Origin of the sequence: Rhodococcus sp. 14-2496-1d, from assembly GCF_002259365.1 — a bacterium.
Lineage (GTDB): Bacteria > Actinomycetota > Actinomycetes > Mycobacteriales > Mycobacteriaceae > Rhodococcoides.
The window spans coordinates 57,672-173,014 of sequence record NZ_NPFV01000003.1; the positions used below are offsets into that span (position 1 = coordinate 57,672).

General features: G+C 64.8%; 82 protein-coding genes and 2 pseudogenes (2 of these 84 cut by a window edge). 26 read left to right on the forward strand and 58 right to left on the reverse strand.

Annotation, left to right across the window (positions count from 1 at the left end; translation table 11 throughout):
- The 4 genes and pseudogenes from CH296_RS01085 to eccCb form a co-directional block, all read right to left on the reverse strand.
- Positions 1 to 12, reverse strand: the 5' portion of a protein-coding gene (locus tag CH296_RS01085; protein ID WP_032397518.1) for a WXG100 family type VII secretion target. The gene continues 270 nt to the left of window position 1, outside the view; the window shows 12 of its 282 coding nt (coding positions 1–12); the start codon lies at positions 10 to 12; its stop codon lies off the left edge, out of view.
- A 64-nt stretch (positions 13 to 76) separates the two neighbouring features.
- Positions 77 to 442, reverse strand: a complete 366-nt coding sequence (locus CH296_RS01090) for a WXG100 family type VII secretion target (protein ID WP_176459470.1) — start codon at positions 440 to 442, stop codon at positions 77 to 79.
- 159 nt (positions 443 to 601) lie between these two features.
- Entirely contained in the window at positions 602 to 2,056 is a 1,455-nt protein-coding gene (locus CH296_RS01095) for a type VII secretion-associated protein (protein ID WP_094683819.1), read from the reverse strand.
- A pseudogene (eccCb, locus tag CH296_RS01100) lies at positions 2,053 to 4,494 on the reverse strand (type VII secretion protein EccCb); the annotation flags it as partial. The gene CH296_RS01095 and the pseudogene eccCb, both read right to left, overlap by 4 nt.
- A gap of 91 nt (positions 4,495 to 4,585) precedes the next feature.
- On the opposite strand from eccCb, the gene CH296_RS28730 reads away from it, so the two are divergent.
- Positions 4,586 to 4,732, forward strand: a complete 147-nt coding sequence (locus tag CH296_RS28730) for a hypothetical protein (RefSeq protein WP_179277599.1) — start codon at positions 4,586 to 4,588, stop codon at positions 4,730 to 4,732.
- Positions 4,733 to 4,899: 167 nt separating this feature from the next.
- The gene (locus CH296_RS28480; RefSeq protein WP_143546295.1) at positions 4,900 to 5,148 is read left to right on the forward strand and encodes a hypothetical protein; all 249 of its coding nucleotides are present in this window, start codon (positions 4,900 to 4,902) and stop codon (positions 5,146 to 5,148) included.
- 283 nt (positions 5,149 to 5,431) lie between these two features.
- Here CH296_RS28480 and CH296_RS01110 read toward each other — a convergent pair whose 3' ends face one another.
- Entirely contained in the window at positions 5,432 to 5,944 is a 513-nt protein-coding gene (locus CH296_RS01110) for a PIN domain-containing protein (RefSeq protein WP_094683821.1), read from the reverse strand.
- A complete protein-coding gene (locus tag CH296_RS01115) occupies positions 5,937 to 6,686 on the reverse strand; it encodes a hypothetical protein (RefSeq protein ID WP_094683822.1) in 750 nt (249 codons plus the stop codon). The genes CH296_RS01110 and CH296_RS01115 overlap by 8 nt, the downstream gene beginning before the upstream one ends.
- Before the next feature lie 418 nt (positions 6,687 to 7,104).
- Between CH296_RS01115 and CH296_RS29830 the strand changes: the two genes are divergently transcribed.
- From CH296_RS29830 to CH296_RS28735, 3 genes are read left to right on the forward strand one after another with little or no spacing between them, the layout of a single operon-like run.
- Positions 7,105 to 7,266 (forward strand): helix-turn-helix domain-containing protein, encoded by a 162-nt coding sequence (locus CH296_RS29830; protein ID WP_143546296.1) that lies wholly within the window; start codon positions 7,105 to 7,107, stop codon positions 7,264 to 7,266.
- Positions 7,208 to 7,435: a helix-turn-helix domain-containing protein gene (locus tag CH296_RS29835; RefSeq protein ID WP_143546297.1), complete on the forward strand. Its 228-nt coding sequence runs from the start codon at positions 7,208 to 7,210 to the stop codon at positions 7,433 to 7,435. The genes CH296_RS29830 and CH296_RS29835 overlap by 59 nt, the downstream gene beginning before the upstream one ends.
- Positions 7,436 to 7,479: 44 nt before the next feature.
- A complete protein-coding gene (locus CH296_RS28735) occupies positions 7,480 to 7,641 on the forward strand; it encodes a hypothetical protein (protein ID WP_179277601.1) in 162 nt (53 codons plus the stop codon).
- Between the two features lie 27 nt (positions 7,642 to 7,668).
- On the opposite strand, the gene CH296_RS28740 is transcribed toward CH296_RS28735, so the two are convergent.
- On the reverse strand, positions 7,669 to 7,866 hold the full coding sequence (locus tag CH296_RS28740) for a helix-turn-helix domain-containing protein (RefSeq protein ID WP_094683825.1): 198 nt from the start codon (positions 7,864 to 7,866) through the stop codon (positions 7,669 to 7,671).
- A gap of 77 nt (positions 7,867 to 7,943) precedes the next feature.
- Between CH296_RS28740 and CH296_RS01135 the strand changes: the two genes are divergently transcribed.
- Positions 7,944 to 8,219 carry a hypothetical protein gene (locus tag CH296_RS01135; protein ID WP_143546298.1) on the forward strand — a complete coding sequence of 92 codons (276 nt, stop codon included), beginning with the start codon at positions 7,944 to 7,946 and terminating at the stop codon, positions 8,217 to 8,219.
- A gap of 1,466 nt (positions 8,220 to 9,685) precedes the next feature.
- On the opposite strand, the gene CH296_RS01145 is transcribed toward CH296_RS01135, so the two are convergent.
- The 3 genes from CH296_RS01145 to CH296_RS01155 form a co-directional block, all read right to left on the reverse strand.
- Complete coding sequence (locus CH296_RS01145) at positions 9,686 to 10,912, reverse strand: hypothetical protein (RefSeq protein WP_094683828.1); 1,227 nt, start codon at positions 10,910 to 10,912, stop codon at positions 9,686 to 9,688.
- Positions 10,902 to 11,420, reverse strand: coding sequence for a DUF4365 domain-containing protein (locus CH296_RS01150; RefSeq protein ID WP_179277602.1), 519 nt, complete (start codon positions 11,418 to 11,420; stop codon positions 10,902 to 10,904). The genes CH296_RS01145 and CH296_RS01150 overlap by 11 nt, the downstream gene beginning before the upstream one ends.
- A 174-nt stretch (positions 11,421 to 11,594) precedes the next feature.
- Positions 11,595 to 12,095, reverse strand: a complete 501-nt coding sequence (locus tag CH296_RS01155) for a hypothetical protein (protein WP_143546299.1) — start codon at positions 12,093 to 12,095, stop codon at positions 11,595 to 11,597.
- 770 nt (positions 12,096 to 12,865) lie between these two features.
- Between CH296_RS01155 and CH296_RS01160 the strand changes: the two genes are divergently transcribed.
- Complete coding sequence (locus CH296_RS01160) at positions 12,866 to 13,339, forward strand: hypothetical protein (protein ID WP_094683831.1); 474 nt, start codon at positions 12,866 to 12,868, stop codon at positions 13,337 to 13,339.
- A gap of 308 nt (positions 13,340 to 13,647) precedes the next feature.
- On the opposite strand, the gene CH296_RS01170 is transcribed toward CH296_RS01160, so the two are convergent.
- The 9 genes and pseudogenes from CH296_RS01170 to eccCa form a co-directional block, all read right to left on the reverse strand.
- Positions 13,648 to 14,283 (reverse strand): hypothetical protein, encoded by a 636-nt coding sequence (locus tag CH296_RS01170; RefSeq protein ID WP_094683832.1) that lies wholly within the window; start codon positions 14,281 to 14,283, stop codon positions 13,648 to 13,650.
- Between the two features lie 11 nt (positions 14,284 to 14,294).
- Positions 14,295 to 14,678, reverse strand: coding sequence for a hypothetical protein (locus CH296_RS01175; RefSeq protein WP_143546300.1), 384 nt, complete (start codon positions 14,676 to 14,678; stop codon positions 14,295 to 14,297).
- Positions 14,679 to 14,706: 28 nt separating this feature from the next.
- On the reverse strand, positions 14,707 to 14,910 hold the full coding sequence (locus CH296_RS01180; protein ID WP_094683834.1) for a hypothetical protein: 204 nt from the start codon (positions 14,908 to 14,910) through the stop codon (positions 14,707 to 14,709).
- A gap of 450 nt (positions 14,911 to 15,360) precedes the next feature.
- Positions 15,361 to 15,534, reverse strand: coding sequence for a hypothetical protein (locus tag CH296_RS28745; RefSeq protein ID WP_179277603.1), 174 nt, complete (start codon positions 15,532 to 15,534; stop codon positions 15,361 to 15,363).
- The gene (locus tag CH296_RS29840) at positions 15,521 to 15,913 is read right to left on the reverse strand and encodes a helix-turn-helix domain-containing protein (protein ID WP_143546301.1); all 393 of its coding nucleotides are present in this window, start codon (positions 15,911 to 15,913) and stop codon (positions 15,521 to 15,523) included. Before CH296_RS29840 ends, CH296_RS28745 begins: the two co-directional genes overlap by 14 nt.
- A 14-nt stretch (positions 15,914 to 15,927) precedes the next feature.
- Complete coding sequence (locus CH296_RS01190) at positions 15,928 to 16,194, reverse strand: hypothetical protein (protein WP_143546302.1); 267 nt, start codon at positions 16,192 to 16,194, stop codon at positions 15,928 to 15,930.
- Between the two features lie 426 nt (positions 16,195 to 16,620).
- The gene (locus CH296_RS28495) at positions 16,621 to 16,947 is read right to left on the reverse strand and encodes a helix-turn-helix domain-containing protein (protein WP_143546303.1); all 327 of its coding nucleotides are present in this window, start codon (positions 16,945 to 16,947) and stop codon (positions 16,621 to 16,623) included.
- 1,313 nt (positions 16,948 to 18,260) lie between these two features.
- Entirely contained in the window at positions 18,261 to 19,622 is a 1,362-nt protein-coding gene (locus tag CH296_RS01195) for a recombinase family protein (protein WP_094683837.1), read from the reverse strand.
- 28 nt (positions 19,623 to 19,650) lie between these two features.
- Positions 19,651 to 21,225 (reverse strand): annotated as a pseudogene (gene eccCa, locus CH296_RS01200) (type VII secretion protein EccCa); the annotation flags it as partial.
- 212 nt (positions 21,226 to 21,437) lie between these two features.
- Between eccCa and CH296_RS01205 the strand changes: the two are divergent.
- The 3 genes from CH296_RS01205 (at position 21,438) to mycP (ending at position 25,578) form a co-directional block, all read left to right on the forward strand.
- Positions 21,438 to 22,427 carry an LLM class flavin-dependent oxidoreductase gene (locus CH296_RS01205; protein WP_032397521.1) on the forward strand — a complete coding sequence of 330 codons (990 nt, stop codon included), beginning with the start codon at positions 21,438 to 21,440 and terminating at the stop codon, positions 22,425 to 22,427.
- Positions 22,428 to 22,555: 128 nt separating this feature from the next.
- Positions 22,556 to 24,190, forward strand: coding sequence for a type VII secretion integral membrane protein EccD (gene eccD, locus CH296_RS01210; protein WP_094683838.1), 1,635 nt, complete (start codon positions 22,556 to 22,558; stop codon positions 24,188 to 24,190).
- Entirely contained in the window at positions 24,187 to 25,578 is a 1,392-nt protein-coding gene (gene mycP / locus CH296_RS01215; protein ID WP_373557264.1) for a type VII secretion-associated serine protease mycosin, read from the forward strand. Before eccD ends, mycP begins: the two co-directional genes overlap by 4 nt.
- 7 nt (positions 25,579 to 25,585) lie before the next feature.
- Here mycP and eccB read toward each other — a convergent pair whose 3' ends face one another.
- Positions 25,586 to 27,079, reverse strand: a complete 1,494-nt coding sequence (gene eccB, locus CH296_RS01220; protein ID WP_256980298.1) for a type VII secretion protein EccB — start codon at positions 27,077 to 27,079, stop codon at positions 25,586 to 25,588.
- Between the two features lie 93 nt (positions 27,080 to 27,172).
- On the opposite strand from eccB, the gene eccE reads away from it, so the two are divergent.
- Positions 27,173 to 28,867 carry a type VII secretion protein EccE gene (gene eccE, locus CH296_RS01225; RefSeq protein ID WP_094683840.1) on the forward strand — a complete coding sequence of 565 codons (1,695 nt, stop codon included), beginning with the start codon at positions 27,173 to 27,175 and terminating at the stop codon, positions 28,865 to 28,867.
- A gap of 7 nt (positions 28,868 to 28,874) precedes the next feature.
- Here eccE and CH296_RS01230 read toward each other — a convergent pair whose 3' ends face one another.
- The 9 genes from CH296_RS01230 to infA all read right to left on the reverse strand — a co-directional run bounded on the left by CH296_RS01230 (position 28,875) and on the right by infA (position 34,194).
- Positions 28,875 to 29,432 (reverse strand): NADPH-dependent FMN reductase, encoded by a 558-nt coding sequence (locus CH296_RS01230; protein ID WP_094683841.1) that lies wholly within the window; start codon positions 29,430 to 29,432, stop codon positions 28,875 to 28,877.
- Positions 29,433 to 29,462: 30 nt separating this feature from the next.
- Complete coding sequence (gene truA, locus CH296_RS01235) at positions 29,463 to 30,359, reverse strand: tRNA pseudouridine(38-40) synthase TruA (RefSeq protein ID WP_094683842.1); 897 nt, start codon at positions 30,357 to 30,359, stop codon at positions 29,463 to 29,465.
- Between the two features lie 5 nt (positions 30,360 to 30,364).
- Complete coding sequence (gene rplQ / locus CH296_RS01240; RefSeq protein ID WP_032397527.1) at positions 30,365 to 30,952, reverse strand: 50S ribosomal protein L17; 588 nt, start codon at positions 30,950 to 30,952, stop codon at positions 30,365 to 30,367.
- A gap of 34 nt (positions 30,953 to 30,986) precedes the next feature.
- Positions 30,987 to 32,051 (reverse strand): DNA-directed RNA polymerase subunit alpha, encoded by a 1,065-nt coding sequence (locus tag CH296_RS01245; RefSeq protein ID WP_008718222.1) that lies wholly within the window; start codon positions 32,049 to 32,051, stop codon positions 30,987 to 30,989.
- A 99-nt stretch (positions 32,052 to 32,150) separates the two neighbouring features.
- Positions 32,151 to 32,756 (reverse strand): 30S ribosomal protein S4, encoded by a 606-nt coding sequence (rpsD, locus tag CH296_RS01250; RefSeq protein ID WP_032397528.1) that lies wholly within the window; start codon positions 32,754 to 32,756, stop codon positions 32,151 to 32,153.
- A gap of 21 nt (positions 32,757 to 32,777) precedes the next feature.
- Entirely contained in the window at positions 32,778 to 33,191 is a 414-nt protein-coding gene (gene rpsK / locus CH296_RS01255; protein ID WP_027496331.1) for a 30S ribosomal protein S11, read from the reverse strand.
- Positions 33,191 to 33,565 carry a 30S ribosomal protein S13 gene (gene rpsM / locus CH296_RS01260; protein WP_008718227.1) on the reverse strand — a complete coding sequence of 125 codons (375 nt, stop codon included), beginning with the start codon at positions 33,563 to 33,565 and terminating at the stop codon, positions 33,191 to 33,193. The genes rpsK and rpsM overlap by 1 nt, the downstream gene beginning before the upstream one ends.
- Before the next feature lie 204 nt (positions 33,566 to 33,769).
- Positions 33,770 to 33,883, reverse strand: a complete 114-nt coding sequence (gene rpmJ / locus CH296_RS01265; protein WP_025347279.1) for a 50S ribosomal protein L36 — start codon at positions 33,881 to 33,883, stop codon at positions 33,770 to 33,772.
- Positions 33,884 to 33,972: 89 nt separating this feature from the next.
- Complete coding sequence (gene infA, locus CH296_RS01270; RefSeq protein WP_005140011.1) at positions 33,973 to 34,194, reverse strand: translation initiation factor IF-1; 222 nt, start codon at positions 34,192 to 34,194, stop codon at positions 33,973 to 33,975.
- Between the two features lie 347 nt (positions 34,195 to 34,541).
- On the opposite strand from infA, the gene CH296_RS01275 reads away from it, so the two are divergent.
- Positions 34,542 to 35,435 carry a glycosyltransferase family 2 protein gene (locus tag CH296_RS01275; protein WP_179277604.1) on the forward strand — a complete coding sequence of 298 codons (894 nt, stop codon included), beginning with the start codon at positions 34,542 to 34,544 and terminating at the stop codon, positions 35,433 to 35,435.
- Positions 35,436 to 35,437: 2 nt separating this feature from the next.
- On the opposite strand, the gene map is transcribed toward CH296_RS01275, so the two are convergent.
- From map to rpsH, 9 genes are all read right to left on the reverse strand, one after another.
- A complete protein-coding gene (map, locus tag CH296_RS01280) occupies positions 35,438 to 36,235 on the reverse strand; it encodes a type I methionyl aminopeptidase (RefSeq protein WP_032397529.1) in 798 nt (265 codons plus the stop codon).
- Positions 36,235 to 36,789 carry an adenylate kinase gene (locus CH296_RS01285; RefSeq protein ID WP_032397530.1) on the reverse strand — a complete coding sequence of 185 codons (555 nt, stop codon included), beginning with the start codon at positions 36,787 to 36,789 and terminating at the stop codon, positions 36,235 to 36,237. The genes map and CH296_RS01285 overlap by 1 nt, the downstream gene beginning before the upstream one ends.
- Positions 36,786 to 38,108 carry a preprotein translocase subunit SecY gene (secY, locus tag CH296_RS01290; protein ID WP_032397531.1) on the reverse strand — a complete coding sequence of 441 codons (1,323 nt, stop codon included), beginning with the start codon at positions 38,106 to 38,108 and terminating at the stop codon, positions 36,786 to 36,788. Before secY ends, CH296_RS01285 begins: the two co-directional genes overlap by 4 nt.
- A gap of 315 nt (positions 38,109 to 38,423) precedes the next feature.
- Complete coding sequence (gene rplO, locus CH296_RS01295; protein ID WP_032397532.1) at positions 38,424 to 38,867, reverse strand: 50S ribosomal protein L15; 444 nt, start codon at positions 38,865 to 38,867, stop codon at positions 38,424 to 38,426.
- Positions 38,868 to 38,869: 2 nt separating this feature from the next.
- On the reverse strand, positions 38,870 to 39,049 hold the full coding sequence (gene rpmD / locus CH296_RS01300) for a 50S ribosomal protein L30 (RefSeq protein ID WP_032397533.1): 180 nt from the start codon (positions 39,047 to 39,049) through the stop codon (positions 38,870 to 38,872).
- Complete coding sequence (gene rpsE / locus CH296_RS01305; RefSeq protein WP_032397534.1) at positions 39,049 to 39,720, reverse strand: 30S ribosomal protein S5; 672 nt, start codon at positions 39,718 to 39,720, stop codon at positions 39,049 to 39,051. Before rpsE ends, rpmD begins: the two co-directional genes overlap by 1 nt.
- A 34-nt stretch (positions 39,721 to 39,754) precedes the next feature.
- Positions 39,755 to 40,171, reverse strand: coding sequence for a 50S ribosomal protein L18 (gene rplR / locus CH296_RS01310; protein ID WP_032365631.1), 417 nt, complete (start codon positions 40,169 to 40,171; stop codon positions 39,755 to 39,757).
- 1 nt (position 40,172) lies between these two features.
- Complete coding sequence (gene rplF / locus CH296_RS01315) at positions 40,173 to 40,712, reverse strand: 50S ribosomal protein L6 (RefSeq protein WP_032397535.1); 540 nt, start codon at positions 40,710 to 40,712, stop codon at positions 40,173 to 40,175.
- 14 nt (positions 40,713 to 40,726) lie between these two features.
- Positions 40,727 to 41,125, reverse strand: a complete 399-nt coding sequence (gene rpsH / locus CH296_RS01320; protein WP_008718266.1) for a 30S ribosomal protein S8 — start codon at positions 41,123 to 41,125, stop codon at positions 40,727 to 40,729.
- A 395-nt stretch (positions 41,126 to 41,520) separates the two neighbouring features.
- Here rpsH and CH296_RS01325 point away from each other — a divergent pair, with 395 nt between their 5' ends.
- Together CH296_RS01325 and CH296_RS01330 are read left to right on the forward strand one after the other, a co-directional pair.
- Positions 41,521 to 42,888, forward strand: coding sequence for a glutamine synthetase family protein (locus CH296_RS01325; RefSeq protein ID WP_094683844.1), 1,368 nt, complete (start codon positions 41,521 to 41,523; stop codon positions 42,886 to 42,888).
- Position 42,889: 1 nt separating this feature from the next.
- Complete coding sequence (locus CH296_RS01330) at positions 42,890 to 43,588, forward strand: hypothetical protein (protein WP_094683656.1); 699 nt, start codon at positions 42,890 to 42,892, stop codon at positions 43,586 to 43,588.
- A 92-nt stretch (positions 43,589 to 43,680) separates the two neighbouring features.
- Here CH296_RS01330 and CH296_RS01335 read toward each other — a convergent pair whose 3' ends face one another.
- From CH296_RS01335 to rplN, 4 genes are read right to left on the reverse strand one after another with little or no spacing between them, the layout of a single operon-like run.
- Entirely contained in the window at positions 43,681 to 43,866 is a 186-nt protein-coding gene (locus tag CH296_RS01335; RefSeq protein WP_008718273.1) for a type Z 30S ribosomal protein S14, read from the reverse strand.
- A 4-nt stretch (positions 43,867 to 43,870) separates the two neighbouring features.
- Positions 43,871 to 44,443, reverse strand: coding sequence for a 50S ribosomal protein L5 (rplE, locus tag CH296_RS01340; RefSeq protein WP_008718275.1), 573 nt, complete (start codon positions 44,441 to 44,443; stop codon positions 43,871 to 43,873).
- A gap of 1 nt (position 44,444) precedes the next feature.
- Positions 44,445 to 44,762, reverse strand: a complete 318-nt coding sequence (gene rplX, locus CH296_RS01345; protein ID WP_032397537.1) for a 50S ribosomal protein L24 — start codon at positions 44,760 to 44,762, stop codon at positions 44,445 to 44,447.
- Positions 44,763 to 45,131, reverse strand: a complete 369-nt coding sequence (rplN, locus tag CH296_RS01350) for a 50S ribosomal protein L14 (protein WP_032397538.1) — start codon at positions 45,129 to 45,131, stop codon at positions 44,763 to 44,765.
- Positions 45,132 to 45,370: 239 nt separating this feature from the next.
- Here rplN and CH296_RS01355 point away from each other — a divergent pair, with 239 nt between their 5' ends.
- Genes CH296_RS01355 through CH296_RS01370 form a run of 4 tightly spaced genes read left to right on the forward strand, consistent with a single transcriptional unit; the run spans position 45,371 to position 51,557 of the window.
- Positions 45,371 to 46,408, forward strand: coding sequence for an endonuclease domain-containing protein (locus CH296_RS01355; protein ID WP_094683845.1), 1,038 nt, complete (start codon positions 45,371 to 45,373; stop codon positions 46,406 to 46,408).
- The gene (locus CH296_RS01360; protein ID WP_094683846.1) at positions 46,405 to 47,049 is read left to right on the forward strand and encodes a hypothetical protein; all 645 of its coding nucleotides are present in this window, start codon (positions 46,405 to 46,407) and stop codon (positions 47,047 to 47,049) included. The genes CH296_RS01355 and CH296_RS01360 overlap by 4 nt, the downstream gene beginning before the upstream one ends.
- Positions 47,050 to 47,066: 17 nt before the next feature.
- Positions 47,067 to 50,192, forward strand: a complete 3,126-nt coding sequence (locus CH296_RS01365) for an ATP-binding protein (protein WP_094683869.1) — start codon at positions 47,067 to 47,069, stop codon at positions 50,190 to 50,192.
- 27 nt (positions 50,193 to 50,219) lie between these two features.
- Entirely contained in the window at positions 50,220 to 51,557 is a 1,338-nt protein-coding gene (locus CH296_RS01370; RefSeq protein ID WP_045195954.1) for an AIM24 family protein, read from the forward strand.
- A gap of 63 nt (positions 51,558 to 51,620) precedes the next feature.
- On the opposite strand, the gene rpsQ is transcribed toward CH296_RS01370, so the two are convergent.
- From rpsQ to rpsJ, 11 genes are read right to left on the reverse strand one after another with little or no spacing between them, the layout of a single operon-like run.
- Positions 51,621 to 51,899, reverse strand: a complete 279-nt coding sequence (gene rpsQ / locus CH296_RS01375; protein ID WP_032397542.1) for a 30S ribosomal protein S17 — start codon at positions 51,897 to 51,899, stop codon at positions 51,621 to 51,623.
- Positions 51,896 to 52,141: a 50S ribosomal protein L29 gene (gene rpmC / locus CH296_RS01380; RefSeq protein ID WP_027496314.1), complete on the reverse strand. Its 246-nt coding sequence runs from the start codon at positions 52,139 to 52,141 to the stop codon at positions 51,896 to 51,898. Before rpmC ends, rpsQ begins: the two co-directional genes overlap by 4 nt.
- A complete protein-coding gene (gene rplP, locus CH296_RS01385; protein WP_027496313.1) occupies positions 52,141 to 52,557 on the reverse strand; it encodes a 50S ribosomal protein L16 in 417 nt (138 codons plus the stop codon). The genes rpmC and rplP overlap by 1 nt, the downstream gene beginning before the upstream one ends.
- A gap of 3 nt (positions 52,558 to 52,560) precedes the next feature.
- The gene (rpsC, locus tag CH296_RS01390) at positions 52,561 to 53,370 is read right to left on the reverse strand and encodes a 30S ribosomal protein S3 (protein WP_027496312.1); all 810 of its coding nucleotides are present in this window, start codon (positions 53,368 to 53,370) and stop codon (positions 52,561 to 52,563) included.
- Positions 53,370 to 53,792, reverse strand: coding sequence for a 50S ribosomal protein L22 (gene rplV, locus CH296_RS01395; protein WP_037188319.1), 423 nt, complete (start codon positions 53,790 to 53,792; stop codon positions 53,370 to 53,372). The genes rpsC and rplV overlap by 1 nt, the downstream gene beginning before the upstream one ends.
- Positions 53,789 to 54,070 carry a 30S ribosomal protein S19 gene (gene rpsS / locus CH296_RS01400; protein ID WP_008718309.1) on the reverse strand — a complete coding sequence of 94 codons (282 nt, stop codon included), beginning with the start codon at positions 54,068 to 54,070 and terminating at the stop codon, positions 53,789 to 53,791. Before rpsS ends, rplV begins: the two co-directional genes overlap by 4 nt.
- Before the next feature lie 13 nt (positions 54,071 to 54,083).
- Positions 54,084 to 54,920, reverse strand: a complete 837-nt coding sequence (gene rplB, locus CH296_RS01405) for a 50S ribosomal protein L2 (protein WP_008718311.1) — start codon at positions 54,918 to 54,920, stop codon at positions 54,084 to 54,086.
- A gap of 39 nt (positions 54,921 to 54,959) precedes the next feature.
- On the reverse strand, positions 54,960 to 55,265 hold the full coding sequence (gene rplW, locus CH296_RS01410) for a 50S ribosomal protein L23 (RefSeq protein WP_027496310.1): 306 nt from the start codon (positions 55,263 to 55,265) through the stop codon (positions 54,960 to 54,962).
- On the reverse strand, positions 55,262 to 55,939 hold the full coding sequence (gene rplD / locus CH296_RS01415) for a 50S ribosomal protein L4 (protein WP_008718317.1): 678 nt from the start codon (positions 55,937 to 55,939) through the stop codon (positions 55,262 to 55,264). Before rplD ends, rplW begins: the two co-directional genes overlap by 4 nt.
- Positions 55,936 to 56,601: a 50S ribosomal protein L3 gene (rplC, locus tag CH296_RS01420; RefSeq protein ID WP_032398245.1), complete on the reverse strand. Its 666-nt coding sequence runs from the start codon at positions 56,599 to 56,601 to the stop codon at positions 55,936 to 55,938. The genes rplD and rplC overlap by 4 nt, the downstream gene beginning before the upstream one ends.
- A gap of 14 nt (positions 56,602 to 56,615) precedes the next feature.
- Positions 56,616 to 56,921: a 30S ribosomal protein S10 gene (gene rpsJ / locus CH296_RS01425; protein ID WP_003938093.1), complete on the reverse strand. Its 306-nt coding sequence runs from the start codon at positions 56,919 to 56,921 to the stop codon at positions 56,616 to 56,618.
- A gap of 491 nt (positions 56,922 to 57,412) precedes the next feature.
- On the opposite strand from rpsJ, the gene CH296_RS01430 reads away from it, so the two are divergent.
- The 8 genes from CH296_RS01430 to CH296_RS01465 all read left to right on the forward strand — a co-directional run bounded on the left by CH296_RS01430 (position 57,413) and on the right by CH296_RS01465 (position 64,650).
- Positions 57,413 to 57,907, forward strand: coding sequence for a hotdog fold domain-containing protein (locus CH296_RS01430; RefSeq protein ID WP_094683847.1), 495 nt, complete (start codon positions 57,413 to 57,415; stop codon positions 57,905 to 57,907).
- Positions 57,908 to 57,919: 12 nt separating this feature from the next.
- Positions 57,920 to 58,828, forward strand: a complete 909-nt coding sequence (locus CH296_RS01435; RefSeq protein ID WP_094683848.1) for a prephenate dehydrogenase dimerization domain-containing protein — start codon at positions 57,920 to 57,922, stop codon at positions 58,826 to 58,828.
- A 32-nt stretch (positions 58,829 to 58,860) separates the two neighbouring features.
- Complete coding sequence (locus CH296_RS01440) at positions 58,861 to 59,814, forward strand: diiron oxygenase (protein WP_094645469.1); 954 nt, start codon at positions 58,861 to 58,863, stop codon at positions 59,812 to 59,814.
- A 121-nt stretch (positions 59,815 to 59,935) separates the two neighbouring features.
- A complete protein-coding gene (locus tag CH296_RS01445) occupies positions 59,936 to 60,907 on the forward strand; it encodes a daunorubicin resistance protein DrrA family ABC transporter ATP-binding protein (protein ID WP_032397546.1) in 972 nt (323 codons plus the stop codon).
- Positions 60,904 to 61,761: an ABC transporter permease gene (locus tag CH296_RS01450; protein ID WP_032397547.1), complete on the forward strand. Its 858-nt coding sequence runs from the start codon at positions 60,904 to 60,906 to the stop codon at positions 61,759 to 61,761. The genes CH296_RS01445 and CH296_RS01450 overlap by 4 nt, the downstream gene beginning before the upstream one ends.
- 10 nt (positions 61,762 to 61,771) lie before the next feature.
- Positions 61,772 to 62,626, forward strand: a complete 855-nt coding sequence (locus CH296_RS01455) for an ABC transporter permease (RefSeq protein ID WP_045195971.1) — start codon at positions 61,772 to 61,774, stop codon at positions 62,624 to 62,626.
- 21 nt (positions 62,627 to 62,647) lie between these two features.
- A complete protein-coding gene (locus tag CH296_RS01460; protein ID WP_045195973.1) occupies positions 62,648 to 63,562 on the forward strand; it encodes a glycosyltransferase family 2 protein in 915 nt (304 codons plus the stop codon).
- A gap of 149 nt (positions 63,563 to 63,711) precedes the next feature.
- Entirely contained in the window at positions 63,712 to 64,650 is a 939-nt protein-coding gene (locus tag CH296_RS01465) for a triacylglycerol lipase (RefSeq protein ID WP_045200047.1), read from the forward strand.
- Between the two features lie 70 nt (positions 64,651 to 64,720).
- Here the strand turns inward: CH296_RS01465 and CH296_RS01470 are convergent, their stop codons facing one another.
- The 5 genes from CH296_RS01470 to CH296_RS01490 form a co-directional block, all read right to left on the reverse strand.
- Positions 64,721 to 70,576, reverse strand: a complete 5,856-nt coding sequence (locus CH296_RS01470; RefSeq protein ID WP_094683849.1) for a non-ribosomal peptide synthetase — start codon at positions 70,574 to 70,576, stop codon at positions 64,721 to 64,723.
- Positions 70,577 to 70,686: 110 nt separating this feature from the next.
- Positions 70,687 to 92,460 carry a non-ribosomal peptide synthetase gene (locus CH296_RS01475; RefSeq protein WP_094683850.1) on the reverse strand — a complete coding sequence of 7,258 codons (21,774 nt, stop codon included), beginning with the start codon at positions 92,458 to 92,460 and terminating at the stop codon, positions 70,687 to 70,689.
- A gap of 53 nt (positions 92,461 to 92,513) precedes the next feature.
- Entirely contained in the window at positions 92,514 to 113,384 is a 20,871-nt protein-coding gene (locus CH296_RS01480; RefSeq protein ID WP_256980290.1) for a non-ribosomal peptide synthase/polyketide synthase, read from the reverse strand.
- A gap of 283 nt (positions 113,385 to 113,667) precedes the next feature.
- The gene (locus tag CH296_RS01485) at positions 113,668 to 114,093 is read right to left on the reverse strand and encodes a PPOX class F420-dependent oxidoreductase (RefSeq protein ID WP_094683851.1); all 426 of its coding nucleotides are present in this window, start codon (positions 114,091 to 114,093) and stop codon (positions 113,668 to 113,670) included.
- Positions 114,094 to 114,247: 154 nt separating this feature from the next.
- A protein-coding gene (locus CH296_RS01490) for a glycerate kinase (protein ID WP_094658324.1) crosses the window boundary here: on the reverse strand, positions 114,248 to 115,343 show its 3' portion. The gene runs 98 nt beyond the window's last position; the window shows 1,096 of its 1,194 coding nt (coding positions 99–1,194); the start codon falls outside the window, past its right edge; the stop codon is at positions 114,248 to 114,250.

Consider the following 115,343-nt stretch of genomic DNA (forward strand, 5'->3'; position numbering starts at 1 on the left):
GTCGTATTTCATGTCGGATCGGTCTCCTTGGTCGAGCGTGGTCGTGTGGATTGTCGTGTGGTCACCGGATGCACGTTCACCTGAACGAGGACAGTCCCGAATTCAGCGATCCGGCCACCTGGTTCACGGCCGACACGTTGTCGTCGTCGGCGTCCGAGTAGCCGTGGCCGTTCGTCTTGATGTCCGCGGAGATCTGCTCGAGCGCGCTCCGCATCTTCTGCGCACTGGTGTCCCACTGAGCCATGACGTCCTGAAAAGACTTGCCTGCCTTGCCGACCCACGCCTCGGCGGTCTGCTCGACGATCGACCGAACGGCCGAATTGGACGCGTTGATCGACACACTCAGGCCTTCGATCGTGGCACCGGCGGCCACGAGCTCCTGCGGTGTGACCGTGACGCCGTTCGACGAACCCGTAACTTCCGGTCCCCCTGGATATCCCACTTCGACTCCTTGTCTCCGATACTCGATTCACATGCACCCGCGGCGCACGTGCCGATCGACCGAGAGGCCACTGTCGGCCCGCTCACTCCCCTACATCTCCTTGGACGCAACGACCCCTCGATTCGGTTCCGGCCGTGCACGAAAAACTGTGGGCCGCTCTCACGACGGCGCAACGATGTCCAAAGTCTGCGTTGCCTGACCGCATTCGGCGTCGATCACCGTCGCGTCGTCTCCCTCGAACTGGCAGCCGATGCTGACCTGAAGGTCGGACTGGACGAACACGCGCCACAGCACCGTCGAGTCGTCGATCGGTCTCTCGGTGTAGGCGATCCCGACGCGGCCGCCGAAATCGCGGGTGGATTCGAGCGATCCGATGGTGGAATCCGGCCCACGGGCATCGATGGCCGACCGAAGCTCGTCGGCAACCTGCTGCTGCGTCGAACCCGGTGACAGCTCTGCCACGGTGACGACGATCCGACGCTCGGGTGGGGTCGGCGGAATCAGCACCATGCGGTCCGCTTCGTCCACCTTCGTCCAGGTGTCCGGCAACCGCATCGACACCCGCCCGGACACGAACGTCACCGTCTCGACCGGCGTCGGCGGGTCGGTCGTCGTGGTCGGTAACGGTTCGACGAGGGACGACACAGCACTCGGGGCCTCGGTAGGCGACAACGGTTGCGCTGCAACGCTATCGGAAGCAACGGGAGGACGTCCGGTGAAATGCACAGCTGCGCAGACGAATACGATGACCGCTGCTGCCGCACTCACGGCCGCGAGCAGCTGGGGACGCCGCTTCTCCCGCGGCCGCGGCGGGGCGGCCACGTCGTCGAGCCATGCCGCCGATCGCGTCGTCGCAGCACGGACCGATGGCACGGGGACGAGATCCGCCCCGGCTCGCCGATACAGCGACCGGGCGACATCGAGTCCGGTCAACCATCGAGTGGGGTGATCGGCGACGGGATCCTCTCCGACGCGGGGCGCCGCCACCACGTACACCTCGTCGGGGCAGTTCGTGACCGACGACCGGACGTACTCCCCGACCGCTCGTCGCCAACCGTCGTCGTCACCCGTACCGAAGGGCAGGATCGCGCCGGTGTCTCCGCCGTGCGCCCCCGATTCGTCGAGAACGACGACGGACGTGTCGAGAGGCCCGACTTCGACGACGACCGCGGCGGACGGCGCGCGTTCACCCGACCACGACAGGGCCGCCTCGGCCGTCTCCACGAGCACCACCTCGTTCGCCGAGGTCGCAAACAGTGCACGAAGGATGCTCGTCCGTTGCTCGCCCCAGGTCGATGGATACGCGATCTCGAGCACGTCGAGTCGGTCGTGCACCCCGGCACCGTTCAGGGCCGACCACACGATTCCGTGCAGTACCGCCTCCCGGTCCCACACCGAGCTCCCCACCGGGACCGACGCATCGTCGATACAGAGCAGGGGCGAAATCTCGTCTCCCTCCGTGCCCCGGCCGAACACCAGACGACCACCCTCGGCCGTGGCGAACGCCGATCCGACGCTCTCTCTCGGACCCTCGAAGGCTCCGGCCGTCGCGACGACGGAGATCTGCGTGTAGCCCAGATGCACTGCGGCATAACGCCACGAGGGGCTCGTCAACTCGAATGTCCGAGCTGAACGAGTGCCTGGCCCGAGCGGTCGACGAACACCCCACGTCCGGGCGGCATGGCACTGGGACGTACCGTCCCGAGCAGATTCCCTTCGTCGCGGCTTCCGCTCATGACCAGTCCTGGCGTGACCAGATCGCGCAGCCGTCCGATCACCGGGTCGAACAGAGCCCGGCCTGCCCCGCCGGAACGACGCGCCACGATGAGATGCAGCCCGATGTCTCGTGCATGGGGAAGGTGTTCCACCAACGGGGCCAACGGATTTCCCGACGACGTGGCGACCAGATCGTAATCGTCGACGACGACGAACACCTCGGGGCCGTTCCACCACGACCGCTCGCGAAGCTGCTGCTGGGTCACATCCGCCCCCGGCATGCGGTCGGCCATGCGGCCCGCGAGGTCGACGAGCATGGCCGTCAGCGTCGCCTGCGAGGCCGCGTACCCGGCCAGATGCTCGGAATCGACTGCGCCGAGGAGAGTTCGGCGGTAGTCGGCGACGACGAGTTTGACGGTGTCGGACGAGTTCGCCTCGACGAGCGATCGACAGATTCCGCGCAACAGAGAAGTCTTGCCGCACTCGCTGTCACCGAACACGACGAAGTGTGGATTCTCCGCGAAATCGACCACGACCGGCGCCAACTCGGCTTCGTCGATGCCGATGGGAACTCCGAGCTCGGGGATACCGCCGCGGATTCGTGGCCACGTATCACCGAGCCGATCGACGATCGCGGATCGTTCGAGCAGCTCGGGCAGCATGCGCACCGGCGGTGCCGGGGTTCCCGCAGATGCAGCCGCGATCGCGGCGACCGACTCACCGACCGCGCGAGAGAGTCCGTCGACGGAACAGACGTCGTCCACTCGTGGAAGTGCGATCAGCAGATGCAGTCCGTCCCTGGTCATACCCCGGCCCGGACGCCCCTCGGGAACGCTCGCGGCCTTGGCTCGGCCCATGTCCGAATCCGACGGATCTCCCAGCCGCAGTTCCAGTCGAGTACCGATCAGGTCCTTGGTCGCGGGCCGAACTTCCGCCCACCGAGAGGCGGTGAGGATCAGATGCAGACCGAAGGCGAGGCCCTGCGTCGTCAAGGTTGCGATCTGCTGTTCGAGACTCTCGAAATCGGACCTGATGGACGGCCAGCCGTCGATGACGAGAAAGACGTCACCGAACCGATCCTCGGGGTCGACGGGGTGCGCTGCACGACGCCGTCGGAACTCCGCCATCGAGTCGATCCCGCGATCACGGAAGGTCTTCTCTCGCTGCCGAACGACGCCGGCGACCTCGGCCACGGTCCGCCGAACCCGGTCGACATCGAGCCGGTTGGCCACCGATCCGACGTGCGGCAGATCGGCCAGCCCGGCCAGCGTTCCGCCGCCGAAATCCAGGCAGTAGAACTGGACCTGCGCCGGCGAATGCGTCATCGCGAGCGCCAGGATCAACGACCGAAGCGCCGTCGACTTACCCGATTGCGGGGCACCGACGATGGCGACGTGGCCCGCAGCACCGGACAGATCGACGGTCAGCAGATCACGGCGCTGATCGAAAGGCCGGTCGATGATGCCGATCGGGGCACGCAGGGCGGCGAGCGGACCGATGCGCTCGGTCAGAACCGAGTCGGGCAGCAACCGGTTCAAGGTCGGTGCGGTGTCCAGCGGCGGCAACCACACCTCGTGGGCCGGCGTTCCGCGACCCCGAATTCGTCCGACGACCACATCCAGCACCGTCGGGCCGGTGCTCCGGGAGTCGACCGGATCCGGTTCTGCCTCGGGCGCAGTGGCAGCCTCGATGCGGCCGAGATCGACCGAGTCGAGCGGTACCGCGTAGGCGGTGAAGGGTTTCGGCCCGATGTCGCCTCCGAGTGAGGGCCGAACGCCAGGACCGGAACGCGGCGGCGAGTACGGGCCGGAGACGTACGCCGCGGCGAACCTGACGATCTCGGCCGAATCGCACTTGAGGTAGCCCGCACCCGGTTGTGCAGGTAGATGATAGGCGTCGGGAACTCCGAGCACCGATCGAGACTCGTTCGCGGAGAACGTCTTCAGGCCTATTCGGTAGGACAGGTGACTGTCGAGACCGCGTAACTTTCCTTCTTCGAGGCGCTGGCTGGCGAGCAGCAGATGCATGTGCAGAGAACGTCCGAGCCGACCGATCGCGACGAACAACTCGGCGAATTCCGGTTGCTGGCTGAGCAATTCCGAGAATTCGTCGACAACCACGAACAAGGCGGGCATCGGCGCCAGATCCGCTCCCGCGGCTCGTGCCCTCTCGTAGTCGGAGACGTTCGCGAAGTTGCCGGCCGAACGCAGCGATTCCTGCCGACGGTTCATCTCACCGGCCAGCGCATCGCGCATTCGATCCACCAACGCCAGGTCCTCGGACAGGTTGGTGATGACCGCGGCCACGTGCGGTGCCGACTCCAGGCCGCTGCATGTGAGAGTGACACACCGTAAGCGTCAGAACGGCCCTGGCGCGGGCTTCCCTCCCGCAGCCAGAGCCTCAGCCCAATAACGGAAACGAGCCGTCATGAGCCTGCACAGAAACATATCCGCACCCACCGACAAGCGCGCATACAGCCGCGCCTACGTCGTAACCATCCTGGCCGGCCTCAGCCTCTACCCGGTATTCGTGGGCATCTGCCACGCGGCACAGGCCCTCGGGTGGCTCGCATGAACGCCGTTGTCGCAGAGCACCTGCGACTCAAGCACACAGACTGCGCACCCCGCACGAGCGCCGTACACGTCGGAATCAGCGGACGGCACCGCCAACCCGTCACAGTCGTATGGCCCACCGTCAGCGGCGTACTCGTGCGATTTGTCGGAGACGGCACCTTGCGGCACGTGCACCCGACCGACCTCGCCCGCGATCCTCAGCCCGCGATCACGACGCATTCGAGTGTCGCAATCTCGAACGCAATCGTGGAGGTTGAGACCTACGAACAACCCGCCACGCTCACGGAGCCCGCACGGCCCGCCGTGCACGGTGTTGCGGTGGAGTGCCGGGAAGTGTTGGACCTTGAGCAGGCGCGCGCGATGCGGGACGCCCTCATTTGCGCTGTGCGCGAGCTGGAACGCCTGCACGGAAATTAGGGCCGCCTGCCACTCTACGTCGCTATCTGCGCGAGTCAGACGTTAACCGACCGCTCCCAGTTGCTTGTGCTGACAATCTCCCGCGAACCTGGCCGGGAGAGCTTCGCCGTCGACTGATCCCCGGCAGTGGAGTCAACTCGCAGCCGCTCACGCCTCCAAGCGTGGGCGGCTATGAGTCGTGGGATGAGACGGTCAGCGGGCCAACACTGGGGCGCTCCACTGGGGCATCAAGACACAGGGCGAAGCTCCGTCCGGTCTGGGCGAGCCCCGCAGGGCCGGTCAATCAAATCCGAGAGGAGTCGAACGCGTCATCGTCGTAAAGGGTCATCTCCGATTCTGGTGGGGATGGAACCTCTCGTGGCACTTCGATGCTAAGTCCCGGCACTTTGCATCCCAACAAGCGCCGATCGCGCGTGAACAGCGCTTCCCCCCATTGCATAGCGGTAGCCAATACAGTTGCGTCTGCGCCCCGAAGTCGGTGCTGCACGGCCAATTCCGCAGATCGCCGCGCCAAATTCTCCGAAAGCTCCGCGACAACGAAACCACTGCCGTGAATCCAGTCGCGAGCCTTGGCAGTCCGCTCTTCTCGAACGTCCACCGGCACCTTGTCGTCCGTAAGCATCACCGGGCATCCAGCTATCTCAGCGACAACAATGGCGGGCAATACGATTTCGTGCAGCTCACCATGCCCAGCGAGCAGCCACCGTGCTCGCTCGGCCCACTCGGGTTCCTCGCCCGTGAGCAAGTCCACAACTACACAAGTATCTACAACCACACGTTTCAGTTGACTACTCACGCTGCTGCCTCACCCATTCCACGGACCCCAGCCCATTTGTCCAGTCACGACCGAGAATGCCGGCTACGTCATCGAGCGCAATCTGAGCGTTCACGACAGGTATCGCTTCCAGGCCTTCTACGTCAACCTTGTTCAGCTCCCCCTCTAGATCACGGTGCATTACGCCCCAGACCTCAACCTCCTGGTCAAGGAGGCGCTTAATGTCACCCGCGAGGCGAGCTGGGAAAGTTAAGGCAATGGCTCGCTGGTCATTGACCTCACGGAGACCTGCGGAGCGTCGAGATGAGTCGTTGGTGTAACGGTAGAGGACACCTCTGACTGCACCGAGCGACTTCGTTGAGTGCTCCAATAACGCGCGTGCATTGTCGGCCAAGACACGATCAATATCAGCGACCGCGTCACCGATCTTCATGCGGACGCTCTCCACCCCAGCCTTCGCGCCAACCTTCTCCAATTCGATCAGCGCGCGAAGCGAGTCCGATCTCCAACCAGGTGGAATGGCACCTGTCCCTGCACGGAGTTCTTCGACACCTTCGTGCAGCGTTGTAACGCGGCCTTCGTCCGCTCGCACGCCCATGACCGCGCTACTGACATGCAGGTCCGATAGGCGCAGATTGGGTGCTTCTACTCCTTCGAAACTGCGAATAATCTTGTCGAGGGCTGAAAGTGCATCGGCAACAGCCATGGGGTCTATCAACCCATGCTGACCGTTCAACGTGATCTGGACATCGTCTGCCGCCATCTGCCCTCCCTTCGACCGTCATTGTGCATGCCCGGTACGACAGACTAAGCCAGATCTGTTCTCAAAGCCGCCGAATCAGACAGTGCCGAGTCGCAGCCAAACTGGGGAAGCTCCGTCAGGCCCCCCATACGAACGTCAGTCTCGGCGAGTCCGAGTGTCGAGATAAAGCACCACAGTCACGACAGTTGTGGCGATGTTGCAAGCAAGTTCGATAGCGCTGGCAATGTGTTCGTAACTGGGCACAGAGGGCCTCCTGCGTGTTGCAAGGATGCCCGGCCCACAGCCAGCAGCGATAGACCTTCACAGTACACCGTAACCGTCTATCCGTGAATACCTTTGCTAGAGGGTAGGTCTCAGGTTCCTGCACAAGTTGCGCACGCATCATCGTGGCCGCATCCTGGCTGACGTGACCGAATGGATGACAACCCGGCAAGCCGCCGACCATCTACAGCGCAGTACCCGCTACGTGCTGGACGCTGCCCGTTGCGGTGAGCTGGTCGGGTATCAGAACCGTGCGCCGCATGGCTCGTGGAGGTTCAAGCTTTCCGACCTGGACGGTTGGCTCGAACGTGGACGCTAGCCCTTGGCTGACCACCCGCGAGGCAGCTGGGCACGCGAGGTGCCATACGCAGACAGTGTTGCTCGCAGCACGTGCCGGCGAGCTGGTCGGCTATCAACGGCGTGCACCGCACGGCTCGTGGCGGTTCAAGGTCGAGGACCTGGAGCGGTGGATGACGGGCACACGGTAGAGTCGGACATTCCCAGCAGGAAGGTGTCCGATATGCGAAGGTCCGTGAACGTCCCGATGCTGCTGTGGCATCTTGCACTCATGTTGGGCATTGCGTTGGCTTACCTGGCCGGCTACACGATCATCCTGGCGGGCCTTGTGATCCTTGTTTTCCTCACCCTCGCGGCCTCTTTCCGCCGGGAGCGTAGCGCCCAGCCGCAAAGCTAGTCTCCCGACTCGGGCGAGCCTGCCCGACTACTGCCGAGTTCCCTTGCGCACCTGGTACACTCGTGCCTTGGAGAACCCAGTCGCCTCAGCGATGGCCTCCCAGTGCAACCCCTCGTCGAACGCAGCCGCCACGGATTCCCGTGTGCGAGCGTCCACCTCAGCGATTTTCGCTTCGAATTCCGCGCGTTCCGCTCTCTGATTTCGCAGGTCGTCCAGTGTTCCCATGCAGGTCAGTCTAGCGGGCTGAAAAAGGTTCAGGCGTGGGTTGCACGGCGATGGTCTAGCGCGCTAGTCTAACTGAAATGGCAACCACAGGAGTTGAAATGACAAGTACTGCAACGTTACTCGCATCCACCACCACGCTCGCCATGTTCCCGACCACCGACGCCGGCGACTACCTCGACCTAACTTTTACCGGCAACGGACGCGATGAGCACGACGCGTTCTCCTATCTCTACGACTTCGCCAAGGCCAACAACCTGAGCTTGCGTCACGATCCCGAGTCGGACGCCACGATGACCGGATGGTTCGTTGAGAACGCGGAAGGGATGCAGTTGTTTGCCGCAATCGTCAAGTAGCTCCCTCGGAGGCGGGTGGCGAACACGGCCATTCCGTTCCCAATACGGCCACCCGGACAGAACACCGACCGTGCTCGTATAGTGCACGCTCGTCCACTTGACTAGCGTCGGCATCGGGACTGACGCCGAGAACTACGTCCGCAATGCGACAACTGGCAATTGGGCCGCTGCCTAACACTTGACCACTGAATCAGGCCCTGTAGCGGTCAGTAAGACTCCCTGACTAATTCGGTGCGCCTGAAGTAGCTGACGGGTATTATTTGGTCCAACTAAATGTGCGTCCTGCACGCTTGTTGATCGCAGCGCAACGCATCCTCAAGAAAGCCAACCATCCGGCGATGCCGAGCTTGGACGACTAGTCTTTGGTTATGGTCACATCCGAACCCCCTGGGACGCAGGACGATAACTTTCTTTTCAAGATTCCGCGTTGGTTGGGCGAGAATCAACTGTGGGTGCTGGGCCTTACCCCCGTTGCTCTGGTTTCCTTGAATCTGCTTTTCGTTGCTAGTGGGGACCTTGCCACGCTTCGGGTGCTAATTAGAGGTATCGACCCCCTGACCGCGATTCTGGGTTCGATCCTCCCGATCATGCCGATGGTTCTGTTGTATCTCGTTCCCTACGTGATGGAGCGTCGTCTGTTTGGCGAACCATTGCCTAAGTGGACCGCGCCGGTCGTACTAGCGGTTGTGGTGACTGGCGCAGTCACGCTTCCGAGTTCGATGTTTGTATTGCTCTCTCTCCTGGGGGCTATGCTCGTCTTTTCTATCTTTGAATGGTTTCAAGCGCGGTCCGGCAGAGCGCGTGTACGAGTTTTTCGTCCATTCACCGCTGCTGTCTTGGTCGTAGTGAGCTCCGCGAGTGCCGGTCCCTGGATTCCGACTGAGGTCGTTTCCGTGCGTGGCGACGCTGCCGTGACCGCGTACGTGATGGGGACAGAAGACGGGTGGACCACGCTAGTCCGTGTTGGCGGGGGCGTCTCGATGGTCGAAAGTGGGAACATAGACGCGCGGGTGGTCTGCAATGAACGCCACCGGGGGCGGACCGTTATTGAGACTTTGACGAATCGCCCCGAATCAAATCCGAATTGTGACGACGTCCCGTCTGAACCTGGACCTGAAGAATAGTAGCGGAGACGCCCCGTTGGGTGTCCTGACAGCCTCGTGGTCCGCGTTTGAAGTCGTTGAAGGGTTGGCCCTTCTCCGGGATTTGTTCGGTTACCGTTAACAACGATGCAGGACGTATGAATAGCTGGATCAATTGTGCCGCCCAACTACTTCAGGCGCACCCCACCAACGTTTAGTGCCATTGTCTTTGCAGTCATCAGTGGCAGGCAACACCTCAGGTGGGCACAGGCCTGTGTGAAAATCGTCGTTTCGATCAAGGTAGCACTGGCCAACCTCTGATCGCAGGACTCGTGCACCCTCCATTCACATGCCGACGTCCATCCTGAGCGGTTACGATCGAAGTCATTCGGTGTCGGGATTGTCGTCAGCCGCCGGCGGCTCAAGTTCTCCTTGTTCCGGGCTCTTTGATGACCTGGAGCGCGAGGCCAAGTACCTAGCAGACTCAATATCCAGCGTTACGTAACCCTCCAACCGCCAGGAACCACGTTTTACCAGTTCACCAGACAAGATTATTGGAAAGCGTTCCCGGTACGCACGGATTGCCCAGTCATGTTCTCGGCCTTCCAGCTCGACCACGATCTTCCGCATTTGTCCGTCGACCTCGCCTAGAACTGTGACCGCGCCCGATTCTTCGGGCTCACCACCATTGACGGCTCTCGACAAGGCAAGTACCGGCCCGACAATCTCGACAACTGTTGGCATCTTGCGTGTCGTTAGCTGTTCCGCTACCTGCGGCAAGGCCAGGATTTGCTCTTGCTCGAATGTCACAATGTTCGGAAGCGGGTTTTCGACGCTCTGGATCACTGAAGGAGACCAATCAAAAGAGACCTCAATTGTTTGAAGCCCCTCTTCATCAGTAATTTTTTCCAACGCTTCTACCAGTTCGAGACTCACCCCGCGTTCGACGGCTGAACCTATTGGCTCGCCTCCCGAAGCAACCCCCCGGACTGCATCGAGCCCGCGAGCGAGCGTCGTCATCACACGGCGGCCGTAAGGCAGTATCTCATCGTTCTTGCTGCCCGCCTTTACCTCCGTATTTGGTGTCTCATCATCGAATCGGGCGACCGCCGTAACGACAAAGCTTCCCTTCTTGGTGTGACCCAGGCGCAGCTTGTCCGCAATGAACGACTCGACCTCGGCAGGCCTTCGTCCTTGATGTGAATGATTGGGATTCGACGTCGTGGTAGCCGCAGCTTTGACCATCGTCGCGATACCGTCGAGGGCTCGCTGCGCTTGCCGAAACGGTATAGTTCCGTCTCTGGAGAACTGAGAAATTCTAAAGAAGAATAGATCCGCAGACAGGGCTGCAACTTTTTCGGCTAACGCAACCGAAGTTAGTTCATATACCTTTCGGATCGCTTGATTTGCTTCGAAAAGTCTAGTTTCGTAGTCGAAATACTCATCGTCGAAAATTAGAGTTACGGCGGTAGCGGGGACGTCCTCTGGGGCTTTCCAAATCTCCCATTCGCTGTCTTTGTCCTCGACAATTGCCCAGCGATTAGCTCCCAGGAATCTTTTCAATTCGTCCGGAGGGATTAGGCTCGACTCCGTGATCTGCTCAAGATCCACCGATCCTCCCGTCTCCGATTTGCTCCATTATTCCGAGCAAAGTGTCCCTGGTAAATAAGTGATCGCGCGGAATTTTGACTGTAATACTTTGCTGACCGGGTGGGAGTTTCGGGATATCGAGCCCAAAGATCCAATACATCGTGCTCTCAGTCAACATTCGAGTTTCATCGTGGTCCAGCCAAGCGTCAATGCTGTCGGGGACGACGAGCAGGGCTAACAGTGCAGGAACCTGACGCTTCTCTGAGGTGAGATACTTGTGCGTGCGCGCATCTATCACCCAGGCAATCTCCCTGGACCTAACCACATCGACGCGAGCAGTGCACTTTAGCTGCACGTCAATTTGTGGCCCTAGTTTGCGGCTGTACTCAGCTGAAGACTTGATCGAGATGTCGACCCCGTCATGGTCGGTCGAATAGCTGGCCACTGAACACCCGGCCGCTGCGACCACCATCCTGATGAACGCAATGCTGAGCTGTTCCTTCATCTGTGTGCCGGGAAGCGAGTCCATGGGCAGGACTGAAATCGGGTCCACGCTGGTCGTCAAGGGCAACCTGCCTCGTCCGGGATCATGCGTGGACTCTAGCCCAGCACTCGGCACTGCGAACGCGAACGCGAACACGATCATTCGATCGGTCTAGTTCCTGCTGCTGGGAACAGTCAGGATCAGCCCTGCCCGCACCTCCTACTTCGGCCGACGACGCGTGATCCGATCCGTATCCGGCGCAAGCTGACTCTTCGCAGCACCCACTAGTCCATCAATGGCATTGCCAAGCTTGGCCTGGTAAGAAGACATCGAATCTAGGTTGGACAGCTCGGTCTTCGCTGCGTCATGGAGGTCTGACTCCTCAGGGCAGTCGACTACATTGCGAATCATTTGTCCGTGAGACGCCACGGCAGAATAGGCTTCGCGATGGAGGCGCTTGACGGCATTGAAATGGGTCAACACCTTGTCGTCAACCAACGTGAGTCCAGTCGATTCGATGGCATGAGCCAACGGACGCCTAGCTTCCACTATCTCGGCTGCAACGGCCGCCACCTGCTTGCCGTAGGCCTCGAATGCGAGCCTCAGTTCAAGGTCCACTAGGCCGTTCCGTACATAGATCCCCCGCGCGGTGCGCGCACGATTGACGAAGGACTTTGTATCGTCCGAGAACGGCCTTATCAGCGCCAGCAGTTCAGCCACTGCATCCCGCTGCACTGCTCGACGATCATCCTCTCTGTCCTTCCGATGCCTGAGGCCGGCGACCCAAATTGCTGCCAAAGCTACCGCGACGGTAGCCACGTTGCCCCAGCCCGGTGTCCAGTAAAGGTTTTGCAGAGCAATAGTCTTACAAGTCACCCGCTGCACCTGCCTGCTAGTTGATTCGCGCCGATTCAAACACAGAACGCCGAAGCGGACCCTGTGATATCGCAGCTCGCTATGAGTGTGAGTGCACGAAGTGTAGCCCGCAGTCTGGCTCCGCTACCCGCCCATGCTGACGGTTCCGCGCGGTCACTGAACTGGGCGTAGGTTGCTTATTTCGATACATAGTCAGACGTAGAGTAAGGACAAATCGGCATTTAGAGTGCATTCACACAACGAATCGAACGTCTAAGCTTTGCCCCTCTCAGGCTGAGATGAAAGCTCAATGTCTTATCTACGCAGGGATAGCGGCAGTGTCTCAGCTTGGCGGAAATCGACAAAGCGGGGATATCGGTAGCAATGCCTGAGGGGCTTCCACGAGTGCGAGAGGGGGTCACCCCCCCCCCCCCCCCCACCCTTCGATTAGACCCGTCTCACGTCCACACTGAGGGACGTTTGTCAAGCCCCGTAGAGTCACCAGTCCCGTAGGCTCTTAGATTGCCCCTGAGGGCTTCTGTTTCCTCGGGCACTGTTGCATCCGTAGTGTGCTGCTTGCAGTGGTCCTAGATTGTGTCCGCCTTTGGACCCCGCTGATGTGGGATCATCGGCAGGTGACGCAACCTGTAGCCACGATTATCGCCGCGTGCATCGCCGTTATCGCCGCAAGCATTGGGTTACTGGGCGTGATTCTGAACAACCGGTATCAGTCGAAACTTGACGATCGGAAGGCAGCTCGCGAGCTGACAGAGGTTCGGAGGCTCGAAAAGTCGGACCTATTTGTCAATGTCATTGCGCAGGTTGATGAGATTGCGATGGGCTACTACCACGCGTTAGAAGATGACCGGGACGGAGACGAACCGTTCCATCGGGTCGATCAAGAGCTTCCCAAGTTACGGCTTACAGCCATCCGTCTTGAGCTGCTTGGCTATACAGCCGAGGCTGCGGCTGTCAGGCAATACCTCGATTTGATGGTCAACGCGGTTACAGGGAATGCGAATCCCACCCCGGCTAGAATTAACGATCAGCGGGACGCCATTGTTCTTGCCCTTGGCGATGCATTCACCACACTCAAGGCAGGTGGTTAGGTCTGTCCGCGCTGGCCCCCGTCCGTCGCGGTTGCACCCGAGGACCAGTGCCTCCGGTTGTCCTGCGTCGTTCCGCGAGTTCGTCAAGTGGTGACCGTCGTGTTTGTGTCGGTGGCTTGTGGCTTTCGAGTTCCCCGAGCACGTGCACGAACTGACGTGACAGTGAGGCAAGCTCGCGTGCGGACCCGGTATGAACGATGGTCCTTGCCAACAAATCTCGTAGCGCCGTCAGTGTGGCCGCTGTGTCCCCTGACGCAGCGGCCTCTTCTAGTCCTAGCGGCTTTGGTTTGGTTGCCATCAGTCGCCGCTCACTTCCGCGCCCACATGCGCAGTTCGTAGCTGTTGACTCCGCCGCCTGTCTTGGACAGGAACCGTTGCGGAACCTTCACCGCGAACACCTGATTGGTCGTGGTCGGGTCACCGCCGGGAATGCGCCGGTAGGCATCGAGCCGCGTAGCTGTGCCCGGTGCCGCCTTCTCCACCTGGCCCAGTACCGTCTCCCAACCTTGGGTTTCAGCACGCATGGTGATGGCCCTGACCATCGAGTCATCACCGGAGTACCGCGCCCGTGCGATTGCGTCCAGTGCGGCCTTTTCGTTGGCGATGTTGTCGGCGCGTTCGAGTGCGTCACGGTGTGCCATCAGGGTGGCCGGATCGGTTGAGGCGGGGCCAAACAGTCGCTTTTCGGCTGTGATGGTGGCTTTGTCTACCTCGGTCTCGAATGCCGCCCGGTACTTGTTCATCGCCGCCGTGGTCTCTTCGTAGAGGGCTGCCTGAGCGGCCTTCTTTCCGTCGTCGGTGAGCTTGCCGTCGTTGTCGATTGCTGCGAGCTGTTGTTCGTGGCTGGCCTGTAGGCCCTGCACTGCCTTTACGTCGACATAGGGCGCGAACTTGCCGCGAACGGTATCGAGTGCGGGTGTGTCCGTTGCTTCGGTGTCTGTCATCGGTGGTGCTCCTAGAACGCGTGTTTGATTGCGGCTGCCGCTCGGTCCTGCGCGCTACCGGATGGTGGTGAGTCGTAGCTGGCGAAGCCGCTTCGGGCCTGGCGCTTGGGTCCGGTGCGTACGGGCTGCGCCTTCTGCCATTCCTTCAGCGCGTCGGCGTGCGCCTCTAGCTCGGTACGGTCTTTGCCGGCCAACACCCCGGCAGGCAACCCGTTCTCTCGGGCTACATCGGCCTTGAGCTGTGCGAGTTGCAATCCGTCGCGCTCGGTGGTTATCGCAGTCAGGGTGTTGCGGGTGGTGTCGAGTTCGAGCCGTGCCGCTTCAAGGTCGCGGCGTAGCGTTTCCAATTCGGCATCGACAACGGGTTCGTTGACCTGCTCGTCAGGCTCAGACACCACCGGCTCGACTTCGGCCTCGGTTGGTTCAGGCAACTTCGTCACCGCCGATCAGGACGTACGCGGCAGCGGCCAAGCGGTCGGTGAGGGTGTCCACGTCATCGACGTTGGAATCGAGGTCTTCGGCCAGCTCGTGGTAGCAACCGAGCAGCAGTTCGAGGCGGGATTCGAGAACGGTCACCTTGGCGGTGAGTTCAGCGTTCGTCAGTTCGGTTTCAGTAGGGGAGGTCATTGTTTTCGTCCTTCGAGTTTGTGGGTGCGTCGTTATGTACGCTGGTTTCTGATCGGTAATGGTTGACGCCGTTGAGTAGGATTGCGCCACCGTATTTGCGTGGCCTCATCATCTTTGGCATATCATTCGGTGATCCCATTTAGATATCCCCTAGCAGGTAGTCAATTTCTTCGATAAGTCGAGCGAGTTCACTTGGTTCGGCGGAAATCTTGGTCCGCCCCTTCTCGACAATTACCTGTTTCCGGTATCTTCGACACGGGGTTGAGAACCATTCGTGGGTCGATCCGTAGTTGCCGTCCACCGCATCCTGCAGGGCGTCGCAGAGTTGGCGTAATGCCGTGACTGTAAAGCCCTTGGTGAAGTGGCTGGACCCGTATTTGTCGTTTAGGGTGAGCGAGTATTCGCGGCGTGTCTGACCTGGTTTGTTGAAACGCTTACCAATGTTCCACGTCAGGTGCACGGCTCGGTGACCTCACCGAGTTCGGCCAGTGCGTAGGCGAAGCGCAGGAATGCGCCGTCCTGAATGGAATTGTCTATTTCTTTGTGAAATCCGGTTGTGTCGCCGCGTTTGACTGCATTGACTGCGGCTGTCGCGCGTTGCCGGTCGGTGTCACTGATTCTCATTGTTCATTCTCTCTCGGACCTTACGGACGGTGGACGGTGAGCATTCGCATTCGCGGGCGATCTGCTTTATAGGAGTCTGTTCTTTGAGTAGTTCGGCTATCCGCTGGCTTGCCGGGTGGCGGGGTCTGCCGCCCATCTGGCCGCATTCCCGCCTGCTCGACCTGTAACGACGGTTCGCGTCGGCTACCGCTGCGAGTAGGTCGCCTACCTCGAACACGTGCACCTCGCCGCGTCTGCGGCCTCTGACTTGCCTGGTTGTTCGCCAGCGCCTCAGGGTCCGCTCTGACCGTCCGGTGATGCGGATTGCCTCGAACTCATCAACCCACCTGTTCGGGAATGCCACCGGGGCCAACGTTGGGGCGTCATCGTCGCCGCCCATGCCGGGAAGTGTTCTCACGCTGCACTCCGCTTTGATCCGATGCCGCTGTAGTGATTCAGCAGGTCGTGAATGACAGGCCAGGTGGTCGCGTGACGGGCCATGAGGGTGTGTAAGTGGTCGTGCATTCCTGGCGCTTCCTGGTAGTCGCAGTCGCCCATTCGGGCCAGCAGACGCCGGCTCAGGCGGTCGGCAGGTCGCGAGTCGTCATAGAGCACCCCGCGAATGTCGCCGGCCCTCGGGTGGCCCACCGGATAGCGCCACGTCCGGCCCAGATCGGCCATATCAACCCGGCATTCCTCAGCCCAAAACGCGAGATTGTCTAGTTGCAGGTCCGCCGCATCGACGCAAGTGAGGTCCATCGGGGCTTTCGGTCCTGGTCGACCCGCTGGCCGCGCTTTGTCGGCACCCTCGGGCACCGCTTTCGGGATTCGGTACAGACCTCCACGCAGATAAGCTATGGACTCGGGGATCGTCTGCACGATTGCGTGCATCGAGTATTGGAGAATCAATTCAACTCCCTGCCCGAAACAGGGCGACGATGCGACTCTTACGTTCCTCGGTCAGCGGTGGTGCTGTGTCAACGATTCGTTTGATGTATTCGGCTATGTCGTCCGTGGGGCGTTCAAGGGCGGCAGTCGGCATTAGTTCCTCACTTGGGCATAAAAAATCCCCCAGCGTTGCCGCCAGGGGTGTGCAATCAGTGTTTGCTATTGAGTTGTTGCGGGCCGTCCAACCTTCTTGCGATACCGCATCGCCTGAACGGACGCGCACTGTTCGAGGCTTTCGCGGTCATACAAAATCAGCGAACGTGCTTGCCGGTATGCCGTGACTTCGCCAGATTGCCGCCATATTTGGAGAGTGCGCCGGCTACGTCCGACGTGATCGGCGGCTTGATGCTCGGTCAGCCATTCTCGTAAGTCCATCGCCCCTCCTTTCGTTGCGCTCAGCGCAGTGATTTCCGCGCAAAAATTTTGGGTGAGGCTGCCAGTGCCCGTCATCGGCGCATTTTGATAGGAAAGCTCTGACAACCCCACGAAATAAAGATTACCAATCAGATCGGACGAGACCTTTATTTGAAACCGTGGACGTGAACCGATTGCCTAGCTCGTGCCAGGCACTTGCTAAGCGTCGGCTAAGTACTCGCCAAGAGTCGGCTATGAAACGAACCAATTTGCTTCACGCTTGCTTCACCGTTGTCGAAGCGGTAACGCGTTACCAGTCGCTGCAGTAACGCATTACCGGTCGCTGCAGTAACGCATTACCGGTCGCTCACCGGTCGGACCGGACTTGCTCAGCAGTTTGGGCAAAACCCGTCCTGAGCAGTGGGAACGCGAAAGTGTCACGGCCTGCGTGGTGTGCCACGGTGGTGGTGACGTGGTGCGCCAGAGGACAGACACGGTGCAACTATTCGTGCAGTTTTAGGTAATTGTCGCGACACTCTCGCGAGGGTCCAGCGGACTTCCATGAGTATTCGGCGGAATCCCATGTGGGTTTGTCGACCGACCGCTAAGCGACTGCTGAGCGACTGCTGAGGCCCGCCGGTCTGCGGGAAAGCACCCCTGAACTGGGGTGATGCGAAAGTGTCCCCGCCGGACATGTCCGATTCGGCGTGGACGGATGGGACCACAATTCGCTAGCGGGCCGTAGCGACAAGTCTGCGTACCACCCACATACACGTAACCGAACTACGCCGTAAGTCCCAGAATCGATCTGAGAGCCATTACGCATAGACCCCGATCCGTCTCCCAAGCCGAGCGAAGCGACCATCCGTATACCTCGCACACGCGCCTACTCTTAGTCCTGACGGAGAATCTTTGAATATCCATCACTGAGTGTTCGTGCATCTTTTCAGCACGGACGCGAAGTGATAGCGCGGAGCGCGGTCCTCTCTTGACAGTTATCAGGTTACTTTATGGTGTACGATACGGGTTACTTTACGCTGTACGGTTGGACTGATATCGGCTCGCCGCCGGGGCATTCACTGGTCTGAAAAGACGCCCAGCGAATTATTAATTTAGATGGAACTTCTACCAGTTTGAGCATCGGGTATGGGTATATCTTTTGGCGTGCCCCTGCGCCCGCACGCCCTAGTCACCTATTCGCTACGCTCATGGTGACTACTACCCCATAGGGGTAGTACCCCATAAGGAACCGCGTGCGCGAGGCTCCGGCTCGGGTTCCGCCTCGATCGATCTGAGGCGATTGACCCCCACTTCAGGCACAGGAACCCAGATCGGCGTCAAAAATCGCTCTGCGTGGCTCTCAGGGGCCAGAACCTGACGCCCCTTAGAGGTTGACAAGACGACTGTGGTCGGTCATCATGCCGCCCCCCTACGGTCGGCCTGAGCTACACCAACCACTCAATTCCGACAAACTCGGGGTTAAAGTCTCGCAGCCCCTTCGGAGAAATAAGCACAGTCACAATCATCAGGGACGAAATAACTTTGCCGCGCAAATCTGGCGACAATTTATTCCACCGAAGGGACAGTTCATCACCCGACAAAACTAAATCAAGCAATGGACTAGATAAACGCGCCGCCGCCATTTGGTCCTCTACCCGCTGAATACTCTCCCGCAATTCACCCATACCGCGATCAAAACTAGAACCATCAAGATCGCCACGCGTAAACATCGAAGTCAAAACTTCCGACCGCCCCTGCAAGGCGTTGCGCTCGACCTGCAACGCCGGCACGTCAACTCCTGGCAGAGAATCAACGATCAACCGCACCTCAGGCCGACTTAGACGCTCCACCACCAGGCCGTCGATATAGGCGTCCAACTTCACCCCCTGCCGCCGAACATGATTACTGGGGCACTTGTAAGCACGGTTCTTCTTAGCGTCCACATGGACCACCAGGGCCGCGCTACAGACACCGCAGACGTAGACGCCCGACCCCTGCCACTTTCGCTCGAACGAGACATTGGACGAACGCGCCGGATCATCCAACAACGCCACAATCCCCCGATGAGCGTCAGGATCGACCAACGGAGTCCAATCACCGTCGCCCACCACAGCGCCTCGGTACACCCTCAGAGCCGCGTAGCGCGGGTTTTTGAGCACCCGCCGCACACTGGTAGCCGTCCAAACCTTGCCGCCGTACGCCGTCGTCAGGCCCGCCTCATTCCACTCCCGCGCAACCTGCCGCACACTCTTGCCCGAGAGCACTCCCGCCACAGCCTCACGGACAGCGCTCGCCTCAGGCTCCAACGGCTCCCCCGCCAACGTGTAGCCGAACGGGCGACGCGCCGCCTGCCACACTCCCTTAGCAGCCTTCTGCTGATTCGCCCGCACCTGCCGTTCGCTGCTGTGCTCAGACTCCTGCCGCGCAACACTTCCCGCGATACGCGCAATCATCCGCCCCTGCGACGTAGACAGGTCAAGCGTGCCACCTTGCACGGTGCGAATCTCGGCACCAGCCTTGTCTACAACCTCAATGAACCGTTCCAGCTCGATTGGCGACCTGTGCAGCCTGTCCGTGTGAAACGCGATCACCGCGCCAACCTCGCCGGCCTCGATCGCCGCGAGTAAGGCCTCATAGCCTGGACGACGCTTACCTGAGTACGCCGAAATGTCGTTGTCCGAGAACCGTTTCGAGACCTCCCACCCCAACCCCTCGGCCAGCTTCTCGCAGTCCTCAGCCTGCCGCTCCACGCCGAGCGCCCTGCCCGTAGGGTCGCTAGAGATACGCGTGTACGTCGCTACCTTCATGGACCAAACTATAGCGTGTCGCTTGACAGTCCACTCCTGCGAACGTCGCACCGCCTTTGAAGTCGACGAGCACCAGGTTCAGCTGGTCCGGCGAGTGAGTCGACACCAAGCCCAGCACGAGCGTGCGGAGGAACTCCGATTTTCCCGAACCCGTTGCCCCGATGCACAATCCATGAGGTCCCATACCGTTCTCGGCGGATTCCTTCAGATCGATCTCGACGGCGCTGCCGTCGGGGGCGACACCGATCGGTACCCGCAGCCTCTCGCGTCCGCGCCGCGTCGTCCACGCTCGGTCCGTGTCGAGTGCACCGACATCGGCGATACCGACCAGGCTGTTCCATCCCGAGATCGGGACTCCGCCGTCGTCGACGACATCGACGACGGACGAGGACGACGGCGCACGATACGGCGACAGGCGTCGAGCCACGGTGTGCGCCTGGGTGGTGCTCATCGAATCCGCGACGGCGAACACCTCGACCGTGGTTCCGCTGACCGCTCCGATGGATCCGTTCTCGGCGAACAGCCGAAGGCCACGCGATGCGGCGAGTCCGGGACACAGGCCGGACAGATCGATGATCGTGACGGAATCGAGGCCCGTGTCGGTGAGATCGGTCGATCGGTTGTCCAGAAGCCCGCCGTCCACCACGATCACCAACTGCACGACGCCTGCGACGGGAACAGCTCCGCGCGCAAACCGATTGCGCATGGACAGCACGTCGCCGAGTGCTCCCTCGAGTTCGAGGAAGCTGCCGAAGATCATCCGAGCGGACCCGGCACCGTCGCGCAGAGCGTCGTGCTGAGTGTGCGGGAGCCACTTGGCCCACTCCCATTGCTGCACGGTGTCCGGCCCGCAGACGATCGCGACAGCGACGTGGTCGGGTCCGTGAAAGCTGCACAGCGAGGCCAACATCGCGCGCACCATCGCCCGGGCCTCGTCGCGATCTCCCGATACGGACAGCGCCGCGAATCCTCTCAGTGACACCGCGGTCGGCAGCGCGGCCACCACCGAATGAGCTCGCACGAAGCGGCGCAGAGACACTGCCGAGACGGGTTCGAGTTCTTCCACCGGCCCGGTCTCCGGCGGAACCAGTCGAGTGGCGAGCCGCTGATCCCCACAGCCGACTCGTACGTGCGCGAAATCCGGATCCGACAGTCGCCGTTCCCACATGCGCTCGGTTCCGGCGATCGACCACAACGTCTCGGGTGCCGGGTGACTCCATTCGAGGGCTCGGCGTTGTGCGCGTTCGGTCTCGGCGACGTCGCGGCGGAGCTGATCCAGATAGCGGAGGTAGTCCTTGCGGTCCTCGTTCGCCTCGGCCGTACGCGCTCCGCCCGACTTGCCGCCGCCTGCCAACATCCCCACCATGGACATCAACATCATGGCCGGGAACATCAACATCATCGGGTTCGCCGCTGCCCCGGAGGTGAACATCAGCGCGACCATCCCCACCATCGCGGCCACCATCACCAGCGGCATCAGCTTCATCAGCAGATTGCCCGGCACCGCGCGCGGGATCTCGGGTGGCGACTGCAGGGTGACTTCACCGCCGGGAGATCGAGGCACTTCCCGTCTGGCACCGCGAACGAAGCGCACGGTACTCATCGATCCGCCCCCACGGCCACGCCCCCAGAACCCCATCGCGGCGGCCTCCCCCCGAGGCCGCAGGACGACAGGCTAACGCATCGAAGACCGGCCGGTCCACAGCTGCCGTCGCGCCCGTCGGACGGTCGAGAAATAGAACGCTGCCCGACGCCGTTGCACATCGATGTGGCTCTTCTGCCGCGTGCTCGACGAACGAAAGGCTGGCCCCAACCGTGTCCGTACCCTTGTCCATCCTCGATCTCGCTCATGTGGGCGAGGGCGAAACAGTCCGCGACAGCTTCGATGCAAGCGTCACTCTCGCTCAGCATGCCGAGAACTGGGGATACCGACGCATCTGGTACGCCGAGCACCACAACATGAAGACGATCGCGTCGTCGGCCACGTCGGTGCTCATCGCGCATGTCGCTGCCAACACCGAGCGAATTCGGCTCGGATCCGGCGGGATCATGCTTCCCAATCACGCGCCGCTGACCATCGCCGAGCAGTTCGGCACTCTGGCGACGCTGCACCCGGGACGGATCGATCTGGGTCTCGGCCGCGCCCCCGGCAGCGACCAGGTGACGATGCGGGCGATGCGGCGAGATCCCGCGTCGGCCGATCGCTTTCCCCAGGATGTCCAGGAACTGCAGGGCTACCTGTCGGCGGAGTCCCTGATTCCCGGAGTGAGCGCGACTCCCGGCGCGGGTACCGAGGTACCGCTGTACATCCTCGGGTCCTCGCTGTTCGGCGCGCAGCTCGCGGCCGCACTCGGCCTGCCCTATGCTTTCGCGTCGCACTTCGCACCCGACGCCCTCGAGCAGGCCGTCGAGATCTATCGGCGAGACTTCCGACCGTCCGCGCAACTGTCGGAGCCGCACCTGATCGTGGGTGTGAACGTGATCGCGGCCGATTCGATGGCCGAGGCACAGGCTCAGTTCCTGCGCACCAAGCGCAGTCGCGTCAGCCTGCTGCTCGGCCGCGGCCGAACCTTCACCGACGAGGAAGCCGACATGGTCCTCGAAGCGCCTGCGGGCCAACAGATCGCGAACATGACCAAGTACTCGGCGGTGGGCACTCCTGACATGGTGAAGGACTATCTCGATCGATTCGCCGAACGCACAGGGGCGGACGAGCTGATCGTCGCGTCCGGTGTGTCCGACCGCGCGTCGTGGCTTCGCTCGTTCGAGTTGCTCGCACAGGTCAGCGATCTGGTTCCTGCCTGAGAGCTGCGCACGTCGCAGGTGGATTCCGACGACCGGTTGATTGTCGCAGCGATGTCGTAAGGTTTGGACACCGATGCCCACTGGGGCGGGCATCGGCACGCGAATCGTACGTATCCGGGGGGATCTTCATGACACGCGCCGACAGCCGTCCATCGGCCGGCATTGTGCCACCGCGCACGGCACCTGCCGATCCGACACAGTCGCCCACCGCGCCGGACGCGAGTCGGCGGGCATCGGGCGCACAGTCCGTCTTCGCGCAGGACGTCTGTCGGGTGACGGTGTTGGCCAGGTCCACGCAGGTGGACATGGCGCTGCCGATCGACGTCCCTGTCTCCCTTCTCGTTCCGGGAATCGTCGACATGATTGCGGCGGCGGGAGTGGAGCCCGCGGAACGACCCGGGAGAGCGGGAGTGGAGCCTGCGGAACGACCCGGGAGAGCGGGAGTGCGGCCTGGTTCGGGAGGCGGTGTGCCGAGCGACGGGGATCCCGTGTCGGACGGGTTGCCGGTGGCGTGGACGCTTGCGCGGATCGGGTTTCCACCGTTGTCGCCGACTGCGACGTTGGCCGAGCTGTCGGTGCGCGACGGGGAGTTGCTCGTGCTGGGTGTGGCCGAGCGGCCCGCTCCGGTTCCCCTGTTCGACGACCTCATGTATTCGGTTGCACGGTCGGGTGGTGACGATGTTCGGCAGTGGACTGCGCGTACGGCGCGCACGGTGGGTTCGGTCGTCACCGGTCTGTCGGTGTTGGTGGCATGCGCGGTCCTGGCGCGGGAGCCGATCCGTGCGGGAGCCGAGCATGTCGGCAGTGTCATCGAGGGATTCGCTGCCGTCACTGCGTCGATTCTCTTCGCGATCGCGGGGGTGATTCTGGGGCGGGTGTACGACCAGTACGCCGTCGCTGTCGTCTTCGGCGGATGTGCCGTAGCGCTGATGTTCACCAGCGGAACTGTGCTGGTACCCGGGCAGTTCGGTGCGGCTCAGCTGATGCTGGGTTCGGCCATGGCGGGCGCTGTGGCTCTGCTGTCCCTTCGCATCGGCGGGACCGGGTTCGCACTGTTCACCGCTGCGATCGTGCTCGCAGTTCTGACGTTCGCCGCGTCGGTGTGCGCGCTTTTCACCACCGTGCCCCAACCGTCGATCGGCACCGCGGTCGCTCTCACCGGCCTGGCGGGAATTGCGCTCTCTGCCCGGGTGTCGATGATGCAGGCCAAGTTGCCGCTTCCACCGGTTCCCACCGCAGGAGCACCGCTGGACACGGTCGAGGAAGCCGAGCTCGACGCGATCTCGTTCGCGGATCTGCAGGCCTCCGCAGCTGTGGCGCGTAGCTGTCTGTCCGGCCTGCTGTCGGCGTTCACTGTTGCTGTCGTGGCGGGCGTGCTGGTTGCGGCAGCAGCCGATTCCGACGGCGGCGTGCGGTGGCCGGGGGTCGCGCTCGCGGGATTGTGTGCGCTCGTCCTGCTTCTGCGCGGACGCACCTATGCGGTGGTGACGCATGCAGTTCCGTTGGTTGCAGGGGGAACGACGATTCTGCTGGCGCTGTCGATCGGTGCGCTCGTTGCGTTGCCCGAACACGCGCTCGCCCTGTTCGGTGCGGCACTGGCCGGTGCGGTGACGGCATCGATCTTCGGAGCTTTCGTGCCCACACGCACGTACTCGCCGGTGATGCGGCGGTCGGCCGAACTGCTGGAATACGCGGCCATCGCCCTGGTCATTCCGATCGCAGTGTGGGTGTGCGGTCTGTACAGCGTCGTCCGCGGGCTGTGACAACGCGCCGGCAGCGAACGATCGTCATCGCGGCGTTCACTGCTCTCGCCCTGTTTTCGAACGCGGTCATCGGGGTGTATCCGGCAGGCGCCGAACGTCCGGAGATCGACCCGTTCCAGCTGCCCCCGCCGAGTCCTCCCGGCCCTCTCGAACCCACGGAACAGAAGAACGCCTGCGCCCTTCCATCCGCGGCCACCGATGTTCAGGACGTGCCGACCGCGCTGAAGGCGCTCGACTTCGCATCGGTCTGGCCCATCACCCGTGGGGCAGGTCAAGTGGTCGCCGTCATCGACACCGGAGTGACCGCTCATCCACGCCTACCGGGTCTGATCGCCGGCGGTGATTACGTCAGCGCAGGTGACGGGTTGTTCGACTGCGATGCGCACGGGACGATGGTCGCCGGCCTGATCGCCGCACAGACCGCACCGGGCAGCGGATTCGCCGGAGGCGCACCCGATGCACGAATTCTGTCGATTCGTCAGTCCAGCAATGTCTTTCAGATCGTCGACAACAGGTCGGAGGAGGAGCAGGCGGGCGAGCCGGAGAACGCCGCCGGCTACGGCAACGTACGCACCATGGCCATGGCCATCCGAACTGCGGTGGACGCGGGGGCCTCGGTCATCAACATCTCCGAGGTCGCCTGCGTGCCCGCCGGAGGCGGTGTGCCCGACGGTCCGCTCGGCGCGGCCGTGCAGTACGCCGTCCGAGAGAAGAACGTCGTCGTCGTTGCAGCAGCCGGTAATCTCGGCAGCGCGGCCTGCCGGGCCCAGAACCCGATGTCGGACCCGCTTCGGCCCGACGCGGACCCGTGGGCCTCCTTCGCGACCATCGCGACTCCGGCGTGGTTCGACGACGTGTTGACCGTCGGTTCGGTCGAATCGGATGGCACACCGTCTTCGTTCAGCCTGGGCGGTCCATGGGTCGACGTCGCGGCTCCTGGTTCGAATATGACCTCACTGTCGCCGACGGGAAACGGACTGGCGAACGGCACCCGGGGCACCGATGGCGTCGTTCCCATGACCGGAACGAGCTTTGCCGCACCGCTCGTTGCTGCGGTGGCGGCTCTGGTGCGCGCCCACCGCCCCGAGTTGTCGGCGCTGGAGGTGGTGGACCGGATCCAACGAACGGCGCATGCGCCGGCCGAGGGGTGGAATCCCCTCGTCGGCCACGGCATCGTCGATCCGCTTGCCGCGGTGACCGATTCGGTGACGGCTGCTCCCCTGTCGGTGCCTGCGGACAGTGTCGCGATGACTGCGCCGTTGCCACCGCCTGCGCCGGATCATCGCCCGCGGACCGCAGCCGTCACCGGTTCGGTGCTGGTGGCGGTGATCCTGGCGCTCGGGCTCGCCCTGTCGGTGCCACTGCGCCGACGGGGTAGATCCGATTGAACCGGCCCTACTTCGTCGGAAGTGCGGCGGCCCGCGGGTCGGGGCCGACTCCGTCGTGCATCGTCAGTGCCTGCCCGCGCCCCAGAGTGGGCCCGCTGCCGAGCAATTGGAGGATCTGCCATGGTGCGGGTGCCGGCGGTCCGAACCCCAGCGCCGACGCGGCCTCGGGACCATCGACGCCGTAGCGCACTCCGGTGTCGGCCACGAAGAAGACGCTGCCCTGGCGTGTACTCGACGTCGAGATGCCGGTACTGCGTACGAACCCGCCGCTACCGGGTGCCAGATAGACCTGGTCGACGGCGTCACCGCCCCCATCGGCCTGAGCCAACGCAACCGGTAGTGCACCGGTCTCGAGCGGCAACCCACGGCCGGCGGACTCGACCAGTCGAGCAGACGGTCCGCCGTCCGCCACTGCGAGCGGCTCCCACGTCAGGCAGCCCACAGGACGCTCACCGGTATCGACTATCTCGGGAGTGGTTGCCGGGAACGTCGACACCTCCAGTCCGGACGAGGTTGTGGGTGCGTCAGCGAGCAGGTCGGGATTGACGGCTGCGATATCCGGACTGCCCTGCGAATCGGTGAATTTGATGAGCAGGGCCGCTGTTTCGTCGATCGCTTGGATTCCGTCCTCGAGTACCACGTAGTACTGGACGTCGCGCCCGGCGACCTTGACGACCGAACCGATCGTCCGCCCGTCGAACGGGAACGCGGGAGCCTCACCTGCTCGGGGAACGAACGGCGCTGCGATGGGTGGTGATTCGGGCACGGAGTTGAGCAGACCCGCACTGACCGGGGACGGTGTCGCGTCCTCGAGTCCGAGCGCGCGGACCACCGCCCTGTTGTTCAGGTCGACCGGCGATCTGGTGCCGTCGTGCACGAGATACGCAGTGCCGTTGGATGTCCAGAGGAACGCCTCGGACTCGGCGAGCGCAGCCGTGCTGTCACCGTAGCGAGGATCGCCCACCAGCACCGTCGTCGAGGTGACTCCTGCGATCGGGTCGACGGTGTCGCAGACGGTCCACGACTGCGCGTTGCCGTCGCCGTCGTGCGGCAGCGCAGACGGTGCACCGGGAATACCCACCAGTGCGCCGCGAGGTCGTGACGACAACTCGGATTCCTGGACCGTCGACGGATCGTCCGGCTTGCCGACGATCAATCGAGCCGATGCGAGATTGAGCACCGGATGGAACACGTCGTCCACTTTCACGAACATCGCGCCCGAGTCCTTGCCGACCACGATCGATGCGTCGCCGATCTTGTCCTGTGGCCGAAACAGTGCCAGGGCAGCGCATCCCGCCAAACCGATGCAGGCGATGACGACACCGACCAGCAGCGCTCGCGTCTGCGACCTCATCGGATCGTGCAGCATTCGAGCGTCGCGCCTGATCAACGCGTGTTCCATCCTGCGGACGAGGAAGCGGTAACCGCCGACCTGCCACTTCGTTGTCGGCGTCGACGCCACGATTCCTCCCCAGGACTGTGCAGACGACCCGATCCCCATTCGGGTCACGCGACACAGTACAGTTCGTCCGCACACCTCGGCGACCGTGTTGCGGTTGTCGATGGCTCTGTGACCTTCGGGGGGAGGGTTTCGATGAGGCGTACCGATTCGGCAGGGCGTAGGCGAGCCGCCGTTCCTTTCGTCGCACCCACGGTTCGGCGGGTGATCGTGGCCGAGACCGCAGCCGTGGCGATCGGTCTGCCGCTATTCGCGGCGCAGATGCGGCCCTGGGCGGTGCTGCTCGTCGCTGCGGCGGTGGCGCTCGTTCCGTTCGTGGCGATCCGGCGCAGATCGGTCGTCGACTGGGTTCGGTCCATCTGGCGGCTCCTCGCCGATCGTGTCCCCGCTGTCGGCGTCACCACGGAACACACCGGCACCGCAGACGGCCCGGTCGGGGTCCAGTGGCAGCGCGACACCGTCACCTGCACCCTCGAGATCGTCCCGCCCCGGCACGCCACCACGGTCCTCGGCAGGGCGAGCGCCGCTACGCAGCACGCACTTCCCGTCGATGCGTTGGCGTCGTGTCTGCGGCAGCACGACATCGAGGTCCGCGCGATCGACGTCGTCGCACTCGGCTGCCGCAGCTCGGCAGGTTCGGTCGCCACCGAGGTCTACGAGGGACTCATCGGTCCACTGCCTGCGGTAGCGGTGCGAACCGTCTGGGTCGCAGTGACTCTCGACCTGCGCGCGAATGCTCGGGCGATCGAGGTCAGAGGCGGAGGGAGAGCCGGAGCCGCCCGTACCGCTGTCGTTGCGACCACGCGGGTCCTTCGCGCTCTGCACGCCCACGGTCTGTCCTCGCGACTGTTGACGGGTTCCGAGCTTCGGTCGGCCGTGTTGCAGCTGTGCCGAGGGGTCGGTATCGACGATCTGACCCAGACATGGTCGACAGCACCTCTGCCGGGTGCGTCGAGCACGGTGTTCGGAATCGATTGCAGCGCAATCACTGCCGAGGACATCGCCACCCTGTGGGCAACACCGTCACTCGGAACGACGATGACGTTCCACCTGCAGCCGACCCGCGACACCGGGAAGGTGCGCGTGCGTGGGTCGTGCAGTTTCTCCGCCCGGGGACCGATCACGAAGCCTCGTGTACACGCGTTGACCTCGATGAGCGCAAGTCAACGCGACGGCATCCTCGCACAGCTTCCGTTGGCCATACCCGTACCGAAGTCGTTGTCTCCCAGCCGAGTTCTCGATATCTCGTCGGTCGACGAGTTGTTGCTACCGGTGAGTGGCTGCGGCCAGCTGCTGGGATCCGACGCCGGCGGACACGGCGTCGCGGTCCGGCTGTTCGGACCGGGTCTGAGTCGGGTTCGGGTCGTCGGAGAGCTCTACCTCGCTCAGCAACTGCTCTTCCGCGCCATCGCCACCGGTGCCAGAGTCCTCGTCCGCACCGACCGCCCCCATGCCTGGCGAGCGCTCCTCGACGCCATCGGTGCTCCCGATCGACTACTGGTCGACGGCACCACGTTCCGTTCCCGCCCGTCGTACGACGTGATCCTCACCGACTTCGCCGACGGTTCGGCACCCATTGCGCAACAGGAACTTTCGGGCGTCACCGTGATCTCGTTGTCCGAGCACGTGCCGCGGATCGGCCACACCGAGCAGGAGCCAAGCACCCCGCGACCGGAACCGGATCTGACGATCGTCCAGCCCCATGCGTCGGGTGATCGAATTCGAGTCCGGTCCGGTCCACTCGACGTCGAGTTGACGCTTGTCACGATTCCTCAGGAGACGGCGTTCATCGGCCGGCCCCGGAGCCTGCGCCCCGCCGTGCGTGCTTGACCGATTCTCAACCGGGGTAGTCGGCCCGCCCACGAGCGCCTGCCACCGCGTCCGCCCACCACTCGAGCTGGTCGAGAAGACGCCCGAGGCCGTCGACGGCGGCTGCGTCGTCGATCCGTCCCGACTCGTCGAACCGCTTGCGCACCCGATGCAGCGACACGACGTCTCGGACGGAGACCATGTGCAGTTCGGCGGTGATCTGCCGTAGCTGTTCGGTGGCTCGAATTCCCCCGCCGAGCCCACCGTACGAGACGAATCCGACCGGCTTGCCACGCCACTCGTACTTCACCGTGTCCAGGGCGGTCTTCATCGCACCGGGCACGCCGTGGTTGTACTCGGGGGTGACGAACACGAAGGCGTCGGCGCCGCCGACGGTCCGGGTGAAGCGCTCGGAGTCCTCGCACGGAACGAGCGAGTTCGGCAGATCGAAATCGGCCAAGTCGACCTCGACCACCTCGACGGTGGCGCGTTCGGCGGCAACACCTCGAACCCAGGAAGCGACGGTCGGGCCCACTCGACCGGCGCGCACACTACCGACGACGACGGCGAGCTGTATCGGCTTCATCGCTCCGACAGTAGACCCGGGGGCGTTCGGTCAGCCCTCTCCCCCACAGCAACCGTCGCCGGTGATCGCCGATCTCACCTCGCGGGTGGCCGCGTTACGGGCGGCCAGTTCGTCGGCCGGTGGATAGTCGACTCGAACCAAGGACAAGCCGTGCGCCGGAGCCACGGCCACCTCGCTCGCTCTCTCGCGGCGCGTCAACAGCGACTGCGCCCAGTCGGGAGTTCGCCGACCTTCCCCCACGGCCTGCATGGCACCGACGAGACTGCGGACCATCGACCAGCAGAATGCGTCGGCACTGACGTACGCGGTGAGTCGATCGCCGTCGCGCTCCCAGTCGAACCGCTGCAGTTCTCGAACGGTGGTCGCCCCGTCACGTCGCTTGCAGAACGCGGCGAAATCGTGCAGACCGATCAATCTCGCGGATGCCTCCTGCACCGCACCGAGATCGATGGGCCTCGGCCACGAGACGACACCGGCCACGTCGAGGGGGTCGACGCCGTAGAGCGCCGTGCCGAATCGGTACTCGTAGTGCCTGCAGTACGCCGAGAACCGCGCGTCGAAATCAGAGGAGACGGTGCTGATGGCTCGCACTCGAACATCGGTGGGCAGAAACCGGGCCATTCGCCGGACCAGCCTGTCGTGATCGTCCGAAACGTCGACGGCATCGAAGTGCGCCACCTGACCCGTTGCGTGGACTCCCGCGTCGGTTCGGCCCGCCACGGTCAGCTCGATCGGCTGCCGCAACACCGTGGTGAAGGCTTCCTCGAGCACTCCGCAGACGGTGCGGATACCCGGTTGACGCGCCCACCCGGAGAAGTGCGTGCCGTCGTAGGAGATGTCGAGCCTAAATCTGGTGGGTACCGAAAAAGCGGGCCCGCCTTCCCCTGAGGGAATGGCGGGCCCGCTTCGATCGTGCTCGGAGCTCAAAAGGACTAGTCCTTCTTTGCTTCCTCGGCCTCGGGGGCGTCCGACGCGTGTGCGTCGTTGTCCTCGATGCCGTCGATGACTGCGTCGGCGTTGGCCACCTCGGCGTCGGTCGCGTCGGCTTCGACAGCCTCGACGACGTTCTCGTCGGTCGCGTCCTCGGCCGGAGCCTCGGTTGCGGCGGGAGCAGCCTGCGAAGCCTTCACGCGGCGTGCGCGATCTGCCTCGTTGGACACCGTCTGCTCGTTGACGAGCTCGATGATGGCCATCGGCGAGTTGTCACCCTTGCGGGGGACGGTCTTGATGATGCGTGTGTAGCCACCGTCGCGATCGGCGAAGAAAGGCCCGATCTCGGCGAACAGCTTGTGCACGACATCTTTGTTGTTGATCGTCTTGAGAACCTCACGACGATGCGCCAGGTCACCCTTTTTGGCGTGGGTGACGAGCTTCTCGGCGTGCGGACGAAGGCGCTTGGCCTTCGACTCGGTGGTGGTGATGCGGCCGTGCTCGAAGAGTGACGTCGCCAGGTTGGCCAGGATGGCCTTCTGGTGCGACGCCGACCCGCCGAGACGGCGGCCCTTGGTGGGCTTGGGCATGATGAATCTCCTAGTAAGAGCTCCAGCGAGCTGATTACAGCTGTTCTGTCTCGGCGTAGTCCTGCTCGGCACCTTCGGTGTCGCTGAAGGAGCCGGCGTCGGTGTCACTCCACGTGCCCGTGGTGGCGTCGTAGCCAGGCACGGTGCTCGGATCGAACGACGCGGGGCTGTCCTTGAGGGAGAGGCCGAGCGAATGCAGCTTGACCTTCACCTCGTCGATGGACTTCTGCCCGAAGTTACGGATGTCGAGCAGATCGGACTCGGTACGACCAACCAGCTCGCCGACGGTGTGAACACCCTCGCGCTTGAGGCAGTTGTAGGACCGGACGGTGAGGTCCAGATCCTCGATGGGGAGTCCGAAGGAAGCGATGTGATCGGCCTCGGCGGGCGAGGGTCCGATCTCGATGCCTTCTGCTTCGACGTTCAGCTCACGGGCGAGGCCGAAGAGCTCAACCAGGGTCTTGCCCGCCGAAGCGAGCGCGTCCCGCGCGGTGATGGAATTCTTGGTCTCCACATCGAGAACGAGCCGATCGAAGTCGGTGCGCTGTTCGACGCGGGTGGCCTCCACCTTGTAGGTGACCTTGAGCACGGGCGAGTAGATCGAGTCGACCGGAATACGGCCGATCTCGGCACCCGATGCCTTGTTCTGAACGGCGGGGACGTAGCCGCGACCGCGCTCGACGACGAGCTCGATCTCCAACTTGCCCTTGTCGTTCAGGGTCGCGATGTGCAGATCGGGGTTGTTCACCGTGACGCCGGCCGGAGGCACAATGTCGCCTGCGGTCACAGCGCCTGGGCCCTGCTTGCGGACGTACATGGTGACCGGTTCGTCTTCTTCGGAGCTCACCACGAGGCCCTTGAGGTTCAGGATGATGTCGGTGACATCTTCCTTGACTCCGGGGACGGTGGTGAATTCGTGGAGGACGCCGTCGATACGGATGCTGGTGACAGCAGCGCCGGGGATCGACGACAGCAGGGTGCGGCGGAGCGAGTTGCCGAGTGTGTAACCGAAGCCGGGCTCGAGCGGCTCGATGACGAATTTCGAGCGGTTGTCGGCGATGACCTCTTCGGTCAGCGTCGGGCGCTGTGAAATGAGCATTGTGTGTTCCTCCTGTACGGGCGTCCGCTATTTGACGCCCACGTGTGGAGGCGAAGACGCATGTGAGCCTCGCGGGGAGACTCACATGCGTGCCGCGCCTTACTTCGAGTAGTACTCGACGATGAGCTGCTCCTGGAGCGGCACGTCGATCTGTGCGCGCTCCGGCAACCTGTGAACCAGGATGCGAAGACGGTTGGGAACGACCTGCAGCCACGGGGCGACGGGACGGTCGCCGTAGCTTTCGCGGGCGATCTGGATCGGCAGCGTCTGAGCCGACTTCTCACGGACGTCGATGATGTCGTACTGCGAGACGCGGTAGCTGGGGATGTCGACGCGCTTGTTGTTCACCAGGAAGTGACCGTGCGTGACCAGCTGACGGGCCTGACGACGCGTACGTGCCAGTCCGGCGCGGTAGACGACGTTGTCGAGACGACTCTCGAGGATGGTCAGCAGGTTCTCGCCGGTCTTGCCGACGGTCCTGTTGGCTTCCTTGTAGTACAGACGGAACTGCTTCTCCATGACGCCGTAGGTGAAGCGAGCCTTCTGCTTCTCCTGCAGCTGGAGCAGGTACTCGCTCTCCTTGATCCGCGCGCGGCCGTGCTGGCCGGGCGGGTAGGGACGACGCTCGAACGCCTGGTCGCCTCCGACGAGGTCGACGCGCAGACGACGCGACTTGCGGGTGATAGGACCGGTATAACGTGCCATTTTCTAAACCTTTCCTTCCCGCTAGACCCGACGCCGCTTGGGCGGACGGCAGCCGTTGTGCGGCTGAGGGGTGACATCGGAGATGGTGCCGACCTCGAGGCCAGCGGCCTGAAGCGAGCGGATCGCGGTCTCACGGCCGGAGCCGGGACCCTTGACGAACACGTCGACCTTCTTGACGCCGTGCTCCTGTGCCTTGCGCGCAGCGTTCTCGGCTGCGAGCTGTGCGGCGAACGGAGTCGACTTGCGCGAGCCCTTGAAGCCCACGTGTCCCGAGGACGCCCACGAGATGACGTTTCCGGCGGGGTCGGTGATCGACACGATCGTGTTGTTGAACGTGCTCTTGATGTGCGCAGATCCGTGCGGGACGTTCTTCTTGTCCCTGCGACGCGTCTTCTGCGCCTTCTTCGGACCGGTACCGCGTGCTTTGGGGGGCATTACTTCGCCTTCTTCTTGCCGGCAATGGTGCGCTTGGGTCCCTTACGGGTACGCGCATTGGTCTTGGTGCGCTGTCCACGGACGGGCAGACCACGACGGTGGCGAAGACCCTGGTAGCAGCCGATTTCGATCTTGCGGCGGATGTCGGCCTGAACCTCGCGGCGCAGGTCGCCCTCGACCTTGAGGGACTCGTTGATGTAATCGCTGAGCTTGCGCAGATCGTCGTCGCCGAGATCCTTGCTTCGCAGGTCGGGGCTGACGCCCGTCGCTGTGAGGATTTCCTTCGAGCGGGTACGGCCGACGCCGTAGATGTAAGTCAGTGCGATCTCCATGCGCTTTTCGCGCGGCAGATCCACACCTGCGAGACGTGCCATGTGGCATTTCCTTTTCTTGTCCGGAGGTCTGCTCCCAGTCCGTCCCCTGTGTCCTTCTCACCGCTGGGGTGTGAAGCGTCTTTCAACAAACTCAGTGGGGCCCCGGCCTCCGTGCCGGGGGTATGCCGCAACGCGTGTGTCGCGGTTGGTGCTGGGAGGTCATCTTCTAGCTGTTGCCAAGCCGACGTGCGAAATGCTCGGTGGTTATCCCTGACGCTGCTTGTGACGCAGGTTGTCGCAGATCACCATGACGCGCCCGTTACGACGAATCACCTTGCACTTTTCGCAGATCTTCTTGACGCTCGGCTGAACCTTCACGTCGTTGATCTCCTGTGTGTAGCTCGGCCCCACTGCAGGCAGCGGCTCCGAGCATGGTTCCCCCCGACCGGACGTGGCCGGGGAAGCTCTTACTTGTAGCGGTAAACGATGCGTCCACGCGTGAGGTCGTAGGGCGAGAGCTCTACCACGACGCGATCCTCGGGAAGGATGCGAATGTAGTGCTGACGCATCTTTCCGCTGATGTGAGCGAGTACCTTGTGGCCGTTTTCGAGCTCAATGCGAAACATCGCATTGGGCAGCGGTTCGACAACTCGGCCCTCTACCTCGATAGCACCGTCTTTCTTGGCCATATCCTCCGCGATCCTGGCTCTCACACCTGGTTGATTGCATCTGTTTCCGTTACCGTGGTGCCCACTGACCGACCCGAATCGAGGGGCCGACGTGTCGCCGGAACGGTTCGCAGGCCACCAGGGCACGCGAACATCCGGTACGCAGGGCGCACCGTCGATCCATGTTACCGGGTAATGCACGTCTGGCCAAATGCGTTCCGCATCCATGCTCCGGGTCAACGGTTGCCCCAGTTCGATTTCCTGAGCTAGCGTTCTGCCCGGCTGTATCCCAGCCGCACAACACGGGCCGTCCCGCCTGCCCTCGCAGCGGCGGCCGTGTCCGCGACGACGACCACGAGGCACCCCTCTTGAGCTCAGACACGCGCGCCGGCAACCCGGGCGTATCCGTCATCATTCCGGTTCACAACTCCAAGGATGTTCTCGACGATCAACTGCGAGCTCTCGCTCGACAGGATTACGAGGATCCCTTCACGGTGATCGTCAGCGACAACGGCTCGACCGACGGCCTTCGCGAACACATCGAGAACCATTGCCTCCGTGGAGCGCTCGACCTGCAGTACGTCGACGCTGCAGGATCCCCGGGCGCATCGTTCGCACGTAACAGAGGTGCAGACGCCGCCCGCAGCGACCTGCTCGCCTTCTGCGACGCGGACGACGCGGTCCACCCGAACTGGCTCCGGCGCATCGTCGCCGGCCTCGACGAGTACGACATCGTGGGTACCGGCCTGGAGACGGAGACGCTGAACTCCACTGCCGTGCGCGCATCGACACCGTTCGCACCGCCCTCGGATCAGGGCAAGTCGACATTCCTACCGTTCGCCATCGGTGCCAGCATGGCGTGCCGCAGATCGACCTACGTCGAGCTCGGCGGCATGCTCGAGTACGTTCACGCCAGCGAGGACATGGAGTTCTCGTGGCGCGCACAGCACGCGGGGTATCGACTGCATTTCATCGCCGAACCACTGGTGTCGTACCGACTTCGCACCGGACGTCGGGAGAACTGGAAGCAGGCAGGCGCGCTCGGGTACGGATCGGCTCACGTACGCGGACTCCACCGAGCACACGGCTGCCCGCCCTTCCGGGCCCGCTCGATCTCCATCGCCCTGCTGATGCTCGGCGTACGAAACCCGCTGCTTCCCACTGCAGTGACCAGGATGCCGACTCGACTCTGGCTTCGTCTGGTGGCTGCGCATCTCGGACTGGTCCGCGGCGGCCGACGCTACGGATCACTGGCCTGGTGACCCTAGCTGGGTCGTAGTGTCAGGATCCGCGGCCCGTCCTCGGTGACGGCAACGGTGTGTTCCCAGTGCGCCGATCGAGATCCGTCGGTGGTCACGACCGTCCAGCCGTCGTCGAGAATGTCGGTGTCGTACGTGCCGAGGGTCAGCATGGGCTCGATTGCCAGAGTGGATCCGACGACCAACTCCGGTCCCTTACCCGGCGCACCCTCGTTCGCGAGGAACGGGTCCATGTGCATTTCACGACCGATGCCATGACCGCCGTATCCGTCGACGATCCCGTACTTGCGGCCGTGCGCCTGCTCGGCCGCGTGGGTTCCGGATTCGATGGCGTGCGAGACGTCGGTGAGCCGATTGCCGGGAAGCATCGCGGCGATACCTGCCTCCATCGACAGCCTCGTCGCCTCGCTCAGCATCGCATCGGCTTCGATGATGTCGCCGACACCGAATGTCCACGCCGAGTCTCCGTGCCAACCGTCGAGAACCGCCCCACAGTCGATGGACACCAGATCGCCTGCGACCAGGAGCTCGTCTGCCGACGGAATGCCGTGCACCACACGGTCGTTGACCGACGAACAGATACTGCCGGTGAAGCCGTGGTAACCGAGGAACGACGGCACCGCACCGGCGTCACGGATGACGGCCTCGGCAACTCTGTCGAGCTCGAGCGTCGAGACACCGGGAACCGCCGCTGCCCGCACTGCCACCAGAGCAGCGCCGACGACCGCGCCGGCCGCAGCCATGGCGTCGAGTTCGCCGGCACTGCGGAACGGCACGACCTTCCGTTTACGGCCGAATGCCATTACTTGCCGTGGTCCTCGATGGACTTCAGCGCGCGAGCGTTGACCTCGTCCACCTCACCGATCGCGTCGACCGTCACGAGTTGGCCCTCGTAGTAATCGAGCAGGGGCGCGGTCTCGTCCCGGTACACCTTGAGTCGGTTACGAATGACGTCTTCCTTGTCGTCCTCGCGTCCACGCGCCAGCATGCGTTCGACGACGACGTCCTCGTCGACGACGAAGGAGAGTACGGCGTCGAGCTTCGCGTTCAGGTCCGCCAGGATGCCGACCAGTGCCTCGGCCTGACCCACCGAACGTGGAAAGCCGTCGAGCAGGAAGCCGTTCACGGCGTCGGGCTCGGAGAGGCGGCTGCGGACCATGTCGACGGTCAGCTCACTGGGAACGAGGTCGCCTGCATCGAGGTACTTCTTCGCCTCGAGTCCGAGCGGCGTCTTCTCACCGATGTTCGCGCGAAACAGGTCGCCGGTCGAGATGTGCGGAACGCCCAGCTTCTCGGACAGGAGGACGGCCTGGGTGCCTTTGCCGGCACCGGGGGGACCGAGCAGAACAAGTCTCACTTGAGGAACCCTTCGTAGTTACGCTGCATCAGCTGGCTTTCGATTTGCTTCACGGTATCCAGGCCGACGCTGACCATGATCAGCACGGCGGTGCCACCGAAGGGGAGGTTCTGTCCTCCACCCGAACTGCCGATGTCGAGGAACAGGTTCGGGAGCACGGCGATGGTGCCCAGGTAGACCGCACCCGGCAACGTGATGCGACTGAGGACGTAGTTCAGATAGTCGGCGGTCGGCTTGCCCGGACGAATGCCCGGGATGAACCCGCCGAACTTCTTCATCTCGTCGGCGCGCTCTTCGGGGTTGAACGTGATCGCCACGTAGAAGTACGTGAAGAACACGATCAGACCGAAGAAGATCGCGATGTACACCGGGTTGGCCGGGTTCACCAGGTACTCGTTGATGATGCGCTGCCACCAGCTCGGATCGACCGCGGTGCTGGCCGAGGTGAGCTGGGCGATCAGGTTGGGCAGATACAGCAGCGAGGACGCGAAGATCACCGGGATGACGCCGGCCTGGTTGACCTTGAGCGGAAGGTAGGTGGAGGAGCCGCCGTACATCTTTCGACCGACCATGCGCTTGGCGTACTGGACGGGAATTCGGCGCTGACCCTGCTCGACGAACACCACGCCGGTGATGATCAGGAACGCTGCGAAGCAGACGAATCCGAACACCAGCCCACCACGGCTCTCGAGGATCGAGTTGCCCTCGGAGGGGATACGCGAGGCGATTCCGGCGAAGATGAGCAGCGACATTCCGTTGCCGACGCCGCGCTCGGTGATGACCTCGCCGAACCACATCACGACGGCTGCACCTGCGGTCATGACGAGCACGATGATGACGAGGCCGAAGATGCTCTGGTCGGCGATGATGTCCTGCTGGCATCCCTGCAGAAGTTGGCCGCGGGAGGCGAGGGCCACCAGGCCGGTCGCCTGCAGGATGGCCAGCGCGATCGACAGGTAACGCGTGTACTGCGTCATCTTGGCCTGCCCCGACTGTCCCTCCTTGCGGAGTTCCTCGAACTTCGGGATGACGACGGTGAGCAGCTGCACGATGATGCTGGCGGTGATGTACGGCATGATGCCGATCGCGAACACCGAGAGCTGGAGGAGCGCTCCACCGGAGAACAGGTTGATCAGCGAGTAGATGCCGGCCGAGTCTCCACCGGAGACCTGGTCGATGCATGCTCGGACATTGGCGTAGTCGACACCCGGCGACGGCAGCGTGGCACCGAAGCGATACAGGGCCACCAGACCGAGCGTGAAGAGGATCTTCCGTCTCAGGTCAGGAGTCCTGAGGGCCGACACGAAGGCGGAAAGCAAAGATCCTCCTGGCACGACTGCGTTGACGCTGCGAGTGCTTCGTCAGGAGCGCAACCGGCGCTCCTGTGAGCCTCACGAGCATGGACTGCAGGCGACATGCATCGCCCGCATCGAAACGAACTTCTGTGAACTCTAGAACTCTAACAGTGCGTATCGAACCGCCCGACGGTCAGTGTTGGACCCTGTCCGTTCGGTCGAGTACGGCACGTGGTGCCGAGGCAACGATGGCCGCAGCTCAGCTGCGAGAGCTGTGGCTGCGGCCATCGTCACGAACTGCTGCTCGATGCGCTGCTACTCAACGCATCGGAGCAATGCTCATACCTCGGTTGCAGAACCGCCGGCAGCGGCGATCTTTTCCTTGGCGGAGCCCGTGAACTTGTTGGCCGAGATCTCGACCTTCACGGTCAGGTTTCCGTCGCCGAGAACCTTGACGGGCTCGTTCTTGCGAACGGCCCCCTTGGCGATGAGCTCGGGGATACCGATCTGACCGCCCTCGGGGAACAGACGCTCGATGTCGCGCAGGTTCACGACCTGGAACACGACACGGTTGCGGTTGGTGAAGCCCTTGAGCTTCGGGAGCCGCATGTGGAGGGGCATCTGGCCACCCTCGAAGCGTGCCGGCACGTTCTTGCGTGCGCCGGTTCCCTTGGTACCGCGACCTGCGGTCTTGCCACGCTTGCCACCTTCACCACGGCCGACACGAATCTTCGTCGACTTGGATCCGGCTGCGGGGCGCAGGTGGTGCAGTTTGATGGTCATGGTTAGACCTCCTCAACGATTACGAGGTGGCGCACCGTGTTGACCAGTCCGCGGTTCTGCGGGTTGTCCTCGCGGACGACCGTCTGGCGGATGCCCTTGAGCCCGAGAGTACGCAGGCTGTCACGCTGGTTCGCCTTCTGGCCGATGGTGCTCTTGATCTGGGTGACCTTCAGCTGAGCCATTACTTCACCGCTCCTGCCTGTGCGCGTGCGCGCAGCATTCCGGCGGGTGCAACCTCTTCGAGGGTCAGGCCGCGGCGAGCCGCAACTTCCTCGGGACGCTGCAGACCCTTGAGGGCTGCGACGGTCGCGTGCACAACGTTGATGGCGTTGTCGCTACCGAGCGACTTCGACAGCACGTCGTGGACACCGGCGCACTCGAGCACGGCACGCACCGCGCCACCGGCGATGACGCCGGTACCGGCACTGGCCGGACGCAACATGACGACGCCTGCTGCGGCTTCGCCCTGGATGGGGTGCGTGATGGTGCCGGCGATCATCGGGACGCGGAAGAAGCTCTTGCGAGCCTCCTCGACACCCTTCTGGATGGCCGCGGGAACTTCCTTGGCCTTGCCGTAGCCGACGCCGACCAGTCCGTTGCCGTCACCGACGATGACGAGGGCGGTGAAGCTGAAGCGTCGACCACCCTTGACCACCTTGGAGACGCGGTTGATCGTGACGACCTTCTCGATGAAGTTCGACTTGTCCGCAGCGTTGCCGCCACGGCCGTTGTCACGACGGTCACGACCGCCACCGCGGTTGTCGCCGCGCTGGTTGTTGTCGCCACCTGCGTTGGGGCCACTGTTCTGTCCGGCGGGGCCGCTTCCGCCGTCACGCCGTTGACGTCCCGGCATCAGGCTGTCCTTCCGTTGTCAGTCATTGTCATCATCAGAACGTCAACCCGCCTTCACGGGCTGCGTCTGCGAGTGCCGCGATGCGGCCGCTGTAGTTGTTGCCGCCGCGGTCGAACACGACTGCCTCGACGCCTGCTGCCTTCGCGCGGCTGGCGATGAGCTCGCCGACCTTCGCACTGACGGCCTTCTTGTCGCCCTCGAGGGCGCGCACATCGGCTTCGATGCTCGACGCGCTGGCCAGCGTGTGGCCGGCGAGGTCGTCGATCAACTGCACGTGGATGTGACGCGAGGACCGGTTGACGACCAAGCGGGGACGCTCGGGCGTGCCGGAGATCTTCTTGCGAAGGCGGAAGTGACGACGTGCCTTCGACAGGCGACGCTTCGTCGAGACGTCGGTGCCACGCGGAGTGCGCTTGACGACGTTCGCCTTGTCTGCTGTTTGCTGGCTCATATCACTTACCCGTCTTTCCGACCTTGCGGCGGATCACTTCACCCTCGTAGCGGATGCCCTTGCCCTTGTACGGGTCCGGACGCCGCAGACGACGAATGTTGGCAGAGATCTGACCGACCTTCTGCTTGTCGATGCCGACAACGGTGAATCGCGTGGGCGACTCGACCGTGAACGTGATGCCCTCGGGTGCTTCGATCAGCACGGGATGGCTGTAACCGAGTGCGAACTCGAGGTCCTTGCCCTTGAGTACGACGCGGTAACCGACGCCGTGAATCTCCATCTTGTTGGTGTAACCGTTGGTGACACCGGTGATGAGGTTCGCGACGAGAGTGCGCGACAGTCCGTGCAGTGCACGGCTCTTGCGCTCGTCATCGGGCCGGGTGACGGCGATGGTGCCGTCGTCGGCGCGAGCGATCTGGATGGGCTCGGCGACCGTCAGGCTCAGGGCACCCTTGGGGCCCTTGACCGCAACGTTCTGGCCGTCGATGGTGATATCGACTCCAGCGGGGACCGGTACCGGCAATTTTCCAATACGTGACATGGTGGTGGCCTCCCCTACCAGACGTAGGCGAGGACTTCTCCGCCCACACCCTGCTTGGCCGCCTGACGCTCCGTGAGCAGACCTGTGGACGTGGAGATGATCGCCACGCCCAGGCCGCCGAGAACCTTGGGCAGATTGGTGGATTTTGCGTATACCCGGAGACCGGGCTTGGAGACGCGTCGCACGCCGGCGAGGCTGCGCTCACGGCTCGGGCCGTACTTCAGATCGACGATGAGGGTCTTGCCCACCTCGGCGTCTTCCGTGCGGTAGTCGGAGATGTAGCCCTCGCGCTTGAGGATCTCGGCGATGTTCGCCTTGAGCTTCGAGTGGGGAAGCTTCACCTCGTCGTGGTACGCCGAATTGGCGTTGCGCAGACGGGTCAAGAAGTCTGCAATTGGATCGGTCATCGTCATGGTGTGACCTGTGCACCTTTCTCGCAGCGGTTCCCATGCAGCACGCGCGAGCTGGTGCCCCTGGATTCTCGAAAACCCGGCGGGCCTGGCTCGTCACATCGTGGGCCTACAACGAAGTGAACATGTCCTGACCGACTGTTGCCGGTCAGGGGTTGCGCTCCAAGCAATGCATCGCTGCACTGCCAGGTGTTTCGAGCTTCCGCATTTCGATGCTGACGTACGGAGAACTCGAGGTTGCGTTTCCATTGCAAGGACTCGCGTGCAGGCACGACGAAGCCCGGGCAACCGCTCTAGTGTAGGCATCGCGCACCCGAAGACCAAATCGCCTTACCATTGCGCGACGGCTCGGGTCCAGTCGGACACCCCGGCGTCCACTTCTTCGCTAACGTCGGACCATGACGGACTCGAAGGCAGTCGACATCGATCACCTCACCCACACTCTGCGTGACCGCACCATCGCCGGGGTGACGATCGGGTGGGTCGACAACAACGGCATCGTCCGATCACGCACCGTGCCCACCGCAGAACTGACCGCAGTTGCACGTCGCGGCGTAGGAGTCACCGCGGTGTTCGCGGTGTTCGATTCGCACGACGGGATCACCTTCGCTCACGAGGGACTGTCGACGCCGTCCGGCGATGTTCGGTTGATTCCGGTGATCGACAACGCGTCGAGCGTGGTTCCACTTGCCGGCCAACCGGGGCTTGCCTGGGTACACGGCAGGCAGCTCTCCGCGGACGGCTCTCCCTGGCCCTACGACCAACGCGCTGTTCTCGAGCGGCAGGTGCAGAAGGCGTCCGATGCCGGTTTCGAGGTGCGGGCCGGATTCGAGATCGAGTTCGCCCTGACCCGGGAATCGGACGGACTGTCCGCCCATCGAGGACCTGCCTACTCCGCCAACGCGCTCCGCGATGTCGACGAATTCGTCGTATCGCTGCTGCACGCCCTGTCTGCGAACGGTGTGAGCATCGGTCAGATTCATGCCGAGTACGGCATGTCCCAGATCGAGATCGCGCTCGCGCCACTCGATCCCCTTGCTGCAGCCGATGCGCAAGTTCTCGCGCGGCAGACGATCCACTCTGCCGCCAAAGCTCACGGCCTGCGGGCGAGCTTCGCTCCCCTGCCCTCGTCCAGCAGTGCAGGCAACGGATGGCACCTGCACACGTCACTGGTTCGCGACGGGCACAACGCTCTCACCGGAGACGGAGAGCATGGATTGTCGGAGACCGGGCAGTCGTACATCGCGGGCCTGGTTCGAGAGCTGCCGGGACTCACTGCCGTCACCGCACCGAGTTCGGGATCCTTGCTCCGACGTCGACCCGGGTACTGGGCCGGTGCCTTCGGGTTCTGGGGCGTCGAGAACCGCGAAGCGGCAGTACGGCTCGTACCCGGTTCTGCCCTCCTCGGTCCCGATCACACCAACGTCGAGTTGAAGGCGTGCGACGCTTCCGCCAATCCGTATCTGGCGCTTGCCGTCACCATCGCGGCCGGCATGTCGGGAGTGGCCGAGTCGGCGACGTTGTCGCCACCGGTTCAGGAGGATGTGGGCGGCTGGGACGATGCCCGTCGCGACGCCGCCGGTATCTCCCCACTCGCGACGACCCATGCCCAACAACGGGAGAACCTACTGTCGTCGGCGCTGGTCACAGACGTGTTGGGCGAAGACCTTCTGGGCGCGTTCGTTGCCTGCCGGGACGCCGATGCGGCGTGGGCGGAGAGCCACACCGAGGACGAACTGCTCGAATCACTGCGCTGGATCTATTGACATGCTGCGACAGTTCCCCGGCGTCGGCGCAATCGTCTCTGCCCTCGACAGCGCTCTGCCGCAACCGGATCAGCTCTGCGGACCGTTCTCGGCATCGATAGCGTCGACGGCCGTCGTGGGCGACGACGCACCGGACGTGACTGCACTGGCGATCGCATCGGGATCCGCGATCTGGCCGGGCGAGACCGTCGCGGCCCGTCCGCCCGGAACGCCCCGGATCACCGACGGGTGGGATTGCCTACCGAGGGCCGCATCGATCGATGCGGCCGGGACCACAGCGACAGGTCTTGCGACGGGCATCGAGACGGCGACCGAAGGACGCGTCGTGGTGGTTCCGATCGTGGGGCCCGGTTCCGACGGGCTCCGCCTGCTCCTGACCCGCCTGGCCGACGTGCAGTTCCGGTTCGGCCTGGTTGCGAATGTGCACACCGAGAACCTGACCGAATTCGATTGGAGCGTAGGACATTTCGTGACCGTCCTGGGAATGGACACCGTCGAGGACGTGGTTGCGATTGCCGATACCTATCGAGAGCTCGGAGTCGCGGGAATGCCGGCCGGATGTCGAACCGTTCCCACCGACACTCTCGCGTCTGCGATGTCCGAACGTGGCCTGCTCCTTCTCGTCGACAACGACGACCGTTCTGCCGCACTGGATCTGACTCGGTCACTCGATCTACGAAACGATGTGTGGTCGGTCTGAGACGGGAGGCCTGAGCAAACGCGAAATGGGCGTGGGTTCCTTTCGGAACCCACGCCCATCAGCGTGGTGTGGTGAAGCCCGGAGGCCTCAGATCACCAGGAGCTCTTGCGAACTCCGGGAAGCTCTCCGGCGTGTGCCATCTCGCGCACGCAGATACGGCAGAGGCCGAACTTGCGGAACACGGAATGGGGACGGCCGCAGCGGTTGCAGCGAGTGTATGCACGCACCGCGAACTTCGGCTTCTTGTTGGCCTTGTTGACCAATGCCTTCTTCGCCATGGACTCAGTTCTCCTTGAACGGGAAGCCGAGGTGCTTGAGCAGCGCGCGGCCTTCTTCGTTGTTGGTTGCGGTGGTTACTACGGTGATGTCCATGCCGCGCGGACGATCGATCTTGTCCACGTCGATCTCGTGGAACATCGACTGCTCGTTGAGGCCGAACGTGTAGTTTCCGTTGCCGTCGAACTGCGTGCCCGAGAGGCCGCGGAAGTCCCTGATTCGGGGAAGGGCAATGGAGACCAGACGGTCGAGGAACTCCCACATGCGGTCGCCACGGAGGGTGACGCGTGCGCCGATGGGCATTCCTTCGCGCAGCTTGAACTGTGCGATGGACTTGCGTGCCTTGCGGATCTCCGGCTTCTGGCCGGTGATGGCAGCGAGGTCGGCAACTGCACCGTTGATCAGCTTGGCGTCACGGGCGGCGTCGCCGACACCCATGTTGACGACGACCTTGACGATGCCGGGGATCTGCATGACGTTCTCGTATGCAAATTCGGTGTTCAGGGCGTCTTTGATCTCGGCGCGGTAGCGCGCCTTGAGGCGGGGCTGTTCGCCCGCGATGTTTTCGGTGGTAGTCATCTCAGATGTCCTTCCCGTTCTTCCGGGAAACACGAACGCGCTTGCCGGTTTCTTCGTCGGTCCGGTAGCCCACGCGAGTGGGGTTGCCGTCCGAGTCGACCACTGCGACGTTCGATACGTGGATCGGGGCTTCCTGGGTGACGATTCCACCCGAGGATGCGCCGCGCTGGTTGGCGGAGACCGCAGTGTGCTTCTTGATGCGGTTCACACCCTCGACCAGAACCTTGGAGTCAGCGGGGTAGGCCTGAATGACCTTGCCCTTGGCACCCTTGTCCTTGCCTGCGATCACGAGAACGGTGTCGCCCTTGTGCACCTTCATTTACAGCACCTCCGGGGCGAGCGAGACGATCTTCATGAACTTCTTCTCACGCAGCTCACGGCCGACCGGGCCGAAGATACGAGTTCCACGGGGATCGTTGTCCGGCTTGATCAGCACCGCAGCGTTCTCGTCGAAACGGATGTACGAGCCATCCGGACGGCGACGCTCCTTGATGGTGCGGACGATGACGGCCTTGACGACCTCACCCTTCTTGATGTTTCCACCGGGAATGGCGTCCTTCACCGTAGCTACGATGATGTCGCCGATTCCGGCGTAGCGACGTGACGAACCACCGAGAACGCGGATGCAAAGGATTTCCTTCGCGCCCGTGTTATCAGCGACGCGTACTCGCGACTCCTGCTGAATCACTAACTTCTCCTTGACCTGGATGTACGTACGTGCCGGATTTCCGTCCCGACACGCGCGGTCGGCTGCTGGGTACGGGCACACGAAGGCACACCGCTGCCACAGGCAACCGGTCAAGTGTAGGGGAACGGGTCCCCGGCATCCAAATCGTCGTCACCGGGCCACCCGCCGTCACCTGCGCCCTTCGGGGCAATCGGTACGGTTCTGTGGATGGGACATCTTCGGATCGACGGGGCGCGGCGATGACGTCGGAGCGCGACGACACCGCGTGGTGGTCGAGTCTGCCCCTGGACCGGGTCGTGCGCATCCACGGGGTCACCGAGCGTGATCTCGCCGAATCCGTGAACCCTCTACCGGTGGACGCACCTGCGATCGTGTTCTTCGCGATCGATCCCACGACGGCCGATCGTGCCGTCGATCTCGTCGATGCAGTGGTCACGGAACTCGAGAACGCCGCGGTCGATTCGGTTCCGCTGTGGCTCACCGACTTCGACCATCACTCCGGCTCGTCGTCGTTGGATCGACGCGCTGCTCGCGTCGCCGCCGCTCGGCTCGGTGCCGACACCGCACACTTCGGCCCCTACGTCGAGGCTCTGGCTGAGGCAGCCGTCGCGGGGAATGCGCCGCATCGAGCCGCATTCACTGTCGAAACTCGCGCAGCAGGCTCGACCCGAATACTTGCCTCGGCTCGTCGAAGAAGCCTTGCTGCGCTCGTGTTGGTCGTGCCGGCCGGAACGGATGCCGGAGTCGTCGGGACAGCTGCGGAATGGCTGTGCACGCACGCCGGTGCAGCGGTGTGGGTGACGGGCGACGGGGCGTCGAACATGGACCGGTTCCGGCCCGTGGCGGTACACGCGCCCGCCGTGCCCGCTGGGGTCGAGACCGTGGTCGATCGGTTCCGACCCCTGAGCTATCCACCGATCGCGGGACATCCGCACCCGGCCAGCGATCCGGAGAAGCGCTTGTATCGAGCGCTGGACGTGCACGACTGGGCTGCGGGGCGGGAGCACAATCGTTCGATCCGGCTCGGCGAGCTCGGCCGACCGTTCACGGTCGACGTACTGTGGCGCACCGAGAAGATCGTCGTGGAAATCGACGGCAACGAGCACCGCGCCGTCGACCGCTTCGCCGAGGACCGCGTGCGCGACAACCAACTGCAGACACACGGCTACATGGTGTTGCGCTTCACCAACGCTCAGGTGATCGACGATCCGCAACGTGCGGTAGCTACCATCCGCGAGGCAGTATCGAGAAGACGATCGAAGGGGGATCCTCGATGAGTACCGAAGACCTGAACGGGACCGAAGTAGCAGTGCTGCTCGTTCTGATGGCCGAAGCGAGTCCGGTCAAGAACTCGGTACTGAAGACGCTCGGTCCCAACCTGGAGAGGCCGTCCCGCGACAAGCTGAAGGACCTGGGCCTGATCGAAGTGAATAAGTCCGTCAGCCCGATGACTCTCGAACTGACAGACAAAGGGTGGCGCACGTGCGGAGAACTCATCGGCGGTGAGCCGCCCGCGCGGTCCACCGGGCCCGGTAAGGCCATGTTCACCGTGTTGGCGGGGTTGCGACGGTGGCTCGATCGCACCGACGCCCGCCCGGCGGATGTGTTCTCGCCGCGGACAGAGGAGCCTGAACCCGTCGCGAAGACCGACGCGATAGTCGACATCGAAGCCTCGATTCGCGCGGCCTACGCCGGGCTCGCCCGCGAACCCGGCAGCACCGTCCGACTGTCCAGATTGCGAAACGAATTGCGCGACATACCCAGAACCGATCTGGACGACGCTCTCGCGCGCCTGCGTCGCGCCCCGGACGTCTCGTTGATACCGGAGGAAAATCAGAAGACGCTGAACGACGAGGAACGCGCCGCGGCCGTCGTCGTCGGAAATCAGCAGAACCACCTTCTCTCGATCGAACCATGATGGGCGTTGAGTCGACGATGACGGACAGCGAGCAGATCCGAGCTCTCGAATCGGTGCGGCTGAGTTGGGCACCGACACCCGACGACGTGTGGCGTTCTCAGTCGAACGTGCACGTACCGGGGATGCACGAACGCGTGTTCCTCGAGGTGATGAACGCGTACGACGACGCGGACGCCTCCGACGACGCGAGTCCGCTCGGAGTCGTCGTGCGCGGCCCGGCCGGTTCGGGCAAGACGCACCTGCTCGGCCAGGTGCGAGAAGAAGTACAGCTCAAGGGCGGGTACTTCTTCCTGATCAGGTTGCTCGACGCCGCCGGATTCTGGCGTTCGACGCTGATGGGGATGCTCGACGACCTGATGCGTCCGTCCGGCCGCGGATCGGACAGCCAGCTCGGGCTGTTGCTTCGACGGCTCTGCGAGATCGGCGACATCGCCGAGGATCAGCGCGCGAAGATCATGGGCGAGAGCATGATCGACGCGGATACGCTCAACGATTTCGTCACCGCGGTGTACAAGGTTCACCCGCGCCATCGACGGACGTCGCAGCACACGCTGCGCGCGCTCGTGCTGTCCATCGCCCCCGATTCGGCAGTTCAGGATCTGGGCGACGCCTACCTGCAGTCGATCGACGACGTCGATCCCGACGAGTTCTCGGCCTGGGGCATCCGCCGGGCCGAGCTCGGCCATCAGGGCATCGCCGAGAACATCTCGCGTCTGCTCGCCATCACCGGTCCGACCATCCTCGCGATCGATCAGATCGACACGCTCGTGGCGCAGTCTCGTACCGGATCGGATCAGGAGTTCGCCGACGCGCAGGAAGACAAGGTCGTCGAACAGCTCGCACACGGCTTGATGTCGCTGCGCGAGACCCTCCCCCGGACTGCCTCGGTGCTCTCCGCGCTGTCGAGCGCCTGGGAACTGATTGCCGCACGCGGAGTCGCGCCGATGCGTGACCGCTTCCGAGTCACCCAGTCGCTCAAGCCGATTCCCTCGTCGGACATCGGTCGCCTGCTACTCGGGCGACGGCTGGCCGCGTGCTTCCTCGAGGCCGGGTTCACGCCACCGCACCCGACGTGGCCGGTCGCGCCCGACGCGTTCGAGCAGGCCCCGGATTTCACTCCGCGCCAGCTTCTCATCGCCGTCGATCGGCACATCAGGCACTGCCTCGACACCGGGGTCGCGTCGGAGTTGGAGAGCTTCACCGACAGATCCGGTCCTACCGATGCGCCCGACCTGCCCACGGCGCGGGTCAACGAACTCGATGCGCTCGACGATCGCTACGAGCAACTTCGTGGACAGGTCGACGTCTCCGTTCCGTTGCGACCCGACAGCGAGGACTCGATCGTTCCCGCACTGTTGTCCGCGGGTCTGACGGCGTGGATTCACGAGCATCAGTCGTCCGACGACAGCCTGGCCCAGGATCCGCCGCCGAGTGGCAAGCCGGCGCTGCACGCCCGCCTGCGTCACACCGTCGACACCGACACCGACGACGAAGAGCACTGGTGCTTCCGCGCCGTGACGTCCGGCAACGCGCGGGCCGCGTTGGCCCGGGTCGAGCGGGCCGTGACGACGGCGGGCCTGCGCGTCGACATGCCGAGGCGACGGCTGATCCTGATCAGGAACGACCCGTGGCCGAACGGCGCGAAAACCGAGCAGACGATCGCGGCCCTGCACCGCGCCGGCGGCGTCGTGGTGCCACTCGGGGACGAGGACCGCAGGGCGCTGGCGGCGTTGTCGATCCTGTTGGCCGAGAACTCCCCCGCGCTCACGTCCTGGTTGCTCGCACGCAAGCCGGCGCACGATGTCAGATTGTTCTCTGCGGTGCTGCCTGCAGTCAGTGTCGTGGACGACGACACCGCCCTCATCGAACCGGAAGCGACACCCTCCGTACCGGAGTCGTCGACGAGCCGAAAGCCGTCCATCGTCGTCGGTGCCGAGGTCAGCACCGGTGCCGATGTCGCCATTCCACTCGAGGCGCTGCGCAAGCACACGGCGATCTTCGCGGGATCCGGCTCGGGAAAGACCGTTCTGATTCGCCGGCTGGTGGAAGAATGTGCCCTACAAGGTGTTTCGGCGATCGTGCTGGACGTCAACAACGACCTGGCTCGGCTGGGCACCGCGTGGCCCGAGGACGAGAGGACGTGGCCACCGGGTGACGAGGCCAAGGCAACGGCGTACCTTCGCGACACCGACGTCGTGGTGTGGACCCCGCGCAAGTCGGCCGGCCGGCCGCTCAGCTTCCAGCCGCTACCCGACTTCGCCAGTGTCGTCGGCGACGCGGACGAGTTCGAGGCCTCCATCGAGTCCGCTTTGGCCTCGCTCGAACCGGCCGCAGGTGTACTCGGGACGTCACAGAAGGCGAAACATGGTCGGGCCGTGCTGAAATCGGCCCTCGACCAGTTCGGTCGTCGTTCGCGGGGCGGGGATCTGTCCGACTTCATCGACCTGTTGGAAGAATTCCCCGAGGACGCGAGCGAAATGCGCGATGCGGTACGCATCGCTGCCGGACTGGCCGAGAATCTCAAGGCCGCCGCCGCGAACGATCCGATGTTCGCAGGCGCGGGCACGCCGGTCGACCCAGCTGTGCTGCTGACGCCGGCCGAGGGCAAGAAGGCTCGGGTATCGGTGATCAACCTCGCGGGGCTGACCACCGACGAGCAGAAGCAGAGTTTCGTCAATCAACTCCAGATGGGGTTGTTCGCCTGGATCAAGAAGAATCCGGCGGGCGACCGGCCACTCGGGGGGTTGTTCGTGATGGACGAGGCGCAGAATTTCGCACCCTCCGACCGGAGCACAGCGGCAACGCACAGCACCCTGGCCCTGGCGTCGCAGGCCAGAAAGTACGGACTGGGACTGGTGTTCGCCACGCAATCCCCGAAGGGCCTGCACAACCGCATCGCAGGCAATGCGTCCACGCAGTTCTACGGTCTGCTCAACAGTCCATCGCAGGTCGACGCAGCCAAGGAGATGGCGCGGGTGAAGGGTGGCTCGGTTCCCGATGTCGGACGCCTGCCCGCCGGTCAGTTCTACGCGGCTGTGGAAGGCGCCGAATTCCGACGCACCGCCACTCCCCTGTGCCTGTCCTACCATCCGAAGAGTCCGCCGACCGAGGAACAGGTCATCGAGCTGGCGCGACAGCCCTGACGCCATGACAGTGGCACACTGGGTTCGGTGAAAACCCTCGCTCGCGGGGAGAACTGCCCCGCTCCGGCCGGTCCTCTGACGGTCACGCTCACGGCATCGACCTCGGTGGACGTCTCCGCGCTGCTGCTGGGTCCGAACGGTCGGGTGCGTTCGGACGCGGACCTGGTGTTCTACAACCAGCCCTCCGCCTCGGGCGTCGAGTATCGCCGCACCCCCACCGGTCACCTGCTGATGTTCGACGCCGCTGCCGTCCCCGCCGGCGTCGACACCGTGGCCGTGGCTGCGTCCCTCGACGGAACGGGACCCGCGACGTTCGCGGCCGCGGGCCCGACTGCGGTGACGGTGTCCGATGCGTCGGACACAGCACTGGTCGGCTTCACTGCCGATGCACTCGGCGACGAGAGCGCACTGGTGTGTCTGGAGTTCTATCGGCGCGGCGAGCAGTGGAAGATCCGCGCCGTCGGCCAGGGATACGCCGATGGCCTGGCCGGTTTGGCCACGGCGTTCGGCATCAGCATCGACGAGGACGACCCGACGCCCGACCCGACGGCCTCCGTCGAGCAACCTCTCCGTCCCACGCAGTCACCTGCGTCGTCCACCGATTCATCAGCCCCTCGAGGAGTTCTGGCCATGAGAAGTGAACTGTTCGCGCCCGCTCACGCCGAGGTTCCCGGTTCGGGTATCCAGAAGCAGGGCAGCAAGATGTGCCGCATCGGGATGAACGGCGAGGTGATGGCCCGGGCCGGTTCGATGGTGGCGTATCAGGGCAATCTGCAGTTCGAGGCGAAGGGGTCCGGTGGGATCGGCCGGGCTCTGAAACAGGCGCTCTCGGGTGAGGGTGTTCCTCTGATGAAGGTCACCGGTCAGGGCGACCTCTTTCTCGCCAACGCCGCTCAGGACGTTCATCTCATCGACCTGGACGGCACGGACGGGTTGACCATCAACGGTGCCAATGTGCTGGCTTTCGAGAGTTCGCTGAGCTACGACATCAAGCGGGTGCAGGGTGCCGCGGCAGGCGGCAATGCCGGTTTCTTCAACTGCGTGTTCTCCGGACGCGGCCGGATTGCCATCACCACGGACGGGGTTCCGGTGGTGCTGAACGTCGACCAGCCGACCTTCGCGGATCCACAGGCTGCGGTCGCGTGGTCGTCGTCCTTGCAGACGAGAGTCAAGAAGAACGATTCGTTCGGACTCGGCACGCTGATCGGTCGAACGACGGGTGAGCGCTTCACCCTCGAGTTCTCGGGTCAGGGATTCGTCGTGGTTCAGCCATCGGAGCAGCCGCCCGGTGGCCTGGTCGGTGGCAGCGGCAGCGGGGAGCAGGCCGGGGTCGGCGGCGCGCTCGGAGGATTGCTGGGCAGGTAGGGCCGCACACCGGAACGCAAAATGCCCGCTCCCAGGAAGGGAGCGGGCATTTGTGTGCAGGTACTACTTGGCCTTTTCGAGAACCTCGACCAGTCGCCAGTGCTTCGTGGCGGACAGCGGGCGGGTCTCCATGAGCTGAACGCGATCGCCTACGCCGGCGTCGCCCTTCTCGTCATGTGCCTTGACCTTGGTTGTGCGACGGATGATCTTGCTGTAGAGGGGGTGCTTGACCCTGTCCTCGAGCTCGACCACGATCGTCTTCTCCATCTTGTCGGATACGACGTAGCCGATCCGGACCTTACGGTTGTTGCGCTCTTCAGTCACAGTCTTTTCCTCGCTCATGCCGCGTCACCTGCAGTGTCCTCGGAAGGACCAGATGCCAAGCCGAGCTCACGCTCGCGCAGGACGGTGTAGATGCGCGCGATCTCGTGACGGACGGTGCGCAGTCGACGGTTGTTGTCCAACTGGCCGGTAGCCATCTGGAAACGAAGGTTGAACAGCTCTTCCTTCGACTCACGCAGCTTGGTGACCAGCTCTTCACCGGTGAGCTCGCGGAGCTCTGCGGCTGGGGTTCCGGTAGCCATCAGAACTGCTCCTCCCTGGTGATGATGCGTGCCTTGATGGGCAGCTTGTGGATGGCGCGAGTCAGTGCCTCACGCGCGATGGTCTCGTCGGGGTACGACAGCTCGAAGAGCACACGACCCGGCTTGACGTTCGCGATCCACCACTCGGGCGAACCCTTACCGGAACCCATGCGGGTCTCGGCAGGCTTCTTGGTGAGCGGGCGGTCCGGGAAGATGTTGATCCAGACCTTGCCGCCACGCTTGATGTGGCGAGTGATCGCGATACGAGCGGACTCGATCTGACGGTTGGTGATGTAGGCGGGCTCGAGAGCCTGGATGCCGTAATCACCGAATGTCACCTGAGTTCCGCCCTTGGCGGCACCCGAACGCTTCGGGTGGTGCTGCTTGCGGTGCTTGACCCGGCGGGGGATCAACATGCGTCAGCCCTCCTGAGTGGGCTCGGTCGAGGCCGGAGCCTCGGTTGCGGATGCCGCGCGGCCTGCCTCGGTGCTGGTCGCTGTGGTGCCCGAGGCACCGCTGCGACGCGGACGAGTGGGACGCTCACGACGGGGACGGTCTGCACCGGCGGCCGGAGCCGCAGCGGCGGCGAGTTCACGCCGACCGCCGACGATGTCGCCCTTGTAGATCCAGACCTTCACGCCGATACGGCCGAAGGTGGTCTTGGCCTCGTACAGCCCGTAGTCGATGTCGGCACGGAGCGTGTGCAGGGGAACGCGTCCCTCGCGGTAGAACTCCGAGCGAGACATTTCAGCGCCACCGAGACGGCCGGAGCACTGAACACGAATGCCCTTGACGTTGGGCTGACGCATGGCCGACTGGATGGCCTTGCGCATTGCCCGACGGAATGCGACGCGGTTGCTGAGCTGCTCGGCAACACCCTGAGCCACGAGCTGAGCTTCGGACTCGGCGTTCTTGACCTCGAGGATGTTGAGCTGAACCTGCTTGCCGGTCAGCTTCTCGAGAGCTCCGCGGATACGGTCGGCCTCGGCACCACGGCGACCGATGACGATGCCCGGGCGTGCCGTGTGGATGTCCACGCGAACACGGTCACGGGTGCGCTCGATCTCGACCTTCGCGATGCCTGCGCGCTCCATGCCGGTGGCAAGAAGCTTGCGGATCTCGACGTCTTCCTTGACGTACTCCGAGTACTGCTTGTCTGCGTACCAACGCGACTTCCAGTCAGTGGTGATACCCAAGCGGAAGCCGTGCGGGTTGATTTTCTGACCCACTACTGAGCCCCTTCCTTGGACGCCTGGCCCTTACGACGGTTACGAGACGTTCCGCCGGTCTTGGGCAGGCTTTCGACGATCACCGTGATGTGGCTGGTGCGCTTGCGGATCCGGAATGCCCGGCCCTGAGCGCGCGGCTGGAATCGCTTGAGGGTTGCACCCTCGTCGACGAATGCAGTGGCGACGATCAGTGTGCTGGGATCGAGATCCAGGTTGTTCTCGGCGTTGGCCGCTGCGGACGCGATCACCTTGGCGACCGGCTCGCTCGCTGCCTGCGGCGCGAACTTGAGGATGTTGAGCGCGTCCTCGACGGAGCGCCCGCGAACCAGATCCACGACGCGACGTGCCTTCATCGGCGTGACGCGAACGTGCTTCGCTACGGCCTTGGCAGTCGGATTGGCGGTGGGGGTGAAGTTGGTCATCGCCTCTTCGCCTTCCGGTCGTCCTTGATGTGACCCTTGAACGTGCGGGTCGGTGCGAACTCCCCGAGCTTGTGGCCGACCATGGAGTCGGACACGAACACCGGTACGTGCTTGCGACCGTCGTGGACGGCGAAAGTGTGACCGATGAAGTCGGGCAGGATTGTCGATCGACGGGACCAGGTCTTGATGACCTGCTTGGTTCCCTTGTCGTTCTGGACGTCAACCTTCGCGAGGAGGTGATCGTCTACGAACGGGCCTTTCTTCAGGCTGCGTGGCATTCTGAACTCCCTCCTAGCGCTTGTTCTTGCCGGTACGACGACGACGGACGATCAGCTTGTCGCTCGCCTTGTTCTTGCGGGTACGGCCTTCCGGCTGTCCCCAGGGGCTGACCGGGTGGCGTCCACCGGAGGTCTTGCCCTCGCCGCCACCGTGCGGGTGGTCGACCGGGTTCATCACGACACCACGAACGGTCGGGCGCTTGCCCTTCCAGCGCATGCGGCCGGCCTTGCCCCAGTTGATGTTCGACTGCTCGGCGTTGCCGACCTCGCCGACGGTTGCGCGGCAGCGCACGTCGACGCGACGGATCTCACCGGACGGCATACGCAGCGTGGCGTAGGGGCCTTCCTTACCGAGGAGCTGGATGCTCGCTCCAGCGGAGCGGGCCATCTTCGCGCCTCCACCCGGACGAAGCTCGACCGCGTGGATGGTCGTACCCGTCGGGATGTTGCGCAGGGGCAGGTTGTTGCCGGGCTTGATGTCGGCATTGGCACCCTGCTCGATCGGCGATCCCTGGGCGATGCCCTTGGGTGCGACGATGTAGCGCTTCTCGCCGTCTGCGAAGTGCAGCAGTGCGATGTTCGCGGTGCGGTTGGGGTCGTACTCGATGTGAGCGACCTTGGCCGGCACGCCGTCCTTGTCGTTGCGACGGAAATCGATGAGACGGTATGCACGCTTGTGACCGCCACCCTTGTGCCGGGTGGTGATGCGACCGTGTGCGTTACGTCCACCGCGGCCGTGCAGCGGGCGGATCAGCGACTTCTCGGGGGTCGAACGCGTGATCTCAGCGAAATCGGAAACGCTGGAGCCACGACGGCCCGGGGTTGTCGGCTTGTATTTACGGATTGCCATGAGTCTTCTCGTCCTCTATATCCGAAGAGTCCCAGCCGCTTACGCGACCGGACCTCCGAAGATCTCGATGGGCTTGCTGTCGGCGGAGAGCGTTACGAGCGCGCGCTTGGTGTCCTTGCGCTTGCCGTAACCGAACCGGGTCCGCTTACGCTTGCCCTGACGGTTCATCGTGTTGACGCTGGTCACGGTGACGTCGAAGATCTTCTCGACGGCAATCTTGATCTGCGTCTTGTTCGAGTCCGGGTGCACCAGGAACGTGTACGTGCCTTCTTCGATCAGTCCGTAGGACTTCTCGGAGATGACCGGTGCCAGCAAGATGTCGCGGGGATCGGCGATCGTGGTCACTTGCTTGCCTCCTCGTTCTTTGCAGGCCCAGCGATGAAGGTGTTCAGCGCTTCCACGCTGAAAACGACATCATCGGCGTTGAGCACGTCGTAGGTGTTGAGCTGGTCGGGTGCGATGGGGTGCACGCCGTCCAGGTTCTGCACGCTCTTCCAGGCTGCGATGTCCTCGCGGCCGACGACGAGCAGGACCTTCTTGCGGTCCGAGATCTCGGCGAGGAACGTCTTCGCACCCTTGGTGGACGGAACCTGTCCGGCAACCAGTTCGGTGATGACGTGCAGGCGCTCGCTGCGGGCCCGATCGGAGAGGGCTCCGCGCAGGGCGGCTGCCTTCATCTTCTTGGGGGTCCGCTGGCTGTAGTCGCGCGGCTGCGGTCCGTGGACCGTGCCACCGCCGACGAACTGAGGAGCGCGGGTCGAGCCCTGACGGGCGCGGCCGGTGCCCTTCTGCCGGTACGGCTTCTTGCCGCCGCCGCGAACCTCGCCACGAGTCTTCGTGGAGTGGGTTCCCTGACGAGCAGCTGCCAGCTGTGCGATGACGACCTGGTGCAGCAGCGCGATGTTCGCCGGAGCGTCGAAGATCTCCGCGGGGAGATCGACGGTGCCGTTGGTCTTGCCGCCGGCTTCCTTGACATCGAGCGTCAGCTTGGTCTCGGTGTTCTTCTCGAGGCTGGTCATGCCCGTGCACCACCCTTCAATGCAGACTTGACGATCACGACGTTGCCGCGACGGCCCGGGATCGCTCCCTTGATCAGCAGCAGACCGTTCTCGCTGTCCACCTTGTGGACCGAGAGGTTCTGCGTCGTGACGCGGTCGCCACCCATACGTCCGGACATGCGCATTCCCTTGAAGACGCGACCGGGTGTTGCGCAGCCACCGATGGATCCGGGGCGACGGTGCACGGCCTGTGCACCGTGGCTCGCACCCTGACCCTTGAAGCCGTGACGCTTCATGGTTCCGGCGAAGCCCTTGCCCTTGCTGGTGCCGGTGACGTCGACGTATGCGCCGTCCTCGAACACTGCAGCGGTGAGCTCCTGGCCGATCTCGAACTGCGAGGCGTCGGCTACGCGAATCTCCACGATGTGGCGACGCGGCGTGACACCTGCCTTCTCGAACTGGCCGGTGGTGGGCTTGTTCACCTTGCGCGGGTCGATCGCACCGAATGCGACCTGGACGGCGCTGTAGCCGTCACGTTCCTGGGTGCGGATCTGGGTGACCACGTTGGGGCCTGCCTTGATCACGGTCACCGGAACGACGCGGTTGTTCTCGTCGAAGACCTGGGTCATTCCGAGCTTGGTGCCCAGAATTCCTGTCGCAGGCCGGTTCTTGTTATCAGTCATCGTTGTCTCCGCGCTCACTGGATGTTGACGTCGACACTGGCCGGGAGGTCGATGCGCATGAGCGCGTCCACCGTCTTCGGTGTCGGGTCGAGGATGTCAATGAGCCGCTTGTGAGTACGCATCTCGAAGTGTTCGCGCGAGTCCTTGTACTTGTGCGGCGAACGGATGACGCAGTACACGTTCTTCTCTGTCGGCAACGGCACCGGTCCGACGACGCGGGCACCCGTACGGGTGACCGTTTCGACGATCTTGCGCGCTGACGCGTCGATCGCCTCATGGTCGTAGGCCTTGAGCCTGATGCGGATCTTTTGTCCCGCCACGCTTAGTGTCCTTTTCTTGCCGCTTGGTCGTAGAACGGGCCGTTCGGCCTGCTCCACCTCGTCTGCACAGTCCCCGAGCCGTGGAAATTCCACCGACTCGAACTGCCTTCGTGCACACACGACAGTGAAAAACGTTGACGACCAGGCGTGGCCTGATTCCGTTGCCGCTCTTCATCTGTCATGGTTCTCCGGTCCACGCGGTCGGGCGTGTCGCGATTCCGCTCATTCTTCTGCGCTGAAACTTTCGCTTCAACCATCCGAATCTAACGAAATCCGCACCGATCGAGCTGGTGTTCCGGACGCGCTCACGTGGAGCGCTGGTCTCATGTTCTTGCTCAGTCGACCTTTCGGCCGACTCACCTGTTTCAGGCCGCACGCAAGCGCGTCCCGTGTCCAGGCAACCCGACCAGTATGCCGCAGACCGGGCAGCAGATCAACTCGGGGCCGATCGATCGGTACCGAGCTACCTTACCGGGCAGTAAGGTAGCGCCATGACCACCCTCGAGAACACTACCAGGGCGACCTATCGCGCCTGGTCGAAGCTACCGAACAACACTGTCGGGTCCACTCTCTTCTCCGTCGGCATGTGTCTGCGCGTTCCGTACTTCGCATCCGTGCTTCCCCGTGTCGTCGCGCTCGAGCCGGGACGCTGCGAGGTCACCGCGCCCAAGTGGTTCGGCATTCGGAACCACCTGGGCACCTTCCACGCCATCGCCGCATGCAACCTCGCCGAGGTCGCCATGGGCATGCTCGCCGAGGCGACCGTCCCCACCACGCACCGATGGATTCCCAAGTCCATGACTGTCCAGTACCTGACGAAGGCCACGACGTCGCTGCGCGCGGTCGCCGAACTCGACGAGGTCCCCGATTTCGGAACGATCACCGACGGCATCGACATCGTCGTGCCCGTCGCGATCCGAGACACCTCGGGCATCGAGGTGGTGCACGCGGACATCACCATCTGGGTCTCCGCGGCGTCCCGTTGACATACTCGACCGATGAACTCGGTGACACGGTCGCGGTCCCATGACTCGGTAGTGGTGGTCGGAGGTTCGGGAGCGGTGGGCCGCCTGATGGTCGACCTGCTGCTCGCGGACGGCGTACCGGTGACCGTCGTGGACGTGCACGCTGGCCCGGAGCTCGACGGTTCGACGGTGATCGCCGGCGACATCACCGCCCCCGCCGAGCCGGTCGAATCGGTGCTGAGAGAAGCGACGACGGTGATTCTGGCCGTCCCCGAATCCGTGGCGCTGCGGGCCGACCTGTCCGCAATGCGCGCCGACGCCCTGCTGGTGGAGACCCTGTCGGTGAAGTCCGGCTTCTCCCACCATGTACAGGGCGCGCGTCCGATCGGTGCCACGCTGGGAATCAATCCCATGTTCGCCCCGTCGCTCGGAATGGCTGGACGCCCGGTTGCGGCCGTCGTGCATCGACCCGGCCCGCCGGTGGATGCCTTCCTGGACGGCATCTCGCGGTGGGGCGCTCGGGTGGTCCTTCTCGACGCCGCACGTCATGATCGCCTCGCCGCGGCGACGCAGGCGCTGACGCACGCCAGCGTCCTGGCGTTCGGACTGGCTTTGGCCGAACTGGATCTTCCGTTCGTCGACATCGACGCCGTTGCGCCTCCCCCGCACGCGTCGATGCTCGCGATACTGGCGCGGATCACCGGCGGGGAACCCGAGGTCTACTGGGATGTTCAGGCCGGCAATCCCCACGCGGCCGAGGCCAGGGCGGCGTTGCATCGCGCGACGCAGACGGTGAGCGTGACCGTCGATTCCGGTTCCGAGGCCGACTTCGCCGCTCTGTTGGCGCAGGCCGAGGCCGCTCTGGGTGGGAACGGGGATCGGTATCGGGCGGTGTGCGCGGAGATGTTCGGTATCGTTCGAGGTAGCAGTGGTAACCGATGACCACGAGTACGAGCGCGGAGGCGAGGCACACGATGTTGGAACAGCCGTCGTTGCCGGAGTTCGATTCCGACGATGTCGTCGAGAGTGCGGTCGTCGCTCGATTGGCGAAGAACTGGTCGCAGCGCGCGACGGTCAAGAAGCCCGAGCCCGAGCTGGACGACCTGTTCGACACCACCAAGCAGGATTTCCCCGACGCTCTGATCCCCTTCGGCGAGCACGACACCTTCACCGGTGCCACTGCCGAGCAGCAGGATCGACTGCGTGCCTGGGGTTGGATCGCGTTCAACAAGAACGTGATGGACGTCGAGCAGCACGTCGTTCATCCCGGTTTCGCTCTGTTGGCGCAGGACGTGTTCGAGACCGGGATGGGTGACACCCTCGCTGTGGCGGTCACCCAGGCCATGGTGGACGAGCAGTACCACACCCTCATGCACCTCAACGCGAGCGCTGCGACCAGACGCGGACGCGGGTGGGCTCTGTCGGAACGATCGTTGCCGTTCAGCTCCACCGTGCGCAGGCAGCGTGCGGCGCAGGCGACCAGTGACGACCCCTGGTCGGCGGCGATCAGCTCGCTCGCGTTCATGACGGTTGCAGAGATCTCCATCACCTCGTATCTGGACCTGATCGAGGACGACGACATCATTCAGCCCATCAACCGGGCCACCGTCAAACTGCACAACCGCGACGAGTACTGCCATGCGTCGATCGCCGACGACATGGCTGCGATCGTCTTCGACAGGCTCCGCCCCGACGACCGCCAGAAGTTCCTGGACGGGCTGGTCGACGGCATGGACGCGTTCTCGAGCAGCGACTTCTCCACCTGGGGACGCATTCTCGAACTCGAGGGCGTGCGCGGTGGCGGGCAGATGCTCGTCGACGTCGAGCAGGACAAGAGCCGCCGCGCGTTGGTTCAGGACTACAGCGGGTTGCGGTCTCTGTGCCGCAAACTCGACGTCGAGAACAGTATCGATATCGACTGGGACTGACTGCGGAGGTCACGCAGCGACGACCCACAAGTAACATCCACGGCGAATTTCGCTATCAAGTAGTGGCCCTCGACTCCACGGGGTCCGGTCCCACCACTCCCCCCGACAGCTCGGAGATTCGATGTCGTCAGCTCAACACGCAGCCGTACACGTGGAGGACGTACACAAGTCCTTCGGCGATGTGCAGGCGTTGCGCGGCATCAGCTTCTCCGCCGAGCGCGGAACGGTGCTGGGGATTCTGGGCCCGAACGGTGCAGGCAAGACGACGACGGTGAAGGTGCTCTCCACTCTGATCGCACCCGACCGGGGCAGGGCATTCGTCGCAGGTCACGATGTCGCGACCGACGCTCCGGCAGTGCGCCGCTCGATCATGATGACCGGGCAGTACGCGGCCCTCGACGACACTCTGTCCGGCCGCGAGAACATCGAGCTCTTCGGCCGTCTGATGGGTCTGGACAAGAAGGCCGCGAAGGCCCGAGCCAAGGCCCTGCTCGACGAGTTCGACCTGTCCGACACCGGCAAGCGCCCCGTCCGTGGCTACTCGGGCGGTATGCGTCGGCGCATCGACATCGCCTGCGGCCTCGTCGTGCGGCCGGAGGTCGTGTTCCTGGACGAGCCGACCACCGGACTCGATCCCCGCAGTCGGCAGGGCGTCTGGTCGTTGGTCGAGGCACTCAAGTCGCAGGGCATCACTGTGCTGTTGACGACGCAGTATCTCGAAGAAGCAGATGTCCTGAGCGACAACATCATCGTCATCGACAAGGGCACGGTCATCGCAGAAGGCACCTCGGACCATCTCAAGGCCATGACCGGCGGCAGCTACTGCGAGGTCGTTCCCCTCGATCCCGGCCAACTCCGCGCGGCCGCCGAAGCCCTCGGCGACATGGTTCCCGCTGCAGTTCACGCCGAGATCACCGCTGCCTCGGACCGGCTCTCCGTTCCTGCCCCCGACGGCGCAGCCACGCTGTCGGAAATCCTGCGCCGCATCGATGCGGTGGGCATCGTGCTCGCCGACATCGCCCTGCGCCGCCCGTCGCTCGACGACGTGTTCCTCACCCTCACCGGTCACTCGAAGACGAGCACCACACCATGACGGCCACGACGCGAGGCGTAGCCGGTTCGCAGGCGAGGACCGTGCAGCGGACCGATGTCGGTTCGACGGCTCAGCAACCCAAGCGACGGTCGAGGACGAAGCCGTCGGGATTCGTGCAGTGGCAGGCCCTCACCGGGCGTGCGCTGTGGACGATGCTCACCAAGGGTGAGTTGTTGGTCGCGGTCATCGCCCCGCTCATCTTCACCGTCGGCTTCTACCTGCCGCTCAAGTTCGTCATGGGTCTGCAGGGCATCGACTACGCCCAGTTCCTGATGCCGATCATCGTGCTGCAGGCCATGGCGTTCACCGCGATCTCCGCGGCGCAGCGTGCCTCGGCCGAGGCGATGAGTGGCCTGAATTCCCGGTTGAAGACCATGCCCGTCGTGCGGGGTGTGCCGCTGGTGTCGCGCATCTCGAGTGGTGTCGTCCGCTCACTGGTGTCTCTGGTGTCCGCTCTCGGCTTCGGTTACGTCATCGGCTTTCGATTCACTGCGGGATTCGGTCAGGCCCTGTTGTTCTGTGCACTGGCCATGCTGATCAGCACCACGTTGTCGATCGGTGCCGATGCGATCGGAACGCTGTCGAAGAGCCCCGAAGCGACCAGCCAGGTGTTGACCCTGCCCCAGCTCATCCTCGGCATGGCCTCGTGCGGATTCGTTCCGGAAAGCGGTTTTCCCGAACTCATCCGCCCCTTCGTTCGCAATCAACCGATCTCTCAGTTCTCGTTCGCGATGCGGGACATGGCCGAGGGCGGAGTCACCTTTCAGGTGCTGTGGCCATCCCTCGCCTGGATCGCAGGCCTGATCGTGTTCTTCGTCCCGCTTGCCATCTGGGCAAGCTCTAGACCGGAATGACGAGTACGAGATGACCATGTCCGAAGCGTCGGTGAACGCTGCTCGCGTATCCAACTTGACCTTTCCCGAACCCAACATGGCCCTGCGAGAAGGGTCGATCCGCGCGCTCGGGACGCACAGTCTGATCCAGGCCAAGCGACTTCTGATGCGGTGGATGCGCGATCCGTCGACGATGATCCAAGCCTTGCTGTACCCCGCGTTGATGCTGGTCATGTTCCGGGTCGTACTCGGCAACTCGATCTCCGCGGCCACCGGAGCCCCGGCCATCTACGGCCAGGTTCCGATGATCGCTCTCGTCGGGGCCATGTTCGGGTCCATCGTCAGCGCTGTCGGTCTCAAGGGTGAGCGGAAATCGGGCTTGCTGTCCAGGTTCTGGACGACACCGACTCACCGTGCCGCCGGCCTGCTCGGCAGAATGATCGCCGAAGCCGTCCGAGTGCTCGTCACCACCACCGTCATCATCGCTGCCGGAGTGGCGATGGGGTTCAGATTCACCCAGGGGTTCCAGGCCGGACTCTTGTTGCTTCTGATTCCGGTCGTGTTCGGTATCGGGTTCGCGGTGATGGTCACGTTCCTCGCGACCGTCGCCGGTAATGCTCCCCTGGTTGAACTGGTCTCGATCTTCTGCACCCTGTTGATGTTCTTCAATGCCGGCTTCGTTCCGGTTCTGGCGTATCCGCTCTGGCTGCAGCCGGTCGTCGCAGCTCAACCGATGTCGGTCGCGGTCGATGCCATGAGGAACCTCGCTCTCGGAGGTCCGGTCATGACACCGGTGCTCCAGACGTTGGCGTGGTCTCTGGGTCTGGTCGTGGTGTTCCTCTATCCTGCAATTCGGGGGTACAAGAAGGCATCCGCGACCGGCTGATCGAATAGGCTCCGGCCGTCGATGGCCACGCTGGGAGGTGACGTCGTGGCCAATGGACACCCCGAGCACCCGTCGATCTCGGTGATCATTCCGGTGAGCTCGCTCGATCCCCTGCTCGACGCGCAGTTGCAGGCATTGGCGGAGCAGGATTCCGATTATCGGTTCGATGTGCTGATTTCGGACAATGCCGGTGACGGACGAGTCGGCGATCACGTGTCCTCGCACCCCCTACGGGATCGACTGCAGTTGACCTGTGTCGACGCATCCCAGCAGGTCGGCGCGGCGCATGCCCGCAATCGCGGTGCCGAGAACGCCTCCGGTGAGCTGTTGATGTTCTGCGATGCGGACGACGTGGTGCATCCGTCGTGGCTACGAACCCTCGCCGAGCTGGCCAGGTCGTTCGACGTAGCCGGTACCGCGGTGGAGACGTACACGTTGAACAGTGCGCAGGCGTTGTCCTGGACTCCGACCACACCGCCGGAGGATCAGGGCCGCACCGACTTCCTGCCCTTCGCCATCGGGGCCAGCATGGCCTGCTGGGCGTCGGTCTATCGCGATGTCGGTGGCATGGACAACCGGTTCCGGGCCAGCCAGGACGTGGAATTCTGCTGGCGCGCACAATTGGCCGGCTACACCCTCGGCTTCAGCACCGAGGCTGTCGTCGCCTATCGGCTCCGAGCCGAGCTCCGGCCCATGCTGCGCCAATCGTTTCGGCTCGGCTTCGGCTTCGCCAAACTGCGCGGAATCTATCGGACGCAGGGGTGCCCGGCCATGAGGGTCCGTACCGTCGCCTCGTGGTGGACCGCCCTACTGGTTCGCAATCCGCTTCTGCCGACCTCGTGGACCGGATTGGCCCGTGGTCATTGGGCGAGGGCCCTGTTCATCCGGGTCGGCGAAGTTCGCGGCGGCATCGCCTATCGCGCCTTCTGTTGGTGACGTCCGACACACCCACTGGATCGCCGGGCTGCCCGGCCTGCAGTCTTGAGTCGCGCGCCTGTAACGGATGGATGACCGATGTTACGGTCGAGAACACGGAGCTGCCGAAACCGGCGGCACATCGCACGCCTTCACACGAGATCGAGGCCATGTCGAACACGCTTTCCCGAGTACTGCCCACGGCGGTCGCTGCCGCCGTTGCCGGTGCCCTGTGCCTGACCGGGGCGGGAACAGCTACCGCGGCACCCGCCTCCCCCACGGGCACCTCCGTGTCTGCCACTCCTGTCCTGGAGGGCGCGAACGACTTCGGCTGCGTGCCCAGTGCGGCTCATCCACGTCCGGTGGTTCTCGTGCACGGAACGAAGATGGATGCGTCGACGTGGAAGACGCTCGCACCGCAGTTGAAGAGCGAGGGCTACTGCGTCTTCGCGCCCAACTACGGCGGCGTCTCGCTCCTGTTCGATCCGAGCACGACCATCTGGGGTTCGGGTGATATCGCCGAGTCGGGACGGCAGATCGGTCGGTTCGTCGACGAGGTGCTTGCCGCCACCGGTGCAGAACAGGTCGATCTCGTCGGTCATTCACAGGGCGGCACGTCCTCGCGCCAGTACATGAAGTTCGACGGTGGCACCGATCCGCAGGATCCTGCCCGCAACAAGGTGCACACTTTGGTCACCCTCGGTGCCACCAACCACGGAACGACGTTCGGCGGTCTGCAGCAGCTCTCCGAACTGCTCACCTCGCTCGGACTCCCCGGCGACGCGCTCACCCCGCTCACGTACAACATGGCCGGTGCACAGCAGTTGGTCGGCTCCACGACGTTGACGAGCCTGAACGACGGCGGAGACGTCCAACCGGGAGTCGAGTACACCGTCATCGCCACCCGCAACGACACGGTGTCGACACCTCCGGGGAACACCTTTCTCCGGTCGGGTGATCCGTCGACGGTGCACAACGTATGGGTTCAGGACGTGTGCCCGGCCGCCACGACGTCGCACATCGGCCTCGTCACCGATCCCGCGCCGCTGTACATGGTCAAGTCGGCGCTCGACCCCGAGTACGCAGCGACCACCCCGCCACCCTGCTGACACAGCACGATCCGTAGCCACCGGGGCCTCGACGACATCACATCGCGAGGCCCCGGTCGCGTTCGAAGACCTACCGGTCCAGCTCGGTCTGCAACACGGGTCCGATTTCGGCCAGTGCGGACTGCGACGCCATCTGCCAGTGCGTCGAATGCACAGGAACCACGGTGACGCCCCCGTCGACCGCGTCCTCCCACGTCGACGCCGCGACGGTTCCGGTCGGATCGTCGACGACCGACGCGAAGAGTATCGACCGCCCGACGAATGTCCGGGGCACGTACGAGTCGATCAGCTCTGCCGAACGGGCGATCCCGTCCAGTATCCCGGCGACCCGGTCGCGGGAAATTTCGTCGAACGGAGCCGGCATCGATGCCAACAGATCCGCCACGGAATCGACCGTGAGCTCGCCGATCTCGAGATCGGAGTCCGCTCCCAAGCCGAGGCCACCGAGCATCTCTCCGGCCGACACAGGACGGTCCACGACGTGGTCGGTCCTGCCCGCGACGAACGAATCCATCATGGCCAGTGTCGACACCGACTCGCCTTCACGCTGCAGTTGCACGGCCATCGCGTGAGCGATCGATCCACCCATCGACCAACCGAGCAGGTGGTACGGGCCCGACGGCTGCACGGTACGAATCCTGTCCACGAACAGGGCTGCCCACTGCTCGATCGATTCCGGCAGCGGCTCGGCACCGGAGAGGGCAGGCGACTGCAATCCGTAGATCGGACGGTCGTCGCCGAGGTACGCCGACAGTCCGCCGAAGGCCCAGGACAGCCCCACGATGGGATGGATGCAGAACAGAGGTGACGAGGAGCCACCGAGCCGAAGAGGAATCAACGTCTCCAGCCCGGTGGAGTCCGCCCCCTCGCTCGACTCCGTCGCAGCCGTCATCCGCGCGGAGAGCGAGCCCACCGACGCGTCGACGAACAACCAGTTCAGCGGTACCGGCGCGCCGCCGAGGGCTGCTCTGAGCTTGGAGACCAACTTGACCGCCAGCAACGAGTTGCCACCCAGCGCGAAGAAGTCGTCGTCCAGCCCGACGCGCTCGACGCCCAACACTTCCGCGAACACCGCGGCGACCGATTCCTCGACCGGAGTCTGCGGAGCCCTGAACTCACGGGTTTCGAATTCCGGGGCCGGCAACGCCCGACGGTCCAGCTTCCCGGCTGCATTGAGCGGCAACGCATCGAGAACCACGAACGCCGACGGCACCATGTACGACGGCACCGCCGACCCCAATTCCGACCGCACCGCCTCGGCATCGACCGCGGCACCGACAGCAGGCACCACATAGGCAGCCAACGACTCCCCCACCGACAACTGCGCGACCACCACGACGGCCTGACTCACCGACGACAACGCCGTCAACGCCGTCTCGATCTCCCCCAACTCGATGCGCTGCCCGCGGAACTTGACCTGAAAATCGGTGCGACCGATGTACTCGAGCCGTCCGGCATCCATCGACCACCGGACCAGATCACCGGTGCGGTACATCCGCGCCCCCGCAGGACCGAACGGATCGGCAACGAAACGCTCCGACGACAGATCGGGCCGCGCAACATAGCCCCGAGCCAACTGCACGCCGGCGAGGTAGAGCTCACCCGGCACACCCGCTGGTACCGGATGCAGCCGCGAATCCAGAACGTGGACAGAGGTGTTCCACTCCGGCACCCCGATGCTCACCGAACCGTCCACCGCGACGTCCTCGGAGACGTCGCGATACGTGACACTCACCGCGGCCTCGGTTGGCCCGTAAAGATTGTGCACCCGCGCGTTCGACACTGCCCGGCACGCACTCACGGTCCGCGCGGGCAACGCCTCCCCGATCACGAAGATGTGCCGAAGCGAAGAGATGGACTGCGCAGCAACCGATTCGGCGAACACCGTGAGCATCGACGGCACGAAGTCCGTCACCGTCACGCCGTGACGGGCGATATCGGCCGCAACGGCCTCCACATCACGTTGCGCGCCCGGGGCCGCCACGATCAACCGGCCCCCGGTGCGCAGCGGCAGGAAGAACCCCCACAACGACACGTCGAACGTCGTGGCAGTCTTCTGCAAGTAGACATCCGACGCGTCGAGACCGTACTCCTGCGCCATCCACTCCATCTGGTTGACGATCGCACGATGCTCCACGGCGACCCCCTTGGGCCGGCCGGTCGACCCCGATGTGAAGAGCACGTACGCCAGATCGCCACCCACCGAGCGAGGGAAGACCAACGGCCCGCTCGGCACCGGTGGGTCCGTGATGTCGACGACCGGAATCGCTGTCCCCGTGACGAATTCGTCCCGCGCCGTCGACAGAACGACAATCGGCGACGCCGTGTCGAGAATGTAGTCGTTACGCTCGGCGGGCTGATCCGGATCCACCGGAACGTACGCCGCACCGGATCGCAGCACGGCGTACATCCCGACCACCAGCTCGACCGATCGACGCATGGCCAACCCCACCAGCACGCCGGGGCCGGCCCCACGCTCCTGCAACAACGACGCAGTGGCATCCACCCGGTCCGAGAACTCCCGATACGTCAGCGACCGCTCACCGAACACCAACGCCACCGCATCCGGCGATTCGACCACCGTGCGATCGAAGCCGTCCAGCAGCACCTGGCCCGAATCGGCAGCCACCGTGCTGCCGTTGCCCCGCAGCGAAAGTTGTTCGCGCTCAGCCGAATCGAGAATCTCGATGTCACCGACCACGACACTCGGACGAGCGGTGACCGCCTCGAGAACGGTCACCAACCGCTGCCCGAAGGACGTCGTGGTCGACTCGTCGAACAGATCCGTCGCGTACATCAACTCGACGGCCGGTCCTGCGCCGTCGCCCCGCTCGGTGAAGGTCACCTGGAGGTCGAATTTCGCCGATGCCACGCCGGAACCGAATGCCTCGACCCCGAGATCGGGCAGCTCGAAGGAACCCTGTGAGAAGTTCTGGAAGAACAGTGCAACCTGCACCAGTGGATGTCGTCCTTGCGAGCGCACCGGATCGAGTACCTCGACCAGACGCTCGAAGGGCACGTCGACGTTGTCGAACGCCTCGAGGTCGGCCGTACGTACCGTGTCGAGAACCTCGGCGAACGAGGCATCCGGGGCAACGGGGGTTCGCAGCACCACCGTGTTGACGAACATGCCGACCAGATCGTCGAGCCGGGCGTCGCCGCGGCCACCCACCGGCGCACCCACGGCGATGTCGGCCGTGCCCGACAGTCTCGCCAGCAGCACGGCCAGCGCGGCGTGCACCACCATGAACGGGGTCGACTCGCTCGCGCTGGCGCACTCGAGCACTCGGGCGTGCAGCTCGGGTTCGATGTCGAACGACACCACCGCCCCTCGTCCCGACGCGACCCGAGGGCGCGGCCGGTCGGCGGGCAGCTCCAACTGTTCGGGTAGGCCGTCGAGCGCGTGCTGCCAGTACCGAATCTGCTTGTCGGCAACAGAGTTCGGGTCCGATTCGGAACCGAGCATGTCCAGTTGCCACAGCGTGTAGTCGACATACTGAACCGGCAGCGGCGTCCATTGCGGTGCCGACCCGCTCCGTCGCGCGAGGTATGCCGTCATGACGTCCCGAGACAGCGGAGCCATCGACAGACCGTCGGCCGAGATGTGATGCGCCACGAAGGCCAGTACGTACTCCGGTACCGAACCGGCGGGATCGGTGACCTCGAACAGTCGAACGCGGAACGGAATTTCGGTCGTGACGTCGAACCCACGCGTGAAGAACTGCGTCACCTCGGCCAGGGCGCTCTCGCGGGTGACAGGCACCACCGCCGTGTCGACCTGCGTGTCGGCCTCGTCGAGCACTCGCTGATATCCGCTGCCGTCGATGTCGGGGTAGACGGTGCGCAGCGATTCGTGGCGACCCACCACATCGAGGACGGCGGCCTGCAGCGCATCGACGTCGAGCGAACCGCGCAGCAGCAAGGCAACCGGCACGTTGTTGATCGCGGACGTGGTGTCGAGTCGATTCAGGAACCACATGCGTTGCTGAGCGGACGAGAGCGGAATGTGTTGCGGCCGGGCCCTCGAGGCATCGAGCCGGGCCCGGACCGGAGCGTCGACGGAGTCGGCTGCGTTCGCGAGCGCTTCGACGGTGGACGACTCGAACACCGAACGCGCAGGCACGTGCACGCCGAGTACCGATCCCAACCTTGCAGCGAGTTTGGTGGCGATCAACGAATTACCGCCGAGCGCGAAGAAGTCGTCGTCGAGACCGACGCGTTCGACCCCCAGCAACTCGACGAAGATGTCGGCTACCGTCTGCTGGGTGGGGGTCGTCGGAGCGCGGAACTCGGCGACCTCGAACACCGGCTCCGGCAACGCATCTCGGTCGAGCTTGCCGGTGGGGGTCAGCGGAATCGACTCGATCGGGGTGACCACGGACGGCACCATGTGCGCGGGCAGACTGCGTCCGGCGGCCTCGAGCAGGTTGTCGACGTCGAGCTCGACACCTGTCGTCGGCAGTACGTAGGCCGCGAGAACCGTTGCTCCCGTCGGCCCCCGGTAGCCGAGGGTCGCTGCGAACTCGACACCGTCGAGTGCGGTCAGAACGGCGTCGATCTCACCGAGCTCGATCCGGAATCCTCGAATCTGGACCTGGAAGTCGTTGCGGCCCATGTATTCGACGACGGGTCCGGTCGGCCCGTCGCGCCAGCGCACGATGTCTCCGGTTCGGTACAGCCTCGCCTGATTCGAGTCCCCCTCGACCGCATAAGGATTGGCGACGAAACGGGTTGCCGTCAGGCCGAACCGACGATGGTAGCCGCGAGCAAGACCAGCCCCGGTGAGGTACAACTCGCCCGGCACGCCGGCCGGGACCCGACGCAGCCGGTCGTCGAGAACGTGATGACCCATCTCCCTGGTCGACTGCCCGAGCAACACCGCCTCGCCTGCGGTCAGCGGTTGCGAGATGTTGCACACCATGGACGCTTCGGTCGGCCCGTAGACGTTGTGGAACCGGCGGTCGGTGGCCCATTTCGACATCAGTTCCGACGAGAAGGCCTCACCACCGACGGCGAGCACTCGCAGGTCGGGCACATCTGCCGGGTCCAGCGAGGCCAGCGCCGCCGGCGTGATGAAGGCATGCGTGACTCGGTGGCGGCGCAACACCTCGCTCAGATCGGTACCACCGTAGACGCCCGGTTCGACGATGACCATCGTCGAACCGGCACCGACGGCCATGAGCAGTTCGAGTACGGACGCGTCGAAACTGGGGGACGCGAAATGCAGTGTGCGCGAACCGGAGTCCAGGCCGTACGTCTCGACCTGGGTCGCGGCCAGTGGTGCCAGGCCCGCCTGGGAGACGGCGACACCCTTCGGTAGGCCCGTCGAGCCCGAGGTGTAGATGACGTACGCGAGATCGGACGCGCGAATCGGCGCGCGGCGATCGTCCGCGACCACCGGCCCGTCCGACAGCCCACTCAGTTCGTCCTCGACATCGGATGCGTCGAGCACGATCCACGACACCGCGTTCGGCATCGCAACCTCGAACTGCGTTGCCGTGACACCCATTCGGACACCCGAATCGGTGGCCATGTGCTCGATACGAGCAGCCGGGTAATTGGGGTCGATCGGCACGAACGCTGCCCCGGTCTTGGCCACCGCCCACACCGCCATGACCGATTCGATCGATCGGGTCAGGGCCAGCGCCACGAAATCCCCTGGCCCGACTCCACGTGCGAGCAGCAGGCGAGCCAGCCGGGAGGATCGGGAATCGATCTCCCGGTAGGTCAGCGACCGGTCCCCGAATTCGGCAGCGATGCCGTCCGGGTTCTTCTCCACCGCGGCCGCCAGCAGAGTCGGCAGCGCAACGGTACGGGCGGGCCGAGTACGCGTCGGCCGAGACCGGGTGGGCCTGGGACGGGCCGGCCGGCCCCCCGCTCGGCCGCCGGACTCGGACGGTGTGCCGGTCGATCCATCCGCACTCATGTTAAGCAATGACTCCTCACCAGTTCTTCGCCGCACCGTCGACCGTGGAGGCGACCGACGGTCACCCCCACGGTTGATCGTTCACGCGGTGGTCGGCGTTGCAGTTGGCCTCAGCCTATCGGTCGGCCCGTCCCGATCGGTTCAGGCATACGGTGCACCGGGATCCCGTCCTGCATCGCCTCGTGGCGGTCACCGTCGACCGAAACGACGGCGACGAGATCCTCCCGATCGTCGGATGCCGACTCTTCGAGGGCAGCGATCGCTGCTGCGGTGAGGAACGCGTGCGTAGCCCATTCCGCGGACACGATCTCGGCGGCGTCCTCGGCCGACTGCGCCTGATCGAGGATCAGGGCCGCACCTGCCGTCACCGCGACCACTCCGGCCAGCACCGCCGCAGCGGAGTCGAAACGAGCGGGAACCGCGAGCCGCGAATCGTATTCGACCGACCACTCGGTGACGGCTCTCGCCGCCAGTGCCGCGAGGGTTCCGTGATCGACGACGGTTCCGTCGTTCCCGACCAGGGCCGGACTGTCGGGCCCGAGAACCGCGGTCCGATCGGTGTAGGTCACCGGTCGCGGGGAATGGGCGGCGATCGCATCGACGATGTCGGTGCGGCCGAGTGGGACGACCGTCATCGACCCGGCCCATGCCGGTACGTCGTCTTCGTCGACGACCGCAACCGTCGCGCCCGTCGGCTCGACCGACGCGGTCGTACCGTCCGAATCTGCCGGATCGACGGGAACGAGGGCCGCTCCCGCTTTCGCGACCGCCCAACGCGTCGCGACGGCCTGAACCCCGTCCACGATGGCGACGGCGACGACGACGCCCGGCCCGACGCCGTGGTCGATCAGGAGGCGGGCCAGACGCGACGACTGCTCGTCGAGCTCACGGTAGGTCGTCTCGGCACCGCCCGTGGACAGTGCGGGCGCATCGGGATCGGTGTCGACCGCGGTGGTGAGCACCTGGGGCAGTGTCAGATCCGATCGAACCGGTGCCGAACCGGTATCCGTGGTCTCTCGCGCGTCGGACAGCACCGCTCGTTCGGCGGCATCGAGTACGTCGATGTCTCCGACGATCGCAGACGGTGTTGCCGCCACGGCCTCGGCGATACGAGCGAATCGGGCTGCCAGCGATGCCACGGTGGACTCGTCGAAGATGTCGGCGGCGTACACCCACTCCACGATCAGGGTTCCGGTCCCCGACTCCCCTTCGGCGTGCTGTGTCTCCACCGTCACCTGCAGATCGAACTTCGCCGTCGGCTCGAAGCCGCTCACGGGTTCGACCACCAGGTTCGGCAGCTCGAAGCGCGCATCGCCGTGCGGTTCGACCGACAGGACGGTCTGGAACAGCGGGGTGTACCCGGCATGTCGGTCCGGGGCGATGGCGTCGACCACTCGCTCGAACGGCACGTCGGAGTTGGCGAACGCCCGAAGGTCGTTCTCGCGCAGCGTGTTCAACAGTTCTGCGAAGGTGGCGTCCGGGTCGACGTTCGTCCGCAACGCCAGTGTGTTGACGAACATCCCGACGAGCCCGTCGAGTTGTTCGTGCCCGCGGCCGGCGATGGGTGTGCCGACCGCGAAGTCGCGCGAGCCACTCATTCTCGACAACAACACGCCGAGTACCGCGTGCAGCACCATGAACAGGGTGGCGTTGTTCTCGCGCGCGATGGCGACGAGCCCGGAGTGGGTCGATTCGTCGAGCTGGGTACTCAATCCGGCCCCGCGCAGTGTCGCGGTGGCAGGCCGAGGTCGGTCCCACGGCAGCGACACGACCGGAGTGATGCCGGCCAGTTCGTCCGCCCAGAATGCCAACTGCTCGGACAGTATCGAGCTGGGATCGCTGTCCGATCCCAGGACCTGACGTTGCCACACGGCGAAGTCGGCGTACTGCACCGTCAGCGGTTCGGGAGTGTAGGCATTTCCCGAGGCTGCAGCGAGGTAAGCGGTCATGACGTCGCGGGCCAGGGGCGTCATGGACGCGCCGTCCCCACTGATGTGGTGCATGACGATGACGAACACGTGCTCGTCCGGGCCGGTGCGGAACAGGGCTCCGCGGATCGGTGGTGCCGCGGTGACATCGAAGCCGCCGTGGATCATCGCGCGAACACGATCGGCGGTGTCGGCATCGCTCGGCGCATCGACGGGCGTCAGGTCGGGAACGACACCCTCGACGTCCATGATCTCCTGGTAGGGCGAACCATCGGTGTCCTCCGGATACCGGGTACGAAGCGACTCGTGGCGTTCCACCGTCGAGGTCACCGCAGCCTGCAAAGCAGCGACGTCCAATTCACCCCGGAGACGCAGGGCCAACGGCATGTTGTACGCCCCGGAATCGGGGTCCAGTCGGTTGAGTACCCACATGCGCTGCTGGGCGAGCGAGAGCGGAACCCGTCCGCCGGGTGCCCGTCGCCGCAACGGCACGTCGTTCGCGTCGTCGATACGCGATTCGGCCCGAGCTGCGAGCGCGGCAACGGTCGAGGCCTCGAACAGATCTCGAACACCGACCTTCTTGCCGAGCGCCGCAGCGACGCGTGCGGCGACCCGGGTCGCGATGAGCGAGTTGCCGCCGAGATCGAAGAAGTCGTCGTCCGATCCGACGCGCTCCACGCCGAGCAGTTCGGCGTAGATCTGCGCGATCGTCTCCTCGACGGCAGTTGCGGGAGCGCGGAACGTCTTGACCTCGAACACTGGTTGCGGCAATGCTTTTCGGTCCAGCTTGCCACTGGTGTTGAGCGGGAACTCCGAGAGCACCATCACCGTGGACGGCACCATATATGCCGGCAGTGCACCGCCGACGAACGTGCGCACCTCGGCCGGGTCCAGCGTTCGGTCCGGCCCGGGAACGACGTAGCCCACGAGCTGATCTCCGGCACCTGTCGTCGCGACCACCGCGGTGGCCTGATTGACGTCGGGATGAGTCAACAGCGCGGTCTCGATCTCGCCGAGTTCTATACGCTGGCCACGGAACTTGACCTGGAAGTCGGTGCGTCCGATGTACTCGAGCACCCCGACCGTGTCCTGGCCCGGACGCCATCTGACCAGGTCACCGGTGCGGTACATCCGGTCACCGTTGGTGGCGAACGGGTTGGCCACGAACCGGTCCATCGTCAGGTCGACGCGGCCGAGATAGCCGTCGGCGAGCTGGGTGCCCGCCAGATACAGCTCACCCGCGGTTCCTGCTGCCACCGGGTGCAGTCGCCCGTCGAGAACGTAGGCCTGGGTGTTCCACTCCGGCGCACCGATCGGAACCGTCGAGACATCCCCCGGCCTGGTCTCCCAGAACGTCACCGTCACCGCGGCTTCGGTCGGCCCGTACAGGTTGTGAATGCCGGCCGAGCTGATCGCTCGGAAATCGGTCACCGTTTCCGGCGGTAGCGCTTCGCCGACCACGAACACGTGCCGAAGCGAACGGCACTGTTCCGCTGTGGCGTACGCGGCGAACACCGTGAGCATCGACGGTACGAAATCGGTGATGGTCACGCCGTGCCGAGCGATCCGATCGGCGACGTACGCGGGATCGCGATGGCCGTCCGGTGTGGCCAGAACAACCGTTGCACCGACCCAGAGCGGTAGGAAGAATCCCCACAGCGACACGTCGAATGTCGTTGCAGTCTTCTGCATGTAGACATCGTTCGCGTCGAGCGAATACTGCTGCACCATCCAGGCCATCTCGTTGACGACGGCTCGGTGCGACACCGCAACGCCCTTGGGTCGTCCCGTCGATCCCGAGGTGAAGATGACGTAGGCGGTGTTTCCCGGGCGCACCGGTGCCAGTCGATCGGCGTCGGTCAACGCACCGGTCGCGTGAACGGTGAGGTCGAGAGTGTCGAGTTCGAGAATCGGGAAACGCTCGGGTAGACCCGCCCGATCACCACTGGTGGAGAGGACGACGACCGGCTCCGCGGTGTCGAGGATGTACTCGATTCGATCCGAGGGGTGGTCCGGATCGATGGGCACGTAGGCACCACCGGCTTCGAGGACGGCATAGATGCCGACCATGAGGTCGATCCCGCGCCGCATTCCGAGTGCGACGAGCGATTGCGGCCCGACACCGAGAGACACCAGGTGTCGCGCCAGGCGTTCGACCCGATCCGAGAACTCCGCATACGTGACGGTCGTGTCCTCGAACACCACTGCCGGCGCATCCGGATTCGCAACCACTCGGGCCCGGAACTGCTCGGTCAGCATGACGCCTGCGTCGACCTCGTGCGCGGTGTCGTTCCAGGTCTCGATCACGCGGGTTCGTTCTCGAGCCCCGAGTAGATCGATGTCGCCGACCGCGACCGTGGTGTCGGATACGAAGGTCTCGAGTATGCCGACCAGGCGTGCCAGCACGGAGTCGATGTACGCGGGATCGAACAGATCACTGATGTACTTGAGCGTGAACGAGATTCGGTCCTCGGCCACGACGAGCAGCGTCAGCGGGTAGTGGGTGTTGTCGTTGGAGCTCACGCCCTCGACGGTCATGCCGTCGATGGCCGCGGCCTGTTGCGTCAGTTGCGCTTCGTCCACCGGGTAGGACTCGAAGATGGTCAGCGTGTCGAACAGATTGCCGACGCCGATCGCCCGCTGGATGTCGACCAGCCCCATGTGGTGATGGTCGAGAAGATCTGCTTGTTCACCCTGGATCCGGCCGAGGTACGACTCCACCGTCTCCGCCGGGTCGAATCGCACTCGGACCGGAATGGTGTTGATGAACAGCCCGATCATCGACTCCACGCCCGGCAGACCTGCGGGCCGACCGGAAACCGTTGCACCGAACACGACGTCGGTTCGTCCGGTGATGTGAGCGACCAGCAGACCGTACGCCGCCTGCACCAGAGTGTTGACGGTGACGCCGAGCCTGCCACCGAGCGCTACGAGCGCCGCAGTGGTCTCGACATCGGTCGACGACTCCGCCTCGGCCGATCTCGACGAGATCTCTCGTCCGACACTCGGCGGAGCGACGAAGGTCGGTTCCTCGACACCGTCCAGTGCCCGAGTCCACGCGCTCAGAGACGCAGCCGGGTCCTGTTGATCGAGCCACGCCAGGTACGAGCGATACGTCCGCACCCGAGGCAGCGACTCGGTGGAGCTCTGCGCCGCGTACAGGTACAACAGTTCCTTCATCACCAGCGGCAACGACCATCCGTCGAGCAACACGTGATGATTGGTCATCGCGAGCTTGTACGTGGTCGGCGTGATCCTGACGAGCAGGAATCGCAACAGCGGCGCGGTGGAGACATCGAAGTGTCGACGCTGATCCGCGGCCAGAGCGTCGGCCACGGCAGCGTCGCGTTCGGGTCCGTCGAGATGGGACAGATCGATCGTGTTCCAGGGCAGCCGAACATTTCGCTGGACGATCTGCACCGTCTCGCCGTCCGCGGTCGCGGTGAAGGACGTCCGTAGATTGTCGTACCGGTCCAGGAGTGTCTGCGCCGCGCGGTGCAGGCGATCGTCGTCGACGTCACCGGCGAGGTCGAGCACCACCTGCATCGTGTAGACGTCGATCGACGCGTCCGCGAACAGTGCGTGGAAGAGCAGTCCCTGCTGCAGCGGCGACAGCGACCAGATGTCCGTCAGCTCCGGGTACCGCGCCTCGAAGGACGAGATGTCGGACTGTGAGAGCCGAACCAGCGGCACGTCCGACGGCGTCAGGCCACCCGAACCGGGGGCCTCGGCATGCGCTGCGAGCGCGGTCAACGCGTCCGACCACAGCTGCGCGAGCCGCTCGACGGTCGCCTCGGTCACCGCTCCGGTCGGGAATGCGAACGACGCACTCAGTACGCCGCCGTCGTCGGTGTCGAGGACGATCGCATTGATGTCGACGGTCTTGTTGGCAGCCATGTCGGCGTCACCGGCCGCCGACAGCTCGTTGTCCGCTGCGGGTAGCCATCCGAGCGCCTTCATCTCGTCCGGCACCTCGCCGGTGTTGACGCGTCCGAGGTAGTTGAAGCTGATCTGGCCGGTGCCGAGTTCGGAGAGCTCCGCTGCGGTCTCGGGGTTGAGGTACCGCAACAGTCCCCAGCCCATTCCTCGCTCGGGCAGCTCCAGCATCTGCTCCTTGACCGCCTTGACCGCCTCGCTCAATTGCCGGCCACCGGCGAATGCGGCATCGACGTCGATACCGGTCAGGTCGAGGCGCACCGGGAACAGGCTGGTCAGCCAGCCGACGGTGCGTCCCAGATCGGCTCCAGGCACCACTGCTTCCTCGCGGCCGTGCCCTTCGAGCTGCACCAGCGTGGCCGGTGCCGACATTCCGTGCTCCGCACGCAGTTTCGTGACCGCGAGCGCCAACCCGGCGAGCAACCCGTCGGCGACGCCACCGCGGAAGATCTCCGGCACGGTCGTCAACAGACTGCGGGTCACCTCGGGTGTCAGTTCGACATCGACCCTGTCGAGGGTGGCAACGACGTCGAGTGCAGGATCGAAGGGACGCTCGCCGAGAACGGGGTCCTCGGTGTCGGCGATCCGACGCCACATCGGCAGTTCCGCCAGGCGCGCCTGGCTCGAGGCCGCATCGACCAACGCATGCGTCCACCGCCGCATCGACGTTCCCACCTCGGGAAGAGCCGGGTTCGCTCCCGCGGACAACCGTGCCCACGCGGAGACGAAGTCGGGGATCAGGATTCGCCAGGACACTCCGTCGATCACGAGGTGATGGGCGATGACGGAGAGCGTGCCTGCTTCGGTGGGACCGTGATCGACCCATACGAAGGCCAGCATGCGCCCGGCCTCGGGGTCGAGGGTTCCGACAGCGGAATCGAATGCCGTTGCAGCGGAATCCGTGTCGGCCACGGTCAGCAATGAGCCCGCGTCGACACTCCCCGGTGCCGCAGCGTCGAGCCCCCACCCACGGTCGTCGTGGACCAGGGTGGAGCGCACCACGTCGTGTCGATCGATCACGGCGTTCAGCGTCGCGAGAATTCCGGCTCGGTCTATGCCGATCGGCAGTTCGAGCGTGACGGCCTGGTGGAAGCGCGACCGGCCCCCACTGCGCTCCATCAGTGCGGCACCGAACGGCGGCAACGGCATCCAGCCGATTCCACCGCCGTCGAGTTCCTCGAGCACGACCGCGTCGCTGCCTTCGCCGACGGTCACCGCGATCTCGGCGAGACCCGCGACGGTCTTGCGCTCGAACACATCTCGTGGCCCGAATTGGATTCCCCGCGCCTTCGCGCGGGAGACCAGCTGGATGGAGACGATACTGTCGCCCCCGAGCGCGAAGAACGAATCGTCGACGCCGACGGTGTCGAGCCCGAGCACGTCCGCGAAGACCTCCGCGATGATGCGTTCGGTATCGGTACTGGCGGTGCGGTATTCGGCGTCGCTTCCGAACTCCGGTTCCGGTAGTGCTCGTCGGTCGAGCTTGCCGTTCGGGCCGAGCGGCAAGGCGTCGAGAGTCACGAGACCGGCGGGAACCATGTACTCGGGCACCGATGCGGCGACGGCAGCGGTGACCGCGTCGGCGTCGATCGTCGCCCCGGCAGCGGCCACGAGGTAGCCCACCAGGATTTCACCGGCCGACGGCGTCCGACGCACGAGGACCACCGCCTGGTCGACGGACGGGTGTGCCGTCAGCGCGGCCTCGATCTCGCCCAGCTCTATCCGCAGTCCGCGCAGCTTGACCTGGAAGTCGGTGCGACCGAGGTATTCGAGCTCACCGTCGGCGGTCCACCGAACCAGGTCTCCGGTGCGGTACATCCTCGACCCGGCAGTGCCGTGCGGGTCGGCGACGAACCGGTCCGCGGTGAGGTCAGCACGCCCCAGATATCCACGGGCGAGTTGAACCCCGGCGAGATACAGCTCCCCGGGTACCCCGACCGGAACCGGGTGCAGGCGTGCATCGAGCACGGTGACTCGGGTGTTCCAGACCGGAGCGCCGATGGGGACCGACGCGATGTCGGCCGGCACCACGCGGTGGTAGGTCACGTCGACTGCGGCCTCGGTCGGGCCGTACAGGTTGTGCAGCTCGGTGGTCGGCAGTGCAGCGCGCAGGGCCGACGCGACCGAGGCAGGCAGCGCCTCGCCGGAGGCGAAGACCGCACGCAAACCGGTGCACTTCGAGACGCCGTCGGCGGCGGCGAACACCGCGAGCAGCGAGGGCACGAAGTGGGCAACGGTGATACCGCGTTCGGCGACGGTGTTCACCAGGTAGATCGGATCCCGATGACCGTCGGGTTCGGCGATCACGAGCTCGGCACCGATCTGCAACGGCCAGAACAGCTCCCACACCGACACGTCGAACGTGACCGGCGTCTTCTGCAACACCTTGTCGCTCTCGGTGAGTGAGTACTCCGCCTGCATCCACAGCAATCGGTTGACGATCGACTCGTGGCTCACCGCGACACCCTTGGGGCGACCGGTCGATCCAGACGTGAAGATGACGTAGGCGATGTCGGCGGGCCGCAGCGGTGCGATCCGCTCGGCGTCGGTCATCGGTGCAGCGGACACACCTGTGGTGTCGACGGCGTCGACCAGGATTCGGGTGACATCGGATCGGAGTTCGGTGCCGTCTCGCTCGGTCGTGAGCAGGACCACCGGTGCCGCGGTGTCGAGGATGTACCCGATTCGTTCGGAGGGCAGATCCGGATCGACCGGAACGTAGGCACCACCGGCGGTGAGCACCGCATAGATGCCCACCAGCATGTCGACCGATCGCCGCATGGCGGTCGCCACGACGGTTTCCGGGCCCACCCCTTCCGAGACGAGAACTCGCGCCAGTGCGTTCACGCGGTCCGAGAACTCGCGATAGCTCACCCGTTCGTCGCCGAAGCTCGTCGCGATGTTCTCCGGGCTCGCCGCAACCCGGGACTCGAACAGGGACACCAGCGTCGCCGCGGCATCCACCTCGTGCCCGGTCGCGTTCCACTCCTCCAGGACGCGCGAGCGCTCACCGTCCTCGAGAATGTCGACGTCACCGACCACGCGATCCGGGTCGTCGACGAGAGTGCCGAGAACGCGCACCAGGCGACGCGCGAGCGAACTCATGGTCGACTCGTCGAACAGATCTGTGGCGTAATCGAATTGGACGTCGATACCGGCGGGAGCGCCGGATTCGTCGACGTTCTCCCACAGTGTGACCTGCAGATCGAACTTGGCGAACGCGCTGCCGAGGTCTATTCCCTCGACAACGAGCTCGGGCAGCGTCAACGTCTGCCGTTCGAGGTTCTGGAAGGTCAGCATGACCTGGAAGATCGGATGCCTGGCCTGAGACCTGTCCGGTGCCAGCTCGTCGACGAGCCGCTCGAACGGCACGTCGGCATGCCCGAAGGCACCGAGATCGGCGTCTCGGACGAGCGCCAGTTGCTCGCGCAACGACGCCGCCGGGTTCACCCCGGTACGCAGCGCGAGCGTGTTGACGAACATGCCGACGAGTCCGTCCAGATCGGCGTCGCCTCGGCCTGCCACCGGGGTTCCGATCGTGACGTCGTCGGTTCCCGCCATCGAAGACAGCAATACGGCCAGGGCGGTGTGCACCACCATGAAGTCGGTCGCATTGGCGGATCGAGCGAGGCGGGCGATGTTCGACTGCAGGGCCGCATCGATCGAGAAGTTGTACGCCGCACCACGATACGACGCCACGGCGGGCCGTGGACGGTCGGTGGCCAGATCGAGCTGCGCCGGCGCTCCCGCGAGGACCGCCGTCCAGTACGCCAACTGAGCTGCCAGTGGCGACTCGGGGTCGTCCGCCGAACCGAGGACGTCCCGCTGCCACAGGGTGTAGTCCGCGTACTGCACGGCAAGTGGTGCCCACTGCGGACTCTCCCCCGCTACGCGGGCGGTGTAGGCGAGCATGACGTCCCGGGTCAGCGGCCCCATCGAGAATCCATCCGCGGCGATGTGGTGCGCCACGAACGCCAGTACGTACTCGGACTCGCTCAGCCGCAGAATCCGGACCCGAACCGGAACGGCACGGGTCACGTCGAATCCGGCCGAGACGAAGGTTCGCAGGACCTGCTCCACGGAGCCGGCATCGACGTCGTCGACGGCCACCGTCACGCCCGCCTCGGCGGTACCGAGAACCACCTGACTGCCTCGTCCGTCGACCTCCGGGTAGACGGTGCGCAGAATTTCGTGGCGTGCGATCACATCGAGGACGGCACTCGACAGAGCATCGGCATCGATATTGCCGGACAACCGAATTGCCACCGGAATGTTGTTCACGGCAGAGGTCGGATCGAACTGGCTCAGGAACCACATGCGCTGCTGCGCCATCGACAGCGGAACCACGTCGGGCCGCGGACGTGCCGTGAGGGCCCGTCGTGCACCGGTGCCCACCTTGGATTCGACGGCACGGGCGAGCGAGAGAACGGTCGGCGACTCGAATATCGATCGCACCGGCACCTGAGTGTCGAGCGCGGCTCCCAGTCGGGAGACCACCTGGGTCGCGATCAGCGAGTTGCCGCCGAGCGCGAAGAAGTCGTCGTCCAGACCGACGCGTTCCACCGAGAGCACCTCGGCGAACACCGTCGCCACTGCCTCTTCGACCGGGTTGGTCGGTGCGCGGAACTGTACGGTCTCGAACTGCGGCTCCGGCAACGCTTTTCGGTCCAGCTTCCCGTTGGCGTTGCGAGGCAATGCATCGAGGATCACGAAAGCCGACGGAACCATGTACGACGGCAGCCGGCCGGACAGAGCCGAGCGCAGCCCGTCGGGGTCCACCGTGGCACCGGCAGCGGGCACAACGTAGGCCACGAGCCGGGCGCCGAGTCCGGTGTCGTCGAGTGCAAGCACCGCAACGTCGCCGACCTCGCTCAGCGACCCCAGTGCAGCATCGATGTCACCGAGTTCGATGCGGAATCCACGGATCTTGACCTGGAAGTCGGTTCGGCCGACGTACTCGAGTTGGCCGTCCTTGCGCCAGGTGACGAGGTCGCCGGTGCGGTACAGCCGTCCGCCCGGAGTGAACGGGTCGGCCACGAAGCGCTCCGCGGTCAGGTCCGGCCGAGCGACGTAGCCCTCGGCCAGCTGCACGCCCGCGAGATAGAGCTCGCCTGCCACGCCAACCGGTACCGGTGCCAGGCGTGAGTCCAGGACGTAGACCCGAGTGTTCCATTCGGGTTCACCGATGGGTACGGAGGTGCCGCTCGTCCGGGCGACGCGATGTGCGGTCACCGACACAGCGGCTTCCGTCGGGCCGTACAGGTTGTCCAGTCGCGCGGTGGAGGCACGCAGTGCGCGGTCTGCGGTCGCCACCGGAAGCGCCTCACCGATCGCCAGGATCCTCTTCAGACTCTCGGGAAGTGATCCCGCCGACGCGGCGACGAGGGCGTCGAGCACGGAGGGCACGGTGTGCAGCGTGGTGACCGATCGTTGGGCGATCAGGTCCACCAGATAGGCCGCATCACCCTGTGCACCGGCCTCGGCGATCACGACGGCACCGCCGGAGATCGTCGCCACCCAGAATTCCCAGACGGACAGGTCGAACGTCGCTGCGGTCTTGAGCAGCACCCGGTCGGTGCTGTCGATTCCGTAATGCTCTGCCTGCCAGAGCAACTGGTTGACGATCGCGCGGTGGCTCACCGCGACGCCCTTGGGTCGACCGGTCGATCCGGACGTGAAGATGACGTACGCGGTGTTGGCGGCGCGCAGCGGAGCGATGCGCTCGGCGTCGGTGACGGGCGCATCGGACAACGCCGCATCCGAATCGTGCAGCCTGGGGTCGGTGTCGATCGACACGACCGGCACCGTTGCGGTGTCGATGTCGACACCGGCGGTGCTGAGCACCAGCGCCGGAGCGGCGACCTCGAGGATGTAGGTGTTCCGCTCGGCGGGCTGATCGGGGTCGATCGGCACGTACGCGCCGCCGGCCTTGGTGACTGCGTACATGGCCACCAGCAACTCGACGGACCTGCGGATTGCCAGGGCCACGGTCACCTGGGGGCCGACCCCCGAAGCGATCAGGACCCGCGCAAGCCGGTTGATCCGTGCGTCGAACTCACGGTAGGTCAGCGATTGCCGCGCGTCGATCAGCGCGATCGCGTCCGGGTCCGCCTGCACCCGACGGTCGAACAGTGCCGCCAGGGTCGGATCGGAGTCGACCGGATGCGCGGTGTCGTTCCATTCGTGCACGATGGTGTTGCGTTCGGTCGCTGTGAGGACATCGAGATCCCCGACGACGACCGAGGGGTCGTTCGCCACGGCCCGCAGCACCTCGACGAATCGCTCGACGAAACCGTCGATGGTCGATCGGTCGAACAGGTCTGTGGCGTAACTGAATTCGGCCGCCAACTCGGCCGGTGAACCGTCCGATTCGTACTGGTCCGATATCGACAGCTGCAGATCGGTCTTGGCCGTCGTCGTGTCGGCGTCGACCGCACTGACCGTCAACCCGGGGAGCTCGAACGTCGAATCGGCGAGGTTCTGGAAACTCAGGCCGATCTGGAACAACGGGTTGCGGGCGGTCGAACGGACCGGGTTGAGCACCTCGACGAGGCGCTCGAACGGCACGTCCGCATGCGCGAATGCGGACAGGTCACGCTCGCGCGACTGCGCGAGCAGCTCCTCGAACGTCATCGACGGCTCGACCGTCGACCGGAACACCAACGTGTTGACGAACATTCCGATCATGGGATCGAGGGCACGCTCGCCGCGGCCGGCGATGGGGCTGCCGATGGCGATGTCCTCGGAACCGGAGAGCTTGGCCAGGAACACCGCGAACGCCGAGTGCACGACCATGAACAACGTGGACCGATGTGCGCGTGCAAGTTCGGCGAGACCCTGGTGCAGTCCCGCGTCGACGGTGAAACGCACCGTGTCGCCACGGAAGCTCTGGCTCGGCGGGCGTGGGCGATCGGCGGGAAGCGCCAGCTGATCCGGCAGGTCGGCCAGAGCCTGCTTCCAGAACGAAACCTGCCGGGCGGCAAGTGAATCGGGATCGGATTCGGAACCGAGTACGTCACGCTGCCACAAGGCGAAGTCGACGTACTGCACGGGGAGCGGTTCCCAGTCCGGCGCGCTACCGGTCGAGCGCGCGGTGTACGCAGTCATGATGTCCACTGCCAACGGGCCCATCGAGGCACCGTCCGCCGAGACGTGGTGAACGACGAATGCCAGAACGTACTCGGCATCGGCGACGCGGAACAGTCGGGCATCGACCGGCACCTCGGCGGTGACGTCGAAGCCGCGTCGGAAGAATTCCCCGACGACCGCCGCGACATCGTCCTGCTCACCGGCGGACAGGTCGCGGACGGTCAGGTCCAAGGAGACCTCGGCGGCCGGAAGTACCTGCTGGTACGGGCCTTCGGGCGAATCGGGGTACTGCGTCCGCAGCGATTCGTGACGTTCGAGAACGTCGAGAACGGCCGAGTGCAACGCCGCGACGTCGAGGTCACCCGACAGCCGCACCGCGAACGGGATGTTGTCCACCGACGACGTGGTGTCGAACCGGTTCAGGAACCAGTAGCGCTGCTGGGCCGACGACAGGGGCGGGCGTTCCGGACGCGGTCTCGGTGCCAGTGTCGCCCTCGAACCGGACCCGACGGCTGTCTCCACGTGCGCCGCCAGCGCCGCAACGGTCGGGCTCTCGAACAGGGCCCGTACCGGCACCACGGTGTCCAGAGCCGCGCCGAGCCGCGAGACGACCTGCGTTGCGATCAACGAGTTTCCGCCGAGTGCGAAGAAGTCGTCGTCGAGCCCCACCCGGTCGATACCGAGCACACCGGCGAACACATCCGCGACGGTCTCCTCGACCGCGGTGGTGGGTGCCCTGAACCGACCGGCCTCGAACACCGGGGCAGGTAGTGCGGTCCGGTCGAGCTTGCCGACCGGGGTCAGCGGGATCGTATCGAGAACCACGATGGACGCCGGAATCATGTACCCCGGCAATGACTTTCCGACGAAGGCGGCGAGTTCCTCGACATCGATCACGCTGCCGCGCACGGGCAGAACGTAGGACACGAGAGTCGTGACGCCGGAGGGAAGCAGATGACCCACTGTCACTGCGAAATCGACGCTGGGATCGGCGGCGAGCGCCGAGTCGATCTCGCCGAGCTCGATGCGGAATCCGCGCACCTTCACCTGGAAATCGGTGCGTCCCACGAACTGCAGCTGCAGGTCGTCCGTCCACCGCACCACGTCGCCGGTGCGGTACATCCGTGCGCCGTCGATGCCGTACGGGTTGGCCACGAAGCGCTCGGAAGACAGACCGGGCCTACCGAGATAGCCGCGAGCGAGCGCACCGCCCGACAGATAGAGGTCACCCGCAACACCGGTCGGCACCGGTTCGAGTCGGGAATCGAGGATGAGCACGGACATGCCGTGGATGGGTCGACCGATGGTGATCGGTGCGCCGGGCGTCAACTCGGCGAAGCTCGAGATGATCGTCGTCTCGGTCGGCCCGTATCCGTTGAAGTACTTTCGGCCCGGTGCCCATCGGGCGAGCAGCTCGGGAGTGGTCACATCGCCGCCGACCGAGAGCACTTCGAGCGAGTCGATACCGTGCGGATCCATCGTGCCCAGAACTGCCGGGGTGATGATGGTGTGGGTGACCTTCTCCGCCTTCAGCAGTTCGGACAGCTCGGTGCCGCCGAGAATCGACGCAGGCACGACCACCAACGTCGCACCGACGGAGAACGCTGCCATCCATTCCAGGACCGAAGGATCGAAGTTGGGCGAGCAGACGTGCAGGAACCTCGAGGCCGGTTTCAGGTGGTACAGGTCGGTTGCTGCGTCGAGAACACCGCCGAGTCCGGCGTGCGTGACGACGACGCCCTTCGGCTTACCCGTCGAGCCGGAGGTGTAGATGACGTAGGCCGGGTTCTGGAACGTGACGGGCCGCAGTCGGTCGGCGTCGGTGACCGGCTCGGCGGACCGGGTGCGGACCTCGGCCACGAACTCGTCGTCGTCGAGGCTCGACCACGGAAGACTCGGGTGTCCGGCGGACAGCGCATCCGAATGCGCGCTGGTGGTCAGACCGAGCATGGCACCGGAGTCGGCGATCATGTGCCCGATTCGGTCCTCCGGATACGTGGGATCGACGGGCAGGTGGGCCGCACCCGACTTCGCCACTGCCCACACCGCCAGCACCATGAGGTAGGAGCGTTGAAATGCGAGTGCCACAACGCATTCGGGGCCCGCACCGCGTTCGATGAGAACGCGTGCGAGCTGGGAGGAGGTCGCGTCGAGTTCGGCGTAGGAGATCGATCGTCCCTCGTACCTGATGGCCACGGCCGACGGATCGAGGGCGGCTCCGGCCGTGAGTATCTCGGCCAGGGTGCCGCCGGCCAGCACGTCGTCACCGTGCACGTGTGTGAGGCGGTCGTACTCGTCGTCGTAGAGAATCGACAGGTCGCCGACCGGAACGTCCGGTGTGGTGGCAACCGCGTCGAGCAACCACCGGAATCGGCGCGAGAACACTTCGATCGTCTTCTCGTCGAACAGATCTCGCGCATAGACGAAGCTGGCCGCGAGACCGGCTCCACCGGGCTTCTCGTGCAGGGTCAACGACAGGTCGAACTTGGCGGTGTCGACCTCGACGTCCACGGCGGAGACCGTGAGTCCCGGAAGCTCGAAGTGGCTCGGCGGGAGGTTCTCGAAGGCGATCGCCACCTGGAACAGCGGATGACGCGCCGTCGACCGTTCGGGCTCGAGCAGATCGACCAGTCGCTCGAACGGGATGTCCGCGTGCGCAAACGCCTCGAGGTCCACGTCACGGATCTGTGCCAGCAGTTCGGTGAATCCTCGGCTTCGGTCGACCTTCGTGCGCAGCACCAACGTGTTGACGAACATGCCGATCACGTCGTCGAGTACTGCCTCGCCTCGTCCGGCCACGGCCGTACCGACGGCGACGTCGTCGGAGGTCGACATCCGCGCCAGGAACAGGGCGAGGGCACCGTGGACGACCATGAACAACGTGGTTCCGGTCGACTTGGCCAGCTCGGTCAGCGACTCGTGCACCTCGGCATCGATGTCGAACTGGAATCGCCCGCCCTCGTACGACTGCACCGCCGGACGGGGCCGGTCGTACGGCAAGGTCAGCTCGCTCGGCAGATCCGCCAGTGCAGTACGCCAGTAGTCGGCCTGCGTTGCCATCAGGCTGCCCGGTTCGGTGTCGTCTCCGAGAACGTCACGCTGCCATACGGCGAAGTCGGCGTACTGCACCGCCAGTGGTGTCCACGCGGGAGAGTCTCCGGCCACTCGGGCCACGTACGCAGTCATGACGTCGCGGGTCAGCGGACCCATCGACCAACCGTCGGCGCTGATGTGGTGTACCACGAACACGAGCACGTACTCGTCGTCCGAGATTCGGAAGAGCTTGGCGCGCAACGGAGCCGACTCCGTCACGTCGAAGCCCTCGGACGCGAAGGCGACGAGGTCGCCGATCACCTGTTCCGCCGAGGAGGCGATCGGGGTCAGGTCCGGTGCGACGGACGCGGCGGACAGGACCACCTGGTGCCCGGTGCCGTCCACGCTCGGGTACACGGTGCGCAGCGCTTCGTGTCGGTCGAGGACATCGGTGACTGCGGACTGCAGCGCGGAGACGTTCAGCGCACCGGAGAGCCGGATGGCCACCGGAATGTTGTTGACGGCGGATTCGGGCTCGAAGCGGTTCAGGAACCACATCCGCTGCTGTGCCAGGGAGAGCGGGATCTGCTCGGGGCGCTCCTGCGGCACCAACGGTGCCGAAGTCCCGTTTCCGACATGGCTTTCCAATGCTGCCGCCAGGGCCGCAACGGTACTGGCCTCGAACATCACGCGGACGGGCACGGTCGTGCGCAACTCGGTACCCAGCCGCGAGGCGACCCGGGTTGCGACGAGCGAGTTTCCGCCGAGGGCGAAGAAGTCGTCGTCGACGCCGATGCGGTCGATGCCGAGAACGGCAGCGAACACCTCGCCGACGATCTCCTCCATGGGATTCGTCGGAGCCCGGTACTCGGTCGCCTGGAAGTGCGGATCCGGCAGCGCTTTCCGGTCGAGCTTGCCACTGGCACCGAGTGGGAACTCGGCCAGTTCGACCAGTGCGGCCGGAACCATGTACTCGGCCAATCGTTCACGCAGCGCCCCGAGGACCTGGCTGTGGTCGACCGGTCCGTCGGCGGGAACGACGTAGCCCACCAGCTGGTCTCGACGGACCAGCACCACCGCTTGCTCGATGCCGGACAGTTCCAGCAATGCCGATTCGATCTCGCCGAGTTCGATGCGCAGGCCGCGCAGCTTCACCTGGAAGTCCGACCGACCGATGTACTCCAGTTCACCATCGGGAAGCCACCGCACCACGTCACCGGTGCGGTACATCCGAGAACCCCCGGGTCCGAACGGATCCGCGACGAAGCGGTCCGCGGTCAGGTCGGGGCGTCCCACGTAGCCGCGGGCCAGCTGAGTGCCTGCGAGATAGAGCTCGCCGGTCACCCCTGCCGGTACCGGAACCAGGTGCGAGTCGAGCACGTAGACAGAGGTGTTCCACACCGGCGCACCGATGGGCATGACTTCCGAGTCCTCGTCCGTGACCGCGTGATAGGTCACGTCGACCGCAGCCTCGGTCGGGCCGTACAGGTTGTGCAGTGACAGTTGTGGCAGGGCAGCGCGCAACGCATGCGCTGTCGTGGGGGGAAGCGCTTCGCCGGAGGCGAAGACCAGGCGGAGCGATTCGGCAGCGTGCGGTGCGCGCCGAGCTTCGGGTACGAACACCGACATCATCGACGGCACGAAGTGCACCACCGACACATGCTCACGAGCAATCACATCGAGCAGATACAACGCATCCCGATGACCATCCGGAACAGCGATGGCCACCGACGCACCGTTCTGCAACGCCCAGAAGAACTCCCACACCGACACATCGAACGTCGACGGAGTCTTCTGCAACACCACATCCCCGGCGCTCAACCCGTACTCGTGCTGCATCCACAACAACCGATTCACGATCGCCGCGTGCGAAACCCCCACACCCTTCGGACGACCCGTCGAACCCGACGTGAAGATCACATACGCGAGATTCGACGCCCGCAACGGAGCCGTGCGCTCGGCATCGGACAACGGCAACGGCGACAGACCCGACACATCGACAGCGTCGATATCGACCGTCTCGACCCCCGCGAACTCCACATGATCACGCGTCGTCGACAACACCCGAACCGGAGCCGCCGTCGCCACGATGTACTCGTTACGATCCACCGGCTGCGACGGATCGATCGGCACGTACCCCGCACCGGCCTTCACGATCGCATACATACCCACGAACAGGTCCAGACTCCGCCCGATCGCGAGCCCCACCAGCGAATCAGGACCAACCCCCACCGACACCAGAAGTCGCGCAAGACGATTCGCACGCCCCGCGAACTCCGCATACGTCAACCGCTCACCCTCGAACACCAACGCCTGCGCATCCGGAGTCTCGGCCACCTGACGATCGAACAGGTCGACCAGCGTTGTGCCCGAATCGATTTCGGACGCCTCTCCGGCACCGAGCGCGAGAATGGACGTGCGCTCGGCCGGGTCGATCAAGTGGATGTCACCGATCGTGGCCGTGGGCGAGTCGGTGATCGCTGCCAGAATCCGCTCGAACCGCCGACCGAATTCGGCCATAGTGGATTCGTCGAAGAGGTCGGCGGCGTAGGTCAGCGCCACGGTCAGACCCGACGGCTCGCCTTCTGCGGCAATCGAATTCCACAACGTCACCTGCAGGTCGAACTTCGCCAGATCCGCCTCGTAGTCGAGTGCGGCAACGCGAAGACCCGGGATCTCCACCGAGGTCTGGTCGAGATTCTGGAACGTGAGCATCACCTGGAACAGCGGATGGCGGGCCTGCGACCGCGCCGGAGCCAACGCGTCGACCAGCTTCTCGAACGGCACGTCGGCGTGCGAGAACGCCGCGAGGTCGACGCCTCTCACCTCACGCAGGAAGTCCTCGAACGTCGCGTCCGATTCGACGGCGGTGCGCAGAACCAGGGTGTTGACGAACATACCGATGACGTTGTCGAGCACTGCGTCGCCACGTCCGGCCACCGGTGTTCCGATCGAGATGTCCTCGCTGGCAGAGAGTTTGGCGAGCAGAATCGCCAGTGCGGCGTGCACGACCATGAAGGTGGTCGCACCGTGTGCACGGCCGAGCTTCTCGAGCGAGAGAACCAGGTCTGCATCGATCTCGAACTTGTACGTGCCACCTCGGGTGGTGGCGACGGCAGGACGGGGCCGGTCGGTCGGCAGTTCCAGTTGGTCGGGCGCTCCGCCGAGGCGTCCGCGCCAATATTCCTGCTGAGCCGAGAGCACCGACTCGGGGTCGTCCTCGTTGCCGAGAACCTTTCTCTGCCACAGCGTGAAGTCGGCGTACTGCACCTCGAGCGGCGTCCACTGCGGGTCGTGGCCGTTCGAGCGGGCAACGTAGGCCGTCACCACGTCGCGAGTGAGCGGACCCATGGAGAATCCGTCGGCGGCGATGTGGTGGACCACGAACGCGAGCACGTGCTCGGTGTCCGACAACGCGAGCAGCAATGTCCGGAAGGGTAGCTGCACCGACAGGTCGAACGGGCGTAGAGCGAACTCGAGCAGGGTGGCGGGAAGCTCCGCCTCGTCCGCCGCCGAGATCTCCAGTTCGACTGTTGCCGAATCGGATGCGAGTACGTGCTGGTAGCCGACGCCGTCGCGGTCCGGGAACACGGTGCGCAGCGACTCGTGCCGATCGAGAACGTCGGCGAGCGCGGCACGCAGCGCCGTGAGGTCGAGTGCACCGGACAGGGTCAGGGCGACCGGGATGTTGTTGACGGCAGATTCGGGCTCGAATCTGTTGAGGAACCACATGCGCTGCTGAGCCAGCGACAGCGGGACGTGGTCGTGATCCGGCTGCGCGGTCAACGGAATGCGGTGGCCGGTCGAATCCGACGCGTCAACGGCCGCGGCGAGTTCGGCAACGGTCGGAGCGTCGAAGAAGGCACGGACGTCGACGGCCGAACCACGTTCGGCGTTGACCCGCGCGATCACGCGGGTGGCGTTGAGGGAGTTGCCGCCGAGTGCGAAGAAGTCGTCGTCGACACCGATGCGTTCGATACCGAGCACGGTCTCGAAGATCGAGACCAACGCGGTCTCGGTCTCGGTGCTCGGTGCGCGGTATTCCTGCACCTGCGATGCGAAATCGGGCGCAGGCAGCGCTTTTCGGTCGAGTTTGCCGCTCGCGTTCAGCGGAAACTCGTCCAGGACGACGAACACCGACGGCACCATGTATTCCGGCATGCGCCGTCGCACCGCGTCCGCGAGGCCGTCGTGATCGAGATCGGGATCGGTGCTGACGACGTATCCGACGAGCTGCTGTTCCGACTGCTCGGACGAATGGAGCAGCACGGCCGCCTGAGTCACCTCGGGCTCGGCGAGCAGCGCCGATTCGATTTCGCCCAGCTCGATGCGCAGGCCGCGCAGCTTGATCTGGAAGTCGGTGCGCCCGATGTACTCGATGAGGCCGTCGCCGCGTCGGCGCACCAGGTCACCGGTGCGGTACATGCGGTCACCCGGCTCACCGAACGGGTCGGCCACGAACCGGTCGGCGGTCAGGTCGGTGCGTCCGAGGTATCCGCGAGCGAGCTGCACGCCCGCGAGATAGAGCTCACCCTCGACTCCGCGGGGCGATCGCCGCAGTCCTTCGTCGAGCACGTAGAGGTCGGTGTCGTCGACGGCAGCGCCGATGGGAACCGAGGCTTCTTCCACCTGTTGGGTTCGGTAGTACGTGACATCGACGGCCGCTTCCGTCGGCCCGTACAGATTGTGCAGTTCCGCGTTCGAGATGGAGTGGAACGCGTTGACGGTGCGCGCCGGGAGTGCCTCGCCGGAGGCGAACACCATTCGGAGCGAATCGGCCTGCGCAGCAGTGGGTTCGGCGACGTACACCGAGAGCATGGACGGGACGAAGTGCGTCACGCTCACGCTGCGCTCGCCGATGACGCGGGCGAGGTAGGCGGGGTCGCGGTGGCCCTCGGGCTCGGCGATCACGAGCGTGGCACCGATCTGCAACGGCCAGAAGAACTCCCACACCGATACGTCGAACGTGAACGGTGTCTTCTGCAGCACGACGTCGTCGGTGCTCATCGCATATTCGCGCTGACGCCAGGAGATGTTGGCGACGATGGCCCGATGGCTCACCGCCACGCCCTTCGGACGTCCCGTCGAACCGGAGGTGAAGATGACGTAGGCGAGGTCGTCCTCGGTCAGGGCTCCGCGCCGGTCGGCATCGGTGATCCGCCCTTCCGGCACCTCGGTCAGGTCGACGTCGTCGACGAGAACGGTGACGGTGCCCTCGGGCAACCGAGGCATGTCCGTCGTGGTCGTCAGAACGAGGACCGGGTTCGCGATGTCGAGAACGTACCCGAGTCGATCGACCGGATGGTCCGGGTCCAGCGGAACGTATGCCCCGCCTGCTGCGGAGATCGCGTACATGCCCACCAGCAGATCGAACGATCGACGGATCGACAGTCCCACCGCTGAATCGGGGCCGACACCCTGTGCGATCAGTACCCTGGCGAGACGCTCGACGGAAGCGGCGAACTCGGCGTAGGTGCGAGTCTCGTCGCCGAAGACCAGCGCAGGTGCGTCCGGGGTGCGCTCGGCCTGATCGGCGAACAGCGCGTACAGCGTGGTGGCTTCGGGATCGGCAGAACTCGACGTCGAATCAACGGCACCGAGAACGGACACAGCATCGGTGACGACGGTCGACACGACCGAGTCCAGACCACCTTCGGTGGCCTCGATCAGGCCCGCGAGGGTGTTGGACAGCACGACCGGGACCAGCGCGTCGGGGCCGAGGACGCCTCCCATGGCCGCGTCGAGGGTGGTGATCTCCTCGTCCAGGCGGGCGTAGGTCAGTTCCGTACCGAGGTGCGTGAGAGCCACGCGGTCGGGTTCGACCGCTGCAACGCTCCGAACCAAGCGCGGAAGGTCCTCGACCGTCAGAGCTGCATCGCTTCGACGTCCTACCGCCATCTAACTTTTCCTCCTGATCGATCCACGTGCACAACCGGCGAACTCGGCATTCGTCACGACGACGCGATCACCGACTCCGCCCGTTCGATCAACGATGCCAGAGCGGCGGTCAGCCCCTCCGCACCGAGGGCGGGCAAGATACCCGGAATCAGTGCCGACAGCGTGACCGTCACCAGAGCCTGCGGCTTCATCGCAGAGCCCATCGTTGCCGACATCTGCGCCAGTTTGGCGTGCAGAGCAGCGAAATCGACCGTTGTCGATTCGTGTTCGATGGCCACCGCATCGGGTGCGACGGTCGCTGCCCGGGCAACCAGTTCGGGCAGATCGTCCACCGTCTTGGGTTTGGTTCGCGGTGCGAACTCCGCCTTCTCCTCGTCGGAGAGGATGTCGATCGACCGCAGCACCACGTCCGGATCCGAGACGACGGCGTTCAGAATCCGCAGCAACCGATCGGCGAAGGTCGCGATCGACGACTCGTCGAGGATCGCCGTTGCGTAGGTGAACGTCGCCTCGATGTCGCGCAGTGCCCCGGTGTCGTCGAATCGTTCGACGGCGGTCAGCTGCAGATCGAACTTGGCCTGGTCCTCGCCCGCGGGCAAGGCCTGCACCTGCAGACCCGGCAGCTCGAACGTTCCGGTCACGTGGTTCTGGAACGTCAACATCGCCTGGAACAGCGGAGTGTAGGCACTCGATCGCGCCCGGCCCAGTGCGTCGACGAGTCGCTCGAAGGGGACGTCAGCGTGACCGAACGCCGCCAGATCCTTGTCCTTGGCCTGCTGCAACAGCTCGACGAACGTACCGCTCTGGTTCAGTCGAGTGCGCAACACGAGCGTGTTGACGAACATGCCGACGAGCTCGTCGAGTTGCTGTTCGCCGCGACCTGCAGTGGGTGTGCCGATGCTGATGTCGGATGAGTTGCTCAGCCTCGAGAGCAGCACGGCGAAGGCGCTGTGCACCACCATGAACGTCGTCGCGGAGTGTTCGCGAGCGATCTTCTCGATCGCCGATGCGATGTCGGTGCCGAACGAGAAATCGTACGAGGCACCCTGCATCGTCGGGCGAGGCGGCCGCGGTCGATCCAGCGGGAGCGCCAACTGTTCCGGTGCTCCCGCCAACTCGGTCGTCCAGTACGCGAGCTGCTTCGCGAGCGGACTGTCGGGATCGCTCTCGCTGCCGAGCACCTCACGCTGCCACAGCGCGAAGTCGGCGTACTGGACCGGTAGCGGCGTCCAGGCCGGCATCTCCCCCGCAACCCGAGCGGTGTAGGCCACCATGACATCCCGGATCAGCGGACCCATCGAGAAGCCGTCGGCGGCGATGTGGTGAGCCACCACGGCCAGTACGTGTTCGTTCTCGCCGACCTGCAGCAGAGCAGCCCGCACCGGAACCGACTTCGTGACGTCGAACCCGGCACCGAGGGTTTCGATCAGGCGGGAGATCACCGCATCCGGTTCCACCTGCTCGGGCGTCAGCTCGATTCCTACCTCGGCGACGGAACCGATCTGCTGGACCGGCCCGTCCACCGAGTCGGGGTACGCCGTGCGCAGAATCTCGTGGCGTCCGAGAACGTCGTCGAATGCCCCGCGCAGGGAGTCGATGTCGAGCTCGCCGGTCAACCGGACCGCGACCGGGATGTTGTAGGCCGAGGAACCGGGGTCGATCCGGTTGATCGTCCACATTCTTTCCTGAGCGATCGAGAGCGGAAGCAGATCGGGTCGCTCTCGGACGGTCAGTTCTCGGCGCGCACCGCCACCGACGAGCGGGGCGATGTGGGCGGCCAGGCCCGCGACGGTGGACGCCGCGAACACTGCTCGCACCGGAATCTGAGCGTCGAGCGCCTGACCCAACCTCGAGACCAATTGTGTTGCGACCAATGAGTTTCCACCGAGCGCGAAGAAGTCGTCGTCGAGTCCGGCGCGGTCGAGGCCGAGCAGTTCCGCCACGGTGGACGCGACGATCTCCTCGATCGGAGTGACCGGGGCCCGGAACTCGGCAACCTCGAACTGCGGTGCCGGAAGGGCCCGTCGATCCAGTTTGCCGTTTGCGTTGAGCGGCAGGGCATCGAGGACGACGAACGCTGCCGGAACCATGTACGACGGCACGGCGCGAGCGAGTTCCACTTCGACACTCGCCACGTCGAGTACCGCCCCGGACTGCCCGACGACGTAGGCGACCAGCTGATCCCCCATCGATTCGCCGCTGTGCACCACGACGGCGGTGTCGGCCACCGTTGTCTGAGCGCGCAGGGCTGCCTCGATCTCACCGAGTTCGATGCGGAATCCGCGGATCTTGACCTGGAAGTCGGCACGCTCGATGTACTCGAGGCGGGCCGCTGCCGGTTCGCCGTCGACGAGCGGAACCCGCCACCGCACGAGATCGCCCGTGCGATACATCCGCGTTCCGTTCGCGCCGAACGGATTGGCCACGAACCGTTCCGCGGTGAGGTCTGCTCGCCCGAAGTATCCCCGCGCGAGTTGCGTGCCCGCGAGGTAGAGCTCTCCGGTGACCCCGGCCGGAACCGGATGCAGGCGAGAGTCCAGCACGAACACGGCGGTGTTGGCCTCGGGCACGCCGATCGGCACGGCGACGGTGTCGGCATCGGTGACCGGATGCGAGGTCACCGACACCGCTGCCTCGGTCGGGCCGTAGAGATTGTGCAGCTCGGCAGAACCGTTGTGCCGCCGGAAATCCTGCGCAACCGCCGCGGGTAGCGCTTCGCCGATGGCCAGGACGCGTCGCAGATCGGGTGACAGTTCGCCCGCGGCAACGGTGCCGAGCATCGACAACATCGACGGGACCAGATGCAACGTCGTCACCGAGTGTCGACGGACCAGCGTGAGCAGGTAATCGGGATCGCGATGCCCCTCCGGATTCGCGACGACGAGTCGTCCACCCGAGGTCAGCTGCGACCAGAACTCCCACACCGACAGGTCGAACGTCGCTGCGGTCTTGAGCAGCGCCGCATCGGTCTCGTCGAGGCCGTACTCCGCACGCAACCAGTTCAACTGGTTGACGACGGCACCGTGCGAGACCGCAACGCCCTTGGGGCGTCCGGTGGAGCCGGACGTGAAGATGACGTAAGCGGTGTTGTCGGCGGAAAGCACACCCGAGCGCTCCGAGGCATCCACCGGCGCGGGCGAGAAGCTCGCGAGATCGAGCTGTGTCAGATCGACGACCGTGGCTGCAGAGGAGATCTCCGGACCGACGGCACCGGATGTCAGCACGCACAGCGGAGCTGCGGTCTCCAACACGAGCGCGTTGCGCTCGGCCGGCTGATCCGGATCGATCGGGACGTAGGCACCACCGGCCACGGAGATGGCGTACATGCCCACGAGCAGATCCACCGATCGCCGAATGGCAAGCCCCACCGGCACTTCGGGTCCGACGCCCAGGCCGATCAGGTGGCGGGCCAGACGCGAGACCCGTTCGGAGAACTCACCGTACGTCAGCGTCCCGTCGTCGTGCACGAGTGCAACGGCGTCACCGTTGCGCGCTGCCGAGTCCACGAACAGATCGGCGAGCGTGGTGCCGTCTGCGGAATCGAAGTCGCGGTCGGTGTCGTTCCACTCGTCGACGATGGCGGGCAGCTCACCGTCGAGGAACAGATCGAGATCGCCGACCGGCGTCGTCGGGGACGCCGCGACGGCGTCGAGAACGGCCTCGAACCGGGCGACGAGCGAGCGAGCGGTGCGCTCGTCGAACAGATCGGTCGCGTACGTCAACAAGGCATCGAAGCCGCCCGACACCTCGTCCTCGCGCGGGGCGTCCGAGACGATCAGGTGCAGGTCGAACTGCGACGTCCCGGTCTCGGTGTCCAGTGCCGAGATGTCCAGTCCGTCGAGCTCGAATTCTCGGCGAGCGAAGTTCTGGAACGAGAAGCCGACCTGGAACAGCGGGTGACGCGCCGTCGACCGGGTGGGGTTGACCACCTCGACGAGCCGCTCGAACGGTATGTCGGAGTTGGCGAACGCCTGCAGGTCGGTCTCTCGAGCCGCGTCGAGAAGGTCCTCGAAACTCGCTCCCCCCGCGACGTCGAGCCGCAGCACCAAGGTGTTGACGAACATGCCGACGAGGTTTTCGATGGCCGCTTCACCGCGACCCGCGATGGGGGTTCCGACGACGATGTCCGGCGATCCCGATATACGCGAGAGCAGGACGGCGAACGCCGCGTGCACCGCCATGAACACCGTCGCGTTGTGCGCACGTGCCAGTTCGGTCAGTCGAGCGTGCGCGGCTGCGTCGATCCGGAAATCGATACGGCCGCCCCGGAAGGTCTGCTCGGCGGGACGCGGACGATCCAGCGGAAGTTCGATCTGCTCGGGCAGCTCGGCCAGCGCAGCTTCCCAGTACCGAATCTGCTGCGCAGCAATCGATTCCGAGTCCTCCTCGGATCCGAGGACCTGGCGCTGCCACAGTGCGTAATCGGCGTACTGCACCGGCAGCGGCGCCCACGCGGGATCGGAGCCGCGGGTGCGAGCGGCATATGCGGTCATGACGTCTGTGGACAACGGCATCACCGACAGACCGTCGGCGCTGATGTGGTGGATGACCATTCCGAGTACGAACTCGGTGTCCGAGACGCGGAAGAGCGCGGTCTTCAGCGGAACCCGGGTCGTGACGTCGAAGGTCGCCGACAGAAGTTCCAGAACCCGAGCGGTCACCGACGCCGCGTCGGTGTCGATCACCTCGAGTGTGGTCGGCACCTCCGACATCGGCACGATCACCTGGTGTGGGCCTTCGGGTGAATCCGGGTACACCGATCGCAGAGTTTCGTGACGCTCGATCACGTCGGAAACTGCACGCTGCAACGCGTCGACGTCGAGGCGTCCGCTGAGCCGAAGCGCGAACGGGATGTTGTACGCCGTGGACTCGGAGTCGAAGCGGTTGAGGAACCACATCCGCTGCTGTGCGAGCGAGAGCGGCACTCGGCTCGGTCGCGTCGATGCCACCAGCGCCGGACGCGCAGCTGCGCCCGAACCCTGCTCGACCCGCGCTGCCAGAGCAGCGACCGTCGGGGCCTCGAACAGCGCGCGGACGGGAACGGTCGTCTGCGCTGCAGCACCCAGCCTGGACACCACCTGCGTCGCGACCAGCGAGTTGCCGCCGAGCTCGAAGAAGTCGTCGTCGAGACCGACCCGTTCGATGCCGAGAACGTCGGCGAAGACATCGGCGACCATGCCCTCCACCGGAGTGGTCGGTGGCCGGAACTCACGTGTGCGCGCCGCCGGCTCGGGCAGGGCTCGTCGGTCCAGTTTTCCGTTGGCGGTCAAGGGAATCGCGTCGAGAACCACGAACGCCGAGGGCACCATGTACTCGGGAAGATTCTCCCCGACCGCTGCCCTGACGACGTCGATGTCGATCGTCGACTCGGCCGCGGGCACGACGTACGCAACCAGGCGTGCGGCACCGGGAGTGTCCTCGCGCACGATCACCGCTGCCTGCCCGACGGCGGGAGCGGATGCGACGGCGGATTCGACCTCGCCCAGCTCGATGCGGAAACCACGGATCTTGACCTGGTCGTCGGCGCGACCGACGAACTCGAGTTCGCCGTCGGTGGACCACCGTGCCACGTCGCCGGTGCGGTAGAGCACCGATCCGTCGCCTGCGAAAGGATCGGCGACGAACCTCGTCGCGCTCAACCCGGCGCGACCGAGATACCCGCGCGCGACCTGACCACCGGAGACGTACATCTCGCCCGGTACACCTGCGGGTACCAGCGACAGCCGTGAATCCAGGACGTACACCGACAGTCCGGAGATGGCGCGTCCGACAAGGGATCCCGATGCCTGTGCCGCGGACCGCGCGTCCACGACACGGTGCGAGACGTGCACCGTGGTTTCGGTGATGCCGTACATGTTGATCAGTTGCGGGGAATCGTCGCCGTGACGCTCGAACCAACCGGTGAGTCGTCGCAGTTCCAACGCCTCACCACCGAACACGATGTACCGCAACGAATAGTCGTCTGCCGAGCCTGCGGTGCGATCGACCTGATCGAGCTGGTAGAAGGCGGACGGAGTCTGGTTCAGAACGGTGACACGCTCACGAACGAGCAACTCCCGCAATGCTTCCGGCGACCGGGAGGTGAAGTAGTCGACCACGATGACGCTACCGCCGGTAGTCAGCGGGCCCCAGAGTTCCCACACCGAGAAGTCGAACGCGAACGAGTGGAACAGCGTCCACACGTCGTGTCGACCGAAATCGAAGTGCCGAGCCGTGTTCGCCAACAACCGTACGACGTTGCGATGCGGGATCAGAACGCCCTTCGGCTTGCCCGTCGAGCCCGAGGTGTAGATGACGTACGCCGTCGATGCCGCGGACGCCGGAACCGGATCGGCCGACGCCCCGTCGCCCTCGGCCGGGGCCGTGTCGATATCGATCCTGGGAAGCGTTGCGGGAAGCGCGACGTCCACACCGGTCCATGTCAGTACGGCAACCGGACGAGAATCGGTGAGCACGAATTCGATCCGGTCGGCCGGGTAGGACGGATCGATCGGGACGTAGGCACCACCGGCTTTGAGCACCGCGAGCAGTGCCACGACGAGATCGGCGGTGCGCGGCAGCACGACGGCCACCAACGACTCCGGCCCTACTCCCTGAGCGGCGAGGACTCTCGCCAACGCAGTCGAGGACTCGTCGATCTCTCGGTAACTTCTGTGAGCACCCTCGAACACCACTGCCGGAGCGTCGGGGTCCTCGGCCACCCGAGCGGCGAACAGATCGACGATCGTGTCGAGCGAATCGGCGACGGCAGGCGCGTCCTGGGCGAGCGCGAGCACCCGGCCGCGTTCGGCTTCGTCCATCACCGGGAGGTCGCCGATTCGCTGACCCGGATCGCCGGCAACGGACTCGAGGACGCGGATCAGGCGTTCACCGAGTGCACGTGCCGTGCTGTCGTCGTACAGGTCGCGGGCGAAGGTGACGTCGATGGTCATGCCGCCGTCGACGTGGTTCTCGGTGAAGGTGAACTGAACGTCGAACTTGGCCGTCTCGACGTCGAGGTCGACAGCGCGCACGCTCAGGCCCGGGAGTTCGAGCTCGGTCTGCTCCATGTTCTGCACGGTGAGCATCACCTGGACGAGCGGGTGACGAGCAGCCGACCGCGGTGGGTCGAGTACCTCGACGAGCCGCTCGAACGGCACCTCGGCGTGGGCGAACGCCGACAGGTCCGTCTCGCGTGCCCGAGCCAGAAGCTCGGTGAACGCGTCGCCGTGATCGATGTCGGTCCGCAGCACCAGTGTGTTGACGAACATTCCGATGACGTCGTCGAGGGCTGCCTCACCGCGCCCTGCGACCGGGGTTCCGATCGCGATGTCGGTCTCACCGGACAGTCGGGCCAGCAGCACGGCGAGCGAGGAGTGCAACACCATGAACAGCGAGCTCTGGTTGGCGCGCGCCACGTCGCCGAGGCGGCCGTGCGTCTCGGCGTCGAGGGCGAGCGTGATGTTGCCGCCGCGGTACGACGACCGATCCGGGCGGACACGATCGCCGGGGAAGGTGACCTCGTCCGGCAGCGAAGCGAGTGCCCGAGTCCAGTGCCGAATCTGGTTCGAGACCGGTGACGTCGGATCGTCCTCGGAACCGAGGACGGCCTGCTGCCAGAGGGTGTAGTCGACGTAGCGGACGGCGAGTGGAGTCCAACCGGGCTCGGTGCCCGCGCTACGGGCTGCGTACGCAACCATCAGATCCCGAGTCATGGGACCGATCGAGAAGCCGTCCGCAGCGATGTGGTGGGTGACGAACGCGAGAACGTGGCGGTCCGAGTCGAGCTCGAACAACGCCGCACGCAACGGCGGCGCAGCGGTGACGTCGAACCCGCCCATGGCCAGCGCCGCCAGGGCCGACGGCAGTTCGGCGGTGGTGGTCGCAGTCGGCACCAGATCCGGCGTCACCTGTTCCGTAGGAACGATCACCTGAGAGGCGACGCCGTCGACCTCCGGGTAGACCGTTCGCAGGGACTCGTGTCGCTCGACCACGTCGGCCACTGCCGCGCGCAGAGCGGCAATGTCGAGATCGCCGCTGAGCTCGATGGCGACAGGGAGGTTCTCCGTCGCGGATTCGGGGTCGAACCGATTGAGGAACCACATCCGGCGCTGCGCGAGCGAGAGCGGTACCAGGTCCGGTAGATCGGTGCGCACCAGAGGAATCCGACGGCCCGAACCCGAGAGCTCGTCGAGCTTGGCCGCCAGTGCGGACACGGTCGAGGCCTCGAAGATCGTCCGGACGGTCACGGTGGTGTCGAGTGCCGCGCCGATTCTCGACGCGACTCTCGTGGCGACGAGGGAGTTGCCGCCGAGAGCGAAGAACTCGTCGTCGGCACCGACGACATCGATACCGAGAACATCGCGGAACACCTCTGCCACAACGATTTCCGATGTGGTGGACGGCGCGCGGAATGGGCGCTGCTCGATGTTCGGCTCCGGCAGAGCGCGACGATCGAGCTTGCCGTTGGGCGTGAGCGGCAGTGCGTCGAGCACGACGGTCGCGGCCGGAACCATGTAGCTCGCGAGCGAGCGCGACGCGAAGTCGGCCAGCTCGGCGACGTCGACGGTCCCGCCGACCGCGGGTACCACGTAGGCGACCAGCTGGTCGCCCGCGGCAGCGGTCTGCCGAACCAGAACGACGGCGGATTCCACGGACGGGTGTCTGCGCAACACGGTCTCGATCTCGCCGAGTTCGATGCGCAGTCCACGCAGCTTGACCTGGAAGTCGGTGCGGCCCAGGTACTCCAGCCGTCCCGAACCCGAGGACACTGCACGCCAGCGCACCAGGTCACCGGTGCGGTACATGCGAGTACCCGGTTCTCCGAACGGGTCGGGAAGGAACCGATCGGCCGTCAGGTCCGTCCGTCCGAGATAGCCGCGCGCCAGCTGAACCCCGGCGAGGTACAGCTCGCCCGCCACCCCGGGAGCGACCGGAGACAGTCGAGCGTCGAGAACATACGTTCTGGTGTTCCACACCGGCACACCGATCGGAACGAGGTCGACGTCCGCCTCCGTCACCGCGTGATAGGTGACGTCGACCGCAGCCTCGGTTGGACCGTAGAGGTTGTGCAGCGCCACGCCCGGCAGGACGCGTCGGAGCCGGTCGCCGACCTCGGCGGGCAGCGCCTCCCCGGACGCGAACAGAGTCCGCAGAGAGGTGGTCGCAGGCGACGGTGCCGCGGCCACGACGGAGACGAAGACCTCGAGCAGCGACGGTACGAAGTGTGCCGTGGTGACGGACTGCGCCTCGATCGTCTCGAGCAGGTACTGCGGATCACGATGGCCCTCGGGCTTCGCGATGACCAGCGTGGCACCGATCTGCAACGGCCAGAACAGTTCCCATACCGACACGTCGAACGTGACAGGGGTCTTCTGCAGCACGACGTCGTCGGTGGCGAGCTCGTACTCCGACTGCATCCACAGCAGGCGGTTGACGATCGCCTCGTGCGTGACGGCCACACCCTTGGGCTGGCCGGTCGAACCCGATGTGAAGATGACGTAGGCGGTGTTCGACGGTGCCAGCGCACGGATTCGGTCCGCGTCGGTGATCGGCGTATCGGAGAAGCCGGACAGATCGAGGGTGTCGATATCGATGACCTCGACGCCGTCGGCCGCCACCTCGTCGCGCGACGTGGTCAGCACGCAGACCGGTGCCGCGGTTCCGAGAATGTGCGCGATCCGCTCGGCCGGCTGGTCCGGATCGATCGGAACGTACGCACCACCGGCGGCGATGATCGCATGAATTCCGACGAGCAGTTCCACCGAGCGACGGGCAGCGATGCCCACCGCGCTCTCGGGTCCGACACCGCGGGCGATCAGGAACCGAGCCAGGCGGGCGACCCGCTCCTGGAATTCGCCGTGAGTGAGCGTGTCGTCTCCGAAAACCAGTGCAGGAGAGGCCGAATCGACCTGCCCGGCGAGCGAGGCCAATGTCTGGGCCCGGTCGAGCTCGTGCTCGGTGTCGTTCCAGTCGACCAGCACCCGCCTGCGTTCGACGGGCTCGAGCAATTCGATGTCGCCGACCACGGTCGAGAGGTTGCCCGCGACGGCTTCGAGAACTGTGATCAGGCGATCGCCGAGCGCGACGACCGTGGCCTCGTCGAAGAGATCGGTGGCGTAGGTGACGTCGACGGTCATGCCCTGCGGAGCGCCGCTGGGTCCGATCGACTCGACGAACGTGAACTGCAGATCGAACAGCGCGACCAGCGTCTCGAAGTCGACACCCGAGACCGACAGTCCGGGCAGTTCGAGATCCTTCTGTCCCAGGTTCTGGAACGCGAGCACCACCTGCACGAGGGGATGACGAGCCGTGGATCGGGCGGGGTTCAGGATTTCGACGAGACGCTCGAACGGTACGTCCACGTGGGCCAGGGCCGACAGGTCGGTCTCGCGGGTGTCGGCGAGCACCTGGTCGAATCGACGCGAGGTGTCGATCTCGGTGCGCAACACCAGGGTGTTGACGAACATGCCGATCAAGTCGTCCAGGGCGGCCTCGCCACGACCGGCGACCGGGGTGCCGATCGCGATGTCGGCTTCGCCGGACAACCGCGACAGCAGTACGGCCAACGATGTGTGCACCACCATGAACAGCGATGCGTTCTCTGCTCTGGCGGCATCGATCAGTGCGCGGTGCAGATCCTCGTCGATGGAGAACCGCACGAGCGCACCACTGTTGGATGCCACCACGGGCCTCGGGCGATCGGACGGCACGTCGAGCTGGTCCGGCAGGCCGGCCAGAGCGGTTGTCCAGTAGTCGATCTGCTGCGACACGACCGACTGCGGATCGTCCTCGGAACCGAGTACTTCGCGCTGCCAGAGGCTGTAATCGGCATAGTCGACCGGCAGCGGAGACCAGAAGGGCTCCTGGTTCAGCGAGCGAGCCGCGTACGCGTTCATCACGTCTCGGGTGAGCGGGCCCAGCGAGAATCCGTCGGCCGCGATGTGGTGGACGACGAAAACCAACAGGTGCTCGGTGGGGCTGACCTCGAAGAGTCTGGTCCGGAAGGGCAGGTCCTTCGACAGGTCGAATCCGGTGGTCGCCAGATCTCGCAACGCGCCCGCGACATCGTGGGCGGCGATCTCGATGGGCGTCAGATCCGGTGTGGCCGATGCTGCGTCGACGATGACCTGATGAGCGGTTCCGTCGGTCTCCGGGAACACCGTGCGCAGGGACTGCTGCCGGGCCACGACGTCCGCGACCGCGATCTGCATGGCGCGACGGTCCAGCAGACCGGACAGTCGCACGGCGATCGGAATGTTGTTGGCCGCGGATTCGACGTCGAACTTGTTGAGGAACCACATACGCTGCTGCGCCAGAGACAACGGAATATGTTGCGGCCGTTGTTGAGGCACCAGCGGTGGACGGCTTCCGGTGGCGACCAGTGTGCCCAACCGCGCGGCCAGATCGGCCACCGTCGAGGTGTCGAAGAGCTCTCGCACCGCGATTCGGGTGTCCATGGCGACACCCAGTCGCGACACCAGTTGCGTTGCGATGAGGGAGTTTCCACCGAGATCGAAGAAGTCGTCGTCCAGACCGACACGCTCGAGTCCGAGGACCTGGGCGAAGACCTCGGCAACGGTCCGTTCGATGTCGTTGGTCGGTTCCCGGTACTCGGTCACCTCGAAAGCGGGATCGGGCAGGGCCTTGCGGTCGAGCTTTCCACTCGCTCCGAGCGGGAATTCCTCGAGCACGATCAGCGTCGACGGCACCATGTACTCCGCCAGTCGAGACCGCAGCGCGCCGAGGACTGCCCCGGTCTCCACCGAGGCACCGGACGGCACGACGTACCCGACGAGTTGCTCGTGGCGGACCACCACGACCGCCTGGGAGATCGAGCGTTGCGCCAACAGTGCCGATTCGATCTCGCCGAGTTCGATGCGCAGGCCGCGCAGCTTCACCTGGAAGTCCGACCGACCGACGTATTCCAGTTCGCCGTTGCGGTTCCACCGCACGACATCGCCGGTGCGATAGAGGCGTCGGCCGCCCGTTGCGAACGGATGGGCCACGAAGCGGTCCGCGGTCAGGTCCGACCGTCCCACATAGCCACGTGCCAGCTGAGTACCCGCGAGATAGAGCTCACCTGCGACACCGACGGGAGTGGGATTCAGTCGCGAATCGAGCACGTAGACAGAGGTGTTCCACACCGGTGCTCCGATGGGCATCACCTCCGAATCCTCGTCCGTAACAGCGTGATAGGTCACGTCGACCGCAGCCTCGGTCGGGCCGTACAGGTTGTGCAGCTCCACTCCCGCGATTGCCCGCCGTAGCGCGCGGGCCGTGGTGGGAGCCAATGCCTCACCGGATGCGAACACCAACCGCAGCGAGGCACCCGACGCTCGGCGTCGCTCCACCTCGGGTACGAACACCGACATCATCGACGGCACGAAGTGCACCACCGACACATGCTCACGAGCAATCACATCGAGCAGATACAACGCATCCCGATGACCATCCGGAACAGCGATGGCCACCGACGCACCGTTCTGCAACGCCCAGAAGAACTCCCACACCGACACATCGAACGTCGACGGAGTCTTCTGCAACACCACATCCCCGGCGCTCAACCCGTACTCGTGCTGCATCCACAACAACCGATTCACGATCGCCTCGTGCGAAACCCCCACACCCTTCGGACGACCCGTCGAACCCGACGTGAAGATCACATACGCGAGATTCGACGCACGCAACGGAGCCGTGCGCTCGGCATCGGACAACGGCAACGGCGACAGACCCGACACATCGACAGTGTCGATATCGACCGTCTCGACCCCCGCGAACTCCACATGATCACGCGTCGTCGACAACACCCGAACCGGAGCCGCCGTCGCCACGATGTACTCGTTGCGATCCGCCGGCTGCGACGGATCGATCGGCACGTACCCCGCACCGGCCTTCACGATCGCATACATACCCACGAACAGGTCCAGACTCCGCCCGATCGCGAGCCCCACCAGCGAATCAGGACCAACCCCCACCGACACCAGAAGTCGCGCAAGACGATTCGCACGCCCCGCGAACTCCGCATACGTCAACCGCTCACCCTCGAACACCAACGCCTGCGCATCCGGAGTCACGGCCACCTGACGATCGAACAGGTCGACCAGCGTCACCTGGTCCGGTACCTCGTGTTCGGTGCGGTTCCACGCTGTCACGACTCGGTCGCGCTCGCCGTCGTCGAGAAGGTCGATGTCTCCCACCGACAGCGAGGGATCTGCCACCACGGCACCGAGTATCCGCACAAAACGTTCGGAGAACCCTCTCACCGTCGCGGCGTCGAACAGGTCGGTCGCGTAGGTCAACTCGGCGGCCATGCCCTGCCCGCGACCGTCCACTCCGATGGACTCGGTGACGGTCAACTGCAGGTCGAACTTCGCCACCTCGGCATCGAGAGCGACGCTGTCCACCGACAGACCCGGTAGGTCCACGTGCGTGCGGGTGAGGTTCTCGAACGAGAGCATCACCTGGAACAGGGGGTGCCGCGCCTGCGATCGGGACGGATTGAGCACCTCGACCAAACGCTCGAACGGCAGATCGGCATGTCCGAACGCGCCGAGCGCCACTTCGCGGGCGCGCCCGATCTGCTCCGAGAACGTCCGACCCGACTCGATGTCGGTGCGCAACACGAGGGTGTTGACGAACATGCCGACCACGTCGTCGAGGGCCGCGTCGCCACGGCCTGCGACCGGGGTACCGATCGCGATGTCCTCGGTACCGGACAGACGCGCGAGCAGCACCGCGAGAGCAGCGTGCACGACCATGAACAGCGAGGCGTTGTGCGTGTGGGCCAGCGAGGACAGTCCCCGATGGACCTCGGCCGGTACGTCGAATCGGATCGACGATCCCTGGTAGGACTGGCGATTCGGGCGCGGCCGATCGGTCGGGAGATCGAGCTGGTCGGGCAGACCGGCCAGCATGTCGGCCCAGTAATCGACCTGACCGGAGATCAGTGATTGCGGATCGTCCTCGGAGCCGAGTACCGAACGTTGCCACAGGCTGTAGTCGGCGTACTGCACCTCCAGCGGCATCCACGCCGGGTTCTCCCACGCGGTGCGCGAGGCGTACGCGATCATGAGGTCGCGCGCCAGCGGACCCATCGACCAGCCGTCGGCCGAGATGTGGTGCACCACCATGGCGATGACGTGTTCGCGAGGACCGATCTCGAACAGGCGTGCCTGAATGGGAACGTTGACCGTCACGTCGAACGTCGTCGATGCCAGCGAGAAGACCTGCCGCTGGATATCGGCCGCGGACGTAGGAACGGGCATCAGGTTCGGCACCGTCTGAGCGGCGTCGAGGATGGACTGCTGCGGGCCCGCTGCGGTGTCCGGGTAGACGGTGCGCAGCGACTCGTGCCGGTCGATCACGTCCATGATCGCCACCTGCAGCGCCGCGACATCGAGTTCGCCGGTCAGTCTCAGTGCGAACGGAATGTTGTACGCGGTGGAGTCGGCGTCGAATCGATTGAGGAACCACATCCGCTGCTGCGCGAGCGAGAGCGGGATTCGCTCGGGCCGCACGGTCGCGACGAGCGCGATGCGGCCACCTTCTCCTGCGGCCTGCTCCACCCGCACTGCAAGCAACGCCACGGTCGATGCCTCGAACAGCATGCGCACCGGCACGGTGGCATCGAGAGCAACTCCCAGACGCGAGACCACCTGCGTGGCGATCAGCGAATTACCGCCGAGCTCGAAGAAGTCGTCGTCCAGACCCACACGCTCGACTCCGAGGACGTCGGCGAAGACGTCGGCGACGATCTCCTCGATCGGTGTCGTCGGAGCACGGAACTCGCGCACCTCGAACACCGGAGCCGGCAGTGCCCGGCGATCGAGCTTGCCGTTGACGGTCAGCGGGATCGCGTCGAGCACCACGAAGGCCGACGGCACCATGTACTCCGGAAGCATCTCTGCGATACCGGTTCTGATGTCCTCGATATCGACGATCGGCCGACCGTCGACCGCAGCGGACACCACGTAGGCGACGAGCCGAGCTGCACCGGGAGAGTCCTCACGAACGATCACGGCGGCCTGGGTGACGGTCGGCTGCGCGGTCACCGCTGCCTCCACCTCGCCCAGCTCGATGCGGAATCCCCGGACCTTGACCTGATCGTCCGAACGACCGAGGTACTCGAGCTCGCCTGCAGCGTTCCACTGTGCGAGGTCACCGGTCCGGTACAGCAGCGACCCCTCGTCGGCTCCCGACGCGAACGGGTTCGCCACGAAGCGAACCGATGTCAGTTCTCGGCGACCGAGATAACCACGGGCCAATTGTCCACCGGCAACGTACATTTCGCCGGGAACCCCGACCGGAACCGGATGCAGGCGGGTGTCCAGCACGAACACCCGCAGTCCGGCGATCGGCTTGCCGACCACCGACGCACTGCTCTCGACGGACGCGGCGTCGAGCGCTCGGTAGGACACGTGCACGGTCGTCTCGGTGATGCCGTACATGTTGACGAGCTGGGGCGCACGGTGACCGTGCCGCTCGAACCACCCGGTCAACCGTCGTTGTTCGAGGGCTTCACCACCGAAGATCACGTAGCGCAGCGACAGTTCGCCGTGCTCGGTTGCCGTGGTGCGATCGGCCTCGGAGAGTTGATAGAACGCCGAGGGTGTCTGGTTGAGCACCGTGACCTGCTCGTCGACGAGCAGCCGGTGGAATGCCTCCGGCGATCGCGAGGTGAAGTAGTCGACGACGACCAACGTGCCGCCGTAGAGCAACGGGCCCCACAGCTCCCACACCGAGAAGTCGAAGGCGTACGAGTGGAACATCGTCCACACGTCGTCGGCGCCGAAGCCGTAGACCGACTCGGTGTTGTCGAGCAGCCGAACGACGTTGCGATGCGGAATCATCACGCCCTTGGGCTTGCCCGTCGAACCCGAGGTGTAGATGACGTAGGCGACGTTCTCGGGCCGCAGCGGACTCGTCCGGTCACCGTCGGTGACGGGATCGCCGGACACCGACGACAGATCGACGGTGTCGATGTCGAGCAGTGCTGCGCCGGTGCGAATTTCGACGTCGGACGGAAGTTCCACTCGGTCCGAGCCGGACAGTAGAACGGTTGTCGGCCGCGCGTCGTCGAGCATGTATTCGACTCGGTCGAGTGGGTAGCTGGGGTCGACGGGCAGGTATCCACCGCCGGCTTTGATCACCGCGACGAGCGCGACGACGAGTTCCGCCGAGCGCGGGAGGGCGACGGCGACCAGACTTTCCGGGCCGACACCGTGGGAGATCAGAACGCGGGCAAGGCGATTGGTGTGCGCGTCGAACTCGGTGTAGGTCATCGACGAGCCGTCGAAGCGAACTGCGACGGCGTCGGGGTGCGCCGCGGCGGCAGCGTCGAGCAGATCCACGAGGGTGAGTTCGCGAGAGACGTCGTCTCCGGAGGCGTTCCACTGCGAGAGCACGGACCGGTGCTCCGCGGCATCGACGATCGTGACGTCGCCGACCGGCACGGTGGCGTCCGTGGTGACCGCATCCAGAATGGCCAGGAAGCGACGCGCGAAACTCTCGACGAGATCTGCGTCGAACAGATCCGTTGCGTACTCGAACACCGCGTCGATACCTGCGGGTGCGCCGTCGTCGAGATGCTCGGTCAGCCACAGCTGTACGTCGAATTTGGCGATGGGTACATCGAATTCGGCGGCTTCGGCGCGCAGGCCACCGACGGTGAGTTCGCGAGACATTGCCGATTCCAGCGAGATCGCGACCTGGAACAGCGGGTGCCGGGACGTCGAACGCACCGGGTTCAGCACCTCGACGAGGCGTTCGAACGGCACGTCTGCGTGCGCGAAGGCGGACAGGTCCGTGTCACGGACGCGCGAGAGGAGTTCCTCGAACGTCAGCGCCGGATCGACTTCGGTGCGCAGTACGAGGGTGTTGACGAACATGCCGACCAGGTCGTCGAGTGCGGGTTCTCCTCGACCGGCCACGGGAGCACCGATGGCGATGTCGGTGGTGCCGCTGAGCCGGGCGAGCAGCAGCGCGTACGCGGACTGCATGACCATGAACAGCGAGGCGTTGTTGGCACGGGCCAGGCTGGCCAGCGAGGCGTGCAGACGAGCCGGAACGTCCACCCGGAGCTTGCTGCCCGCGTTCGAGGACACTGCGGGGCGCGGCCTGCTCGACGGCAAAGTCAGCTGATCGGGTAGATCCTCGAGAGTCGCTCTCCAGTAAGCGATTTCGCGCGACGCCAGCGACAGCGGATCGGTCTCGGGACCGAGTACCGCACGTTGCCACAACGCGTAGTCGGCGTACTGGACCTCGAGAGGCGTCCACTCTGGGGCGCGTCCCTTGATCCGGCTCGAGTACGCCACCAGCACATCCCGCGCCAGCGGACCGAACGACGCCCCGTCGGCGGCGATGTGGTGCAACACCATCGCGAGTTCGTGCTCGGTCGGTGAGATCTCGAACAGTGCGATGCGGAACGGTGTATCGACCGTGACGTCGAATCCCTTGCCGACCAGTTCGTGCAGGCGACCGCCCAGTTCGTCGCGTTCGACACGGACCGGCAGAATCGTCGCCGGGGTCCGCGCCGCCGTGAGTACGACCTGTTCGGGAGAGCCGTCCACCTCGGGGTAGACGGTACGCAGCGTCTCGTGCCGATCGACGACGTCGGCGAATGCGGCCGACAGTGCTACCACGTCGAGCGGCCCGGTCAGACGCACGGAGAACGGCAGGTTGTACACCGCTGTGGTGGGGTCGAAGCGGTTGAGGAACCACATGCGCTGTTGCGCAGGTGAGAGCGGGATACGCTCGGGCCGTTCCCGCGACTCCAGCACCGGGGTGTCCGCCCCGAGCCGAGCCGCCGATTCGGCCCTGGCCGCGAGTGCCCCGACGGTGGGAGCCTCGAACAGCTCACGAACGCCGAGGCGAACTCCGAGAGCGCTGCCCACTCGGGTCACCAACTGCGTGGCGATCAGAGAGTTGCCGCCGAGCTCGAAGAAGTCCTCGTCCAGACCGACCTTGGAGGCCCCGAGCAGATCCTCGTAGATACCGGCGACGACGTACTCCGCCCGACTCTGCGGGGCCCGGTACTTCTTCGCACTGCTGAACATCGGTTCCGGCAACGCTTTTCGGTCGAGCTTGCCGCTCGTGTTCAGCGGCAGGGCGTCGAGTACGACGACCGCTGCAGGCACCATGTACGACGGTAGGGAGTGACCGGCGAACTCGATCGCCGCGGCGGATTCGATGGATCGTCCCGGGGTCGCGACGACGTACGCCACCAACTGATCACCGGTGACCGTCTGGACCACCAACACCACTGCCTGCGAGATGGATTCGTGGGCGAGCAGAACCGTTTCGATCTCACCGAGCTCGATGCGTTGTCCACGGAACTTGACCTGGAAATCCGTCCGGCCGATGTAGTCCAGCACGCCGTCGCTGCGCCAGCGCACGAGGTCGCCGGTGCGGTACATCCGTTCGCCGCCGGTGCCGAAAGGGTTGGCGACGAAGCGATCCGAGCTCAGATCGGGCCTGCCCACGTAGCCGCGCGCCAACTGGACGCCGGCGAGGTACAGCTCTCCCGATTCGCCGATGGGGGTGGGTCGCAGGCGACCGTCGAGAACGAAGGCTTTCGTGTTCCACTCGGGCACACCGATCGGAACGGTGCGGGTGTCCTGCGGGCCGCTGGGGTGATAGGTGACCGAGACGGCGGCTTCGGTGGGGCCGTAGAGATTGTGCAGACCGGCTCGACACATCGAGCGGAACGCCGCCGCGGTCTCGACCGGCAGTGCCTCGCCGATGACGAACACGTGGCGCAGCGAACTGCAGGTGCCCGCGGGCGCGTTGGCCACGAACACCGTCAGCATCGACGGCACGAAATCGGTGACGGTGACTCGATGTTCGGCGATCTTGTCGGCCACGTAGACCGAGTCTCGATGCCCGTCGGGAGTGGCGAGCACCATCGTCGCGCCGACCCGCAGCGGCAGGAAGAAACCCCAGAGCGAGACGTCGAAGGTGGTGGCCGTCTTCTGCAGGTAGACGTCGGAGGCGTCCATCGGATACTCCGAGAGCATCCATTCCATCTGATTGTGGATCGCCGCGTGCTCGACCGCGACACCCTTCGGACGTCCGGTCGAACCGGAGGTGTAGATCACGTATGCGGTGTTCGAAAGTCGCAGTGGCGCAGTACGTTCGGCATCCCGAACTGGGTCAGCGGACCTGGACGTGCAGTCGACGAGGTCGACCGCAACCGTCTCGGTTCCCTCGGGCAGCGCAACGTCGTCGCGAGAGGAGATCAGCACGCAGCGCGGCTGCGCGGAGTCCAGAATGTACGCGGTGCGATCGGCAGGGTGGTCGGGGTCGATGGGCACCCAGGCACCGCCGGCCGCCACGATCGCGTACATGCCGACGACGAGGTCGAACGAACGGCGGATCGAGAGTCCGACGAGAGTCTCGGGGCCTACCCCCATGTCGATCAGGTGGCGAGCCAGACCGTTCACCCGCGCCGAGAGTGCGCCGTAGGTGAGCGCTTCCCCCTCGTACACCAGGGCCGTCGCGTCGGGGTGCGCGGCCGCGGCGGCCTCGAAGGCGGACAGCAACGTGCGTGGTTCGGTCGGGTGCTCGGTGGCATTCCACTCCGCCACGACGAGTTCGCGTTCGACACCCTCGGTCAGGGCCAGATCCCACACCGCGTCCTTCGGCCCCGATGCCACGAACCGGGCGAAGAAATCGACGAACCTCTCGTGGTTCCGACCGGACTGCTCGGGTCCGTACAGATTGGGATTGGACTCGAAGTCGATGTGGGTGGTCGACCCGGCAACACTGGTGTAGAGGTTGAGCCCGAAATCCTCGATGAGGCCGGTCGAGAGAATGTTGATGCCGCCGACCATCGAACCGAGGCGCACCTCGCCGAAGAACAGCATGATGTTGACCCACGGGCCGAAGAACGAGGCCTGGCCGCTGACCGCTCCGGCATCACGCCGAATGTCCTCGTGCCGGTAGCGCTGGTGACGCAGCGCCCCGGAGACCTCGGCGTTGACGCGCGCGAGCAGCGTCTCGACGGTGGTGTCACCCGAGACGTCGAGACGTAGAGGAACGACGTTGGAGACCATGCCGCCGGAGCGGCGCAACACTGCCGTGGTGCGCGCGGTGACCGGGAGCGAGAGCACGACGTCCTCACGTCCGGTCATCTGCGCGAGGTAGGCGGCGAAGCCGGCGATGACGATGGTCGCCATCGTCGTGTCGGTCTCGACACGCAGGGCTTCGAGTCTTTCCATCGTCTCGGCGGACAGAGCTGTGCTGTCGATCTGGCTCGTCGCCGCAGGGGCAGCGGTGTGACCGGCGAGAGTGGTGACTCCGTCGATGCCGTCGATCCGCGAAGCCCAGTACTCACGGTCGGCCTCGAAGCGGCTCGAGTCACGGTAGGCCACGTCGATGTCGTAGACCTTGGTCAGGTCCGATGCGAGATTCTTGCTCGGTTCGGTGCCCTCGACCGCCGCGGTGTAGAGCTCGGCCGCGCGGTTCATGAACGTGACGGCACCGAATCCGTCGAGCACAACGTGATGCACGCGCTCGTACCAGAACCAGACGTCGTCCTCGAGGCGCAGGACGGTCGCGGCGATCAGTCGGTCGCGGAGAATGTCGATGGGCGCGCTGTAGTCGCCGTGCATCCAGGCCAGGGCCGCTGCCCGCGGATCGGCCTCGCCGCGCAGGTCGAGGTAGTTCAGAGAGTCGTCGAGGGTGGGATCGACGACCTGCCGGGGCTCGGCGTCGATCTCGACGATGCGCACGAATCCGGACTGCAGCTCGAGTGCTGCCTGCGAGGACGCTCGACGAAGCAGATCCACATGGAGGTCGCCGTGCAGCTCGATGTACTGGGCGATGTTCGCGGGTACCGAGGGGTCCACATGCTGCGCGAACCACATTCCCAATTGGGCCGGTGACAGTGGGAACGACGAATGCTCAGGACCGCCGACTCCGTCGTCGCGTCCAGCACCTTCCACACCTAGCGGGTCCAATCGAATCCTCTCTTTCCCACAATCACATGCGCCCCCACCGGCTGCCGAATCGGCAGCGATCGGTGGGCACCGAACACATCGAGCAAATTGCCTACGTCGTTCTTTATTTTCTCACCGGAAACAAGTCGAAGTTACCTTTCAGTACATATCCGTGTGTATGCACCGGGTCGTTACAAGTCGGTACCCGATTCGGAGTCGCCCGACACACTCCGACTCCATTCGGCACCCGGTCAATCTACAGGCCCGACAGCGCGGATCCCGTCGGTCGTCATCCCGTCATGTCGAAAGCGGCGATTACCTTGGTCGGCGTGATCCGAACGATCAATTCGCCCGGTACGCCGTTGCGGATGCCGAACTCCTCGGCTCGCTCGCGGCCCACATACCTGGCCGCGATCTCGGTCGCTGTGCGGACCAACTCCGCCGGGTCCTCGTCGACCGACGCAATGCCCTGCACCTGGACGAATCCGTACGGCGGCTCCTCGAGATCGACGGTGAGGACGACGCGGGGATCACGGCGGATCGATTTTCCCTTGGCCGTGTCTCCCCCGGTGTTGAACACGATCGCGTCGCCCTCGACGACGAACCAGATGGGTGCCACCAGTGGCCTTCCGTCGGAGGCGAGGTACCCGAGCTTTCCGGTGCGGGTGCCCGCGGACAGAAACTCGCGTACGCGCGGATCGGTGATCGACGTCATCGCTGTCACGCTACGCGGGTGGTCCGACAGAAGCGGCGATCTCGGACACTTCGGCAGGTCTGCGGGGCCGATTCGCACTGCTCGGACACCTCGGCCGGCTCTCGTGCGTCGTACGGACGATGCGCGCGGTCGATTCCGCTCGACCGGTGCCGACTCAGTGGCCCAGGGTCGCTCCGACCAGAATCAATCTCATCGCTCGCTCCGTGGCGTCGGTCAGGAACTCGGCACCCCGTTCGAGCGCTTCGACCAATTCCACCGGAGAGGGCAGGATGCCGGCGAAGGCGTCGATACCCGAGTCGTAGTTGGCGCGGGCGTCGAGACCGATGGTTCCCGCGAGTGCCACCACAGGTTTGCCGTGAAGCTTGGCTCGGCGGGCGACCTCCGTCGGGATCTTCCCCTTGGGCGTCTGCTGGTCGATGGAACCTTCGGCGGTCAACACCAGGTCGGCTGTCGCGATGAGGCTGTCGAGGTCGACGTGATCGAGCATCACCTCGAAGCGTGGTAGCAGCTCGGCCCGCAGGACCGCTGCCACGCCTGCGCCCATTCCGCCGGACGCGCCGGTGCCGGGCCCGGTGCGGAGGTTCAAGCCGGGCGGCCGAGTCGACACATCACGCTCCAACACCTCGGCCCAGCGGTCCATCGCAGCCGACAGGACCTCCACCTGCTCCGAGGTGGCTCCCTTCTGCGGTGCGAAGACCCGTGCGACTCCGCTCGGCCCACAGAGAATGTTGTGTGGGTTGCATGCGACCCTGATCTCCACACCGCTTCCCGGAGACAGACGTGGATCGAGGCCGGACATATCGATGTGGTCGAGCCGAGTCAACTCGCCTCCGCCGTCGCCCAGTTCGAGGCCGTCGGCATCGAGGAGTCGCACACCGAGTGCTTGCAGGAGCCCTGCCCCGCCGTCCGAGGTGCCGGAGTCGCCGCAGCCCAACAGGATTCGTTCGGCACCGTAGTCGAGGGCGGTGCGGATGAGCTCACCGACTCCGCGACTCGTGGTGACAGTGGGGTCGCGCATGTCTCGCGGAACCAGCGACAGACCGGCCGCCGCCGCCATCTCCACGACTGCCGTGACCGGCCCCTCGGTTCCCAGCAGAGCGAAATGGGAATCGACCGGCTTGCCGACAGGTCCTGTCACGACGGTGTCGATCACCTTGCCCAGGGTGGCACCGGCAAGGGCGCGAGCGGACCCCTCACCCCCGTCGACGAGGGGGACCGAGTTGACGATGGCTCCGGGTACCACCCGGCGA

What these genes read in the sequence shown, in the direction of transcription:
- CH296_RS01330 (WP_094683656.1), top strand. Translation starts at nt 42,890, where the DNA reads ATGCTGCGACAGTTCCCCGGCGTCGGCGCAATCGTCTCTGCCCTCGAC.
- rpsH (WP_008718266.1), bottom strand. Translation starts at nt 41,125, where the DNA reads ATGACGATGACCGATCCAATTGCAGACTTCTTGACCCGTCTGCGCAAC.
- CH296_RS01440 (WP_094645469.1), top strand. Translation starts at nt 58,861, where the DNA reads ATGTTGGAACAGCCGTCGTTGCCGGAGTTCGATTCCGACGATGTCGTC.
- rplE (WP_008718275.1), bottom strand. Translation starts at nt 44,443, where the DNA reads ATGACTACCACCGAAAACATCGCGGGCGAACAGCCCCGCCTCAAGGCG.
- CH296_RS28745 (WP_179277603.1), bottom strand. Translation starts at nt 15,534, where the DNA reads ATGAGAATCAGTGACACCGACCGGCAACGCGCGACAGCCGCAGTCAAT.
- CH296_RS01470 (WP_094683849.1), bottom strand. Translation starts at nt 70,576, where the DNA reads ATGAGTGCGGATGGATCGACCGGCACACCGTCCGAGTCCGGCGGCCGA.
- CH296_RS01365 (WP_094683869.1), top strand. Translation starts at nt 47,067, where the DNA reads ATGACGGACAGCGAGCAGATCCGAGCTCTCGAATCGGTGCGGCTGAGT.
- CH296_RS01435 (WP_094683848.1), top strand. Translation starts at nt 57,920, where the DNA reads ATGAACTCGGTGACACGGTCGCGGTCCCATGACTCGGTAGTGGTGGTC.
- CH296_RS01335 (WP_008718273.1), bottom strand. Translation starts at nt 43,866, where the DNA reads ATGGCGAAGAAGGCATTGGTCAACAAGGCCAACAAGAAGCCGAAGTTC.
- CH296_RS01150 (WP_179277602.1), bottom strand. Translation starts at nt 11,420, where the DNA reads ATGGACTCGCTTCCCGGCACACAGATGAAGGAACAGCTCAGCATTGCG.
- CH296_RS01355 (WP_094683845.1), top strand. Translation starts at nt 45,371, where the DNA reads ATGACGTCGGAGCGCGACGACACCGCGTGGTGGTCGAGTCTGCCCCTG.
- rplC (WP_032398245.1), bottom strand. Translation starts at nt 56,601, where the DNA reads ATGACTGATAACAAGAACCGGCCTGCGACAGGAATTCTGGGCACCAAG.
- CH296_RS01450 (WP_032397547.1), top strand. Translation starts at nt 60,904, where the DNA reads ATGACGGCCACGACGCGAGGCGTAGCCGGTTCGCAGGCGAGGACCGTG.
- eccB (WP_256980298.1), bottom strand. Translation starts at nt 27,079, where the DNA reads ATGGGGATCGGGTCGTCTGCACAGTCCTGGGGAGGAATCGTGGCGTCG.
- rpsQ (WP_032397542.1), bottom strand. Translation starts at nt 51,899, where the DNA reads ATGAGCGAGGAAAAGACTGTGACTGAAGAGCGCAACAACCGTAAGGTC.
- rpmD (WP_032397533.1), bottom strand. Translation starts at nt 39,049, where the DNA reads ATGGCTCAGCTGAAGGTCACCCAGATCAAGAGCACCATCGGCCAGAAG.
- rplB (WP_008718311.1), bottom strand. Translation starts at nt 54,920, where the DNA reads ATGGCAATCCGTAAATACAAGCCGACAACCCCGGGCCGTCGTGGCTCC.
- CH296_RS01485 (WP_094683851.1), bottom strand. Translation starts at nt 114,093, where the DNA reads ATGACGTCGATCACCGATCCGCGCGTACGCGAGTTTCTGTCCGCGGGC.
- rplX (WP_032397537.1), bottom strand. Translation starts at nt 44,762, where the DNA reads ATGAAGGTGCACAAGGGCGACACCGTTCTCGTGATCGCAGGCAAGGAC.
- CH296_RS01325 (WP_094683844.1), top strand. Translation starts at nt 41,521, where the DNA reads ATGACGGACTCGAAGGCAGTCGACATCGATCACCTCACCCACACTCTG.
- CH296_RS28730 (WP_179277599.1), top strand. Translation starts at nt 4,586, where the DNA reads ATGAGCCTGCACAGAAACATATCCGCACCCACCGACAAGCGCGCATAC.
- CH296_RS01115 (WP_094683822.1), bottom strand. Translation starts at nt 6,686, where the DNA reads ATGGCGGCAGACGATGTCCAGATCACGTTGAACGGTCAGCATGGGTTG.
- CH296_RS29840 (WP_143546301.1), bottom strand. Translation starts at nt 15,913, where the DNA reads ATGGGCGGCGACGATGACGCCCCAACGTTGGCCCCGGTGGCATTCCCG.
- CH296_RS28740 (WP_094683825.1), bottom strand. Translation starts at nt 7,866, where the DNA reads ATGGGAACACTGGACGACCTGCGAAATCAGAGAGCGGAACGCGCGGAA.
- CH296_RS01180 (WP_094683834.1), bottom strand. Translation starts at nt 14,910, where the DNA reads ATGACCTCCCCTACTGAAACCGAACTGACGAACGCTGAACTCACCGCC.
- rplD (WP_008718317.1), bottom strand. Translation starts at nt 55,939, where the DNA reads ATGACCAGCCTCGAGAAGAACACCGAGACCAAGCTGACGCTCGATGTC.
- CH296_RS01360 (WP_094683846.1), top strand. Translation starts at nt 46,405, where the DNA reads ATGAGTACCGAAGACCTGAACGGGACCGAAGTAGCAGTGCTGCTCGTT.
- eccE (WP_094683840.1), top strand. Translation starts at nt 27,173, where the DNA reads ATGAGGCGTACCGATTCGGCAGGGCGTAGGCGAGCCGCCGTTCCTTTC.
- rplV (WP_037188319.1), bottom strand. Translation starts at nt 53,792, where the DNA reads ATGACCAACTTCACCCCCACCGCCAATCCGACTGCCAAGGCCGTAGCG.
- infA (WP_005140011.1), bottom strand. Translation starts at nt 34,194, where the DNA reads ATGGCCAAGAAAGACGGTGCTATCGAGGTAGAGGGCCGAGTTGTCGAA.
- rplP (WP_027496313.1), bottom strand. Translation starts at nt 52,557, where the DNA reads ATGTTGATCCCCCGCCGGGTCAAGCACCGCAAGCAGCACCACCCGAAG.
- rplR (WP_032365631.1), bottom strand. Translation starts at nt 40,171, where the DNA reads ATGAGCCAGCAAACAGCAGACAAGGCGAACGTCGTCAAGCGCACTCCG.
- rpsM (WP_008718227.1), bottom strand. Translation starts at nt 33,565, where the DNA reads ATGGCACGTCTCGCAGGTGTGGATCTGCCGCGCGAAAAGCGCATGGAG.
- rpsS (WP_008718309.1), bottom strand. Translation starts at nt 54,070, where the DNA reads ATGCCACGCAGCCTGAAGAAAGGCCCGTTCGTAGACGATCACCTCCTC.
- CH296_RS29830 (WP_143546296.1), top strand. Translation starts at nt 7,105, where the DNA reads ATGACAACCCGGCAAGCCGCCGACCATCTACAGCGCAGTACCCGCTAC.
- CH296_RS29835 (WP_143546297.1), top strand. Translation starts at nt 7,208, where the DNA reads ATGGCTCGTGGAGGTTCAAGCTTTCCGACCTGGACGGTTGGCTCGAAC.
- rpsD (WP_032397528.1), bottom strand. Translation starts at nt 32,756, where the DNA reads ATGGCACGTTATACCGGTCCTATCACCCGCAAGTCGCGTCGTCTGCGC.
- map (WP_032397529.1), bottom strand. Translation starts at nt 36,235, where the DNA reads ATGGCATTCGGCCGTAAACGGAAGGTCGTGCCGTTCCGCAGTGCCGGC.
- CH296_RS01245 (WP_008718222.1), bottom strand. Translation starts at nt 32,051, where the DNA reads ATGCTCATTTCACAGCGCCCGACGCTGACCGAAGAGGTCATCGCCGAC.
- rplQ (WP_032397527.1), bottom strand. Translation starts at nt 30,952, where the DNA reads ATGCCCAAGCCCACCAAGGGCCGCCGTCTCGGCGGGTCGGCGTCGCAC.
- CH296_RS01460 (WP_045195973.1), top strand. Translation starts at nt 62,648, where the DNA reads ATGGCCACGCTGGGAGGTGACGTCGTGGCCAATGGACACCCCGAGCAC.
- CH296_RS01445 (WP_032397546.1), top strand. Translation starts at nt 59,936, where the DNA reads ATGTCGTCAGCTCAACACGCAGCCGTACACGTGGAGGACGTACACAAG.
- CH296_RS01455 (WP_045195971.1), top strand. Translation starts at nt 61,772, where the DNA reads ATGACCATGTCCGAAGCGTCGGTGAACGCTGCTCGCGTATCCAACTTG.
- CH296_RS01465 (WP_045200047.1), top strand. Translation starts at nt 63,712, where the DNA reads ATGTCGAACACGCTTTCCCGAGTACTGCCCACGGCGGTCGCTGCCGCC.
- CH296_RS01190 (WP_143546302.1), bottom strand. Translation starts at nt 16,194, where the DNA reads ATGGCCGATCTGGGCCGGACGTGGCGCTATCCGGTGGGCCACCCGAGG.
- CH296_RS01430 (WP_094683847.1), top strand. Translation starts at nt 57,413, where the DNA reads ATGACCACCCTCGAGAACACTACCAGGGCGACCTATCGCGCCTGGTCG.
- CH296_RS01230 (WP_094683841.1), bottom strand. Translation starts at nt 29,432, where the DNA reads ATGAAGCCGATACAGCTCGCCGTCGTCGTCGGTAGTGTGCGCGCCGGT.
- CH296_RS01170 (WP_094683832.1), bottom strand. Translation starts at nt 14,283, where the DNA reads ATGACAGACACCGAAGCAACGGACACACCCGCACTCGATACCGTTCGC.
- CH296_RS01475 (WP_094683850.1), bottom strand. Translation starts at nt 92,460, where the DNA reads ATGGCGGTAGGACGTCGAAGCGATGCAGCTCTGACGGTCGAGGACCTT.
- CH296_RS01135 (WP_143546298.1), top strand. Translation starts at nt 7,944, where the DNA reads ATGGCAACCACAGGAGTTGAAATGACAAGTACTGCAACGTTACTCGCA.
- eccD (WP_094683838.1), top strand. Translation starts at nt 22,556, where the DNA reads ATGACACGCGCCGACAGCCGTCCATCGGCCGGCATTGTGCCACCGCGC.
- rplO (WP_032397532.1), bottom strand. Translation starts at nt 38,867, where the DNA reads ATGACCATCAAACTGCACCACCTGCGCCCCGCAGCCGGATCCAAGTCG.
- CH296_RS01195 (WP_094683837.1), bottom strand. Translation starts at nt 19,622, where the DNA reads ATGAAGGTAGCGACGTACACGCGTATCTCTAGCGACCCTACGGGCAGG.
- rpsE (WP_032397534.1), bottom strand. Translation starts at nt 39,720, where the DNA reads ATGCCGGGACGTCAACGGCGTGACGGCGGAAGCGGCCCCGCCGGACAG.
- rpmC (WP_027496314.1), bottom strand. Translation starts at nt 52,141, where the DNA reads ATGGCTACCGGAACCCCAGCCGCAGAGCTCCGCGAGCTCACCGGTGAA.
- rpsK (WP_027496331.1), bottom strand. Translation starts at nt 33,191, where the DNA reads ATGCCCCCCAAAGCACGCGGTACCGGTCCGAAGAAGGCGCAGAAGACG.
- rplF (WP_032397535.1), bottom strand. Translation starts at nt 40,712, where the DNA reads ATGTCACGTATTGGAAAATTGCCGGTACCGGTCCCCGCTGGAGTCGAT.